This is a genomic window from Vibrio sp. TMPB1044, from assembly GCF_030442075.1.
Classification (GTDB): domain Bacteria; phylum Pseudomonadota; class Gammaproteobacteria; order Enterobacterales; family Vibrionaceae; genus Vibrio; species Vibrio satsumensis.
In genome coordinates this window covers 230,687-346,029 of sequence record NZ_JAUJED010000009.1, presented here as the reverse complement: position 1 = coordinate 346,029, position 115,343 = coordinate 230,687, and the positions used below count along the sequence as shown (strand labels likewise).

At 43.6% G+C, this 115,343-nt stretch carries 88 protein-coding genes, 1 tRNA gene and 1 riboswitch (2 of these 90 running past the window's edge); of the genes, 34 read left to right on the top strand and 55 right to left on the bottom strand.

From position 1 onward, the window contains the following. Together QQ041_RS05250 and QQ041_RS05245 are read left to right on the top strand one after the other, a co-directional pair. Nucleotides 1-165 carry the 3' end of a dienelactone hydrolase family protein gene (locus QQ041_RS05250; protein ID WP_285953251.1) on the top strand. The gene continues 573 nt to the left of window position 1, outside the view, so the window shows 165 of its 738 coding nt (coding positions 574-738); its start codon lies off the left edge, out of view; the stop codon is at nt 163-165. A 176-nt stretch (nt 166-341) separates the two neighbouring features. Then, on the top strand, nt 342-1,247 hold the full coding sequence (locus QQ041_RS05245; protein ID WP_146492159.1) for a MalM family protein: 906 nt from the start codon (nt 342-344) through the stop codon (nt 1,245-1,247). Nucleotides 1,248-1,335: 88 nt separating this feature from the next. Here the strand turns inward: QQ041_RS05245 and QQ041_RS05240 are convergent, their stop codons facing one another. Beyond that, entirely contained in the window at nt 1,336-4,149 is a 2,814-nt protein-coding gene (locus QQ041_RS05240; RefSeq protein ID WP_285953250.1) for a glycoside hydrolase family 3 C-terminal domain-containing protein, read from the bottom strand. 142 nt (nt 4,150-4,291) lie between these two features. Here QQ041_RS05240 and QQ041_RS05235 point away from each other — a divergent pair, with 142 nt between their 5' ends. After that, nucleotides 4,292-5,170 carry a helix-turn-helix domain-containing protein gene (locus QQ041_RS05235; protein ID WP_048664698.1) on the top strand — a complete coding sequence of 293 codons (879 nt, stop codon included), beginning with the start codon at nt 4,292-4,294 and terminating at the stop codon, nt 5,168-5,170. 286 nt (nt 5,171-5,456) lie between these two features. Here the strand turns inward: QQ041_RS05235 and QQ041_RS05230 are convergent, their stop codons facing one another. Both QQ041_RS05230 and QQ041_RS05225 read right to left on the bottom strand, forming a co-directional pair. After that, nucleotides 5,457-6,788: a carbohydrate porin gene (locus QQ041_RS05230; RefSeq protein ID WP_019821079.1), complete on the bottom strand. Its 1,332-nt coding sequence runs from the start codon at nt 6,786-6,788 to the stop codon at nt 5,457-5,459. A 456-nt stretch (nt 6,789-7,244) separates the two neighbouring features. Continuing rightward, nucleotides 7,245-8,843, bottom strand: a complete 1,599-nt coding sequence (locus QQ041_RS05225; RefSeq protein ID WP_285953249.1) for a glycoside hydrolase family 16 protein — start codon at nt 8,841-8,843, stop codon at nt 7,245-7,247. Nucleotides 8,844-9,390: 547 nt separating this feature from the next. Between QQ041_RS05225 and QQ041_RS05220 the strand changes: the two genes are divergently transcribed. After that, nucleotides 9,391-10,386, top strand: coding sequence for a LacI family DNA-binding transcriptional regulator (locus QQ041_RS05220; RefSeq protein WP_019821076.1), 996 nt, complete (start codon nt 9,391-9,393; stop codon nt 10,384-10,386). 90 nt (nt 10,387-10,476) lie between these two features. Here the strand turns inward: QQ041_RS05220 and QQ041_RS05215 are convergent, their stop codons facing one another. The 6 genes from QQ041_RS05215 to QQ041_RS05190 form a co-directional block, all read right to left on the bottom strand. Next, on the bottom strand, nt 10,477-13,920 hold the full coding sequence (locus QQ041_RS05215) for a hypothetical protein (RefSeq protein ID WP_146492162.1): 3,444 nt from the start codon (nt 13,918-13,920) through the stop codon (nt 10,477-10,479). A 74-nt stretch (nt 13,921-13,994) separates the two neighbouring features. Beyond that, entirely contained in the window at nt 13,995-14,984 is a 990-nt protein-coding gene (locus QQ041_RS05210) for an ABC transporter ATP-binding protein (RefSeq protein WP_285953248.1), read from the bottom strand. Nucleotides 14,985-14,994: 10 nt separating this feature from the next. After that, the gene (locus QQ041_RS05205) at nt 14,995-15,948 is read right to left on the bottom strand and encodes an ABC transporter ATP-binding protein (RefSeq protein ID WP_019821072.1); all 954 of its coding nucleotides are present in this window, start codon (nt 15,946-15,948) and stop codon (nt 14,995-14,997) included. After that, the gene (locus tag QQ041_RS05200) at nt 15,948-16,937 is read right to left on the bottom strand and encodes an ABC transporter permease (RefSeq protein ID WP_029405342.1); all 990 of its coding nucleotides are present in this window, start codon (nt 16,935-16,937) and stop codon (nt 15,948-15,950) included. Before QQ041_RS05200 ends, QQ041_RS05205 begins: the two co-directional genes overlap by 1 nt. Nucleotides 16,938-16,945: 8 nt before the next feature. Then, on the bottom strand, nt 16,946-17,920 hold the full coding sequence (locus tag QQ041_RS05195; RefSeq protein ID WP_017071753.1) for an ABC transporter permease: 975 nt from the start codon (nt 17,918-17,920) through the stop codon (nt 16,946-16,948). Between the two features lie 55 nt (nt 17,921-17,975). After that, nucleotides 17,976-19,610, bottom strand: coding sequence for an ABC transporter substrate-binding protein (locus QQ041_RS05190; RefSeq protein WP_017071752.1), 1,635 nt, complete (start codon nt 19,608-19,610; stop codon nt 17,976-17,978). A gap of 499 nt (nt 19,611-20,109) precedes the next feature. On the opposite strand from QQ041_RS05190, the gene QQ041_RS05185 reads away from it, so the two are divergent. Further along, nucleotides 20,110-20,889 (top strand): ABC transporter substrate-binding protein, encoded by a 780-nt coding sequence (locus QQ041_RS05185; protein ID WP_285953247.1) that lies wholly within the window; start codon nt 20,110-20,112, stop codon nt 20,887-20,889. Nucleotides 20,890-21,006: 117 nt separating this feature from the next. Here the strand turns inward: QQ041_RS05185 and QQ041_RS05180 are convergent, their stop codons facing one another. The 6 genes from QQ041_RS05180 to QQ041_RS05155 form a co-directional block, all read right to left on the bottom strand. Beyond that, a complete protein-coding gene (locus QQ041_RS05180) occupies nt 21,007-22,260 on the bottom strand; it encodes a D-amino acid dehydrogenase (protein WP_285953246.1) in 1,254 nt (417 codons plus the stop codon). A 225-nt stretch (nt 22,261-22,485) separates the two neighbouring features. Further along, on the bottom strand, nt 22,486-23,412 hold the full coding sequence (locus tag QQ041_RS05175) for a LysR family transcriptional regulator (protein ID WP_285953245.1): 927 nt from the start codon (nt 23,410-23,412) through the stop codon (nt 22,486-22,488). Between the two features lie 244 nt (nt 23,413-23,656). Continuing rightward, a complete protein-coding gene (gene gltS, locus QQ041_RS05170; protein ID WP_146492166.1) occupies nt 23,657-24,871 on the bottom strand; it encodes a sodium/glutamate symporter in 1,215 nt (404 codons plus the stop codon). A 254-nt stretch (nt 24,872-25,125) separates the two neighbouring features. Then, nucleotides 25,126-25,216 (bottom strand) — tRNA-Ser (locus tag QQ041_RS05165). Between the two features lie 180 nt (nt 25,217-25,396). Then, on the bottom strand, nt 25,397-25,846 hold the full coding sequence (locus QQ041_RS05160) for an L-alanine exporter AlaE (RefSeq protein ID WP_048616306.1): 450 nt from the start codon (nt 25,844-25,846) through the stop codon (nt 25,397-25,399). Nucleotides 25,847-26,094: 248 nt separating this feature from the next. Then, nucleotides 26,095-28,548 (bottom strand): hybrid sensor histidine kinase/response regulator, encoded by a 2,454-nt coding sequence (locus tag QQ041_RS05155; protein ID WP_285953244.1) that lies wholly within the window; start codon nt 28,546-28,548, stop codon nt 26,095-26,097. A 171-nt stretch (nt 28,549-28,719) separates the two neighbouring features. On the opposite strand from QQ041_RS05155, the gene QQ041_RS05150 reads away from it, so the two are divergent. Beyond that, a complete protein-coding gene (locus tag QQ041_RS05150) occupies nt 28,720-29,289 on the top strand; it encodes a UPF0149 family protein (protein WP_017062064.1) in 570 nt (189 codons plus the stop codon). Between the two features lie 76 nt (nt 29,290-29,365). On the opposite strand, the gene QQ041_RS05145 is transcribed toward QQ041_RS05150, so the two are convergent. The 18 genes from QQ041_RS05145 to aspS form a co-directional block, all read right to left on the bottom strand. Then, nucleotides 29,366-30,397, bottom strand: a complete 1,032-nt coding sequence (locus QQ041_RS05145; protein WP_048659644.1) for a potassium channel family protein — start codon at nt 30,395-30,397, stop codon at nt 29,366-29,368. A 175-nt stretch (nt 30,398-30,572) separates the two neighbouring features. Continuing rightward, a complete protein-coding gene (gene nadA, locus QQ041_RS05140; RefSeq protein ID WP_017062067.1) occupies nt 30,573-31,634 on the bottom strand; it encodes a quinolinate synthase NadA in 1,062 nt (353 codons plus the stop codon). A 210-nt stretch (nt 31,635-31,844) separates the two neighbouring features. Continuing rightward, a complete protein-coding gene (ybgF, locus tag QQ041_RS05135; RefSeq protein ID WP_146492168.1) occupies nt 31,845-32,627 on the bottom strand; it encodes a tol-pal system protein YbgF in 783 nt (260 codons plus the stop codon). A 33-nt stretch (nt 32,628-32,660) separates the two neighbouring features. Beyond that, complete coding sequence (gene pal, locus QQ041_RS05130) at nt 32,661-33,203, bottom strand: peptidoglycan-associated lipoprotein Pal (protein ID WP_017062069.1); 543 nt, start codon at nt 33,201-33,203, stop codon at nt 32,661-32,663. Nucleotides 33,204-33,314: 111 nt separating this feature from the next. Further along, nucleotides 33,315-34,667, bottom strand: a complete 1,353-nt coding sequence (gene tolB, locus QQ041_RS05125) for a Tol-Pal system beta propeller repeat protein TolB (protein ID WP_060982374.1) — start codon at nt 34,665-34,667, stop codon at nt 33,315-33,317. Nucleotides 34,668-34,679: 12 nt separating this feature from the next. After that, a complete protein-coding gene (gene tolA / locus QQ041_RS05120; RefSeq protein WP_146492170.1) occupies nt 34,680-35,747 on the bottom strand; it encodes a cell envelope integrity protein TolA in 1,068 nt (355 codons plus the stop codon). A 13-nt stretch (nt 35,748-35,760) separates the two neighbouring features. Further along, nucleotides 35,761-36,204 (bottom strand): protein TolR, encoded by a 444-nt coding sequence (gene tolR / locus QQ041_RS05115; protein WP_017062072.1) that lies wholly within the window; start codon nt 36,202-36,204, stop codon nt 35,761-35,763. Nucleotides 36,205-36,207: 3 nt separating this feature from the next. Beyond that, complete coding sequence (tolQ, locus tag QQ041_RS05110) at nt 36,208-36,891, bottom strand: protein TolQ (RefSeq protein WP_285953243.1); 684 nt, start codon at nt 36,889-36,891, stop codon at nt 36,208-36,210. After that, nucleotides 36,881-37,318 carry a tol-pal system-associated acyl-CoA thioesterase gene (gene ybgC, locus QQ041_RS05105; protein ID WP_017104273.1) on the bottom strand — a complete coding sequence of 146 codons (438 nt, stop codon included), beginning with the start codon at nt 37,316-37,318 and terminating at the stop codon, nt 36,881-36,883. Before ybgC ends, tolQ begins: the two co-directional genes overlap by 11 nt. 172 nt (nt 37,319-37,490) lie before the next feature. After that, nucleotides 37,491-37,793: a cyd operon protein YbgE gene (gene ybgE, locus QQ041_RS05100; protein ID WP_060982372.1), complete on the bottom strand. Its 303-nt coding sequence runs from the start codon at nt 37,791-37,793 to the stop codon at nt 37,491-37,493. Continuing rightward, nucleotides 37,786-37,893, bottom strand: a complete 108-nt coding sequence (gene cydX, locus QQ041_RS05095; RefSeq protein ID WP_000270284.1) for a cytochrome bd-I oxidase subunit CydX — start codon at nt 37,891-37,893, stop codon at nt 37,786-37,788. The genes ybgE and cydX overlap by 8 nt, the downstream gene beginning before the upstream one ends. A gap of 31 nt (nt 37,894-37,924) precedes the next feature. Next, nucleotides 37,925-39,061: a cytochrome d ubiquinol oxidase subunit II gene (cydB, locus tag QQ041_RS05090; RefSeq protein ID WP_146492171.1), complete on the bottom strand. Its 1,137-nt coding sequence runs from the start codon at nt 39,059-39,061 to the stop codon at nt 37,925-37,927. A 14-nt stretch (nt 39,062-39,075) separates the two neighbouring features. Further along, nucleotides 39,076-40,662 carry a cytochrome ubiquinol oxidase subunit I gene (cydA, locus tag QQ041_RS05085; RefSeq protein WP_017630634.1) on the bottom strand — a complete coding sequence of 529 codons (1,587 nt, stop codon included), beginning with the start codon at nt 40,660-40,662 and terminating at the stop codon, nt 39,076-39,078. Nucleotides 40,663-41,213: 551 nt separating this feature from the next. Next, on the bottom strand, nt 41,214-42,230 hold the full coding sequence (gene ruvB, locus QQ041_RS05080) for a Holliday junction branch migration DNA helicase RuvB (protein WP_017062078.1): 1,017 nt from the start codon (nt 42,228-42,230) through the stop codon (nt 41,214-41,216). Between the two features lie 103 nt (nt 42,231-42,333). Further along, a complete protein-coding gene (gene ruvA, locus QQ041_RS05075; RefSeq protein ID WP_017062079.1) occupies nt 42,334-42,945 on the bottom strand; it encodes a Holliday junction branch migration protein RuvA in 612 nt (203 codons plus the stop codon). Nucleotides 42,946-43,037: 92 nt separating this feature from the next. After that, the gene (locus QQ041_RS05070) at nt 43,038-44,498 is read right to left on the bottom strand and encodes a methyl-accepting chemotaxis protein (RefSeq protein ID WP_285953242.1); all 1,461 of its coding nucleotides are present in this window, start codon (nt 44,496-44,498) and stop codon (nt 43,038-43,040) included. 191 nt (nt 44,499-44,689) lie between these two features. Beyond that, on the bottom strand, nt 44,690-45,211 hold the full coding sequence (ruvC, locus tag QQ041_RS05065) for a crossover junction endodeoxyribonuclease RuvC (protein WP_008219936.1): 522 nt from the start codon (nt 45,209-45,211) through the stop codon (nt 44,690-44,692). 170 nt (nt 45,212-45,381) lie between these two features. Beyond that, nucleotides 45,382-47,160 carry an aspartate--tRNA ligase gene (gene aspS / locus QQ041_RS05060; RefSeq protein ID WP_285953241.1) on the bottom strand — a complete coding sequence of 593 codons (1,779 nt, stop codon included), beginning with the start codon at nt 47,158-47,160 and terminating at the stop codon, nt 45,382-45,384. Nucleotides 47,161-47,474: 314 nt separating this feature from the next. Between aspS and QQ041_RS05055 the strand changes: the two genes are divergently transcribed. From QQ041_RS05055 to QQ041_RS05030, 6 genes are all read left to right on the top strand, one after another. Continuing rightward, nucleotides 47,475-48,380, top strand: a complete 906-nt coding sequence (locus QQ041_RS05055; protein ID WP_239716223.1) for a DUF72 domain-containing protein — start codon at nt 47,475-47,477, stop codon at nt 48,378-48,380. Between the two features lie 139 nt (nt 48,381-48,519). After that, a complete protein-coding gene (gene cmoA / locus QQ041_RS05050) occupies nt 48,520-49,248 on the top strand; it encodes a carboxy-S-adenosyl-L-methionine synthase CmoA (protein WP_017062083.1) in 729 nt (242 codons plus the stop codon). Nucleotides 49,249-49,434: 186 nt separating this feature from the next. Further along, the gene (gene cmoB / locus QQ041_RS05045; protein WP_285953240.1) at nt 49,435-50,406 is read left to right on the top strand and encodes a tRNA 5-methoxyuridine(34)/uridine 5-oxyacetic acid(34) synthase CmoB; all 972 of its coding nucleotides are present in this window, start codon (nt 49,435-49,437) and stop codon (nt 50,404-50,406) included. A 315-nt stretch (nt 50,407-50,721) separates the two neighbouring features. Further along, nucleotides 50,722-51,462, top strand: a complete 741-nt coding sequence (locus QQ041_RS05040; protein WP_146492177.1) for an ATP-dependent zinc protease — start codon at nt 50,722-50,724, stop codon at nt 51,460-51,462. A gap of 17 nt (nt 51,463-51,479) precedes the next feature. Next, nucleotides 51,480-52,985, top strand: coding sequence for an inactive transglutaminase family protein (locus tag QQ041_RS05035; RefSeq protein ID WP_248368991.1), 1,506 nt, complete (start codon nt 51,480-51,482; stop codon nt 52,983-52,985). A gap of 3 nt (nt 52,986-52,988) precedes the next feature. Continuing rightward, the gene (locus QQ041_RS05030) at nt 52,989-53,969 is read left to right on the top strand and encodes an alpha-L-glutamate ligase-like protein (protein ID WP_060982365.1); all 981 of its coding nucleotides are present in this window, start codon (nt 52,989-52,991) and stop codon (nt 53,967-53,969) included. Between the two features lie 131 nt (nt 53,970-54,100). Here the strand turns inward: QQ041_RS05030 and fdhF are convergent, their stop codons facing one another. The 5 genes from fdhF to cmoM form a co-directional block, all read right to left on the bottom strand. Further along, nucleotides 54,101-58,330, bottom strand: coding sequence for a formate dehydrogenase subunit alpha (gene fdhF, locus QQ041_RS05025; RefSeq protein ID WP_285953239.1), 4,230 nt, complete (start codon nt 58,328-58,330; stop codon nt 54,101-54,103). Nucleotides 58,331-58,649: 319 nt separating this feature from the next. Continuing rightward, entirely contained in the window at nt 58,650-63,110 is a 4,461-nt protein-coding gene (mukB, locus tag QQ041_RS05020; protein WP_285953238.1) for a chromosome partition protein MukB, read from the bottom strand. Further along, complete coding sequence (gene mukE / locus QQ041_RS05015; RefSeq protein ID WP_061018447.1) at nt 63,107-63,907, bottom strand: chromosome partition protein MukE; 801 nt, start codon at nt 63,905-63,907, stop codon at nt 63,107-63,109. The genes mukB and mukE overlap by 4 nt, the downstream gene beginning before the upstream one ends. Beyond that, on the bottom strand, nt 63,888-65,225 hold the full coding sequence (gene mukF / locus QQ041_RS05010) for a chromosome partition protein MukF (RefSeq protein WP_017055049.1): 1,338 nt from the start codon (nt 65,223-65,225) through the stop codon (nt 63,888-63,890). The genes mukE and mukF overlap by 20 nt, the downstream gene beginning before the upstream one ends. A 125-nt stretch (nt 65,226-65,350) precedes the next feature. Then, the gene (cmoM, locus tag QQ041_RS05005) at nt 65,351-66,136 is read right to left on the bottom strand and encodes a tRNA uridine 5-oxyacetic acid(34) methyltransferase CmoM (RefSeq protein ID WP_146492181.1); all 786 of its coding nucleotides are present in this window, start codon (nt 66,134-66,136) and stop codon (nt 65,351-65,353) included. 115 nt (nt 66,137-66,251) lie between these two features. Between cmoM and elyC the strand changes: the two genes are divergently transcribed. Next, nucleotides 66,252-67,106, top strand: coding sequence for an envelope biogenesis factor ElyC (gene elyC / locus QQ041_RS05000; RefSeq protein WP_146492182.1), 855 nt, complete (start codon nt 66,252-66,254; stop codon nt 67,104-67,106). A gap of 94 nt (nt 67,107-67,200) precedes the next feature. On the opposite strand, the gene torR is transcribed toward elyC, so the two are convergent. Next, a complete protein-coding gene (gene torR / locus QQ041_RS04995; RefSeq protein ID WP_146492183.1) occupies nt 67,201-67,914 on the bottom strand; it encodes a two-component system response regulator TorR in 714 nt (237 codons plus the stop codon). 256 nt (nt 67,915-68,170) lie between these two features. On the opposite strand from torR, the gene torD reads away from it, so the two are divergent. The 5 genes from torD (at nt 68,171) to QQ041_RS04970 (ending at nt 72,291) form a co-directional block, all read left to right on the top strand. Next, a complete protein-coding gene (gene torD / locus QQ041_RS04990; protein WP_285953237.1) occupies nt 68,171-68,818 on the top strand; it encodes a molecular chaperone TorD in 648 nt (215 codons plus the stop codon). 316 nt (nt 68,819-69,134) lie between these two features. Continuing rightward, nucleotides 69,135-70,139 carry an HTH-type transcriptional repressor PurR gene (purR, locus tag QQ041_RS04985; protein ID WP_060982357.1) on the top strand — a complete coding sequence of 335 codons (1,005 nt, stop codon included), beginning with the start codon at nt 69,135-69,137 and terminating at the stop codon, nt 70,137-70,139. 170 nt (nt 70,140-70,309) lie between these two features. Then, nucleotides 70,310-70,395: riboswitch (cyclic di-GMP riboswitch) on the top strand. Between the two features lie 127 nt (nt 70,396-70,522). Next, entirely contained in the window at nt 70,523-71,113 is a 591-nt protein-coding gene (locus QQ041_RS04980; protein ID WP_285953236.1) for a TfoX/Sxy family DNA transformation protein, read from the top strand. 133 nt (nt 71,114-71,246) lie between these two features. After that, nucleotides 71,247-71,927 (top strand): TVP38/TMEM64 family protein, encoded by a 681-nt coding sequence (locus QQ041_RS04975; protein WP_285953235.1) that lies wholly within the window; start codon nt 71,247-71,249, stop codon nt 71,925-71,927. A 46-nt stretch (nt 71,928-71,973) separates the two neighbouring features. After that, nucleotides 71,974-72,291, top strand: coding sequence for a DUF2007 domain-containing protein (locus QQ041_RS04970; RefSeq protein ID WP_061018452.1), 318 nt, complete (start codon nt 71,974-71,976; stop codon nt 72,289-72,291). Between the two features lie 131 nt (nt 72,292-72,422). Here the strand turns inward: QQ041_RS04970 and QQ041_RS04965 are convergent, their stop codons facing one another. From QQ041_RS04965 to topA, 4 genes are all read right to left on the bottom strand, one after another. Further along, nucleotides 72,423-73,220 carry an alpha/beta hydrolase gene (locus tag QQ041_RS04965; RefSeq protein ID WP_146492186.1) on the bottom strand — a complete coding sequence of 266 codons (798 nt, stop codon included), beginning with the start codon at nt 73,218-73,220 and terminating at the stop codon, nt 72,423-72,425. Nucleotides 73,221-73,506: 286 nt separating this feature from the next. After that, nucleotides 73,507-74,961 (bottom strand): glycogen synthase GlgA, encoded by a 1,455-nt coding sequence (gene glgA, locus QQ041_RS04960; RefSeq protein ID WP_146492187.1) that lies wholly within the window; start codon nt 74,959-74,961, stop codon nt 73,507-73,509. Beyond that, nucleotides 74,951-76,180, bottom strand: a complete 1,230-nt coding sequence (gene glgC, locus QQ041_RS04955; RefSeq protein ID WP_080582251.1) for a glucose-1-phosphate adenylyltransferase — start codon at nt 76,178-76,180, stop codon at nt 74,951-74,953. Before glgC ends, glgA begins: the two co-directional genes overlap by 11 nt. Before the next feature lie 523 nt (nt 76,181-76,703). Next, nucleotides 76,704-79,334, bottom strand: a complete 2,631-nt coding sequence (topA, locus tag QQ041_RS04950; RefSeq protein WP_017062103.1) for a type I DNA topoisomerase — start codon at nt 79,332-79,334, stop codon at nt 76,704-76,706. 439 nt (nt 79,335-79,773) lie between these two features. Here topA and QQ041_RS04945 point away from each other — a divergent pair, with 439 nt between their 5' ends. Continuing rightward, a complete protein-coding gene (locus QQ041_RS04945; RefSeq protein ID WP_017062104.1) occupies nt 79,774-80,019 on the top strand; it encodes a YciN family protein in 246 nt (81 codons plus the stop codon). Between the two features lie 45 nt (nt 80,020-80,064). Here the strand turns inward: QQ041_RS04945 and aroA are convergent, their stop codons facing one another. Both aroA and QQ041_RS04935 read right to left on the bottom strand, forming a co-directional pair. After that, nucleotides 80,065-81,345, bottom strand: coding sequence for a 3-phosphoshikimate 1-carboxyvinyltransferase (gene aroA, locus QQ041_RS04940; protein ID WP_146492188.1), 1,281 nt, complete (start codon nt 81,343-81,345; stop codon nt 80,065-80,067). A 162-nt stretch (nt 81,346-81,507) separates the two neighbouring features. Continuing rightward, nucleotides 81,508-81,963: a glycine zipper 2TM domain-containing protein gene (locus QQ041_RS04935; protein WP_004736438.1), complete on the bottom strand. Its 456-nt coding sequence runs from the start codon at nt 81,961-81,963 to the stop codon at nt 81,508-81,510. 53 nt (nt 81,964-82,016) lie between these two features. Between QQ041_RS04935 and aat the strand changes: the two genes are divergently transcribed. The 3 genes from aat to infA all read left to right on the top strand — a co-directional run bounded on the left by aat (nt 82,017) and on the right by infA (nt 83,725). Further along, complete coding sequence (gene aat, locus QQ041_RS04930; protein ID WP_285953234.1) at nt 82,017-82,727, top strand: leucyl/phenylalanyl-tRNA--protein transferase; 711 nt, start codon at nt 82,017-82,019, stop codon at nt 82,725-82,727. Next, nucleotides 82,727-83,425 (top strand): arginyltransferase, encoded by a 699-nt coding sequence (locus QQ041_RS04925; protein WP_060982347.1) that lies wholly within the window; start codon nt 82,727-82,729, stop codon nt 83,423-83,425. Before aat ends, QQ041_RS04925 begins: the two co-directional genes overlap by 1 nt. Before the next feature lie 81 nt (nt 83,426-83,506). Next, entirely contained in the window at nt 83,507-83,725 is a 219-nt protein-coding gene (infA, locus tag QQ041_RS04920; RefSeq protein ID WP_001040192.1) for a translation initiation factor IF-1, read from the top strand. Between the two features lie 245 nt (nt 83,726-83,970). Here infA and clpA read toward each other — a convergent pair whose 3' ends face one another. Next, entirely contained in the window at nt 83,971-86,244 is a 2,274-nt protein-coding gene (gene clpA / locus QQ041_RS04915; protein WP_019824423.1) for an ATP-dependent Clp protease ATP-binding subunit ClpA, read from the bottom strand. A 39-nt stretch (nt 86,245-86,283) separates the two neighbouring features. Then, complete coding sequence (gene clpS / locus QQ041_RS04910) at nt 86,284-86,604, bottom strand: ATP-dependent Clp protease adapter ClpS (protein ID WP_004737430.1); 321 nt, start codon at nt 86,602-86,604, stop codon at nt 86,284-86,286. A 586-nt stretch (nt 86,605-87,190) separates the two neighbouring features. Here clpS and cspD point away from each other — a divergent pair. Beyond that, nucleotides 87,191-87,412 carry a cold shock domain-containing protein CspD gene (gene cspD / locus QQ041_RS04905; RefSeq protein WP_004736548.1) on the top strand — a complete coding sequence of 74 codons (222 nt, stop codon included), beginning with the start codon at nt 87,191-87,193 and terminating at the stop codon, nt 87,410-87,412. A gap of 325 nt (nt 87,413-87,737) precedes the next feature. Here the strand turns inward: cspD and QQ041_RS04900 are convergent, their stop codons facing one another. Beyond that, the gene (locus QQ041_RS04900; RefSeq protein ID WP_285953233.1) at nt 87,738-89,963 is read right to left on the bottom strand and encodes an NADP-dependent isocitrate dehydrogenase; all 2,226 of its coding nucleotides are present in this window, start codon (nt 89,961-89,963) and stop codon (nt 87,738-87,740) included. A 320-nt stretch (nt 89,964-90,283) separates the two neighbouring features. Between QQ041_RS04900 and QQ041_RS04895 the strand changes: the two genes are divergently transcribed. Then, complete coding sequence (locus QQ041_RS04895; RefSeq protein WP_146492191.1) at nt 90,284-91,012, top strand: pseudouridine synthase; 729 nt, start codon at nt 90,284-90,286, stop codon at nt 91,010-91,012. A gap of 136 nt (nt 91,013-91,148) precedes the next feature. On the opposite strand, the gene QQ041_RS04890 is transcribed toward QQ041_RS04895, so the two are convergent. Further along, complete coding sequence (locus QQ041_RS04890; RefSeq protein WP_285953232.1) at nt 91,149-92,156, bottom strand: porin; 1,008 nt, start codon at nt 92,154-92,156, stop codon at nt 91,149-91,151. Nucleotides 92,157-92,673: 517 nt separating this feature from the next. Between QQ041_RS04890 and dinG the strand changes: the two genes are divergently transcribed. The 5 genes from dinG (at nt 92,674) to QQ041_RS04865 (ending at nt 97,558) form a co-directional block, all read left to right on the top strand. Next, complete coding sequence (gene dinG, locus QQ041_RS04885; RefSeq protein ID WP_285953231.1) at nt 92,674-94,749, top strand: ATP-dependent DNA helicase DinG; 2,076 nt, start codon at nt 92,674-92,676, stop codon at nt 94,747-94,749. Nucleotides 94,750-94,877: 128 nt separating this feature from the next. Beyond that, nucleotides 94,878-95,657, top strand: a complete 780-nt coding sequence (locus QQ041_RS04880; protein ID WP_146492194.1) for a TSUP family transporter — start codon at nt 94,878-94,880, stop codon at nt 95,655-95,657. Between the two features lie 22 nt (nt 95,658-95,679). Further along, nucleotides 95,680-96,228, top strand: coding sequence for a primosomal replication protein (locus QQ041_RS04875; protein ID WP_060982339.1), 549 nt, complete (start codon nt 95,680-95,682; stop codon nt 96,226-96,228). Continuing rightward, nucleotides 96,218-96,388, top strand: coding sequence for a pleiotropic regulatory protein RsmS (gene rsmS / locus QQ041_RS04870; protein WP_285953230.1), 171 nt, complete (start codon nt 96,218-96,220; stop codon nt 96,386-96,388). Before QQ041_RS04875 ends, rsmS begins: the two co-directional genes overlap by 11 nt. Before the next feature lie 36 nt (nt 96,389-96,424). Next, a complete protein-coding gene (locus QQ041_RS04865; RefSeq protein WP_285953229.1) occupies nt 96,425-97,558 on the top strand; it encodes a cupin domain-containing protein in 1,134 nt (377 codons plus the stop codon). Nucleotides 97,559-97,692: 134 nt separating this feature from the next. Here the strand turns inward: QQ041_RS04865 and QQ041_RS04860 are convergent, their stop codons facing one another. Beyond that, nucleotides 97,693-99,810, bottom strand: coding sequence for a methyl-accepting chemotaxis protein (locus tag QQ041_RS04860; RefSeq protein WP_285953228.1), 2,118 nt, complete (start codon nt 99,808-99,810; stop codon nt 97,693-97,695). 498 nt (nt 99,811-100,308) lie between these two features. Between QQ041_RS04860 and emrD the strand changes: the two genes are divergently transcribed. From emrD to xthA, 3 genes are all read left to right on the top strand, one after another. After that, nucleotides 100,309-101,514 (top strand): multidrug efflux MFS transporter EmrD, encoded by a 1,206-nt coding sequence (gene emrD, locus QQ041_RS04855; protein ID WP_285953227.1) that lies wholly within the window; start codon nt 100,309-100,311, stop codon nt 101,512-101,514. A 347-nt stretch (nt 101,515-101,861) separates the two neighbouring features. Next, nucleotides 101,862-103,952: a S9 family peptidase gene (locus QQ041_RS04850; RefSeq protein ID WP_285953277.1), complete on the top strand. Its 2,091-nt coding sequence runs from the start codon at nt 101,862-101,864 to the stop codon at nt 103,950-103,952. 161 nt (nt 103,953-104,113) lie between these two features. Next, nucleotides 104,114-104,920 carry an exodeoxyribonuclease III gene (gene xthA, locus QQ041_RS04845; RefSeq protein WP_048607429.1) on the top strand — a complete coding sequence of 269 codons (807 nt, stop codon included), beginning with the start codon at nt 104,114-104,116 and terminating at the stop codon, nt 104,918-104,920. Nucleotides 104,921-105,055: 135 nt separating this feature from the next. Here the strand turns inward: xthA and QQ041_RS04840 are convergent, their stop codons facing one another. The 5 genes from QQ041_RS04840 to QQ041_RS04820 form a co-directional block, all read right to left on the bottom strand. Beyond that, nucleotides 105,056-107,884 (bottom strand): ImpA family metalloprotease, encoded by a 2,829-nt coding sequence (locus tag QQ041_RS04840; protein WP_285953226.1) that lies wholly within the window; start codon nt 107,882-107,884, stop codon nt 105,056-105,058. Nucleotides 107,885-108,111: 227 nt separating this feature from the next. Continuing rightward, complete coding sequence (locus QQ041_RS04835) at nt 108,112-108,789, bottom strand: ABC transporter permease (protein ID WP_060982332.1); 678 nt, start codon at nt 108,787-108,789, stop codon at nt 108,112-108,114. Between the two features lie 2 nt (nt 108,790-108,791). After that, nucleotides 108,792-109,532: an ABC transporter permease gene (locus QQ041_RS04830; protein WP_146492202.1), complete on the bottom strand. Its 741-nt coding sequence runs from the start codon at nt 109,530-109,532 to the stop codon at nt 108,792-108,794. Between the two features lie 79 nt (nt 109,533-109,611). Then, nucleotides 109,612-110,382 carry an ABC transporter substrate-binding protein gene (locus QQ041_RS04825; protein WP_048659693.1) on the bottom strand — a complete coding sequence of 257 codons (771 nt, stop codon included), beginning with the start codon at nt 110,380-110,382 and terminating at the stop codon, nt 109,612-109,614. Nucleotides 110,383-110,518: 136 nt separating this feature from the next. Continuing rightward, nucleotides 110,519-111,289 carry an ABC transporter ATP-binding protein gene (locus QQ041_RS04820; protein ID WP_004736532.1) on the bottom strand — a complete coding sequence of 257 codons (771 nt, stop codon included), beginning with the start codon at nt 111,287-111,289 and terminating at the stop codon, nt 110,519-110,521. Between the two features lie 791 nt (nt 111,290-112,080). Between QQ041_RS04820 and QQ041_RS04815 the strand changes: the two genes are divergently transcribed. Beyond that, nucleotides 112,081-113,622 (top strand): DUF3360 family protein, encoded by a 1,542-nt coding sequence (locus QQ041_RS04815; protein ID WP_048664665.1) that lies wholly within the window; start codon nt 112,081-112,083, stop codon nt 113,620-113,622. A 307-nt stretch (nt 113,623-113,929) separates the two neighbouring features. After that, nucleotides 113,930-115,343: the 5' portion of a formate C-acetyltransferase gene (gene pflB, locus QQ041_RS04810; RefSeq protein ID WP_146492203.1), read on the top strand. It continues 863 nt past the right edge of the window; the window shows 1,414 of its 2,277 coding nt (coding positions 1-1,414); it begins with the start codon at nt 113,930-113,932; the stop codon falls past the right edge of the window.

Below are 115,343 nucleotides of genomic sequence, written 5' to 3'. Positions count from 1 at the left end.
AACCTCGCCGCTGAGCTTGAAACGGCCAAAGTTCCGCATGAAATGATCACCTACAGTGGTGCGCCGCATGCCTTTACTGTATTCGACTCAAACAACTATCAACAAGAAGCTGACCAAAAATCGTGGGAACGCTTTACTCAGTTGTTAAGTTCGGTATCTCGTTAACTTTCAATCTAAGTAACAGCTCAACGGAAGCCTGTCACCTAATTCGTACTAATTATTAGCGACTATTTCTTTAAATTTGGCGTTCGTCACTCAAAAAGAAAGCGCTTTCTTGTAATGTATCTCTATTATCAATTAGGCACTCTGAATCAGATATGCTTTTTTAACTGTGAGAAATTATGAAATATTTAGCAATACTACCAGCGGTATTCGCACTCAGCGCCTGTTCAACAGTGACAGAGTCACCGGTTAGCTACCACAAAACTTCTCCGGGGCTAGAGTCACTAAAAAATAACGAAAACTGCTGCGAAAATCTGAGTACCATTCAATATCAAAGCATTACGAACCCAGAAGAAATATCTGTTTCGATCACCACAGCAAGCCCTAAAATCGAGTTCAAATCTGGCCGATCCTTTGCTGGAGGGCTAAAGCTTCCTACAACACTAGATGCTATTCGTTTTTCAGTGACTTCAAATGCTAATTATTCAGCATTCGTTCCGTCACTTTTGGTCTTAGACAAAAATTACCAGCCGCTAGATGTTATTGGTAAAGAAAGCATCACATACCAGCCACTTAGCCTGCTTGATGGTGCACAATATGGCGCACAAATAGAACTGCAAGAACGTTACTTAAACGGCGAGGCTCCTGCTTACTTGGTCGTATTCACAACCAGCGAAGCACTCGCGGAAACAACTCCTGTCGAAAAACCAAGTGATATGGCGATACGCTCTGGCGATATCCAGGCAAACATCGCTCATAACACGGACTACGCCATCCCCCACGCTGCAATCGGGAAAGTCTCCTTTGATTTTAAATTCACAGCGGTAACCACCGTTGTTGAAGAACAAAACCGTCAAAATCGAGTTCAACAAATTATTCCAGAATCAACCGTAGCCCAATCAGATTTATTAACGGAAAATACACTGAATAAGAAAGAGGTTTATCAAACTCTTATAGAAAACTCGGTTTCATCTGGAGATTTTAGTGCAGCACTGACTTACGTTGAAGAATCTGAGCGATTAGGAATCGAAGGGATGCGAAACTCCTTTGTTGACGCGATGAAGCAATATCAAAAAGCACAATAACTCAGCCTCAAAGTAGTCGTTTATTTTCTCTCACTTTACCTCTTTTTTGAGCAACGAGAGTTAAATAAACGACTGTTATCCCTCAGCCCTATTCAGATATAAACGAAAATTCTAATTGCTCCAATTCTAAGCCTAATTTGATAAATTCAATATCCAAAGAATAAAAGCCTTTATCAAGCTTAACGGAGAGCCCCTCAACTGAAACTGTCTCGCCATTAGTACCATTCACTGATAGAGACATCGCATACACGTTATTGAAACTCAAACTACACGCAGATTGAGCCAAGGTGCCGCTATCGTAGTTAACAATACCTGCACATCGATACACACCCGCCTGTTTAACTTCCAAAACAATGCTACGGTTTTCTCTGATATTAAGTGGTAATACTATTGCACGTTGCTCAGCCGCCAGAGAGCAAAAGTCTCCCTCAGTTTTACTCTGTTGTTTATCAAGATTTTGAGTCGCCTCAAAGCTCTTAACTGGATCAAAAGCGACTAATGGGCGCCCCATTGCTGGAGAGTCCATAATAAAACGACAAATATTCATCGCGCTTCGTTGCAACTCCCCTAAGCTCAACGTTCCGCTTTCAAGCGCCTGTAACGTATCGTCATTCGACACGTTATTTTCCGCACCATCATGCTCAACAACCATATACAGATCATTTTGAGAGCGAAGCATAAAGGATGTGTAACTTCGACTTTCAGCACCACCTTTGATTGGGTCATTCATTTTTGCCCACCAATCCGTCATCACTATCCCTTTATAACCCCACTCCCCCCGAAGAATCGTAGTATTGAGGTCGTAATTGGATGCAGCCCAGTGACCATTAATAGGATTGTAGGAGGTCATAACACTCGAAGCTCCTCCTTGTTTTACCGCTATTTCAAAAGGCTTCAGATGAATCTCACGAAGCGCTCTCTGTGATACAACACTATCAACATCAAACCGTGACGTTTCTTGATCATTCGCCACCAAATGCTTGATTGTGCCAGACACTCCTGCAGCTTTAAGACCAAGAGTTTGAGATGCAGCTATTACCCCTGAGAGAAATGGATCTTCTGAGAAATACTCAAAATTTCGACCATTCAAAGGGTGGCGGTGGATGTTAATCCCAGGACCAAGCAACGTATCAATATGATTGGCTTGCATCTCTTTCCCCACTAAATGAAATAGTTTCTCATTCAGCTCCGGGTTCCATGTACAGCCTAATAATGTACCAATTGGGACTTGAGATGCTTTATGTCCGCTGTCCATTCGGATACCAGACGGACCATCTGCAGCAGCAACGACAGGGATGCCTAAATCAAACAAGCTCGGCGAAACACCACCAAAAGCAGCAGCAGTACCAGGCGTCACCTTAGGACTGCACATACCTTCACCACGAACAATTGTCGCTAACTGCTTTACGGTCATTTGCGAGATAAATTCGTCAATGTCCGCTCGCCCCTGCTTAACATCCAGTAAACGAATGCCCGTATCTTCACTAAGAGGAATAGAACTTGGAAGCTCATTCAGAATACGTTTACTCAAATCTATAGTTCGTAGCGGCACAGATTCGTAATCGTAACTGTAAACACCATTTTCCACGTTGCCTTTGGGGATCAATCTCTTAAATCCGGTGACAGGAGCAAGTGCTTCCGTTAATTGCTCAACAACCAACAGCTCTTCTATTTTAACGCTCTCACTAACAAGCTTTGCTTGGCGAACACTTCCTCCTAGATAAAAGTGATATTCTCCAGCTTCAAGTACGTAACTATTTGGGTGTCCCGTTTTACCGCAGTCATCAAATGATGCGAAGGAAGATAGAGGACATGAAATTGTCAAACACACCGTTTCTTGCGGGTCCAAGGTCGGTGTTTTCACAAACCCGATCAGTGCTCGTGTTGGCTTACCAAGATGACCTTGAGGCGCTTCAACATATAATTGAACAACATCCTTGCCACTGTATTTCTCACCTATGTTTTTAACTTCAATATCAAATACCAACTCTTGTTCAGAGCCAGAACCAAGAATCGTTAGCGCATTTAATTGATTGGAAAAGCGGGTGTAGGACAGCCCAAAACCAAACTCAAATTGAACAGCTTTAAGATTGAAAGTTTCAAAATACCGATACCCGACATAGATATCTTCTTGGTACAGATTACGCTCTTTATTTCCGAAGCTAGCGCTGGAAGGGTAATCAGATAAAGAGTGCGCAATAGTGTCGGTCAAACGTCCACTCGGGCTAACATCACCTGATAAAACATCCGCAAGTGCATGCCCACCTTCCATGCCTGCAGCCCAGCTATACAAAATTGCCTTGATCGACCTTGCATCTTTGAGTGAGCTTACCCATGACATATCAATAATGTTGGTCACGTTCAGTATCACAATGACATCATCAAAATGTTCCGTCACTTTCTCCAACATTTGCATTTCGAGGGCGGTTAAATTGTAACTGCCTTGCTGCTGTGCATTATCTTGATCCTCACCAGCTGTTCGACCGATAAAAATAACGGCTTTGTTAGATTTGGCGGCGGCATCCATCACAACAGAAGCTGAAAGAGGCATTTCATCTTGAAACCAAGGTTCAGCTGCCCAACCACCACCGCCGTCATTGAACGGGTTATCCTTGACCCAACGTTGGTATACCTCCACCAAACTGAGATTAAGATTGATGTTTGGATTCTCATACAAGCCCTGTAATGCATTAACTGAATAAGGGACATTCACCGCTCCACCAGATCCAGTGCCACTTCGGTAGGTATCAATCTGACAGCGACCAAAAAGAGACACCGTATCACTAGCCTGCAATGGCAATATTGAATCACTATTTTTTAGTAGCACAATGCCCTCAGTAGCCGCTTGTCGACTTATGGGTGCAAGCTGCTTCTGTGCTTCGAGAATTTCCACAGTATTCATTTAAAGTCCTACTATTTTTTTACTTAGAGCAAAAATTTGGCCTCTCGCTCTAAAAGTTAATATTGTCTTTGTTCAAAAAATAGTAATCTTAACCACGGCGTGTAACTACCAAACAAGCGACAGAAATAGGTAAAATAGCGACATGAAAACCAAGTTTAGACTCCAAAGTCATCAAAGATATCCTCAGATCAAATTTGCCTATGTCGATGGTCATCACGATTTCGACTTTGACGTACATAGCCATGACTTTTCTGAACTTTTCTTAGTTGTGAGTGGTAGTGGAAAGCATACGGTAGCTAGCCACACTTACCCTTTAAGTACAGGAGATGTATTTGTTATTAATGGGGATATTGAACATGGATTTTGTGAAGTAAATAAACTGAAGATTGTAAACTTGATGTTTGATACGGCATTGCCTTTTTTTGAGGTACCTTCAATGCGTCAAATGCCAGGTTATCAAGCGCTTTTCAAGGTAGAACCAATTGCTCGACAAGCATCTGAATATCAAGCAAAGCTTACGTTATCACTTTCTCAGTTGAAACGAATCAATGGACTTCTACAACAAATCAAATCGGAATACGACAACGCAGAACAGGGGTTTGAAATCATATTGACGAGCACAATGCAGCAACTTGCGATAGAACTTGCTCGGCGATATCAAGAACAGACCCATAGCTTACCAAAAACAACCCTGGCATTGAGCCGTGCTCTCGCACATATTGACCGTCATTACAAAGAAGTAGGATTAGATACAGAAACCATTGCGCAAGCGGCCTATATCAGCAAGCGGCAACTAGAAAGGTTATTCAGGCAGTTTTTAAATACATCCCCAAACCAATACGTCAAAGACCTTCAAATTCGACACTCGGCATCCTTATTATTAAACGACAACAAAAGCATCCAACACATTGCTGAGTCTTGCGGCTTTTCTGACAGCAACTATTTCTCCAAATGTTTTAAGGCCCAAAATGGATGCAGCCCTCGCGAATTTAGAAAGCAACATTCTTCCCATAACTCATAACCCTTTCCCCCTTAAACCTTAAGCCTTAAAAGATTAGATATGTCACACATAAAAAAACCGCTCCTTTCGAAGCGGTCGATGAGTATCTTTGGCAAGAACACATTTGAAACGAAACTCAAATATGGAAGACTCATAGCAATAAAAATGAAACTCTTTGTGCTGCTAGGAAAGAGCTCAACTATTGCAATAAATAGGATATCGAGAACCTTGCCCGCCCTAAAGGCAAGGCCGTCATACCACTCCCCCGGTATGCTCGATATCACTTAAGACCCTAAGGTAAAAAATTCTACCACCACATGTCAGCTTGAATACCTACAACAAAGTCGCCCTCTTTACCCGTACCATCTTGCATTTCACCATCAAGGTAAGATGCCATGAAGCGAATTTCTGGAGATGGACCGAAGCCGGAGTGCACAACTAGAGTCGGTGCTACTGTTAGCTTGTAATCATAAGAATTCTTTGACTCACCATTACGGTCTTCGTAGTTGTACATGTAACCAGCTTCGGTAGCGATAAAGAAGTTTTCTGAAATTGGGAACGTTGGTCGCACCATTGCTGATACCCAGCCGTCTGTGTCACCATTGTCAAAATCGTTGTACTGGGTTTGAAGAGAGTGGAAAATATTCACACCATTTTCAAAAAAGTACCCACCCCATGCTAAAGCACGTAGCGATACATCGTTTTCATCAACAGCCTTCAAACAAGACGTACCACAGCCCGTGCCTGTCGTTAACCAACTTTGATAGTCGCTACCAGGCTTGTACGTGTTGTAAGTCGTAAGAGTACCGCCTAAAAGGTTACCTGAACCTAAGCCTTTACCAGCCTGCGCGATGTATTTTGTAAAACCTTTATCTGACAACCCAAAGACAGACTCAGTGTGAACAATTGCCGTCATTTCATAGCCATTCTCAGCGAATGCTTCTGGGCCATTACCAAAACCTAAATCGACCATATTGTCTGGCATATACTTAGCCATAGCGTGAAGCTCAACACTGCCAAAGTTCACGCCAGCATGAAGTGCATGCATGATGTTGTTGCTGTCACCCCAGAAACTTGTATCGCCAGAGTCATCGCTTGCAATATAAGCAAAGTCCCACTTATTACCACCTAGCTCAACACCTTCAATACCAACACCAGTACCTGACATATCCGTGTAGAAAAAGTCGGTCATAAAGATGTAATTATCTTTACCATAAAAGCGCTTACCACCCCATACAACACCGGTTTCAGATACACCTTCAAACTCGACAAAAGTTTCTGCCATACCAATTTCGCTGTTGGTTGCATCGGCATTGGCACCAAGTTGGTTGGTTGCATATTCCGCATTGTTGGCTGCTGCTCGTGTTTTGATTCGAATTTTCTGACCACCGTCATTCTCAAAATTTTTCTGCAGTGCAACTTCAAAGTGGCTATCCGACTCAACACCCAATCGACCTAAACGCTCTTTAGATGCTGGGAACTTTGCTCGTTTAAAATCATCATTTTCACTGAATAGAACACCAGCACGGAAATAACCGTGAAATTCAAATCCATCCGATTTTTCGGCATGTACAGCAGGTGCAGTAGACAAGCCAGCTGTAGCGACTAAACAAGCAAGGGTAAGCTTAGAAAGTTTCATAATAACTCCATGTTCCAAATTATACTTTCACAAAGAAAGCGCTTTCTTTATTTTTCTTAAAAAAACCAATCGAACAGATTTAAAGAAGATCAAATCTAAGCCCACATTCACTATGCACTCTTAACCTTATTGGCTTTAACCGCTCAGTTGGTATGGAAAGAGTATAAATCGATCTCGTGAATATAAACCGTGATCAACCCCACCAAAGAAAGCGCTTTCTTATGCGTGAGTCACAAAAATAGAGATGTTAAGTATTTTGTTTGAACAATCATGGAACCAAGTAAAATGTCACTGTTCACATATTAAAGACGAATTGCTCCGTTCAATCACTCAGAACCAGTTTCGAAATACACCGTCGGTTGTCTTCCTCAAATAATCGTCGAAATAAAAAAGGGAACATACATTGTATGTTCCCTTTATATTCAGACTTTTATTCAAGCCCTTTTGTTAACAGGCTTACTTTTCAAATCGAATATTATCTAGTTTAAAACTCATTTCTCCTTGAGGCTCAAACACTAAAAGGTTAGTGATCATTGTTGGATCAGCTTGATTCCCACCAGCAAAACGGTTGTCTCTCTTTAAAATGTCAGCGATTGGAATACGTACCGTCTTCCATTCATTCATTGCTGATAGCGGCACGGTATAGTCACTTGTTTTCGGCCAGCCACTGTCCATCTTAACCAATAGTTCAACCCCGTCGGCCATACTCTCAACTTTCAAATCAAAGACCAGTTCACCCGTTTCTTGCCAATGTGTCACATCTGTTACAGGAGAACGAAAATAGATATTTCCTGAACCTTCTTTCTTATTCACTTGTAGCACTGTTCCACGATCTGGTTCGGTCACCTCTAGATAGTCAACAATATCCAATGGGTCATAACTTGCATAAGCCAAGCTTGCGTTAAGAGTTTCGGTAAAAATCTCCAACGTTGGTCCATCAGCATAACTATCATCGGTTGCTAAGATCTCTGGAGCTTCGTGCCCTATCACTTGTATTGCATGTTCAGAGCGACTTGCACACCCTTTTCCTTTCCAACGATCAACCTTACAACGGTATACCTTTACTGAATCAACTAGCATTGTTTTCGGAAACAAACCTTCGTCGATGCCTTTATCATTTGCGTTCGCTGACCACGCCCCACCGACAGCCAAGTTCAATAACAAATGAAACTTTTCATCAAACGGAGCTGCTCCACTCGCATTAATGAGTTTCCCTTCTTCCGCTTCATATTGGCTGTACCAGCCCTCTTGAGTTTGAGTCGCGTAATGAATATTGTCTACATACCAACGAATTTCACCTTCTTCCCACTCAATCGCGTATGTATGGAATCCATCAGTAGGGTTCACACCATTTGGCAATATCGCGGCCTGCCCTATATAAACATTGTCTGGCCAATTTCGTCCGTAATGTAACGTCCCATAGACTCGGCTCTCTAGATCATCATTTTTCGCTCCCGCCGCATCTGAAAGTGTGTTTAGGTTAACCGCTTCCATAATATCGATTTCGCCAGAAGCTGCCCATGTGCCGTATTTATTGTCGGTTGGCAGCATCCAAATTGCGGGCCATGAACCTTGTCCACCAGGTAACTTTGCTCTGATTTCATAACGGCCATATTTGGTGTCACGCTTGTCTTTTGTGCTCAACCTCGCAGAAGTATAAGGGAGTGTTTTAGTTGCTCCGCCAATCGTACCTTCGGCATTGTCAGGCCCAGTATGACTTTGCTTCAGCGCGACAATGTGTAAAAAGCCATCTTTAACAAATGCGTTATTAGAATCATCCGTGTAGCACTGTTGTTCATTGTTCCCTCCTCCCCAACAGTTCACTTCTAATGACCAATTACGTTTATTTAATTGCTCGCCTTCAAACTGGTCTTCCCACACCAATTGCCAGTCTGGACTTAAAGTAACTGGAGCATGGGATAGCACGATCGGTTTTTCAGTTTGAGCTAAGTCAGCACTTTCGGATACCGGCAGCTCTATCACCGTGCAGCCAGACATCAAAGCGGCAGAAATAAAAGACGTTAATATCTTTACCTGATTGGTTAGATCTTGCATTACAACTCCTTGTATCACGACTTTCTAAGCAGGCGACACGTAATATCGGAGCCCATAACAGAAAGTCGATAAATGAATAACTCCGCGATCATGGACCCAATATGCCATGCACGACTGTTTCAAAATGAGTATATAAAAGTGCATAGTTCAAAAAAGAGACAACGCTCACCTTAAGAAAGCGCTTTCTTGTTGAGTTTCACATTTTGCTAAAATTCATTGTGGTTTGTGTAGATTCTCAAGAATTTTTGTAACTTGATTATCTGCATAACACCTTAGAATCCCTTTATTCTCAGGCTTCTATTTTTTCTAGCTTACAACGAAGCTCAGAAAAACAGATTCACTTTTATTACAACATAAAGAAAGCGCTTGCTTGATATTAAAACGAGTATATGGAAATATTCGTGACCTTACTTTGTATGCTTAACCTTCAAATTTAGCGTTAAGCAGTTCAGAGTTTTTAAATATTAATCATTGGATTACTAGGCTCTTATTGATCACGAAGGTAATATAGCTTAGTTCACTCCTTGTAGAGATAAGGCCACTACCATTGATCACCATTAAAGAAGTATCTGAACTTGCTCAAGTTTCTCAATCAACCGTCTCACGAGCATTAAATGGTCACCCTACGGTAAAGGAAGCCAATCGCGAAAAAGTATTCAAAGCTATTGAGCAACTGGGCTACAAGCCTAATGCGTTTGCACAAGCTCTAGCCTCCAGTCGTTCAAATAGCATTGGCATGCTAGTTGGTTCGCTTGATGGGCCTTTCTATGGACCATTAATGCATACAGCTGAAGATACCGTTCGCCAAAATAATATTCACTTAATCGTTACAAGTGGCCAGGAATCACGAACTAAAGAGCTCGATTCTATCCAGTTTTTGCAATCTAAACTTGTGGATGGCCTCATTGTTCACTCAGACAAGCTCAGTGATGACGAACTGATCAAAATAGCGAAAGACAGTGAAACAATGATTGTTCTCAACCGTTTTATTCCTGAGATTTCTGATCGCTGTATTTACATTGATAATGAGCTTGGTGGCTACCTTGCAACGAAGCACTTACTTGAGAACGGCCATAAAAAAGTCGCTTGTATCACAGGCCAGTTGAGTAAAGTTGATAGTAGAGATCGCTTTCAAGGGTATCGAAATGCCTTGTTAGAGTTCGGTATCGAATACGACGCAGGGCTGTTTGTAGAGGGGCGCTTTGATCATCAAGGTAACCATGAAGCTGCGCGACGCTTGTTAGACCGAGACCCTGAGATCACCGCGATTTTCTGTCAAAATGACAACATAGCGCTTGCTGTATATGACGTAGCAGCAGAGAGAAACCTCATTATTGGGCGAGACCTTTCGGTCGTAGGCTTCGATAACGATACTCACAGCCAGCATATTCGTCCTCGCTTATCGACGGTCGATTTTCCTGTCCATGAAATGGGAGAAGAAGCTGCAAAAGGTGTTTTATCGTTAATTAATAAACGCGACTACCCATTGAAACACAAACTAACACCGACATTGATTGTGAGAGAGTCCGTGGCTAAGCTTTGATTTTTGTATATCAAACACCCTATTTTTTACACTTAAAAGAAAGGCTCTAAGTATTCACTTAGAGCCTTTTTATTTCACTTCAAATTAGAATTAGAGTAACTGGTGCTTTGAGAACACGACAACGACTTTCTCAATGAGACCACTACGAGAAAAGAGCTGTGAAGCCATTTCATGATTTAGCGTTAACGATGCAAATGCCTCACTTGTTCCGTCTTTAAACTGAACTTCAATACCCTGTGTTGGCTCATCATTGAGTTGGTAAATAAATGGTACCTGACAGTAAGTAAAAGCCAGTTGCCCAGCCTGAACAATAAAGCTCTGCATTTGTCCTTCAATATTTTGGCAGTCAAAAGTCGCCGCTTTTTGTAAGAACTCTTTAGGACTAAGAAGTGAAGGGTTAATTACAATTGTTCCATCAACGACCTCTAGACCTAGCTCGCCAAAACGGGTAATCACTTCTTCCTTAACTTGCCCTGTCATCCCTGGCTGCTGTGCTCCAGAGTGCTTTGGCGTATGAGAATACGGATCCGTCGGAAACGCACCGTAGTTTTCCGGCGTTTTGTTGAAACCAATACCAGCTCTCACTTTGTAATAGTAATCCGCTAATTTAAGAGTTTCCTGGCTATTAGAATCCATACTCCAAGCATGCTGATAGTTTTCTTGCACAGCTAGCAGCAACTTAGAAACCATATGCCAATAGATACAACCTAAACCTTCATAACCAAACATGGTTCCCGAACGTCCAGTAAAGGCTTTATGGTTGAATACACGCTCATACAAACTAGATACATGACAAAATTCATCATCACTAATTGACGGGTAATCGGCTTTAATTTCATCAATCGCAGCCTGAAGGAAACCTTTGTTTTCAAAACTTGAATTGAAGTGGTAAGAACCTTTGCTGTCTTGGTTTACTAATCGGTTATCTTTGGCAACAACCATCATGCTTAACAATTTGCTCTGATCAATGTCTTTAGCGTCTAAACAGTTTTTATCCATAAAAGAAGCCAGCTCACGGTCAGGGTAAAGCATGAAGCTGTTTTGATCAGCACGATACATGTCACTAGCAAACAATTTATCCAACAACTCAACCGCTTGTTTAGGTGATAATAGACCCGAACTTAATACTGCAACTTGCCCTTCTAGCATCGGGTAAAGCTCTTCAACCATTAAGCTCTCACCAGAACAACTCAAGATGTTATACGCATTGTACAAACCATCTTCACGCAAGTTGTTTGTAATCGTAGAATCTAGGACTTTTAAGCTCGCGCCCATCAATTGAACAATCGCTTCTTTCTCAACTTTCGTTTTCCCTGAGAATCCATTTACTCGGTACACGCGCTCACGATAATTAGCAGCGGATTTAGCCAGCTTAGTCAGCATTGCTTTACGAGTTTGACGAGTTACCGTATCTTGACGAATCTCTGTATTTGCCTCTGAAACGATCTGTGTAACAGAAGACATCCACTCAAACACTTCTTTGGAAATACTGTATGAAGATGGTGACTTCTCTAACAAACGCAGCATAAAGGCAACATAGCGACGCATGTAGTACAAGGTTACCATTGAGAGGCCGTTGCCAACGATAGCGTTGTTTGCATCATTCCATTCTGGACGTTGTGTATTGAGCCAAATACCACCATCAAGCACTAAGTTACTCAATTTCGCCAACAAAGGGACGAGTATCTTCTCCATTAAGTTGACCATATAAACTTCTTGGTCACCCGTCATCAACAAGCGACCGTCACTGCCTAAGCTCTTGACACGTTGCTCTGTCAATTCCTGCAGAACTTGGTTGAACTCTACGGTATCTTTAGGGTTGTCAAAGAGACCTTGAACTCCACAAAGCTCGTAAGGCACATTGGCATAACTAAAAATGTCACTTTCTAGTAATTCGATAAGGTCGCCTTGCTCAAATTTGTCTGCCAACTCAAGGAATTTTAATAGATAGATGATTTGATGATCGCCCCAGTAACCAATATTACTCCAAGGATCATCCGCCTCTAACAGTTCCCAATCTACACCATCTTTAGTAATTCGATACGGATTGTAGCCATCTACCGTTGAAGCATTAACAAACTTAGAGATGAATGATTTGATGAACCCTGGATAACTAAGAGCCATCGCTTCCCAGTTTTGGAAAATATCACGCCAGTTGCCTTGATAAGAAAGTAAGCGTTCGCCATTTTCATCTTTGAGCTTAATCTCATAGTGGTTCCAAGGGCGACTAGGGTCACCATGACGACGTCCAAAAGTAAGCGGTAGATACTCGTAGCTCAATCGAACTAATTGAGAATCTCCTGTCGCTTTAGCGCGCGAAACTAATTCGGAATGGCTGAAAACATCCCCTAACTGATCAAAAAAGTCTTGATGGCGGCCTGCTACCTGAGAGTTGGCCTTTTCCATAGTTTTAACTACGTCAGCCTTTTCTAACATATAGCCGTTTTCAAACACGCCACCACGCATGTTATTGAACAACACATTGGCATAATGGTGAACGCTGGTATTTTCTTCGGCTGTTATTTGCCACGCATCCGCACCAGACATTAATGTGATTAATTCATTTTGATTATCTGCAATGCTCTTTTCTAAAGCTAGTGCTAGGTTAGCAGGAACAGAGAGCTCAGATTGAAGCTGACAGATATCGGAATGAGTCTTGTCTATATCAGCGACAATCGACCAAACTTTGGTTTGATGTGCTCGCAGCGTCAGAGACTTATGAACTAAATAACTTCCTCTAATCCCTTTCGTTAAAGGTTCACTTTTAACCGCTCGACCTTTTCTGAACGCATTAACTTGAGCACTCGTCAATAAAATTTGGCTGCTTTCCGTTTCTAAGCTGAAGACTGTCGTCGCTAGCAAAGATTCAGCAGGGTCGGCTCTATCACTCAATTTCGCATACATGCTGAACAGAGCCAATGAACTACCATCAACTTGTTCATTCCACTTGTACGCATCAACTAATGCACTTCTTGTTTGAAGAGCTGATAACGGAGCACCTGAAGGAAGTATATTTTGTAAGCCATCTAGTGCTTCGACTTTACGCTCGAAGCTCGCTAGATTGGTCAGTTTTGAACGACGAATAAATCCGTATTTTTCACTCGTATTCCAGCTGTATTGGAACTGTAGTTGCAAAGTATGGTTTATCTCTTCAAATACGATTTTGTCTCCAATCGTATTTTTATAAAGATTGCGTTCAACATCAAAAATACCATCATGGAATGTATTAAACGGTTCCCAAAGTACAACCTTGTCGCCATGTTCAATACGGAAGATGGATTTTGAGCCGGTGTTTTCCGCATTTTCATGAATATGGTCAACAGACTTGTAAGGAAAAAGCGCATTTTCCGGACGAATGCGTCCAGCTGAAAGGCTGCCTGTTGATGAAATAAATAACCAGTGATCGCTCGACGATACAACGCTAATAAAGAATGGCGTCATTTGGTCAACATTAGAGATTTGGTAGTAACGCTCACCATCTAAATCAACGAACTTGCCATCGACCTCTGGTGTTAAGTTGTAGTCTTGTTTCATATCAAAATTCCAAAAATTCTTACACTTAAGTTTTGAAAGCGCTTTCTTTTGCATTTCAAAAAAGGATTTAAAGTTTACAAATGATGACAACGAGCAAAATGCTCTTCTGCAATTTGAGTCGGTTCTGGTATTGATTGCGTGCAAAGTTTGTCAGCTTTCATACAACGGCTTGCGAACGGGCAACCTACGCTAATTGGCTTCCAAGAAGGGATATCGCCTTTTTTCACGTTCATGTCACGCTTGCCCGATTTACCGACTTCTGGCACAGCTGACAACAACAACTGAGAATACGGATGTTGCGGGTTCTGAGTGACGTTGTCGCTATTGCCCCATTCGACCATATGTCCTACATACATCACCGCCGTTTTCTCAGCAAAATAACGCGCCGTCGCAATGTCATGAGTGATGTACATGAACGAAATACCATGCTTATCTTTCAAGTCAGCCATTAGGTTTAGGATTCCTAATCGCACAGACACATCAAGCATAGAGATAGGTTCATCAGCTAGGATAACTTCCGGGCTAACAGCAATTGCACGTGCAATTGCGACACGCTGTCGTTGTCCACCACTTAGTTCATGCGGGTACTTCTCTGCGGTCTCTTTAACTGGTGTTAGCCCAACCATTTCAAGCAATTCATAAACAAGGTTCGGAATCGCTTCTTTTTCTGCTCGTTTATGGATAAGTAAAGGTCGCGCAATATGGTGGTAAATCGTGTGTACAGGATTCAGCGAGCCAAACGGGTCTTGAAAAATCATTTGCACTTGGCGTGCATATTCAAGCTCACCATATTTTTCAATATAGTCAGACAGAGGCTCACCTTTGAATTCGATATCTCCAGCCGTCTTATCGTAAATTCGGGTAAGAATTCGAGCTCCTGTGCTTTTCCCTGAGCCAGATTCACCAACAATCGCTAATGCTTCTCCTTTACGTAGATCAAATGAAACATCATTTACGGCTCGCATCATATTGCTTTTGACTGACTGGCCAAGTGGGAAATCTTTTACCAAATTCTTAACTGATAAGATAACTTCGCTTTTATCAACGTTCTTTAAAGTATTCATAATCTTTCGCTCAAACTAGGTGACAAGATACGTGATGCCCGGTCGCAATAGCGCCCAAACGAGGCTCACTTTTAATGCACATTGAAATGCATTCGCCACATCGCTCTTGGAAGTTACATCCTTGAGGTGTATCCAAAAGGTTGACAGGATTCCCAGGGATCCCGTAGAGACGTTCTTTTGGCCCATGAATAGTCGGAAATGAAGAGATAAGCCCTTTTGTATAAGGATGCTTAGGTTCACTAAATACCGTTTTCGCATCACCTAATTCGATAAGGTTACCCGCATACATCACGCCAATTCGATCAGCAATTTCGCCCATTAGGCTTAAGTCGTGACTAATAAACAGAATAGAGAATCCAAACTTACTCTTCAGCTCATACAGTTCATTCAAGATTTCACGTTCGACCACCACATCAAGTGCCGTTGTTGGCTCATCCATGATGATCAATTTAGGTTCCAGCGCCAAAGCAATCGCAATAACAACTCGCTGACGCATCCCTCCACTCAGTTGATGGGGAAAGCTCGACATTCTATCGCCATGAATTCCAACCGTTCCTAACAGCTCGACCGCACGATCGTGAGCCTGTTTATAAGGTATTTTTTTGTGCGCTAGAATAACGTCCGTTAGCTGCTCACCGATGGTAATAACGGGATTAAGTGAATTCATTGCGCTTTGAAAAACAATAGAAACGTCATTCCAACGGAAGTCACGTAACTGCTTGTTATTCATCTTTAAAACATCCTGCCCTTTGTAGAGTATTTCACCCTCAGAGATAAGCGCTGGTGCTTTATGTAAGCGTGATATAGCAAAAGCCAATGTACTTTTACCGCAACCAGATTCACCGGCAATACCGAGCGTTTCACCGGGCGCAATGGAAATACTAACGTCATTAACGGCTCTTGCTACGCCATTAGGAGAAACGTAATCAACACACAGGTTATTAATTTCTAATAGATTGCTCATTATAGGCCTCGGCGTTTATCTGCTTCTTTTTTAAGTTTGTGCCACAGTTTGATGTGTGGGCCCGTACGTAATTTAGGGTTGCTCACTTGGTCAATAGACATGTTAATCAATGCGAGTCCACCACCAGTAATCGCTAACGCTAGTGCAGGCACCAGCATTTCCCACCATGCACCGGTATATAACGATGAAGAGGTCTGTGCCCAATACAACATAGAGCCCCAACTCACCTCTGTTGCATCACCTAAACCTAAAATACCTAGGCCAGCTTCGGAGCCCATTGCGTAGATAACCGTGCCTAGGAAGCCACCAAAAACAATCGAAACTAAGTTTGGTAAGATCTCGACTAAAATAATGCGGATTTTTGATTCCCCCATCACCTCTGCAGAAATGATGAACTCTTTGCTTCTAATTGCCATGGTCTGTGCACGAATCACCCTAGCCCCCCAAGGCCAGGAGGTTATCCCTAACAACACGGTAATAACCAGCGAACCGACCTGCCCTAAGAATGCGGCGAGAACAATCAGCAAGGGTAATTGTGGAAACACAAGAAATACGTTAGTAATGAAGTTCAAGCGTTCATCGACTTTTCCACCAAAGTAACCAGATGAAACCCCAACTAGCACTGCTATTGTCATGGCTATTACGCCCGCAGAGATCGCAACAGTAAGCGACTTTCTTGCTCCAAATAGAACCTGGCTATATACATCACGTCCGCTACGAGTCGTGCCCATAATATGCTCAGAGCTTGGTGCAACATGTGGACGTGCTACGCGCTTTTCTGGGTTATGAGTCGATAATACAGGTGCAAATAACGCCCCGGCTAAGACAATCGTAAGTAAAAAAGTACCTATAATGGCCGGGGGGTTACCGTAGAAAAATGCGTAAGCTTTACCGAGAGTTTTCTTTACGTTTTTCCACGACCATTTTGGCTCACGTACTGGCATATTCGGCTGGTTAGCGGTTTTTTGAGTGTCCATTAAATTATCCATCATGCGCCTCAATTCGAGATTCTAGGGTCAAGCCAGACATATAGGAGGTCGGCAATAAAGTTAGCGGTTAGTACCGCTGTCACCAAGATAAGAAGAATGGCTTGGATAAGTGGGTAATCACGAGCAACGATGCCTTTAAGAAGGATGTTCCCCAAGCCTTGGTAGTTAAAAACCACTTCGGTCATGATTGAACCTGCGAATGAGAATCCGATTGCCATTGCAATAGCGGTCGCAACAGGAAGGATGGCATTTCGACCAGCATAGCGAGACATAACACGATAACTGCTCAAGCCTTTGGCCTCTGCCATCGTTACGTAATCCTCACCCAACACGTTGATCATCGCATTACGCATATTGAAGACCCATGTTGCGATACCAACCAAGACCATTGAGCCCATAGGCAACACAGCGTGTTTGGCCACACTGGAAATAAACTCCCATGTAAAACCTGGCTCTAACGATGGGTCATAGGTGTATGCCAAAGGCAATAGTTCAAGTTTTAAACCGAAGAAATAGAACAACAGTAACGCGGTCACGATGTACGGGAAATTACTAATAAATGCCAAAACTGGCGGAACAATTTGTCCAAATAGCCCTTCACGTCGATACGATGCATACGTACCAATACTGACACCAATGATGAGAGCGACAATCAACGAACCAAGCGCGAGAAACATAGTCCACGGCAGTGCCATAGCAAGGACATCTGAGACACTTACAGGAAACATAAGTACTGATGGCCCCAAATCCAGAGTAAATACGCTTTTCATATAAGCGAAGTACTGTTCGAAAACATTGCCATCAACAAAACCGTACATTTCTCGAACAGCATCCATTTGAGCAGGATCCATTCGACCTTGAGCTGCAGCGAAAAGAGCATCAACAGGATCACCTGGCATTAGGCGAGGCAACATGAAATTAAACGAGATAGCGATTAAGAAAGCGGTAAAATAGAAGCCAAATCGGCGAATTAAAAACGACATAAAAATCTTTTAACCTAGGGGCTACAACCTAAGCTGTAGCCCTCTCAAAAATAACTTACTTAAGGTGTAGATTGTTGAGAATAATTACTCTCTTACCACCGTCGTACCATACTGGCTGAACGTATGGGTCTTTTTCACTTGGCCAACCAACAATATGTTTAGTGCTGTATTGGAACCAAGTTGGGTTAGAAAATAGAGGGATAAAGGGAAGGTTTTCAGCGGTAAACTCCTGAAGTTCACTCAACACTTTCTCTTGCTGCTCTGCATCACCAATTTTGCCGAAGCTGTCGATTAATGCGTCGATTTCTGGTGAATTAACACCGTGGCCAGCATGCCAAGTTTTTCCGATTCGAGACGTTGAGAAGTACTCTTGGTACGCCAAGATTGGATTTGTCGCTACCATTGACCAGTTAATTGACATGGTATATTTGCTTTCTTTCAAATTGCTGTCATATACCGCCCAATCCACGGTCTTAACGTTTGCTTTCACACCCACTTCTTCAAAGTATTCAGATACCATCTGCACCACTTGGATCCAGTCGGTCCAACCGTTGACAACCTCAATATCAAACTCAACCGTTTCCCCGTTTGCTTTGTCGCGGAATCCATCACCGTTTTTGTCAACTAAGCCCGCTTCATCAAGTAAAGCGTTTGCTCTTTCAACATCGTACTTAGTTAGATAGCCATATTTCTTAGATACATTTTTATCAATGTGCGTTTCGTATAGCTCACCGATGCCACCAGCATTGAAGTTTGCAGTCGGATAACCGTAGGCAGCAATATCCACGATGGTTTCACGATCAAGTGCCATAGAAAGTGCTTGTCGTACTCTTAGGTCATCAAATGGCGCTTCTTTGGTATTTACGTAAAGGTGGATCGCATCATTCGCTGGATACCAAAAATGGTTATTTTCTTTATCCATATCGACAAATGTTGACTCAACGTCAGCAATAAAATTTGAACCCCAATCAATCTCACCTTTGATTAAGGCAGGTTGGATCTGAGAGTTGTCATTGTAAGAACGGAAGTTGATGCAATCTAAATAAGGTCTATTTTCTAAATAGTAATTTGGGTTTCGGCACAGCTCCATCTGTTGCGGTTTAATGTATTTAACCGTCGTCATTGGGCCACTACCTACCGGGTTAAGGTTGGTAAACGTTGTCAGCTCTTCAACTTTCGACCAAATATGCTTTGGTACAATATGGTAGCGCTCTAAGTTCCAAGCAAATGTAGAATCCGCTTCCGTCAGCTCAAACACGACAGTTCGCGCGTCAATAGATTTGATTTCTTTTAAGTTACCTGAAGACCAAATACCTTTCTGGTCAAAAGCTGGTGCCTCTTTAGTCAACATAAAGCTAAAAACAACGTCGTCTGCAGTTAACTTTGAACCATCAGACCACTTCAAATTCTCTCGTAACTTAAGCGTCAATGTTTTCAGGTCAGTTGAATACTCAACCGACTCAGCCAGGCGATAATCAACATCACCTGTCATGTTGTTGAATACGACCAATGGCTCAAACATTACCCCATGCAGTAAGTCTTTAGTTGTATAAGGGTTAAAGTTTTCAACAAAGCCAGTATTGATAATTGGCACCGTTAGTGTACCACCCTGCTTAACTTCATCTGCTTGTACAGAGGCTCCGAATAAAGCTCCAATGGCGAGCGAAGCAATCAATGTCTTTTTGTGCATCACGTTGTCCTTTTAATGATAATAACCAGAAAGAAAGCGCTTTCTTTTAACTTTAAAAAAAGGGGGTGTTTTCGTATTCACTATCGGCTACTTGCATCAAGAAACCGCTTTCTTTAGGTGGATAATAAGCCGATAGAATGATTCTTCAACTTACATTTCGGTGAAACGAACCATAGATCACAAATTTAGAATAGATTGAGAATAGAAATACACAACAGTGCCATTCGTCACATTAATTGTTTACTAACACGAAAAATAAATTAAAAACAATAAGTTAAAATCTACCAATGGTACTCCATCGTCTTCCCTAATCATCGAACCTCTCACCCATCAATAAACTTATGTGCTTTCTTTAAAATAGCCTTTCCATCACGATTCTCAACATTCATAAACTGTATCTATATATGGTTCTCTCAAAAACAAAAGAAAGCGCTTTCTTGAGTACCAAACCTATGTCAGCATACCAGTCATGAAATGTAAGTTACCCCTTAGGACAACTATGTTTAACTTTTGGAATGGCAATAAATCAGGTAAAAGACAGCACTATGAGTTGGAGCTAATTCATAGCTTGTTGAATTGGGATCCGAACGAACCTATTGTCGTTCACAGCGATAATACTGACTTTCCAAGGGCTGAGGATGAAGGAAATATATTCCGCAAGAATTATGATGTACTCGTCACGGTGGCGGGAAACCGTAAATTTGTGGATAAGCCTACAATCAAACTCAACTCTCCAATTTGTAAAGGCTTACTAGGGCACCGTATCCTAATAATTAGGGAACAAGATCAACCCACATTCCATAATATCAACAGCAATAAACTGAAATCACTTATCGCTGGAATTCCTGCCACATGGGCTGATGCTGAGCTGTTTAGAGCAAATGGATATCGAGTACTAGAGCAAGGAACGTTACCAGAGACCCTTAAACTTCTCTCAGATAAAAAATGTGATTATGTGTCACTCGGTGCCAATGAAGTAGAAAGCATATACCAAGAACACACCAATTCTCTGAATGGGTTAGTCATAGAAAAAAGTATTGTGCTTTATTACCCTCTTCCACTGGTCTTCTATGTCCACCCAGACAAAGCACAACTAGCTCAATTACTGGATGACAAACTGCAAGAACACATGCTCAGCGGTAAGTTTGATTCACTATTTAACCAACATTTTGGGGACGTAGTGAGATCCATTGGATTAGAACATCGTAGAGCTATTCACCTCGTAAATAAGGAGCTACCGCCAGAGCTAAGGTCATTTAAGTCTCAATTCATCTCGTGATTATAAATAGAAGAAACTTAAAACCATGCACCTAGATTTACCACATTAGGAGCATCCTATTTATGCTCCTAATGTCGCTATCATCAAGCCATAGGCAAGATAGCTAACGGCTTGCTTTTACATATAGCGATAGATACTTAAGTCATCAGTTTTAATATCACTGGCAGAGCCACTGACCACGCTTGCCAAGATCTTTCCTGAGCCACATGCCATTGTCCAACCTAATGTTCCATGGCCTGTATTGGTAAATAGATTCTTGATAGGCGTTTCGCCGATTATAGGCGTACCATCTGGTGTCATTGGCCTTAACCCTGTCCAGTATTCTGCCTTAGAGAAATCCCCCGCCTGTGGGAAAAGATCTTTTATCACCATATCAATCGTGGCTTTGCGTTTTTCTGGAATCAGGTAATTGAAACCTGCAAGTTCTGCCGTCCCTGCAATGCGAATACGATCATCAAATCGCGTCATCGCTACCTTGTAGGTTTCATCCATAACAGTCGAGGTTGGTGACTTATCTGCATTCACGATCGGTAGTGTTAGTGAATAACCTTTAACTGGATAAACCGGGATCGACAAGTCGACTTGTCTCAACAGACCTCGAGAATAACTGCCTGATGCAACTACGTAAGCGTCCGCTTTGAATACACCTTGAGTCGTTGTAATACTCTCGATGTTTTGATTCTGATGATTCAAACTTACCACTTCAGTATCAAACACGAACCTAACACCAAGTTGCTTGGCCTTCTCAGTCAGCGCTAAACAGAACTGATGACAATCACCGGTTTCATCATGAGGTAAATATAAGCCGCCCACCAGTTTGTCTTTAACGTCCGCTAAACCCGACTCCACTGATAGACACTGTTCAACATCAAACAGCGAGTGTTTGATTCCACTCTCTGTTAATAGCTTCATATCCTGCTGAATCGCATCGAGTTGCTTCTCGCTTCGGAATACTTGCAAGGTGCCTTTCTGCCTGCCCTCATAAGCCAAATCTTCACTGGTTCTTAGATGAGTGAGACACTCTCGACTGAAGTTTGCCACTCTTAACATGCGTGACTTATTCACGGCGTACTTGGCTTCATTACAGTTGGCCAGCATCTTACTCGCCCAAGTAACTAATTCCGGAGAAAGTGACGGTTTCACTTTTAAAGGAGCGTGCTCTTGGGTAAGCCATTTCATTGCTTTCAACGGAATCCCAGGCGCCGCCCATGGTGAAGAATAGCCGTAAGAAATCTGCCCTGCATTCGCAAAGCTGGTTTCCTTGCCACTACTATCTTGACGATCAATAACCGTCACCGAGTGGCCCTCTTTCGCCAGATACCAAGCACTGGTCAAGCCAATAACACCGCTGCCAATCACAATTACTTCCATTCTCTTCCCCTAATGTCCGACAAGGCCAAAATCTGCCGAACACAGCTGTCAGTCTAAAACTCGTTTCGTTAATGATTTGTAACTTATTCCGCACGTGTTGACTTAACAATAGAGATGGTGTTGATAAAATGTCAATTCTACTTAAAAACTAATTCGGCAGTTTGAAACTGTGATATTGGCGGTATTTGGGAGCTTAGGAGGCGTCGCTAAATAAATCGATTAAGCCTAGATATTGTAAGCGTCATGACTCAAGAAAGTAGCATTTTCAAGTAAGAAATCTAACAAGGTTTCGGCCTGTAGCGTGAGAGCGCGACCTTTCAAAGATTGAACTTTCACCGTCGCCTTCGATAGCATCTCCAACTCGGTCGCAACCACTTCAATCTGTCCTGACTTGATCTCATCGATCACAGTGAGCTTAGGCATAAAAGTTACGCCTAATCCAGCTGAAACAAAGTTAGTCAGTGCGGTCACCGAATTGGTTTGAAGCTTTGGCTGCAAGGTAAGGTGGGAGATTTGTTCGGCCTGCTTTACGAGCCTCCCCATACCGGTCGAGTTATCGATCAAGGCGAGAGAAGCGTCTTGAATATCTTGCATGACCACAGGCGCTTCTTTCATCGTAAGAAAGTGCCCCTTCGGAGCAATCAATTCGAGCGGATGACTGCGTTCAACGTGGGAGTGTAGTTTAGGGTGAGGTGCAGACGCATAGGTGATCGCGAAATCGATTTGTTGATCTTCCAACATCTTGACTGCATCCAATGCACCAGCAATCTCAATAGAAAGGTTGATATCAGGGTATCGAGCCATGAAGGTTTCCATAGGCTTTGACACCAAGTTGGTAATAAATCCTTCACCGATGGCAATACTGACATTGCCGCCCTTGAGGTTTTTCAACTTAGTTAGACGAGCCAGTACCGCCGTTTCACTACGAACAATAGAACGGTAGTAATTCAACAGTTCGTTGCCCGCCTCAGTCAGCAGTGATTGACGATTGTTGCGTTCCCATACTTTGATTTCCGCTTGCGCTTCAAGCTGTGTCAACATTCTACTCATTGCCGCGGGGTCAACATTCATCATCTTAGATGCCTTACGTAACGACCCATATTTCGATAAAGCATTAAGGTATTCCAGCGCGCGGATATTAAAGTGGTGCATTCAACTTCCTTGTGATTTAACTAACACTTAATCAAGCGTCTCACAAATTGAGCAGCAACATGTATTCCAATTTATCAAGTTCGTAACTGAGCTTACTAACTTGTGCACCGAGTCACTACATCAAAGGCTGATATAGGTGTTTTTTAGCTTGCTGTAGATAAAACAAAGGCGACGACTTTCGTCATCGCCTTTATGGTCATGAATCAGGTGCTAGTCTCAAGCAGTTAACAACCCGTCACTTCACTTACAGACCAACAAAGAAACTAATCACTAGCGCGTTGATCAGATCGACAAAGAAACCACACACTAATGGCACCACAATAAATGCTTGTGGGCTTGCGCCATAGCGGTGAGTTACGGCTGTCATGTTAACAATTGCTGTCGCAGTCGAGCCTAAAGTGATACCACCGAAGCCTGAGCATATCACCACAGAGTCGTAGTTTCGTCCCATCAAGTAATAAACGACGAATATCGTAAACAGAAGTGAAAGCAAGATCTGGATACTCATGACCACAGAGATATAGCCAAACAACCCATCAAGGTCCCAGATACGCAGCCCCATCAAGGCCATGGTCAAGAACATACCCAAACAGATGTCAGAGATCATCGCTAAGCCTTTGCGGCCTTGAGCGATTTTCTCTTGTGTACGACGCTTCTTAAACAGTGCGCGACCGACGTTTCCGATTAAGATACCTGCGATCAAACAGCTAACGAATAACGGCAGTTTCAACCCCATTGAGTCAATAACTTCACTTAAGCTATAACCCAGCATAAGTGTCAGGTTTAGAATCAACCATGCCCACAGAACGCCATAGTGGCTTAGCTCTGTTTTTGTCTCACTCTCTTGGTATGCACCAACCGTCACCTCTTCTTCATTAGAAGGGCTCACTTTGTGTTTATTGAGTAGGTAGTTGGCAATCGGACCACCAATCACACACGCTGCAATCAAACCAACCGTGTTGGAAGCCACACCGAGCTCTAGCGCGTTAGCAATACCAAACTCTTCCACAAACATTGGCGCCCACGCTAGTGTCGTACCAACACCGCCAATTAGACTGATAGATCCTGACAACAAACCCGCTTTCGCGTCCATACCAAAACCCGACGCGACAGCCATGCCAACAACGTTTTGAAGGACAATAAAAGTCGAAGCGAGACAAAGCAGGATAAACAACGGCCGCCCGCCCTTAACTAAAGTCTTAATATCCGCTTGAAGTCCAATACCAGCAAAAAAGTAAAGCAGCAAAAAGTCTCTGACATCTAGACTAAAGGTGATTTGGATTTCAAAAATATAGTAAAGCGCTGCTACGGTCGCTGCGCAGACAAAGCCACCAATCACAGGCTCTGGCAGTGAATACTTTCTTAATACTTCAGATCGCTCAATCAAACCTTTACCGATAAACAGTAACGAAATCGCGATCGTAAAAGAGAGCATTGGAGAAACTAGGGTTTCTGTCATGGGACTATGGATTCCTAATAGTTAGATTATTCATAATATTGCGTACTATTAATAATCTAGATTCATGCCAAAAAATCAAGCGATTATCGATGATAAAAACACCTAATATGGTTGATTCTGCGACGGTATTAATAGAGGTAATAACTATAAAGAAATGATTAAAGGAACGGATACTAGGGAGATATACAGGTAAGGTGGAATATAGGGGCTCTAAAACGAGAAAACCCCAGCATTTCTGCTAGGGTTTTGAATAGTGGTGGAAGGATGGGGATTTGAACCCCAGATACGCTATAAACGTATACTCGCTTTCCAGGCGAGCGCCTTAAGCCACTCAGCCATCCTTCCACAAATTGTGTGTTGAGCATGTCACTCAACGAGGCGCTACTTTATTGATTCTGCTTGCTTTGGTCAAGGGGCATTCTCAAAAAAAGTGCCTTTTTCGGTTTGTTCGATTACAAATTAACTCATTAGATCAAAAACAAACCAAATTTCATTCTTTCACTACACTTACGCTTGTTGCTTTTCTTAAGCTTGTTGATAGTAGCCTGGAACTCGAAACCATTTACGACACATATCTAGGAAGTAGCCGTAAAGTACGCCCATACCGCACGAGATAACTGCATTACTGGTTACAGCCGTCACGATCTGGTCGCCTGAAGCACCTACTGCCAACAAAATACCTGCATACACAGGAGACTGGAATAACACGTATGCCATCAAATCAGACAAATTTTTCATCAATGAGCTTTGTGAAAGTTTAGCACCATTGCGCAAGAACCAATCACGAAAAACGCCATAAGGCCAAGCGATAGCAATGTTTACCGGAATAGATAACGTTCGAGAAGCAAGAGATTGCTCAAACGTCATACCAGAAATAAACACTTCTACGATCATGCCTGAAATAAAACAGAAAACGACCATAGCAAATGTATCCGCAGCTGCGTTTCGAATACAAAATGGACCACGAGACTTCATTGACGCCAAACCTAAAATATATCACTGCCTATTGAGTGAATTAGCAACATATAAACAGGGTGCATTTACACCCTACCAGATAATGTCGCTATTAAATCATAAGATTAGCAGTCATACATTCCAAATTAAAAATCAAGTTGTAAATTAACAACCAAAAACCTCTTCAAAAGCAGTAGCTTCCACCAAAAAATCAAACCAAGGTCAAATATTGGACGATTCGTCATTTACTTACCGTAATTAAACAACATTTAAGCCATCGGTAGATTTACAGTAATGATATTAATGACATCTTGTGTAGGTGGTGATCCTAAAGAAACCTGCTCTAACGCTTTATCGACTTGATAAGTAAGTTCAGCGTTGTTCATAGGTTCAACGTGGACACGTAGACTCTCTAGTGCAAATTGAATCAGTTCTAGGTTGTTGTCTTCTAGCGCCACATACAGCGTCACTAATAGCTCTTCAGTGTTATCTTTGTTGCGAAGATCAGGTTTAGGCAATGACTCGCTTGTACTTTTTGAATCGTGTTGTTTTACGTCTTGGCTTTCGAGCTCATCCGCTTTTACGTCATGGTATTGGTAAAGCTTATTTGAATAGCGGAACAAGGCATCATCCAGTTCACGCTCATCAATCGGCTTAGCGATAATATAATCCACACCCGCCCCCAGCATACGCTCGCGAGTCTCTTTAAAGACATCAGCCGTACAACCAAACACCAATACCGATGACACATCACCTATCAAAGCACGAATAGCAGTGGTTGATTCAACACCATCCATCACTGGCATATGGTTATCCATGAGTATCAAATCAAAGCGCTCAGCAACCGCGGCTTGTATCGCTAACTCACCATTCTCGACGCTCTTACAAATGAATCCTTTACTGCTCATGAAAGTTTCAATGATCACCGTGTTAGTTCGGTTGTCCTCGACAATCAATACTTTTAAGCCGGAGTAGTCCAGTTTCTTGTGTGGCAAGCTCTCTATTTCACCAGGCTGACATGGCTGAATCTTCAAGCGAACATCAAAGCTAGTGCCTATCCCCTCTTCACTGGTAACGGTGATACTGCCATCCATCAGTTGGGCAATTTTCTTCACAATCGCTAAGCCAAGACCAGTACCGCCAAAACGCCTTGTAGTGGAAGACTCCGCTTGCTCAAACGGTTTAAAAATACGCTTTTGAGCTTCTTTAGAGATACCAATTCCTGTATCACGAACTCGAATACTAAGATAGGTGTCACTCCCGTCTACGACTTCTTTAAGGTACACCTCAACAAAGCCTCTGGAGGTAAACTTCACTGCGTTGTTCAATAAATTAAACAAAATTTGGCGAAGGCGGGCTTTATCTGAGAAGTACCAACGACCAGAAGGCACCTCGGAGTACACTTTGAATTGAAGCCCTTTCTCGGAAGACAATGTGTAGTAAACACTGTTAATACTGCCGATGATCGAATCAAGCGGGAAACGTGTTTCATCAAGATCCAATCTACCCTGCTCGATCTTCGAGAAGTCTAATATCTCGTTGAGAAGAGTCATCATATGATCGCCGGACTCATACAAACTCTTGAGATGCTTCTCTTGTTCAGAATTTAGAGGTGTTTTTAATAAGATCTGAGCAGTACCCAACACCCCATTCATAGGGGTACGAATTTCATGTGACAGTGTCGCAAGGAAAGCGGTTTTAGCATTGGTAGATGCTTGTGCTTTCACTTTTTCAGCTTCGAGATACACCGTCTTCTCATTGAAGGTTTTAATCAGGTGGCCGATCTCATCGTGGCTTGAATAATCAACGTCAATCACTTCACCGGCCTTCGAACTGTTTACTTGAGTGGCAATGTTGGTGATTGGACTGATTAAGTAACGGTTAAGTAAGTAATAACCCGCCATCACACAGAGTAGTAACAAGGGTACAATACCGCCCTCAATACTCATTACCTGACGAAACACCTCGTCCGCTACCCGTGACTTGGAGTTCACCACATCCACTTGCCAACCGAAGTCACCAAATTGATTGCTACTGATGTAGATCCCTTCAACGAGATTGAAGTTATGGGACACCAACACTTGATTGAGTTTATCTCTGAGCATAATACCAAGATTGTACTCTTCGGCGTGGTTCTTGATGAAGCCAAGCAGCTCTTCAAGCGAGAGATCCACCGTCGCAACGCCGGAAAAAACGCCTGCATAGTAGTAAGGGGATGAAGCAGTGATCATCCGTACGTGCGTGTAGGGATCAATATACACGTCGCTCCAAGAGATCGTTCCTTGTTTTTTATTGGCTACAGAGGTGTACCAATACTCTTCTTGATACGGGGTGTTTTTAGGATTGTTGTAAGAAAACAACTGGTCAATCTTACCATCGTCTGCTTTATTGAAAAAATGACTATTAAGGAGCTTTTTAGAATCAAGCGCATAAGGCTCTGGCCAAATACCTGCGCTAACGATCGTATCATCGCTCGCTGCCAGCATTGACTTCAGTAGCAGAGTGACGTCATCACCGTTACGATGCGCTTGTGCAAATCCCACTAAACTATCAACAAAGCCTTGAGAGCTGCTGAGTGGCTCTGTAATCAATGCGGATAATAGTTGCGTACGTAAGTCGAGGTTTTGTTGTAATTTGGCGCGCACAGGGGATTCTACGACGTAATACGTCACACTACCGACAATGGCAATAAACATCGCAAGGTATAATCCAAGCGCTACCATGCTTTTTTTCTTTAAAGACGACCGTATCTGCATAATTCTTTTATTGTTTTCTTTTCTGTTAAACCTAGTGTTTATCATCCATGACATCAAGCCTTTTTAGATTGAAGCTTGATTGGCACAAGTTCATTGGTACTATAAGCGCAAATATGTTCCCTTTTACGGTACCTCACTTTGACTTTACAAGATATTCTTGCGCTTCCAGAGTTGGAAGGAAAGCTAATCACAGAACACAAAACAATGGGGTTTGTCACTGCAATGGCAGCGGCACCGAATGTGTTAACCCCGCATGAGTGGCTACCGTTCTTATGGGGTGGCGAAGAAGTCGCGCCTTTTACGGATGGTGAACAGCTAGAAAGCTACATTGAAGTTATCATCGAGCTTTGGAATAAAACTCGCCCAGAACTGATTGAAGGTACTTGGGTTTGGCCTGAAGCTTGTCAATTAGACGACGAAGAAGTGGTTAACACTGCCGCTCGTGATTTTTGTGAAGGCTTGCTTCAAGGCTGGCAGATTGCTCGTGATGATTGGGAAACGCTAATGCCTGAAGAGAGCGAAGACAACGCGCTTGTTGGTGGCGTATTACTTTCACTGAGTATGCTTTACGATCCAGAAACTTCAATTGCTACGCTTGCAGAGCAAGGCATCGAAGGCCTAGAGCAGTTCGAAGAGATCTTTAACGCTGTTCCTGTCATGCTTTGCGGTCTCACTCAACGTGGTATTGCACTGGCTGAAGCTCAATAACAGTGAGTTTTATACTGCCAAAAAGGCCTCATTATGAGGCCTTTTTTAGTTTTCAGACGAAGTAAAAATAGTGGCTTTAGAAGCCTTTCCAATCGAAGTCATCAATGCGCTCATCAGCAATATAAAACAGCTTAGTGCCACTACTTACCACTTGGTCTAATTCTGGGTTGAGTTCAATACCACTCCCCGTATCAATCGCGATCAGCGTTGCTTGATACTTCTCTTTAAACACAGAGAAAATAGGCGCAACGGTGACAGGCTCGGCGTCTTCAGGGAAATACGTTGAATACTGCGTCATGCCTCTTGTTGAGCTCAATAACTCTTGATGAAGCGCACTTGATCCTGGGTCTACCGCAGCCTTTGCTAACATCTCAGCACCCACCGCTGGAATACATTCTGAGTTAGGGCAATGCTTGTGCAATAAATCGCTCAGCGCTTCGTCTTTAAAGTAAACAAGAAGGTGTGCCTTAGGGTTTCGGTTGGCACAGTAAAGCGCCGCAGATAACGTAATGTCGTCTTCTGGGTTATCAATCAAGATGCAACTTGCAGACTCAATGCCCGTTTTCTCCATCTCTTTGCCATCGGTGTAGCTGTTTACTTTAACGAAATTGATTTCACCGGGTAACGGGTTCTCGATATCTGAACGGGTACATAATACGATTGGTCGCTTACCTGTTTCTTCGTGTTGTAGCATGCGGATGAGATGAATGGTTCTTTGCTCATTCCACCCCAACATCAAAATGTGGTTGTCCACTCTAACTCTCCTTTTTCCTAGCAAGCCCGCTCGCCAATATTCAACACCTTCTGTCGCCACTTTACCCAGTAATGCGGCGAAAAGGCTCAACCCACCGGGAATCACAAATAGAATAACAATCCACTGCCCCGCTACCGTGGTCGGTGATAAATCACCATAACCAACTGTAGAAGCCGTTACCACCAAGTAGTAAGCGAATACGGTGACCGAACTGGTTAAATCTGTTTCACCCGCCAAATACAGCATCAGCCACGATAGAGCGATGTAGCCAAGAAAAGTGAACAGTAAGTTTTTGCCATTCAAAACAAAGATGTTTGCTTTGATCCAGCGTTTGAGTTGTAACCAGATTATCATTCGAGCCTCTAATCCATTTCTCTTAGTTACATGCTAGAAAAAATACGCGATATCAACAAGATGTATCATAAGAAAAAGATACATGACCACAAAATTGATATTAGCGGCCTATACTCAGGCACAAAAAAACCAGCACTATTGGCTGGTTTTTTTGTTGATTAGATAAAAGAACGACTTACGCGTTACCTTTTACCTGCACATTTAACTGCTCTGCGAAATCTAGCATGCGGTTCAAAGGGATAAGAGACTTTACACGTAGCTCGTCAGAAACGAAGATTTCGTGTTGCTCACCACCATTCTCAAGTGCGTTTTCAATCGCTTCAAGGCCGTTCATTGCCATCCAAGGACAGTGTGCACAGCTACGACACGTTGCACCAGCACCCGCTGTCGGCGCTTCAATCAGCTCTTTTTCAGGAACCAATTGCTGCATCTTGAAGAAGATACCTTTGTCTGTCGCCACAATCATCTGTGGATGAGGCAGCTCTTTTGCTTTCTTGATCAGCTGGCTTGTTGAGCCTACAGCATCAGCCAGTTCAACCACGCTTGCTGGTGATTCTGGGTGTACCAAAATAGCCGCTTCTGGGTATACCGATTTCATTTTTTTCAAAGCATCAGCTGAGAACTCATCATGAACGATACACTCACCTTGCCAAAGCAACATGTCAGCGCCGGTTTGATTTGCGATGTAAGAACCTAGGTGACGGTCTGGGCCCCAAATAATAGGTTTGCCTTCAGCGTCTAGGCTTTCAACGATTTCTAAAGCGATGCTCGACGTAACCACCCAGTCTGCACGAGCTTTGACAGCCGCTGAAGTGTTCGCGTATACAACCACGGTGTGGTCAGGGTGAGCATCACAAAATTCTGTAAATTTGTCAGCCGGACAACCAAGATCAAGCGAACATTCAGCTTCGAGTGTTGGCATTAGAATGCGTTTTTCAGGAGTAAGAATCTTTGCAGACTCACCCATGAAACGAACACCAGCGATGATCAAAGTGCTTGCTGAATGACGGTTACCGAATTTAGCCATTTCTAATGAATCGCCAACGAAACCGCCAGTTTCTTCTGCCAGAGCCTGAATTTCAGGATCGGTGTAGTAGTGTGCAATTAGAACTGCATCTTTTTCTTGAAGTAGTTTTTTGATGTTTGCGATGTGGGCCTGTTTCTGAGCATCGCTCAATGGAACTGGCTTAGGCGGAAACGGGTAAACTGTATCGATTTTATCTAGTATATGACTCATTGCTCTTGCTCTACGCAACTTCTTCCGAGAATTAGAGTATTCTACACAGGACAGCGATTGGGATCAAAAAGGATTGGTTGCAAGCGGTGGCTAGCTAATGCTTAAAACGCATAAACAAGGCGACGTGTTGGCACCACAAAGAAGATAAGTAAACATCAAACGGAAGTAATCAGGTATAAAAAAGAGGCGCCTAAGCACCCCTATTTTGTTTTACAAGTGGGTTTTGGCCACTTTAGCCGAAGCACTGTTTGGGTACTCGGTTACGACTTGTTGGTAATATTTCTTAGCTTGCGTCGCGTTGTTGTTGCGCGCAGCTATGTCACCAAGCTTAACCAGTGCATCTGCTCGCTTGTTTGAGTCTTTGTAAGACACAACAGCAGCGAAGCTCTTCACAGCTTCTTTATCTTGCTTCTTAGCGAAATAAAGCTGGCCTAACCAGTAATGTGAGTTAGGTGTGAAGGTTGAATCTGGGAAGTCTTTTTGAAACTTTTGGAATGCTGCGATAGCACCCGTGTAATCTCGTTGCTTTAGAATCATATCTACAGCATTTTGATAAGCGGTTTGCTCATCCACATCAGTACTAAACGTACCAGAAGCGTCTTTAGAGCCTTCGCCCACCGCCACTGCTACCGTTGCTGTTCCTGCTGCTTTCACCTCGCCTCTCACGCGATCCAGTTCAATGAACAATTCACGCTGACGCTCTAGCATTTGCTTCATATCGTAACTATTTCGTTCCAGCTCACCGCGAAGTTCACTGATCTCCAGTGCCATATCGTCGATTTGCTGTTGCATTTGAAGTTGGACGAGGTTGCGATTTTGAAGCAGACGCTCTAAACGCTCAATATCTGATTCGTTAGATGCTGATCGAGAGGAAGATGATGAATTGGTTGCGGTGCTATTGAGATCGGATACTGGAGCTGGTGCAGCGAACGTGGTGTTCGCTGCACTTGCCAGTAACGAAAGCAAAATGACTCGCTTTGTGTTACTGAACATGAGGCAATTCCTCAATTATATAGTCTACTAAAATTAGTAAACTAGTACTGCGCGACGGTTTTTAGCGTACACATCTTCAGATTGACCTAGAAGAAGTGGCTTCTCTTCACCGTAGCTTACGATAGAGATTTGGTCAGCTTGAACACCTAGAGCTTGTAGGTATTTCGCTACAGCTTGTGCACGGCGCTCGCCAAGTGCGATGTTGTACTCAGGAGTACCGCGCTCGTCAGCGTGACCTTCGATAGTAACGTTCATGTCAACGTTTTTAACTAGGTAAGCTGCGTGAGCTGCTAGCATTTCTTCGTAATCGCCAGCGATAGTAGAGTTATCGAATGCGAAGTAGATTGTTTGAGTTTCACGTAGCGCTTGCTCTTTAAGCTCTTGCTCAGACAGTTGACCGTTAGCGTCAATTGGCGTTACAACAGTTGTGTCTACGTTGCCTTCTGAACCTGAAGTTGTTTGGTTGCTTTCTGTACCAGATGTTGCAGATGTTGCTTCATCAGTTGAGCTACATGCCGTTACTGCCATCACTGGTAGTGCAATCATCAAGCCTTTAAGAACTTTGTTAAGTTGCATCTTTTTTTCCTTACGTTATCAAACTTAGTTTCTACAGCGACTAAGTGCTATAGATAGTTAATTGCCACAATAGTTAACACTATCAATAGCTAAAAGAATGTATCAAATTAACTAGAGAAACGGTGACCACGCTGGCGCTCTTACGCGTCCGTTGGTTGCCGGTAATCTAGCTTTAAAACGGCCATCGATAGAAACCATCGATAGTACGTTAGTTTTGTTGTAAATAGAGCTATAGATAACCATACCTCCATTCGGTGCAATACTTGGAGATTCATCTAACAATGTTTTTGTTAGTACCTGAACCGCACCTGTTTCCAAATCTTGCTTAGCCAAGTTAAAACCTGAGTTACTGCGATTCACCATGATCAGGAATCGACCATCAGGGGTGATCTGGCCACCTAAGTTTTGGCTACCTTGCCAAGTAATACGAGATGTCGAATTATTTGACAAATTTACATTATAAATCTGTGGTTTACCACCACGATCCGATGTGAAAATAAGAGACTTGCCATCTGGGTGCCAGAATGGTTCCGTATTATTAGAACGGCCACGGGTAATTTGTGTCAGCTTACGGCTAGCAAGGTCAAGTGTGTAAACCTGAAGGCTACCTGTTTTCGACAATACCAATGCCAATGTTTTACCATCTGGTGAGAATCTTGGCGCACCATTGTGACGAGGGTATGACGTCACTTTCTCACGCTCACCCGTGTAAATATTCATGATGAATATTTCCGCTTGGCCATTTTGGAAACTCACATAAGCAAGTTTCTTACCGTCTGGTGACCATGCTGGTGACATGAGCGGTTGCTTAGAACGAAGAACTAAACGCTCGTTAAAGCCATCGTAGTCAGCAACACGAAGTTGGTACGGGTATTTATCTTTGTCGTTAACGACCACGTAAGAGATACGAGTTAAGAACGCCCCTTTTTCGCCGGTGAGTTCTTCATACACTAAGTCAGAGATGCGGTGTGCATACTCTCGCAAGCGTTTACCAGGCACTGTCGCTTTTTTGTTGAACAACACGTGGTCTTTAGAAAGTACCAATTGGCCTTCATCGCTTAGTGCGCGGCTTTGTCCTTTAGTCAATTGACCACGAACAATGTCGATCAGTTGGTAGTTCACCACATACTGCCCTTCGGCATTTTTAGTGATACTACCTGTTAGCAATGAATCAACGCCTAGGTTAGTCCAAGCATCAAAGTTGACCTCAGATTCGCTATAAGGCGTTTGAGGCATTTTGCTTGTTGCAACCGGGCTGAATTTACCACTGCGTTGTAAGTCAGAAGCGATAACGGCTGATACATCGTGTGGCAATGGTCCCGCGCCTTCCCAACGGAAAGGGACAATAGCGATAGGTCGTGCAGAGTTAATACCGTCTGTAATAACCAACTCCAGTGCCGCATGTGCGAACTGGCTGCTTGTCGCTATTAAGAAAACAAAACTCAGTAATAGTTTCTTTAACACAAGTTCGTCCTTTTACTCTGGTGATACAGTTAAGTTAATGTCTTTCAGTGAGTTCACAATGTCTGGGTCTTTAGGCAATGGATAAGATTGCACTTGTGCCACAGCACGTTTGGTTGCTGCACATAGACGGCTATCACCATCTAAGATACTCAAACTACCCAATATCGCGTTAGAGCCGGTTGGAATTAGCTTAAGGTTCACTCGGCACGAACGCCCTCGATAGCTGTCTTCTAACAACAGGTTCTGTTGAATCAGTTGGGTATAGATAGCACCGTAACGTTGAGCTTCATCACTGATAAATTGTTGCCTTGCTGAAGAGTTTTGAGTCGCTTCAGTTTCAAGACCAGCAAAGATATCGTTCAATGCTGCTTCTTGCTGTTTACGCTCTTTTTCTGCTTTTGCTGCAGCTTCTTTTGCCTTACGGGCTTTCTCTGCTGCGGCTGCCGCTTCTTTCTCTTTCGCTATGCGTTGCTTTTCAGCGCGTTCAGCAGCTTCTTTCTCTTTACGAGCTTTGTCTGCTGCCTCTTTCGCAGCTTTCTCTTTTGCCACGCGTTCTTGTTCCGCTTTTGCAATCGCCGCTTCTTTGGCTTTACGCTCGTTCTCGGCTTTCACTAACGCAGCTTCTTTTAGCTTGCGATCAGCTTCGGCTTTAGCGGCTTTCTTTTTCTCTTGCTGTAAACGCGCTTCTTCAACTTTGCGTTGTTTTTCTTTCTCAACTCGGCGCTTTTCCGCTTCTCGAGCCGCTTTAGCTTCCTTAGCTTGCTTTTCTTTCAGCTTACGAATATTTTCTTCTTCAGCTTTACGATTCTTTTCAAGTCGTTCGCTTTCACGTCTTAGTTTGTCTAAACGCTCTTGCTCTTTCTTACTCGCCGCTTCTCTTTGTTGACGAATCTGTTGAGCTTGCTGGCGAACCAACTGAGGATCAATCACCACAGCTTGAACCATCTGCCCTGTAGGCTTTGGCTCTGACATCGTGAAATCCGCTCCCCAAATGAGCGCAACGAATAAAATGACGTGCAGCCCAAGAGAAATAAGAAGCGGTGATCTGAAATTATTGGATTTTTTATTATTCGCTTTCATGAATGCTACGGAGCTATTCCCTTATATCCGTTAAAAGGCCAACCTTTGGCACACCTGCACGGCTTAATTCATCAAGTAATAAAACCACTTCAGCGTATGGCGTTGCGGCATCACCACCTACCGCCACTGGAGAGTTTGGCTTCAAAGACAACTCAGCTTTCACTCGGACGATAATATCTTCCATGGATAAGCCACGTTGTACTTCTTCGTCATTAACACTCAAGCCAAGCTCACCGTCTTTGTTCACTTCAACGATGATGAAACTCGCGTTGTCGTCACCCAATAGATCTTGTGCCGACTTAGCCGTTGAAGCCTGAGGCAACTCAACGTCAACGCCCTGAGTAACAAACGGTGAAGTCACCATAAAAATGATCAACAAAACAAGCATAACGTCGATGTAAGGTACAACGTTAATCTCTGCTGTCATTTTGCGTTTTTTAGGTTGGTATCCAGCCATCTATTATTCCCTGCCAGCCATCGCTTGACGGTGAAGAATACTGTGGAACTCTTCAGAGAAAGTCGCGTAGTTGTGCTCTAGCTTGCCTACTCGGCTACTGAAGCGGTTGTACGCCATTACTGCTGGAATTGCAGCGAATAGACCCATTGCTGTTGCGATCAGTGCTTCTGCAATACCAGGGGCAACCATTGCGAGCGTAGCTTGCTTCACTTCACCTAATGCGATGAATGAGTGCATGATGCCCCAAACCGTACCAAATAGGCCGATGTATGGACTGATAGAGCCAACGGTCGCCAAGAAAGGTAAGTTAGTTTCTAGTTCATCGACTTCACGAGCAACAGCAACGCGCATCGCACGGCCTGTGCCTTCCATAATGAAGTCAGGTGAAGTTGCATTCGATTTACGAAGGCGAGCAAACTCAGTAAAGCCTGCGTAGAAAATTTCTTCAGTACCAGAAAGCTCGCCTTTGCGTTTATTGCTCTCTTGGTACAATTTTGCAAGATCAACGCCTGACCAAAATTTATCTTCAAACACTTCTGTTTGTTTCGAAGCTTGAGATAATACTTTACTTCTTTTGATGATCATCGCCCAAGAAACAACAGACATGCCCATAAGAACTAGCATGACCATTTTAACTAATAAACTAGCTTCTAAAATTAGGCCTAAGATTGAGATTTCAGCAGTCACTATTCGTTAGCTCCGTAAGAATAAATGTTGGCATTGCCTTTGGTTTCATTTTTTGATTGTCGATACATGCTACCTTAACCATTGCTTTACACAATGCTTTGCCATCAGGATTTACGATCTCTTGACAGAAGACCAAGGTAGCTCGCTTCAACTCGTAAATATTTGTAATGACTTGTAAAGAATCATCAAGACGCGCGCCTTGAATAAAATCAATGTCCATATGTCGGACTACAAAACCGATGTTTTGTTCTAACAATACTTGCTGAGAAACGCCAATTGAGCGCAGCATCTCAGTTCGAGCGCGTTCGAAAAACTTAAGATAGTTTGAATGGTATACAACACCACCTGCATCGGTGTCTTCGTAATACACTGTCACTGGCCACGTAAATGGCTTAGATAATCCCTGCAATTTGATACCACAATTCAAAACGATAAAGATCTCACTATAACCTAACTCCTTATCATTAATAGTATATCGCTGTGAATTTTTTGATTTAACAGACGAAAAAAAAGGCCATCTGTATAAGATGACCTCTTTTTGGCTAAAAACCCAACAAGTATAAAGATTCACGTTGTAATGAACCTAAATCCTTTGCCTTTTATAAAAGGCGCAGCACCGTTAGGTAGAGCAAAATTGTGAGTGAAACGTATGGGCTAAACAATAGCTGCCACATCCAAGCTCTTGGCTTAAATCCGATACCGTAAACCATGCTTGAGCATACTGCCCAGATAAACATTGGCCCGATGATCGCGTTAAAGCCACCGATGCTTGTCGCATACGCTTCAGGATCCCACATCACTAAACCCACATGCATAAAACCCAATACTAGGGATAAAGCTCTTAACAAAGTCTTATCCATTGGTTGATGCAGCTTAGCAACTTGCTCTGCGAGATTACTCACTGTCTTTGTCCATCATTTCTGAATGCTCTAGCCATAGAGCATTAATGATGCCGAATGCACATGCTAGAAGTACACCCAAAATCCATGCGAAATACCACATAAAATTTCTCCTAAGTTATTTCACTTCTAGCTTAGTAAGCTGAAACGTCGTTATCTTCGATGTGTTTCTTATCTAGACGACCGAACATTTTGTAGTATGTCCAAGTTGTGTAGCCAAGAATCACAGGAACCATTACCGCCGCAACTGCGGTCATAAGACCAAGCGTTAGCTCACTAGCTGTTGAATCCCACATAGTCAAACTATGGTTAGGGTTCAGGCTAGACGGCATTACAAATGGGAACATTGCAAAACCAGCCGTTAAAATAACACCAGCGTTAGATAGACTTGAGAACAAGAATGCGAAACCACCACGCTCAAAGCGAGATGCAATCACAGCAAGCAGTGGCATTGCTACACCAAGGATCGGCGCCGCCCACATTGCAGGATACGTTTCGAAGTTTGTCATCCAAGCACCCACTTGAAGTGAGACTTCTTTGTTTAGTGGGTTTGAGTCAGCAAACGTATCGATAGTGCTCGTGATTACATAGCCTTCGATAGATTGAACCCAGAAGCCACCAATAACGAACAGAACAATTGCAATTAGACCAGTGATCTGAGCAACGTTACGAGCTCGGCGATGCAGATCTTCTGTTGTCTTCATTTGAAGCCATGTTGCACCTTGCATTACGAACAACATTAGAGCCAACACGCCACATAGTAATGCAAACGGGTTCAACAGAGCGAAGAACGTACCGTGGTACTTTGACATCATTAGACTGTTCAGATCAAATGGCACACCTTGTAATAGGTTACCAAATGCAACACCAAAAATGATTGGGGGTACTGTGCCACTAAAGCAAAGTGCGTAGTCCCAAGTTTTGCGCCATTTTGGGTCTTCAATCTTAGAACGGTAGTCAAGTGCAAGTGGTCGTAACCAAAGCGCAGCTAACGTCGCGTACATTGCGAAGTAGAAGCCAGAAAACGACGTTGCGTAAACCAGCGGCCATGCAGCAAATAATGCACCACCAGCAGTGATCAACCAAACTTGGTTGCCATCCCAGTGAGGGGCAATAGTATTGAGCATAATACGACGTTCAGTGTCGCTCTTACCGATAACAGGAGAAAGAGCGGCAACACCCATATCGAAGCCATCAGTTACGGCGAAACCAACCAGTAAAACACCGATCAATACCCACCAAATGAGTCGTAAGCTTTCGTAATCAAACATTAATATTCCCTCACTTATACTTCAACTGAACGGCTAACTTTGTCTTCAACAGAGTTATCGTTTTGTTCGAAGTGGTAACGGCCTGTCTTCAAGCTACTTGGACCTTTACGTGCGAATTTCAGCATTAGATAAACTTCAGCAATCAAGAACACTGTGTACAATGCCAGGATAGCGAATAGAGAAGTCCAAAGCTGTTCAATAGTTAGTGCTGATGCAGCAACGTTAACCGGTAGGATTTCACCAACCGCCCATGGTTGACGACCAAACTCAGCAACGAACCAACCTGCTTCAATCGCAATCCAAGGCAGTGGGATTGAGAATAGCGCAGCTTTAAGTACCCATGGTTTCTGTTCGATTTTCTGACGACACGTTTGAACAAACGCAGCACCGAATACAAACAGCATGATGAAGCCACAAGCAACCATCAGACGGAATGACCAGAATAGAGGCCAAACTGTTGGGATTGAATCATCCGCAGCCATTTGGATTTGGTCTTCTGTTGCATCAACAACGTCGTCTGTGTAGCGCTTAAGAAGTAGACCGTAACCTAGGTCACCTTTCACTTCATCGAACGCTGCCATGTTTTCTTCAGACTTATCGCCCGCACGTAGTTTCTCAAGTAGTTCGTATGCGTACATACCTGTACGGATGCGATCAACGTGGTCATCACGTAGGTCACGTAGACCCGTTACTTCTTTATCAAGAGAACGCGTTGCAATAATACCCATTACGTAAGGGATCTTAATTGCGTAGTCAGTATCCATTGTTTCTTGGTTAGGAATACCAAAAACAGTAAATGCTGCTGGTGCTTCTTCCGTGTGCCACTCTGCTTCTACCGCAGCTAGCTTCACTTTCTGAACTTCACCAAGCTCGTAACCAGATTCGTCACCTAGTACGATTACTGACAGGATCGCCGCCATACCGAAAGATGCTGCAATCGCGAAAGAACGACGAGCAAAGGCAAGGTCACGACCTTTAAGAATGTAGTATGAGCTGATACCAAGGATGAACATCGCACCCGTTGTGTAACCAGACGCTACTGTGTGTACGAATTTAACTTGCGCTACTGGGTTTAGTACAACTTCAGCGAAGCTCACCATTTCCATACGCATAGTTTCAAAGTTAAATTCCGCACCCACTGGGTTTTGCATCCAGCCGTTTGCTACCAAGATCCAAAGCGCAGAAAAGTTAGAACCAAGTGCTACTAACCAAGTTACCGCTAAGTGCTGACGCTTTGACAGTCTGTCCCAACCGAAGAAGAAAAGGCCAACAAAAGTAGACTCTAGGAAGAATGCAACAAGCGCTTCGATAGCTAGCGGAGCACCAAAGATGTCGCCAACATAGTGAGAATAGTAAGACCAGTTAGTACCAAACTGGAACTCCATGGTTAAGCCTGTCGCTACACCAAGAGCAAAGTTAATACCAAACAATTTACCCCAGAACTTGGTCATGTCCTTGTAAATTTGCTTGCCAGTCATTACATAAACTGACTCCATAATGGCAAGTAGAAATGCCATACCTAGTGTCAGTGGAACAAATAGGAAGTGATACATCGCTGTAAATGCAAATTGCAATCGCGACAGATCAACAACATCAATCATGGTAACTCCTTTGTGTCGGCTGAATGACACTTGTGTGATTATTCACCGCAAAAATCCATGTTAAAACAATTTATATGATTGTTATTACAAATTGAAATTTGTAGCAAAAACGTACCGTTATAGTTAGATTATTGTTAAGCATGGGCTAATATAGCTGGCGCTAATATTACTGGTAAAATCAGTATGTTTCAAAAGATTTATAGGAGAAGCCTGCGTTGATTTGTATCAATTTTATTCACGCAAATTAGAGGTATTTTTGAACAATCATGACTAAAATCACACCAATTTGAGCTCTGTTAATAACAGCGCATGATATCTGTGACAAAAGCTCAGCACTGCCTCAACATACAAATTACAACTACCCATAAAGTATTAACAAAATTTATGACAGCTTATTTCAATTTTTGTTAGCCAAATCAAACCTGAAATCAAAGTTTTCATTTTTGAAAGCTCTATTCGGCATTTTTATCGATTCGCGCAAAGAGTTGTTATTCAGTAAAATGCAAAAAATCCCAGCGCTTATGCAACTGGGATCTTTAAAAATGAATAATTTAACGATTAGACGGCTTATCTATACCGAAGTGTAAATAAGCTCTGTCAGTTGCGATTCGACCTCTTGGTGTTCTTTGTAGATAACCTTGCTGAATCAAGTAAGGCTCTAACACATCTTCAATGGTGTCTCTCTCTTCACCAATCGCAGCAGCCATGTTGTCGATACCAACCGGACCACCGCCAAACTTCTCCATGATCGCAAGCAGAAGTTTTCTGTCCATGTAGTCAAAACCCTTAGCATCGACATCCAACATGTTTAGCGCTTTATCAGCAACCTCTGGGCAAATATGTCCGTCGCCTTTCACTTCCGCATAATCGCGAACACGGCGCAGTAGACGGTTAGCAATACGTGGCGTACCACGAGCTCGGCGAGCAACTTCTAACGCCCCTTCGGACTCCATAGAAAGACCAAGGCAATCAGCACTGCGCTGAACAATGTTTTGTAGGTCTTCAACCTTGTAGTACTCAAGACGCTGAGTAATACCGAAGCGGTCACGTAACGGCGATGTCAGTGAGCCAGCACGAGTGGTTGCGCCAATCAAAGTAAAAGGAGGAAGATCGATCTTGATAGAACGCGCCGCTGGGCCTTCGCCAATCATAATGTCTAATTGGTAGTCTTCCATTGCTGGATACAACACCTCTTCAACCACAGGGCTTAAACGGTGAATCTCATCAATGAAAAGGACATCATTTTCTTCAAGATTGGTCAGCAGCGCCGCTAGGTCACCCGCTTTTTCTAGAACAGGGCCTGAAGTAGTACGAATGTTGACATCCATCTCATTGGCAACAATGTTCGCCAACGTGGTTTTACCCAAACCTGGAGGACCAAATATCAACAGATGATCGAGCGCCTCATTACGCAGTTGTGCCGCTTTGATGAAAATCTCCATCTGGCCACGAACGTGATCCTGGCCTTGATAGTCGGCAAGTGCTTTAGGGCGTATTGCACGATCAATGACATCTTCATCTTTGAATACTGGGTTATCCGGTGCAATAAGGCGATCGGCTTCAATCATAAATTCTGCTATTCCTAACTATACTCTTGTTGACTCTGCGCTTCTTGACTCTGTGTAAAGGCAAAGTGAATGAGTCTATTTTGTCGAACAAGTATATCGGGTATTAAACCATCGATTTCAGAGCTTCGCGAATCAACTGTTCGCTGGTCATGCCATCTTTAGCCACTTGAGAAACCACCTTAGAAGCTTGAGTCGGCTTGTAGCCTAATGCAAGTAGTGCACTTACCGCTTCTTCTTCCGCGTCGTGAACGGTTGGCATAGAATCAATAGGAGCAGCATCCGTCGCTGGAGTAAACAGATCTCCCGCGCCCCACCCTTTCAGTCGGTCTTTCATTTCAACAACCAGACGTTCTGCGGTTTTCTTACCCACACCCGGAAGTTTAACCAGCGTAGAGATATCTTCACGCTCAACACTCTGCACAAACTGGCTCGCAGTCATGCCTGAGAGGATGCCAAGGCCGAGCTTAGGACCAACACCATTTGCTTTGATGACTTCACGAAACAGCGCACGTTCTTTAACTGTGTTGAATCCGTAAAGCAGTTGTGCATCTTCACGAACAACAAAGTGAGTGTAGATAATTGCCTCTTCGCCAACATTTGGTAATTCATAAAAACAGCTCATTGGCATTTGAACTTCATAGCCAACACCACTCACTTCGATTAGTAATTCTGGTGGCTGTTTTTCTATTAATGTACCGCGTAGACGTCCGATCACAATTCACTCTCTTGATGGAATATAATTTGAGGGACAGAATATAAAAGAACTGGATGCTTATCCAGTTCTTTGTGTTTGTTAGGATGATTTATTTAAGCTTGCTTTGCTTGGGAGACCACGCTGTTCAAGCTCGCAACCAGTTCTTTAACCGAAGTCACATGACCTGTTAGCTCAGAACCATAATTAGCAACTAAGCCTGAAACGGATTTGGTTTCTGCAACACTCTGTGCTACTTCTGAACTCGCAAGATCGAGTTCTTTCAATGAGCTCATCTGCATCGCCATAATATTGGTCAGTTGGTTTACATCAGTAGAAATGGTTTGCACCTCAGAGATAATGCCGTTCATTTCATTGGCCGTAGTTTCAATGATCGCTCTACCATGTTCCACTTCTTCTTTACTTCGGTCTAATAAGGTTCGAATTTCTATCGCGGAGTGACTGCTTTTCGCCGATAACTCTCTCACTTGGTCTGCAACTACCGCAAAACCTCGTCCTTGCTCACCAGCGCGTGCCGCCTCTATTGCTGCATTAAGTGCTAATAGATTGGTTTGCTCAGCAACCGAGGTAATCAAATCAGCGACTTTCATGATCTCTTGATTACTTTGAATGATCTGGCTGATTGCACTGGTTGAAGCTTCTAGTGATTCTGAGCTCTTCTGCGCTTTCGTTCCCACGGCTTCGCTACGCTCTTTTAGCTCACCCACAAATGAGTTTGATTCTTCGATACCTTGAGTCATTTGGTGCAATTGTTGGCTCATCTGTTCTGCTGCACTCGCCTGAGATTCGCAATTGATGTTAAGCACCTCAACTTGAGCATGCAGATCTTGCGACTGCTGGTCCAAGTGAACAGATACGCCCTGTAAGCTTTCAGAGTTTGAGTTAGCTTGGTCAAGGACAATCGAAAGTCGTCCTTCGCTTTGCGTCGCTTGATTGGCAACGTGTTGGCTTTCTGAAATCGCATCTTCTGCCATTTCAATCGCCACCTCTTTTTGCTTAGCGGTAAACGCTTGAGCAATACAGATCACCACCAGCGGCATGATTACACCAGACCAGGTTTCAACGACCACGGCTTCCGGAGTAAGTACTAACTGCGGAAATTCAAAGCCATCAAGGTGAGCCGACGTCATCATCAATGACACGCCAATCACTAGCCCACTCCATACCAAAGCGATAATGCGTGTTCCCGATAAGAAAAAAGCGACCACTAACAAAGGAACCCAATAAGCCTGAGTCGATGCCACCACACCACCGCTTTGGTAAATGATATTCAGCGCGTGCACTGCCATGCCGACAAAGCCAAAGTTCAATGCCAAGCTAGGCTTTCGGGTAATGCGTAATAGAAGTGCAGAGACTAATTCAAAGGCGATAAGAAATACGGAAGTGGCAACCAGCAGCTGCTCTTCATGCTTGGCCCACTTGATGAGGCTGTAGACACCCACAAAGAAGGCGATAAAAGTGAAGAGTAATAAGATATCGGCTTGTCTGACTTCGTTGTTACTCCACCCATTTTTTTTGGGTAGAAATAGCGCGCGCCACAGCTTGATTGGGTTCATCAGTGATCATCCTTGATTGACTTGTAAGACCTCTGACCAATGTTAATAACATGTTAAATGATACGCAATGTTATTATTTGGTTTGTGTTCGAAAGATCTCATTTCATCAAGGATTTAAGAGCGTCTTACTTTGAGCTAAACGAGGCGTAGGCTCATGGAATGCAAGCTTTTAGAAAGCAGAGGGATGGGACTTAACGGTAGCGCCCTTTTCTCGCGCCTGTCGCCTTACCTGCCAGTGCTATCAAGGTTTTATTAGTGTTGGCGTGAGTGATCGCTACGCCTAGAGCATCGGCAGCATCGGCCTGTGGTTTAGCCGGTAACTTAAGCATGCTCATCACCATGTTTTGAACCATCGACTTATCAGCACCACCATTGCCTGTCACCGCTTGTTTTATTAAACGAGCCGCATACTCATGGACGGGCAGATCAGCATTCACCGCAGCCACTATCGCACTGCCACGAGCTTGTCCAAGCTTAAGTGCAGAATCCGCATTCTTCGCCATGAAGACCTGCTCAATAGCGAACACATCCGGCTGAAACTGAGTGATGATTTCGCTCACACCGGCGTAGATTTGTTTAAGTCGACCCGGCAGTTCTTTTTCAGAGGTGCGAATACAACCGCTACCTAAGTAATATAGATGACGACCATTTTGACGAATCACGCCATAGCCGGTAATACGAGAGCCAGGGTCAATCCCTAAGATAATAGACATAATTTCAAATACTGATTATTTATACATGCTTTATGAGCTTAGTATATCGAACGCAAAAAAAAATGCCCGTCAAATTAACGGGCATTTTCTAATTACTGACAGGTCTGGCTAATGAATTAAGAGCTCTCTATCAACTAGGATCTCTTCATCAACAAGAAAAGATAACAGGCTTACGCTTGCTCTTTTTTCTCTGCCAATTTAACTGCGATTGCTAGCTCTTCCAGTGATGCCGGGTTCGCTAGGCTTGGCGCGTCTGTTAGTAGACATGCTGCTGCTGTTGTTTTCGGGAATGCGATAACGTCACGGATGTTCTCTGTACCACAAAGCAGCATTGCTAGACGGTCAAGACCGAATGCTAGACCAGCGTGTGGTGGCGTACCGTACTTAAGCGCTTCAAGTAGGAAGCCGAACTTCTCTTGTTGCTCTTGTGCTTCGATACCTAGGATACCGAATACCGCTGTTTGCATTTCTGCGTTGTGAATACGTACAGAACCGCCGCCTACTTCGTAGCCGTTGATTACCATGTCGTATGCATCTGAATTTGCTGCTGCTGGGTTCGTTTTAAGCTCTTCCGCGTTCACACCTAGTGGTGATGTGAATGGGTGGTGCATTGCGTGTAGGTTACCTTCGCCGTCTTCTTCGAACATTGGGAAGTCAACAACCCACAGTGGAGCCCATGCAGATGTGTCTGTTAGCTCTAGATCCGTACCTAGTTTAAGACGAAGTGCGCCCATTGCTTCAGCAACAACGCCCGCTTTGTCTGCACCGAACAGAATGATATCGCTAGATTCAGCTTGAGTGCGATCTAGAATACCGTTGATTACGTCTTCGCTTAGGAACTTAGCAACTGGAGATTGAATACCTTCCATGCCTGCAGCACGGTCGTTAACCTTCATCCAAGCTAGGCCTTTCGCGCCGTAGATGTTTACGTGTTCAGCGTAACCGTCGATTTGCTTACGAGTTAGCTTAGCACCACCTGGAACACGAATAACCGCTACGCGACCTTTCTCGTCGTTAGCTGGGCCAGAAAATACTTTGAACTCAACGTCTTTAACCAAGTCAGCAACATCAACTAGCTCTAGTGGGTTACGTAGATCTGGCTTATCAGAACCGAAACGACGAATCGCTTCAGAGAAAGGCATTACTGGGAATTGGCCTAGTTCAACATCTAGAAGTTCTTTCCACATATCGTGAACAAGCTTCTCAGTCACGTTACGTACTTCTTGAGAAGTCATGAAAGATGTTTCGATATCGATTTGAGTAAATTCAGGCTGACGGTCAGCACGTAAATCTTCATCACGGAAACATTTAACGATTTGGTAGTAACGGTCAAAACCAGACATCATCAGCAGTTGCTTGAACAGCTGAGGGGATTGAGGAAGTGCGTAGAAGCTACCTTTGTGAACACGGCTTGGTACTAGGTAGTCACGAGCACCTTCTGGTGTCGCTTTCGTTAGTACTGGCGTTTCGATGTCTAGGAACAGGTTCTCATCAAGGAAACGACGAACGAAGCTAGAAGCACGTGCACGAAGCTTGATACGGTCGCTCATTTCTGGACGACGAAGATCGATGTAACGGTACTTAAGGCGCTGCTCTTCAGAGTTCGTTTGGTTGAAGTCTAGTGGAAGCGCTTCTGAACGGTTAATGATCTCTAGACCGGTCGCGTAAAGTTCTACTTCACCAGTAGCCATGTCTTTATTTACTTGGCTGTCCGGGCGAACACGTACTTCACCAGTAAACTTGATACAGAATTCATTACGCAGTTGGTTAGCGATCGGGAAGATATCTTTCATATCTGGATCGACAACAACCTGAACGATGCCTTCACGATCACGCATATCAATAAAGATAAGACCGCCTAAATCACGGCGACGGTTTACCCAGCCGCACAATTCTACAGTTTGTCCCGCCAGGGACTTGTTCAGGTTACCACAGTAATGGGTACGCATAATGAATTTCCCAATCTCTTAATTATTTACTAGTTTCCAAGCTGTCTGTGGTCATTCCACACAACAGAGCAAAGGAACATTTATACGCGGAAACTCGCTTAAAATCGACCTTCCACATTCGAATTTATTGTGTTTTATCTGGCTTTGCTGCTTTTTAGCCCATCAAGTGCGCAAAGATTCATCAAAACCGAAAAAATTGCGATAATTATATCTCGAAAGTACCTTAATCAGCAAAACTCTCGTAAAGTAGATTTTCGTTTAAACCCAAAAACTTTTTGTAATGTCTGATGGCGTGATGAATAACGGTGTAATAGATGGATGATCGTGTAATAACAGCAGAAACTTTACCTCTAAGACTTGGATTAACCATGTGGTCTCATTCTGAGTGGCAAAGTCAGTTCTACGGAAAAGGAACAAAGCCTGCTGAACGCTTAGAGAAATACACACAAGTTTTTCATACTGTGGAAGGCAACACGACCTTTTACGCTACGCCGAGTATGTCGACCGTTCATAACTGGAAAGCCGCCAGTCATGATGATTTCAGGTTCACTTTCAAGCTACCTAAATTCATCACCCACCAGCAGCAACTCAGGCACTGCCAAGCAGAGCTCAAAGAGTTCTTGATGACTATGTCGCCACTCCACGACCGCATTGGTCAATGGACGATTCAACTGCCACACAGCTTTGAGCCCAGCATGCTGCCTGCCCTACAAAAGTTTTGCACCTTGTTCCCAAAAGATATGCAGCTTGGTGTCGAAGTTCGACACTTGGGTTTCTTTGATAAAGGCGATGCTGAAAAACGCTTTAATCAATGGCTGGTCGAAGAAGGTATTAATCGCATAATTATGGATAGCCGCCCCGTGTTTTCCGCGCCACCAACCACAGAAGCGGTGTTCGATGCACATCAGAAAAAACCGCGTGTCCCCGTTCATGCGATTGCGACCGCCAATAACCCGATGATTCGATTTATTGGCCACCCAGACCAAGAACCTAACATTGAGTTTTTTAAGCCTTGGTTTACCAAAATTCCAAACTGGCTAAGCGAAGGGAAACAACCGTATTTAATGATTCACACCCCAGACAATAATCATGCGCCTGAACTTGCCATCGCTATTTACGAGCTGTTGCAAAAGCAAGTGTCTGAAAATACGTCATTATTATTGCCTGACCTGGCTCAGTTTCCTGCTCAGAAAGGCAATAACCAAATCTCGATGTTTTAGCCCCTCACCTATAAGTAACTTCGAACCTTGAGCTAAATCTCAGTTTTCGTGACAGCCGCGCTTTTTTTACGTAAAATACGCCCCCTTTTATTTGGTACGAATTTTGTACCAATTACGCTGACTGTCGAGAGAAAATGCCATGAGCAACACAGACAATATCTTTTCCGCTCCTATTGATAAAATTGGAGACTTCACCTTTGATGCAAGGGTTGCTGAAGTATTTCCGGATATGATTCAACGCTCGGTGCCTGGCTATAGCAATATCATCTCTGCAATCGGCATGCTGGCTGAGCGCTTTGTAAAGCCACATTCAAATATTTACGATCTTGGCTGCTCGCTTGGTGCGGCGACACTTTCTATGCGTCGTCACATTCAGCAAGAAGGCTGCACGATTTTCGCTATCGATAACTCAGAAGCCATGGTTGAACGCTGCAAATTGCACGTTAATGCTTATCGCAGTGACACACCAGTAGAAGTGATTGAAGCCGACATTCGCGAAGTCGAAATCAAAGACGCTTCTGTTGTTGTGCTTAACTTTACGCTGCAATTTCTGTCTCCGGACGATCGATACGCTCTGCTTGAAAAAATTCATGCAGGCTTGCGCCCGGGCGGGATCTTAATCTTGTCTGAAAAATACGTATTCGAAGACGAAAGCTCAAATGAACTGCTTATCGACCTGCACCATGATTTCAAACGTGCTAACGGATACAGCGAGCTAGAAGTAAGCCAGAAACGCAGCGCAATTGAAAACGTGATGCGTCCGGATTCGATCCCTGTTCACAGAGAACGATTTGATAAGATTGGCTTCTCAAGCAGCGAAGTCTGGTTCCAATGTTTCAACTTTGGTTCAATGTTCGCGATAAAGTAAACATTTTCGGTTACGTAACAGTTGCGACACCGTTAGCACGTACTAAAAGGTCATCCTCAAGAGCGAGGAACGAGCGAGTTGGGGATCTCTTATCAAACATGATAAACGAGATTCCCTAGCATGTTTGTCCACACTCTTAATCGAGTGACAAATTTAATTTCTACACCACCAACTCAGTGAAAACCTATGTTTAATTTTGCCAATTTTTATCAACTTATTGCCCAAGATACTCGCCTTCAGCCATGGCTCAATGTTCTGCCACAGCAACTGACAGATTGGCAAAATGCAGAGCACGGTGACTTCGACCGTTGGTTACGTGCACTAAACAAGATCCCACAAGGTGTACCAGACCAAGTTGATCTGAAGAACTCAGTGACGATTGGCAGCTCAACACCATTTCACACAGGTGATCTTAAAAAGCTAGAAAGCCTATTAAAGACGTTCCACCCATGGAGAAAAGGCCCTTACACCGTTCACGATATTCATATCGATACTGAGTGGCGTAGTGACTGGAAATGGGACCGTGTGCTTCCACATATCTCCCCATTGAAAAACCGTTCGGTTCTCGATGTAGGTTGTGGTAATGGTTACCACATGTGGCGCATGCTGGGTGAAGGTGCTCGCTTAACGGTTGGTATCGATCCTTCTCATCTATTCTTGGTTCAGTTTGAAGCGATTCGTAAGTTGATGGGCGATGACCAACGTGCACACCTGTTACCTCTAGGTATTGAGCAACTGCCAAAGCTAGAAGCCTACGACACTGTTTTCAGCATGGGTGTTCTGTACCACCGTCGTTCGCCACTTGATCACTTGATTCAACTAAAAGACCAATTGGTATCTGGCGGCGAGTTGGTGCTTGAAACCCTAGTAATTGAAGGCGATGAAAATGCGGTACTGGTCCCTGTTGACCGTTACGCACAGATGAGAAACGTGTACTTTTTCCCTTCAGCTCGTGCACTGAAACGCTGGCTTGAACAAGTTGGCTTTGAAGACGTACGTATCGTTGATGAAAATGTCACGACAGTTGGTGAACAACGCACAACAGAATGGATGACACACAACTCTCTGCCAGATTATCTAGATCCGAACGATCCAAGCAAAACGGTTGAAGGTCACCCAGCGCCAAGACGTGCGATTTTGGTAGCAACAAAGCCATAGATTCTCTGCCCAGAAAGCAGTGGCATATTGAGTAAATAAAACACGAGCCTATATAAGGCAGCAAAACAACGGCTTGCCATGGTCAAAAAGTCACCGTTGATTTCGCGGTGAACATTTGCTTCCTGAGCTCACGAATTGAACAAAAATTGACTTACGTTTAATAAGTGAGCTATTTCAAATAGCAATAATTGGCGTAGCGCTCACATTGCGATTCAATATGACCAGACTCTTACAATAGGATGCTTCACGCATCCTTTTTTGTGGGCTAAACTTCTAAATAGTCTGAACTATTCTCTAATTCTCAAAGGTTTTTTTATGTTTAAGCGATTATCGCCGATTGTGGCGGTTGGTTTGCTCTCTGGCTGTACTCTGACAAACGGTGCAGCCTATCACCAAGAAACTCTCGACGCTATTTCCCGCTCAGAGACAAACATCGCAAATAAAGTTCAAAATCTTGAACTGCAACTAAGCAATCAAAGTGATTATATTGAAAGCTTAGAAGACGAAATCACTCTCCTTTCTAGTCAATTAGATGTCCATCTAACCAATATGGAACACAAAGTTATTGAAGAACTAGAGGAAGAAGAACCTGTCGTCGTTGCAGCCGCTCCTGTCGCTCCTACGTTACAACCAACCATCCTTGGCGGCATCGAAAAAGTGTCTATCGACTCAATCAAGCAAAGCTTCGATGCTCGTGTGGATACAGGTGCAACCACCTCTTCTCTAAATGCTGTCGATATCAAAGAGTTCGAACGTAACGGTAAGAACTGGGTTAAATTCCACCTAGACGACAAAGCACAAGCTGAAAAAGACCAGAAATGGATTGAAGCGCCTGTTTTACGTTATGTGAAAATCCGTCAATCAACGAATGATCAGACTGAACGTCGAGCTGTGATCGAATTATGGGTGAAAGTTGGAAAAATCCATGAAAAAGCGCAATTTACATTGGCAGATCGCTCTCAAATGAGTCACCCTGTATTACTAGGGCGCGAATTTATCAAAGACATAGCGCTAGTGGATGTAAGTAAAAAGTACGTACAAACGGAAGTTAAATAACAATAGTAGGGTAAGCTATGACGTCAAGAATTCCATTTTATATCTCTATATTCCTGCTTATCGTTGCAGGTATAACACTGAGTATGTTCAGACATACCACCTACGGTGTACCTTGGACTCCTGGGGAAACCAGACAGGTTTGGGACATTGAAGCTCGTATCGAGTTCAATGCAGTTGGTAAAGAAGCAAAAGTTTCACTAGCAGCTCCTCACACTCAGTCTAATTACACACTTATTGGTGAATCAGCTTCGTCACCAGGTTACGGCATCTCTTACTTGAACACAGAATCAGGTCGCCGTGCAGAGTGGTCTATTCGCCATGCTGATGGCCCTCAAACTATCTACTATAAGACTCAATTCCTAGTCGATAACCAAGCGAAAGTTGATGCTATACCACCAGAAGGCGAAATCACACAACCAAGCTTTGATGGTCCTGAAGAAGCTGCTGCGTTGGCATTGATTGACAGAGCAACTAAACGCTCAGCAGACAACATAACTTTCACTCGCGAACTTATCAAAACGCTTAATGACCCAGACAGCCAAAACTCAGCGCTGATTCTGAATAACATGAGCAAAGTTGAAGCGACACATAAGCTACTTTCAGCAGCAAACATCCACAATAAAGTCGTTGGCGTTATCGAGCTAGAAGATGGACGTCGTCGTCAATCTATTCAGCAAATGAACCAGATCTGGGATAACGACCAATGGGTTCTATTCTCTCCAGAATCAAGTGAACAACAAGTTCAGCCAAATCTGCTTATTTGGGATGAATCAAACGTTTCTCTACTGGATGTGGTTGGCGGTCAGAACAGTAAAGTTCACTTCTCTATGATTGCGCAGGAGGTTACTCCTACTGAAGCAACCAATAGCAAAGTCTCTGCTGATCAACTGTTAAACCTTTCAATTCACAGCCTACCGCTAGAAGAGCAAGCGATGTTCAAAACCATCATGCTGATTCCTATCGGTGCTCTGATTGTTGTATTCCTGCGTGTCATCATTGGTTTAAAAACGTCTGGTACCTTCATGCCGGTTCTGATTGCAGTAGCCTTTGTACAAACACAATTGGTAACGGGCATTGTCGGCTTCCTACTGATTGTTGGTACGGGTCTTATTATTCGAAGCTACTTGTCCAAACTTAATTTGCTACTGGTCGCCAGGATATCCGCCGTAATCATCACGGTAATCATGATTATCTCTGTGTTTACTGTAGTCGCATTTAAAGTGGGTCTAACAGAAGGTCTGTCTATTACGTTCTTCCCAATGATTATCCTATCTTGGACTATCGAACGTATGTCTATCCTATGGGAAGAAGAAGGCGCGAAAGAAGTAATGCTACAAGGTGGTGGTTCTCTATTCACTGCGGTTCTTGTTTACTTAGGCATGACTAACCCGTTCATTCAGCACTTAACGTTTAATTTTATTGGTTTACAGCTTGTTATTCTAGCGACCATTTTGCTACTAGGTAACTACACAGGCTACCGTCTAACAGAGCTTCGTCGCTTTAAACCGCTAGCGGAGGACTAAGTTATGTTTGATCAATTTACTTCACCGTTTAAGTTGAAAGACAAAGGCATAATGGGAATGAACAAGCGTAACCATAGTTATATTGGTCGCTACAATGATCGTTCCAAGTATCCACTCGTTGATGACAAGCTTAAGACTAAGATCATTGCTGAACAGGCTGGCGCTACTGTGCCAAAACTGATTGGCGTTATTGGTCATCAAGCTGAAGTAAAAACAATCCACAAGATGGTAAAAGAGTGGCCGGGTTTCGTAATCAAGCCGGCTCAAGGTAGTGGTGGTAAAGGTATCCTTGTTGTGATCTCTCACAAGGATGGCGTTTACACCAAACCATCGGGTTCGACTATCAATGAAGAAGATGTAGAGCGTCACATCAGTAACGCTCTCGCGGGTCTTTTTTCACTTGGTGGTAAGAACGATGTAGCTGTAGTAGAAAACCTCATCAAGTTTGACGAGTGTTTTGATGGCTTCAGTTACGAGGGCGTACCAGATGTACGAATCATCGTATTCAAGGGCTACCCTGTTATGGCGATGATGCGTCTATCTACTTCAGCTTCTGATGGCAAAGCTAACTTGCACCAAGGTGCTGTGGGCGTAGGTATTTGTATAGCTACTGGCAAAGCCGTTCGTGCGGTTCAGTTTGACCACCCAGTGACTCATCACCCAGATACAGGGAAAGAGCTGGCGCTACTACAAGTGCCGCATTGGGAAAAGCTACTAACGCTTGCATCAAGCGCTTGGGAAATGACAGGTCTTGGCTACATGGGTACTGACATGGTTTTAGACCAAGAAGAAGGTCCGATGGTACTTGAGCTAAACGCACGTCCTGGATTAGCAATACAGATTGCAAACGGCGCTGGTTTACTACCTCGCTTGCATCATATCGAAAACCTAGGCACACCTGCTGAATACCCAAAACCAGCAGAGCGTGTTGCATACGCCGCTAAACAATTTGGTGTTCACGGTAACGAGATTGCTCCAAACTAGGCCCATCTAAATTAAAGCAAAACGACTGAGTAAGTAATTCATACTGAATATAGCTCATTAAAAAAAGCCGCATAACTCTGAGAGTTACGCGGCTTTTTAATGTCTGTCGCTAATTCGCTTAACGCTCGGAACTAAGCTTCTGTTGTTTCCGTTTCAGACTCACGAATGGGGTCAATACGAACCGCCGCCACCTTAAACTCAGGGATCTTCGCATGTGGATCCGTCGCAGTAGTCGTCAAACGGTTAACCGGTGATTCAACGAAATGGAATGGAATGAACACCACACCCTTTTGCATTCGCTTAGTCACAAACGCCGCGATTTCTATTTCACCACGACGTGTTGATACTTTGAGCATCTGACCATTCGAGATACCCAATGCTTCAGCATCATGAACACTCACCATGGCACGCGGCCCTGCTAAGTTATCCAACCCTTTTGTTTTACGTGTCATGGTTCCAGTATGGAACTGTTCTAAAATGCGGCCTGTCGTTAATACTAGCGGGTATTCCGCGTCCGGTAACTCAGCAGCATATCTAAACGGAATCGCCTCCATTTGACCACGCCCACGCGTAAATTGGGTCTGGTGCATGATACGAGTGCCATCAGGGTTATTCTTATTACTTGGCCATTGCACGCCGTTCACCGTAATATTCTCCCAACGTAAACCACCATACTGTGGCGTTACACGTGCTATCTCATTGGTGATATCGGCAACGGTTTTATAGTCCCAACCACCGCCCATTGCGTTGGCTAGCATTTGGATAATCACCCAATCTTCTTTCGCTTCACCTGGAGGTAATACCGCCGGGTTAATGCGCTGAACACGACGCTCGGTATTAGTAAAGTGACCAGACTTCTCAGCGAACGAGCAAGACGGCAGAACCACATCGGCATACTGGGCGGTTTCAGTTAAGAAAATATCTTGAACCACTAGGAAATCTAACGCTTCAAGCCCTTCAATCACATGTGCTTGATTCGGGTCACTCAGCACTGGGTTCTCGCCCATAACGTACAGACCACGCACATCTCGATGACACGCGCCATCAATAATCTCGGTCAGTGTTAAGCCCGTTTCAGCTGGTAAATCAGTAACGCCCCACTCCATCGCGAATTTTTGACGAACCATTGGGTTATACACTTTTTGGTAGCCCGGAAGGTTGTTTGGCAATGCGCCCATGTCACACGCGCCTTGTACATTAGATTGACCACGTAATGGGTTTATACCACCGCCTTCAATACCAATGTTGCCGCACAAGAGTTGAAGGTTTGCGATAGAGCGAACATTATCGTGACCAGTAGTGTGCTGCGTAATACCCATCGAGTAGTACACCGCGGTACGCTCTGCAGTACCGATCAAGCGCGCCATAGCGAAGATGTCTTCCGCTTTAACGCCTGTCACCAATTCCACTTTGTCTAAGGAGTAGCTTGGTGACATGACCTCTTGTAACAAGGTATCAAAGCCGTCCACACGATCTTCGATATACTCTTGGTCATACCAACCGTGTTTGATGATCTGCTGCATCACGCCATTAATCAGCATCACGTCTGTACCCGGTCGGTGAGCTAGGTAAAGTTCAGCATGGTCGGCAATATCGATTCTCTTAGGATCAGCGACGATCAAGCGAGCACCGTTATGTCTTACCGCCTGTTTGATGTGTGAGCCGATAATTGGATGTGCCGATGTGGTGTCCGAACCAATAATAAAGATCACATCAGAGTGCTTGATACTTGGAATATCATTGGTCATAGCTCCACTGCCTAGCGAAGCTTCAAGCCCAGTCACCGTTGAGGCATGACAAAGACGTGCACAGTGATCGACGTTATTGGTACCTAGTTCACGACGAATGAATTTTTGAAACGCATAGTTATCCTCGTTGGTGGTTTTCGCCGACGAGAACCCCGCCAAAGCGTTACTGCCAAAGCCTTGCTTAATCGCTGTAAACTTCTCGGCAACGAGCTTAATCGCTTCATCCCAACTTGCAGGTTGTAACCAGCCATCTTTACGAATTAATGGTGTGGTTAAACGCGCATCGCTGCCAACGAAATCGAAACCAAATCGCCCCTTAACACACAACATGCCTTCATTGACCGGAGAGTCCCCACCTTCGATATAACGGATTTTATTTTTGTGCTCATCGATATGCATGGTTAGTTTACAGCCCACACCACAATAGGTGCAGATGGTATCGACTTTCTTGAGTACGTCTGTGTCTCCTTGCTTTCTATCACGAGCATCCACCATCGCACCGGTTGGACACGCCTGAATGCAAGAGCCACATTGAACACAGTTTGAGTCGCCCATTAATGTTTTGTCCGACCCAAAGTTAGGGCGACATTCAGGCCTTGATGCTGGCTTACCATCGGCTTGGCTCATGAAGCTAAGAACGCCATGAACATTCTGCTCGCGACATGCTTGGATACACTGACCGCAACTGATACAGCGGTTAGCATCAAAGATTATGAATTCAGAGCTGTCATCAACGGCAAATTTTTGTCTTGTTAAACCGACCTTCGCTTCTTCTGCGCGAATCGCCTGCCAACTTTCATTTGAAGCCACATCGATTTTGTATTCTGGATATGTTTGAGTGGCTTTGTATTCGGTCGAATAGTCTCTTAGGTCGCAGTTTGTATTAGCTTGGCAGCCGCATTCTAAACATCTTGCTGCTTCCGCGATTGCATCTGCATTATCAAAGCCTGTTTCTACTTCCTCAAAACTTTGCTCGCGCTGCTCGGGGGTTAGCTCTGGCATGATCTTACGCGCCATTCGCTGAATGGACTTGTACTGCTCAGGATCCACCGCTTTGAGCTGCTTGTGCTTTCTTGAGTTAAACGGTTTGACCGGAATGTTATCCATGTCGCCGTGAAAGAAACGATCGATCGCTTGCGCTGCAATACGTCCATCGCCAACGGCTTCGACAGCCGTCGCAGGGCCGCGTCGAAAATCACCAATACTAAAGATATTGCCAGTACCGGTATGCATGGTTTGCGGATCAGCATCAGCGGTATTCCAACGAGTCAGTGGAATATCAATCGATTCGTTGTCCATAAAGCTCAGATCAGGCTTTTGCGACACCGCAGCGATAACCGTATCGAAGGCTTCGACAAAGAACTCACCCGTTGGTTTAGGGCTACGACGACCGGAAGCATCAGCCGGCCCTAAAGCCATACGCTCTAAGCGTATTTCTGATACGTGGCCATTTTCATCAGCTATATTTTCGGCCGGGTTAGTCAAGAAGTGGAACTTCACACCTTCATGCTCAGCTTCTTCAATTTCGTAATCTTCTGCAGGCATCTCATCTCGAGTTCGACGATAAATCAACGTGGTATCCGCACCATCACGCACCGCAGTTCGAGCACAGTCAATCGCGGTGTTACCGCCACCGATCACTGCAACCTTTTTACCTGTGACATACTGCTGATCGGTCACGTAATCTTTAAGGTAATCGACGCCTAGGTAACAACCGCTAAGCTCGCTACCCGGATAATTCATTTCAACCGCTTGTGATGCACCAACCGCTAAACAAACCGCATCAAAATCGTTGCTCAAATCAGACAGTGTAAAATCAACGCCCAATTTTTTATCGCACTCTACCGACATCCCATTACGGCACATCAGTTCGATTTCTTTATCTAGAATCGACTTAGGTAAGCGATACTCTGGGATACCGTAACGCAGCCAACCACCAGCTTTAGGCATCGACTCATAAACAACTACATCATAGCCTTCGTTGGATAGATAATAACCTGCAGTAAGACCACCGGGGCCACTACCAACAATCGCTATACTCTTACCTTTATTTGGTTTCTGAACTGGTATATAGCTTTCTTGCGCCGCTAAATCTGCATCGGCTGCGTGTCGCTTGAGTTGGCGTATCGCGATGGATTCATCAACCAAGTTTCGACGGCATTCAGTTTCACAAAATGCAGGACATACACGACCAATCGAAAGCGGCATTGGTAATGTCTTTTTGATCACCTCAATCGCTTTGATGTGATCATTTTGAGCAATATGATGCAGATAAGATTGAATATCGACCCCTGCAGGACACGCAGTTTGGCATGGTGCCTCACAATCTGCGTAATGGTCTGTCATTATGCGGTTCAACGCTTCTTGTCGATGGTTAGTCAACGGCTTTGACTGAGTCGTAATATTCAACCCATTAGACACTTCAAGATCGCACGAGCGCTTCATACCTAAGCCATCAACCTCGACGACACATAAATCGCATGGAATCTTATCTGTTGTTTTGTTCAAACCACATAGAGATGGGATCTCTAAACCACATGTTTTTGCCGCTTCAAGTACGGTTTGTCCTTGTTCGACGATTCGAAATTTCCCATCAATAACGATTTGAATCATATTGAGTCCTGCCTTCCAGTTTGCGTAATAGCCACGCTCAAGAATATTAATTAGTCGTTCAGTCGTGTGTAGACACTACTGCCATACCATTACCATACATTAATTGTGGTTTTGTGCGTGTGACTTCAAACAAGTTCTATTGAGATTAGCCCTAATGTATGAGTGGTCATATCAGTAGTTCAAAGGGGGTAAGTTACGAGGCATATGAAGCGGATCAGGCCAAAGGGGGTTAGAACAATTGCAGAACGCTAGATTTAGGTACTAAAAAGCCCCTAATGATTAGGGGCTATGAATCAGTATCGTTGAATCGCTATCGAGCTTATTGCTCAGTTTCTTCGATAAGCTCTTGTACTGGAGATGCTGGCTTGTTTTGAGCAAAACCGCGCAAACCAACAACGTGTACATGTTCGTGGTCTTTAAATACCTTACGAACCAGTTTGTAAGTTGTGCCTTTCTCTGGACTTATGTTCTCTGGCGCCGCGATCAGAAGTTGCATTCCTAAACGGTCACACAGTTCAAATAGCGTTGAAATAGATTTCGCATCCAGACGTGCCGCTTCATCAAGGAACAACAAACGACATGGAATGATGTCTTTACTACGAAGTCGACGTGACTCTTCTTCCCAGCTCTGAACAACCATCAGTAGGATAGACTGACCGGTACCGATCGCTTCACCCGTAGACAATGCGCCAGATTCCGCTTGTAACCAACCGTCTGAACCACGGTTAACTTCAACACTGAGTTCTAGGTAATTACGATAATCCAGTAGCTCTTCACCCAGAACTTGCGGAGAACGTTGACCCATATCGATATGTGGGTTCACACGTTGGAACAATTTCGCCATTGCTTCTGAGAAGGTGAAGCGCGTTGATTCAAACAAGTCTTTGTGCTGCTCTTGCTGAGTCGCTAAGCCTGACAGCAAGATTTCGTGGCTTTCACGGATCTTAACGTTCAGACGAACGCCCTTAACCTGACCAAAGTAAATATTAGACAAGCCTTGGTTCAGCATTCGAATACGGTTCTGCTCGCGCTGAATCGTTTTCTTGATAATGCTTGCTACCGACTCAGAGCTAATCGCCAAGCGGTTTTCACGCTGTGTCAATTCTTCTGTTAGTCGAGCGAGCTCAACTTCCATCTCTTCGATTGCTTCAACCGGATCATCCGTATGAATGATGTCTTGGCGAATACGCTCGCGAAGATGTTGGTAAACCGCAATGTAGAACAGAACTTTACGCTCTGGATGTGCGTTGTCTTCCGATAGACGCAGCGAATCACGTAAGTCGTCATTGTCAGCTACAGCCAGACGTAGCGCACCCAATGATTTATCCGACATTGAGCGAAGTTCTCCCGCCGTTAGGTAAGCCAGTTCACGCTTGTGTAGACGACGTTCAACATCATTTTCACGAGCTAAACGAAGTACTGAGCACCAACCTGCTTTTGCTGCAACCACGAAGGTACGAAGTTCTGTGTACTCTTTCTGTACTTTCTTAAGACGCTTAGCCAAGGCTTTCATCTCAAGTTCTGTTGACGTAATCGTACGCTCGTATTCGCTCTTGCGGCTGCGAGATGTGTGTAAACGCTCTTGAAGCTCGTCACGACGACGTACAGCACGCTCTTCAGCGCCTTCATCAGCGTTTACGCCAAACTCTTGTAGCTCTTGTTTGAACTCTTGAACCGTCTCTTGCTTCGCTTGATGTGAGCTCTTCAGTGCCGCCAATACTTGGTTATATTGGTTCATCTGTTCACGAGCTTGCTTCAAGCCATCACGGCCTTTGGTTCTTGCTTGTTCTGCTTGAACCAATTTCGCTTTTAATTGCTCACTCAGTTCACTGCTCTTGTTTAGCAAATCAACAGAGTCCGCGTAAGCAAAGTAGTGACGACGCTCAATCAAATCAGACAGCGCGAACACTTTGCCTTTTAGGGTTTGTAGTGCGTAATCGGCTTGACGATATTCGGCTTCCAAGGCTTCGAACTGCTCTGGATCAGCATCTAGTGCAGATACGATTTGCTCTAGAGAAGTAAGCGCTTTGCCATGACTATTCAAGTAAGACTTAGCTTCACTTAAACGCTCTAGTTGTGCTTCTAATTCAGCTAAGCGCTCAGCCAATGTTTCGTCTTCAAGAATACGAACCATTGGCGCTAATTTATCTAATGCACCAAGTGCCTGCTTGCTTTGTAGAAGCTGGCTACGTTGCTGCTGCTCTTTAGAGTTAAGCTCAGCCAGAGAACGAACAATTTGATTGCGCTTATCACGAATTGCAGTAAGTGCTTGTTCTGGGTCTGCGTTAAACGCAACGTGTAGGTGCTTCGCAACAAAGCTGTTGAATGCTTGGTATAAGCGATTCAGTTTTTGAGAGTCAAACGCTGCTTTCGCGTGGTTCTCAACCACAACATCACGCTCTTCGCGCAATTTCTCTAGGCGCTGTTCACGAGCCGCACGGCCAAACAGTGGGATCTCAGGGAAACGAGAGTAACGCATTTGGCGATCGTTCAGCTGAACACACACCGCGCCTTCTAACTCGTCGGCATTGAATGAGCTATCATCAAATGCGTCTACATCACCTTCAAGGATGTAAAGGTCTTCAGGACAATCATCAAGATCAATCAGTTTCTCTTTGATGCCATCAAGATCTGAAACCACAATCGCATGACGAGCCGGGCCATACATCGCACTGAAGTATGGCGCATCGCCAATCGTGATGTCATCGTAGATCTCAGAAAGCAGCACACCACCAAGGGTGTCCGCTAGGCCTTTCAGACGAGGATCGTTAGAGCCACCCGGAGATGCTAGACGCTCGATCTCTTGCTCAAGTTCAGCTCGGCGAGTTGCCAATTGATCTTTAGCAACCGCTTGAGATTTCTCATCTTCAAGCACTTGCTGCATTTGAGTCATTACCGCTTGGCTATCTTCTAGCTCAGCGTCTGTTTGATCTCTTAAAGCTTCAAGTGCATCGTTTGCCGTGATCCACGCAGGAGCAATTGACTCAAGTTTTTGAATCTCTTGGTCGTGGTTTTGTTGTATACGACGTTGCTCGCTCTTCGCTTCACGCAGCTCTTCTTGAGCGTACTCAAGGGACTCGATCTGCATAGCGTGACGTTCACGTTCTTCATCGAAAACCGCTTCATCAGTCAGTGAGATGTTGTGCTGTTTTTGGTATTCAGTCGCCAGCTCTTTTGCTTGACGCTGCTGAGCCACATCACGAGCCATGTCGCGGTGCTGAGCGCGCCACTGCTGTTCGTTCTCAACAACGTGTTTTGCGTTACGACCTTTTTCTAGAGCTTGCTTCGCACTATGAGACGCGTCTTTACGCTCCACGTCACCGACGATGCTCTTAACCAAAGACAGTGCTTTGTCGAACTGTGCAGAAGCTGCAGAAGACATGTCTAGCTTGTGCTTAGTAGACAGTAGCGTCTGCGTGCTTGATTCTTCTTGTGCTTTTAGCTCAGAAACCAAGGTTAACGCGCTTTCTGCCGTAATAGATTCATCACCTAGCAACTGCTTGGTTTTCTCTAAAGCTTGAACGGCTTGCTGGTATTGAAGTGCACGAGTCTGCTGAACGTCCAACGCTTGTTGGTAATCAGCAAGCTGAGTTTTCAGGCTATCCACTTCTTCTTCAGTAATGGTTGCCTGTTCTTCAGCAAGAAGTACTCGCTCTTGAGCTTCTTCAACCACCATCATCTGCTCTTCTAGACGCTCATTAAGCTCTTCTAGATCTTCGCTGTAACGTGCAATTTTCTCTTGCTGGCGAAGTGCAGTTTGAACCAACTGAAGGTGATCCGAAGCCGCTTGGTAATCTTGCTCTAGCGCTGATTCTTGATCCACCAGCAGTTCGAGTTCTTCTTGAACACGATTCAGCAGGTTGTTTTGATCAAGCAAGGTTTCGCGAGAACCAAACAGTTCCCCACGGAACTTCATGGTTTGATCTAACTTGTTACGACGATCGTTGGCATGGCGCATGTAGTCTGCTGCCACGTAGTTCGTAGATTCAGTGATCAAGTGTTTGAACAAGTCACGATCCGACTGAGTTGTCTTGATCGCTTCTAGCGTCATGCGGTTCTCACGCAGTGCTGATTCCATGTCTTGGAATGCTTTCTTCACACCACCGTTTTGCGGTAGAAGATAATCGCGCAGAGAACGCGTAATCGCACTAGAAATACCGCCGTAAAGCGATGCTTCGATCAAACGGTAGAACTTAGAGCGGTCGCTGCTGTTACGCAGTTTCTTAGGTACCACACCGTATTCAAACATTTGCGAGTGGTAATCAACAATCGAAGAGAAGGCTTTAAAATGAGCGCCTTCGTATTGCGCTACCGCCGCTTTCACATCATTCAACTGACATACGCGAGCGTGGCTGTCTGAAACATTCTGAATCAACACATCCGTTGGTTTCACATGGCTTGGAAGGCCTTGGATTACGAACGGTTTGATGTCTACTTTCTTGTCACGACCGGCAACTTGCTGCAGTTTTACTGCAAACAATAGGCGTTGATTACGAGAGTTCACAACATCTAGTGCAGCATAACATGCGCCAGGTTGAAGCTTACCGTAAAGGCCTTTATCACGAGATGACTGTGAGCTACCCGCTTCCGTTGTGTTACGGAAGTGCAGAAGGCTTTGGTCAGGAATCAGCGCTGTGATGAATGCCGCCATAGTGGTCGACTTACCTGCACCGTTACCGCCAGAAAGCGTTGTAACCAATCCATCAATATCAAAAGTACGCGCAAAGAAGCCGTTCCAGTTGACCATGGTTAATGATTGATACTTACCTCTTTCAATCATGCTTCACCTTCTACTTTTGTTTGTTCGCCATCGTTTGACTCAAGGTCAAAGTCAGCTTGATCGTTAAAAATGTCTTGTTGACCGTTTTCGTCCACGTCTACTTCTGATACGGCTTCCGCCTGTTCTTCATTCAACAAGCTACCTTGGTTAGGCTCTTGGGTATGAACCACAGCTTCACCATCACGGATAAGACGTAATTGCGCTTCTTTCATATCGTCACCAACACGAACGTCAGCGCCAAAGCGGAATACCGCTTCGCTGATACGGAACTTGCCGGTTTCACCAATCGCAATCAACATGCCGATACGGCGCAAACGACGTAAAGAAGTACGTACTTTTTCGAAGAGCTTTTCTTTATCTAGGTCAGAACCAGACGCACGGTTGGTTGCAAGCTTCATGAGTTTTTTCTCATCCGCTAACGACATCAATTCATCAAACAGTTCTTGGTTGGTGAAGATACCTTCATGAGCCAGACGTTCTGGGCTTAGGTATAAGAAACACAACACCTTGCCAACCAACATGTCTAGCTCAGACAACACACTACGACCAATTAGAGACGTAGAACGCGGACGCAGGTAGAAGAAACCTTCCGGTGCTTTTACCAGTTCCGTATTGTAGCGTTGATAGAAATGCTGAAGCTCAACTTCAAAATCAGACAGTAACGCGTGGTTATCTAGGTCTTCTGTTGAAACATGCTTACCTGAACGCAGCATGCTGTCTAGCGCAGGGAACAGTGGGTTCGCTATCGCTTTTACCAGTTTCTCTGGCATGTAATCATCAGTACTTGTTAATGACATTTGCTTGTACCTTTGCACCGAAATCGTTGATTGCCTGCCAATCTGGCTGAATAGCCTGATAGTCAGACTCTGAGTAACCTAAGCGTACGGCTTGGTCGACAACAATTCTGGCTAAATCAAAATGGTGTGTGCGAGGGTGTGCAGCGAGGTAATCGCGTAACACAAGGCCAAGATCAATTGGCGCGCCTTGCTGTTTGTGAGCTTTTAACATCTCTGCAATTCGATCGGAAAGCAGGTCATTCACTTGCTCAAATTCTTCGTACTCTACGTCGATTGGTGCTTGTCCCATCACTTCGTCATCACGAAGCACAAGCGCTTCATCACGAAGATCCGTCAGCTTCTCAGCGTCAGCGTAAGTCAATAACCAAGGTGCATCAAAGTAGTCAGTGACTGACTGACGCAAGCGCTGGCTAAAGGCTCGGTTTTTATCCATATCAATCGCGGTACGAATAAACTTGTGAACATGGCGATCGTAGCCGATCCATAAATCGATGGCTTGTTGGCCCCAACTGGTGATTCGGTCTAGCTTCATCTGCAAGCCGAACAGGGTTTCGCCAACGAACTCGAGTTCATCGTCACCGTAAACAATTTCTTGAATATCGAGGATCTGTGTTTGCAGTTCATCACCCGCCGCTTGCAAGGTGTCTTGCAACTCTTTTAGCGTGGACGAGGTTTCTGAAAGCAAGGTTTCACAGTTGTTAATCGCCTCTCGCCAATCTTTGTTTAAAAGGTCAGCAATTTGCTGCTTAACTGTTTGCTGCTGCTCATCCATAACACGTTGGTTAAGATCAATTTGATCGAAAATTTCACCAACAGAATACTTGAGCACGCCGTAAACATTCTTTCTCCAATGTCCTGGAGTTCCGCCTTTTTGTGCTGCTTCAATGGCTTTTGCCATCTCGTCCGCAACCATTGAAAGCTGGATAGACAGTTTCAACTTAGAGAACTGACGGTGGCGTAAGTAATAATCTGAAATACCAATCGCCAATGGTGATAAGCGATAAATACTCGCACCATCGGTGATTTCGCTAGTAAAGCGGCTAATCAACTTTTGTTTAACTAACTCGTTGATGGCATTGTTGGCACGAAACGCGGACGCTTCGCCAGTATCTTCAAACAGTCGAGTGACGATGGTAAATGCATCGTGCAGTTCCCCCTCGCCCAACTCTTCATCGAACCTTTCATTGCTTAGTACTGCGATAGCAATCAAAAATGCTAAGCGCTCTGGTGGCAAGTTTAATGAAAAATCATGCTGCTTGACCCAGCCCACCAACTCATCAATTGGCTGCTCTTCGGCAGTTTGAGTCATTTCACTCATTGTGGTTCCTGTTACTGTTCTTCGTCATATCGAATGTATTAGATATGACGCCTATTTCTTTATGACGCGGGCTTCTTACGATGGCATAGCGCATGTTGTGGCTTCTTTTACCACATTCAGCGCTATTATTGCGCAGGTTTTTGAGCCCAAACGTGAATATAACGGCCTAGTGACAGATATGGCTCTTGGCGACATAGCTGTTTTTCCAGTTCCAATACATCTTCAAATTGGTAATCGCCCATGTACTCCATATTACCTATGTAGTCACTGAAAGAGCGAATGCCTGATTTACCACAGATTTCTAGACCAGCGTCTTCTATCCATTGGTAAACCTCTTCCGGCTTCAAGCCTTTTTGTGGTTGCAGCTTAAACCGTTTTCGATGTGGCATCCCATTCAATACATGAGGAATATTGCCACAAATCACATTTTTCAGGACTAATCCGTGGTGGTTGTAAAACATTATCGAGGCAACGCCACCCGGTTTAACTTGTTCAAGCAATAAATCAAGCGCCTCTTTAGGATCGGCTAACCATTCCATTACGGCATGAAACATCACAAAATCGACTTTTCCATCGAGATGTTCTGCGACTTTTTGTACCGGTGAATGAATAAATCGATATTGCTCTAACAAACCCGCTTCGCTGATACTTTCTTCTGCGAGCTTCAGCATTTCAGAAGAGAGGTCACACAGAGAAACGTTATGCCCAAGCGACGCAATTTTTTGCGACATCTGTGCAAGTCCGCCTCCAGCATCAAGCACATGCAGTGGCGAAGCTGATTGTTCAAATTTGCTCAAAGCTTGTTCTAAATCTTCCCATACGATGATCTGACGGATCTCTCCTTTGTCAGAACCGTAAATATTTTTTGCAAATTTGTGGGCAATATCGTCGAAATTACGGTCTTCAGTCACGGCTACTTGAGTTATTATGTCCTATCGTGCCTGCTATTCTGTCACAGGAATTTCAGGAATAAAGAGGCGATGTCTCTTTTTACTACTAAGTGATGTTTTTTCGGACTATTCGGATATGTTTGAGCTGAAAAAAGTAGTGTCTTCGCTATTGATGCCACTGCCAGCAATGTTAATTCTCGCTTTTCTGGGTTTAGCCCTAGTGATGTTTACTACCAAAAGGAAGACTGGTTGCCTAATCACCCTTTCAGCCCTATGTGGTATTTTCCTAATCGCTTTCCAGCCAGTTTCTAGTCAACTTTTAATGCCAATGGAAAGGCAACACACCGCTTTTTTACCTGTCGATGAAACCGTCGATTACGTGATGGTTCTCGGAAGTGGTCACGTCGTAGATGACCAAATTCCACCGACATCAGAACTTAGTCGCACCGGCCTGATGCGCTTAAGTGAAGGGATTCGTATTCTACGCCTTTACCCTGGTGCAAAACTTATTTTGTCTGGCTATGGCGCAGGCACTGAAGTAAGTAACGCAAGAATGATGGCTAAAGTTGCATTAGCACTAGGCGTAGCAAAACCTGATATCATTCTGCTTGAAACAGCAAAAGACACCTGGGAAGAAGCCCGCCAAGCTGCTGCGTTTGTTAAGAATAAAAGAATGGTGCTAGTGACTTCAGCTAGCCATATGACTCGCGCACTGAATGAATTCAATGCTGCCGGCATGAAACCTCTACCAGCACCAACTAACTACCTTGCACAAGAAGGGATTGTTGAGCCTTGGAATAAGTATATGCCAAAAGCTCTCTACCTTGAGCAGACTGAGCGTTACTGGCACGAAACCATGGGGTTGGTTTGGCAAAGCCTGCGTGATTGGCTTGATACAAGTAATGACCCGGTCGAAGAGCCTATTGTTGTTCCCGAAGCATCCAACCTTGTTGAAGGTGGCAGTGACGTTTCTGCAGCACAGTCTCAATAAGCAGATTGCATAAAATATTCAGTAAAAAAAAGCCGAGACATCAAAGATGCCTCGGCTTTTTAACATTCAAATATCCTAATACACTCAACGGGAATTAGTCACCAGCAAACATGTAACCTTCACCGTGAACCGTCACAAAAATTTGTGGGTTCTTAGGATCGAACTCCATTTTTGCACGCATACGACGGATTAGTACGTCGATGGTACGGTCATTAGGCGCATCCACACGGTGGCTAATCATATTGAGAATACGCTCACGGCTTAACACCTGATTTGGGTAAGAAGACAGTGCAACCAATAATTCGTATTCAGCTTTCGTCAGTTTAACCGGTTCACCGTTTTTGCTTAACGCACGACGAGGGATATCAAATGTCCACTCACCAAAACGAACCACTGATTCATCTTCTGGTTCTTCAGCCGCACCTGCTGCCGTTTTACGAGCGGCAGAAATACGCCAAAGTAGGTTTTTAACTCGAACCAATAACTCGCGAAGTTCGAAGGGTTTAGTAACATAATCGTCAGCGCCCATTTCAAGGCCTACAATTTTGTCGATGCTATCCGTGCGTCCAGTAACTAAAATAATTCCAATGTCTGATTGACTGCGTAATTCGCGAGTTAGCATCAATCCATCTTCGCCTGGTAAGTTGATGTCCAGCATAATGAGGTCAACGTTGTTTTCTTCTAACACGCCTCTCATTTGAGCGCCGCTTTCGGCTTCGCTAACTGTGTAACCTTCGTTCTGGAAGTATCCAACCAGTTTACTGCGGGTTACCACATCATCTTCTACGACTAATACGTGATAGCTCATCTACACCACTTTTCTTATTTAATAGTTTCAGTGACTATTCTATTCATAACTCGTAACAATTCTAGTAGTACACGAGATAAAAGCCAGAAACATGGATTTTTTTTGATACAAGACAATCTTAAACCTTGCTATTTATCTTCCATCGCAATTCAATATAGGCATTACTACTAACGAGTAACTTTGCGTTTCGCAAATAACCTTGTTATTCAGCCTTCGTACCCTAGGTATTACGAAAGACGATATTAGGATTAATCAAATGAAAGAAACGAAAGCATTCAACGAGCAAAGAGCCGAAATATACTGGTGGCTATCAAGCTTATTCGCCAAAGAGCTCACCCAAGAAGAACTCGATCACTACCACTCTGTTGAGATTCGTTCTTTCCTAACTGGTTTAGGCGAAAATGAAACACTAAAGCCTGCGATTGATCGCTTAGTCGATGCACTGAACCGTCTCCAAACACGTGAAGATGCCCAACTAGAACTGTCTGCAGACTTTTGCGATCTTTTCTTAAAGACAGACAAACACGGCGCTCTTCCTTACGCTTCCATGTATATCGGCGAAACTGGCCTTTTAAATGATAAGCCTGCAAGAGATATGGAAGAGATCATGGTCAAGCACAACTTAGTCGTGAACCAAGACTTAAAAGAGCCAGCAGACCACATCGCTATCGAACTCGATTTTCTTGGTAACTTGATCATCCGTTCTAATGAAACGGATCTTGAAGAAGAACTCGAAAAATCGTTCGCCGTTCAACAGCAATTTATCAAACAACAACTGCTTACTTGGGTACCAAGGTTCAACGTAAAATGTCATGACGTTGACGAATTCGGTTTCTACGCTTCAGTCTCAGCTCTGCTACTGGCATTCTGCACATTAGACACTCAATACCTCGCTGGTGAATAAGTTTATTGGATGATTTGGTAAACAAATTCAGCAGAATGTGACAATTCACCCGGATTTCTGGGTGAATTTTATTGCGAGTAATTTCTAGTCAGTCTAAAATTGTGACCGCAAACGATAAAATATGAAACATTCACGAAATGCTATGCTTATTAAAGTTCAGAGCATTTCGGTGTTAAGACAAGCCGCTCAATAGCGGTTTTTTGTTTTTTAGCACTTTAGTACCCAAAGAGCCCTACAAATTTAAGCTCTTAGTTAGGTAGCTTAACGGCTACTTCATTCCGTACTTTGGGAAAGTAGCTTCTAATAGGATAAAACCATGGCCACTATCAAAGATGTCGCTCGCTTAGCCGGCGTATCAACAACAACCGTTTCTCACGTAATCAACAAAACTCGCTTTGTTGCTGAAGCGACTCAAGAAAAAGTTAACAAAGCAGTAGATGAACTTAACTATGCGCCAAGTGCAGTTGCTCGTAGTTTGAAGTGCAATACAACACGCACTATCGGCATGCTAGTTACTCAATCAACTAACCTATTCTTCTCTGAAGTTATCGATGGTGTTGAGAGCTACTGTTACCGTCAAGGTTACACTTTGATCCTGTGTAATACGGGCGGTATCTATGAGAAGCAACGTGATTACATTCGAATGCTTGCTGAGAAACGTGTAGATGGCATCTTAGTGATGTGTTCTGACCTAACTGAAGAACTGAGAGAGATGTTAGACCGTCACGCTGACATCCCTAAAGTAATAATGGACTGGGGTCCAGAGAGTTCTCAAGCTGATAAGATCATCGATAACTCTGAAGAAGGTGGCTATCTAGCAACCAAATACCTCATTGAACGCGGTCACTCTAAGATTGCTTGTTTAAGTGGCCACTTAGACAAAGCAGCATGTGTTGAGCGTATCGCTGGTTACAAGCGTGCACTCAATGAAGCAAAGATTACTGCCGATGATGATATGATCATTGAAGGTAACTTCGAGTGTGATACGGCTGTTCTTGCTGCAGAGCAAATCGTAGAGATGGAAGATCGTCCAACCGCAGTATTCTGTTTTAATGACACAATGGCACTAGGCCTAATGAGCCGCCTGCAAGAGAAAGGAATTCGCATTCCTGAAGATATTTCCGTGATTGGTTACGACAACATCGAACTGGCTGAATACTTCTCTCCACCGTTAACTACGGTTCACCAACCTAAGCGTCGTGTTGGTAAGAATGCATTCGAAATTCTGTTAGAGCGCATAAAAGATAAAGATCATGAAAAACGCGTCTTCGAAATGCACCCTGAAATTGTTGAGCGAAGTACAGTTAAAACGTTAAATTAATTGACAACTCGAGTTTAATTGCATCAAGCGCACCTTTAGGTGCGCTTTTTTTATCAACAGCTATAATGAACTCATATGCACAATGGAAAGATCATTAATTGAAGCAACATCACACTTTGAAATATCAAGTGTGAGCCTCATTCAACAAAAACTTTATTCTATTCAATCAGTCACGCACAGGGCAAACCACTTGAAAAAGTGAGACGCAAAGCTTCCGGCCTAAACCACTCGTTGGTATGGTAGCGGGGTTACCGATGGCAAAATGCAGTAAGTACTAATAATTTAGTAATTTACGGCTTATTGACAATTTAATTGCAACATTTTGCTAATCTCTCGGACCTGCTTATTTGGTGGCGTAGTTCAAATACACCGAGATAAATAACATGGATAAACCGATACTAAAGGACTCAATGAAGTTATTTGAGCCCCTAGGAAAAATAAAATCACGCTCAATGTTTGGTGGCTTCGGTCTTTTTGCTGATGACACTATGTTTGCTCTGGTTGTAAATGACCAGCTGCACATACGAGCAGAAAAATGCACAACAAAACAATTCGAACAACAAGGGTTTCAACCGTACGTCTACAAAAAACGTGGTTTCCCTGTCGTTACTAAATATTTCGCTTTACCTGAAGGCCTGTGGCAAGACCAAGAAAAAATCTTGCAGCTTGCAACCACGTCTCTAGGTTTTGCTAAAAAAGAAAAAGCCGAGCAGTCTTCTGCTAAGCCTACTCGACTCAAAGATCTGCCTAACCTTCGACTCGCTACTGAACGCATGTTGAAAAAAGCAGGGATCGATTCCGTAGAACGTTTATATGAATCAGGCTCTGTAAACGCATTTAACGCCATCAAGGAATCGCATGCGTCTTCTGTCAGTATTGAACTACTTTGGGCGCTAGAAGGTGCGATCAATGGTACACATTGGTCAGTTATACCGCAGCAGCGTCGTGAAGAGCTTATCAATCGCGTCAATTAGCATTGTCAGTGCAAACTATCTACATAACTAAGCCGCATTTTTGCGGCTTTTTTTATATCTACTGAAAGTTAATCTAAGCTTTGCCTGTCTATCTATACTATCGGTATGCATTGAAAATTTAGAGGAAGTATCAATGAGTAAGAAAATGATATTGGGTATTATATTGGTAGTAATCATCGTCTTGTTAGGCGTCAATTTTGGCCAATACCTCACGCTTGAAAATGCCAAGGCCCAACAAGCCGTTTTAAATGACTACATTGACAGCAACTTTATTGCCGCCGCCGCTATCTATTTTGTTGCGTATGTAATGATCACTGCTTTCTCAATTCCTGGCGCCGCTGTTGTTACCCTGCTTGGAGCTGCTCTATTTGGCTTCTGGAATAGTTTACTGCTGGTATCTTTCGCAAGTGCAATTGGTGCTACCCTCGCTTTTCTAAGTAGCCGCTATCTGTTACGTGACTGGATTCAAACCAAGTTTGGTGACAAGTTAGCGACAATTAACAAGGGCGTTGAAAAAGACGGCGCATTTTACTTGTTTTCTCTGCGTCTAATTCCTGTATTCCCATTCTTCCTTATCAACCTGTTGATGGGTCTAACTCCTATGTCGGTGAGTCGTTACTACATTACGAGTCAAATCGGGATGTTGCCGGGTACTGCTGTTTTCTTGAATGCAGGTACTCAACTCGCAGAAATTGATTCACTTTCGGGCATCGTGTCGCCTTCAGTACTATTGTCATTTGCATTACTGGGTATATTCCCAATTATTGCTAAGTGGTTGATGGGGAAGTTTCGCTCAACACCAGTGGCTGAATAACGTATATAGCTAAATAACGCATATAGCCAGATAAGGTTCTATTTCAATGAAGATCTTCAGTGCATCGAATCCGACAGAAGCCCACATCATCTGTGGATTACTAGAAAGTGAGAATATTGCGTGTGAAGTCCGTGGGGAGGGTTTGTTTGGTTTGAAAGGTGAAATCCCATTCACAGAAGAAACTGACCCTTACGTATGGTTATATGAGCCAGAATTGGCCAGTAAAGCCCGCACGATTGTTAATGACTACCAAAAACAGCAAGATTCTATTATCTATGAAGAGTGGCGTTGTAGTAAATGTCATGAAGTTAACGAAGCTCAATTTGGTTCATGCTGGCAGTGCGGCGCTGCTTCACCTGAATAGCAGAGTTTCCATTATTACAGAAAATGATTCTGTAAAAGACAACCTCCAAATAAAAACGGGAAGCTAAAATTAGCTTCCCGTTTTTATTTTAATTCTATTCAAACATCTGTTCTGATAAAGAACCTAGATAATCACTGAATTTGCTTTTGAATAAAAGCGATAGATTGTTGATTGAATTCTTCAGGGTTTTCGACATTACATACATGCCCACAGTTAGCGATTTCTACCAACTCACTCGACTCATGCGCTTCCACCATTTCTTTAACAGGCTTGATGAACATATAATCGCGTTCACCCATCAAATACAAAGTTGGAATCGGCAACTCTCTGTCTTTGAAGTACTTCATCAATGGATTTACGTCAGCTGTGAGGATAAACCAACGTTTAAACTCTTTTTGGCACAGCTTTTTAGCTTCGCGGATAAACAAGTGACGTGACTCTTTCTGACTTTTTTGCGGCATCACAACATAAGCAAATAAGCTGTATAACCACATATAAGGAATAATGTGCTTACTCAGGTTTCCTAATTTGATTAAGACTTGAGAGCGAGTGTTAAGTTTAGTAACCGCACCACCAAGCACCATAGAGCGCACTCTGCTCGCAGCCAATTCAGCCACGTTGCGAACGATAATCGTGCCCAAAGACATACCCACGAAGTGCGCAGAGCGGATTTTGAGATGGTCTAACACTTTAAGAATATCAAGCGTCACCGATTTGAACGTATAACGATTCGAAATCAGTTCTTTAAGTATGTTGTCTGATTTACCATGCCCTCTGAGGTCGATGAGAAGCAAATTGAAGTGCTGCTTATACGCTTTGATCTGCTTGAACCAAATGGAGGAACTGCCTCCTGCGCCATGCACAAATACAACCCACTCATCACTCGTAGGGTGAGTAAATGTTTTATGAAATAGTAAACTCTCAGACATACCTATCGCTTTAATTATTGGAGTGGAGCTCTGCCTCATCACGAGGCGATGACCAAGGATATCACGCTATTAAGAACTTTAAGTGATAATAGTGTCAAACCTAACATTAGTCATGTGAATACCTACCCTGCCTTTTCTACATGACTAAAATGAGTTTGCAAGCTTTGTCTTCGCAAACGAGATGTGCTCTGACCAGAAAACAAGAAGGCACTCTGCTATCAGAGTGCCTTCTTCTATTAAGAACTGCAATTGTTCATAAACCAACTTTTTAAGCTAAGTCAGCAAGTTAAAATGCAGAGTGGTACATCACAAGGTATTCTTTTGCCGCATCTTCCCAACTAAAATCTTGCTGCATTGCATAAAGCTGAACACGCTTAATTTCAGATGAATTTTGAGCATAAAGCAGCAATGAACGATGCAATACTGCCAGTAGCGCTTGCGGTGTTGGCTCTTCAAAAGCAAACCCTGTCGCTACCTCAGGATCCTGATCGTAATCATTCACACTGTCTTTTAAGCCGCCTACAGAGCGAACAATAGGCAAAGTACCATAAGCCATACTATAGATTTGATTTAAACCACAAGGTTCAAATTCAGAAGGCATCAAAAAGAAATCAGAGCCAGCTTCAACCAAGTGCGCTAGTTCATTATTGTAGGCTTCTACGAATGAGAACTTGTCTGAGTGAAGTGCTGATAGCTCTTTCAACTGACTCGCCAAAACCGGATCACCTGTACCGACAATCACAATCTGAAGGTCGTTTTTCAAGAACTGATCGATGATAGGCAGTAAGTAGTGAACGCCTTTTTGATTCGTCAGGCGACAAACCATGCCATAAACCGCGCAATCGGCAACGGGTAAACCCACGTCTTGTTGCAGCTTTTGCTTACAAGCTGATTTTCCGCGAGCCATGCTGTGCTTAGTCGCTTTGTATTTACGAGGAAGGAAAGCGTCTGTTTCCGGGTTCCAAGCTCCGTAATCGCAACCATTCAAAATGCCGAACAGATCAGCTGATCTGTGTTGGAATTCTGCAGCCATACCGTGGCTACCTAATTCCGTTTTCAACTCTTCTGCATAGGTAGGACTTACAGCGTTCACTTTATCAGCGCACATCACGCCAGCTCTTAGCATAGTGACATGAGTGTCACTCACTGAAGCTTCTGGCACATGATAACTGTGCATCTCTGGCAGGAATTGTAATTCATCGTATGCGAACACACCTTTGAATACCGCATTGTGAATCGAGATAACACTGCGTGTATTTTCAAAGAAATCGTGTTGTTGGTAACGCGATTTAAGCAAGAAAGGAACGAAACCTGTATGCCAGTCATTTGCATGAATGATATCCGGTTGAAAACCAAGTTTAGGAAGCATATCAAGACAGGCTGCACTAAAGAACGAGAAGCGCTCTCCGTTATCAGCATAAGCTTGATTGTTTTCTGCGTACATTTCCGGGCGGTCGAAATACTTGGCACATTCAATACCAAAAACTGGAACGCCTTCTACGCTCAGTTTTTTCACTTGGTAAGCCGTATGAGGCCAATGATCGAGTTCAGTCGATAAAACAACTTCTGCTGAATCAATGTTTGGAATATTTCTATAGGCGGGGATAGTCACTCGAACGTCCTGTTCGAGTGTTTGCAACGCTTTCGGTAGTGCCTTGGCTACATCAGCCAAGCCACCACTTTTAATCAAGCCTTCAACTTCAGACGCTACAAAAAGTACCGAGAGAGTCTTAGTAACCAACTCGTGCTCCTTTAGAAATCACTACGACACCATCGTCAGATACGTGGTAATGCTTTTTGTCTTCTGTCAGATTTACACCAATCTGTGTACCCGGTGCGATATCTGCATCTTTATCAATGATAACGCGGCGCAGGATACAACCCTCACCCACTTTTACATCACCGAGTAAGATACTTTCGCTAATATCACACGCTGATGCGATATTGCTGCGGAAACCCAGTACACTCTTTTCAATACGCGAACCACGTACGTAACTACCGCTACAAACAAGACTATCAATGATCTGAATTCGACCATTTGCCGAATCAGTAAACGTAGCAGGTGGTAGTGGCGGGTAATAAGTGTGTAGAGGCCATTTACGGTTGTATAGCGAGAATGGCGCATCTTTCTTAAGAAGGTCCATATGCGCTTGCCAGTACGCGTCAATCGTACCTACATCGCGCCAGTAAACTTCTTCTTTCTCACCAGTAATACGATTGGTGCTGAAATCATAAACAAACACATCACCACGTGGGAACATGTTTGGAATAATGTCTTTGCCGAAATCGTGTGTCGAACCTTCTCTATCAGCATCTTCCGTTAGTTCAGCAAAAAGCTCTTTCGCTTCGAACACGTAATTGCCCATTGAAACGAGCGCTGATTCTGGATCGCCCGGGATCGACTTCGGATTTGCAGGTTTCTCTTCAAAGCCAATCATACGGCCATCAGCATCAACCTCAATAACACCGAATTCTGATGCTTCAGCAAGCGGCATGCGCAATGCTGATACTGTTAGAGCCGCTTTCTTCTCTTTATGGAAATCAAGCATCTGTTTGATGTCCATCTTATAGATATGGTCTGAACCAAAAATACAGACTTGATCAGGTTCTTCCAACTCCATAAAGCCCATGTTTTGGTAGATAGCATCTGCTGTGCCTTCATACCAACGCTTTCCTTTACGCATTTGTGCAGGAATTGGGTCGATGAAACGGTCTGTTATACCACTGATATTCCAGCCTTTTTTCATATGGTGGAACAGTGACTGTGACTTAAATTGTGTTAATACGTAGATCTTCATTAGATCAGCATTAACGAAGTTGTTCAAAGCGAAATCAATTAAGCGGTAACTACCACCGAAAGGAACCGAGGGTTTGCTGCGAGATTCAGTTAAAGGTCTTAAGCGAGAGCCTTCACCACCAGCAAGAATCATTCCCAATACACCAGCCATTTTATTCTCCATATATCTATAGCTTGTCGATGTTAGTACTCGTAGAGGTATCTTCCTCTGGGGGATGAGCACCAACACTTATTTCGGTATTTAGCGAATATCCATTCACATACAGTGACAATATCCTAAGCCAAACGTTGTTATGTGTGCACTATTCTTTGCACTTGGTTTTATATACGTTATCGACTTTTCGGCCGAATTCAATTTTTAATACGCCATTCTGTGGTACGTAAGCTGATTGCTTTCCTAAGACTTAAAGCAGCTCACACTACATCGTCCAGACGAAACATTACATTAACACCCGACACACATCAGGTATACAACTAAACGCTGATCTGTGAGTTACAATATTTTAATTAAGTTACATTCTCGTTAAAGTTGCATAAGAAGATGTGATTAATTTCTGTTATTTATTTTGCAGTGTGAATTTAATAAATTCTCGCAGACGAAACACCAAATCAATAAGTTGCATATTTAGTCATATTGAGATCAAAAAAAGCAGCCTAATGGCTGCTTTTTCATCAATAACGTTCAGTTACTTCTCTTTAGGCTTTTTACGCTTATCCGTAACTTCCCACTTACCGTCGATGTACAACGCAGTCCAACCGGACGGTTTTCCATCTACTTCAGTACGAACGTAGTTTTCTTTGGTCTTACGACTAAAACGAACCACTGTCGGCTTACCATCAGGGTCAGCAACTGGCGCTGATGCTAGGTATTGGAACTTAGGTGAGATACGGTCTTTAAAACGAACCAGCTCTTCCACTAATGGTGCACGTGTTTCACGTGATTTAGGGAAGTTGCTCGCAGCCATAAATAGACCAGAAGCACCATCACGAAGAACAAAGTACGCGTCTGAATTTTCACATGGAAGTTCAGGGAAATGCACCGGGTCTTCTTTCGGTGGCGCAACTTCGCCATTTTTCAGAATCTTACGAGTGTTCTTACAATCTTCACTCGTACAGTCCATGTATTTACCAAAACGACCGTTCTTCAGAACCATGTCAGAACCACACTTGTCACACTCAACAAGTGGACCATCGTAGCCTTTTACTTTAAATTCGCCGTGCTCAACCACATAACCTTCACAGTTCGGGTTGTTACCACATACGTGCATCTTACGCTTATCATCGATTAGATAAGCATCCATTGCCGTTTCACAAATAGGACAACGCTTTTTAGCTCGAAGTGCTGCTGTTTCAACGTCTTCTTCAAGCACGTTGATAATGCCCTCTTCATCACCAAGGTTGATTGTTGTCTTACAACGCTCTTTTGGTGGAAGTGCATAGCCAGAACAACCAAGGAATACGCCTGTCGAAGCAGTACGAATACCCATTTTACGGCTACAAGTCGGACACTCAATATCGGTTTCCACGATATGATTTGGCTTCATACCACCAGCGTCTTCGTCTAAATCTGCTTTTTCCAAATCGCCAGTAAAGTCTTCGAAGAAGTTATCTAACACGCCTTTCCAGCTTGCTTCGCCTTCTGCGATTTGGTCCAACTTCTGCTCCATACGAGCAGTGAAGTCGTAGTTCATTAGGTCATTGAAGCTGCCGTCTAGACGGTCAGTAACAATTTCACCCATCTTCTCAGCATAGAAACGACGCTGTTCAACTTTTACATAACCACGATCTTGAATCGTCGAGATGATTGATGCGTATGTTGAAGGACGACCAATACCACGCTTCTCAAGCTCTTTAACTAGCGCCGCTTCAGTGAAACGAGCAGGTGGCTTAGTGAAGTGCTGTTTAGGGTCCAGAGCGATCAAATCAAGCTTATCGCCGATCTGAACTGCTGGAAGGATCGTATCTTCGTTCTTACCCATTGGACGCTGAACACGAGTCCAACCATCAAATTTAAGAATACGCCCTTTCGCTTTTAACGTGTACTCATCTGCTTTAACGCTTACTGTCGTTGAATCGTATTGAGCTGGTGTCATTTGACACGCAACGAACTGATTCCAAATCAGTGAATAAAGCTTGTGTGCGTCTGCGTCTACGCCGTTTAGATCTTCCGACTTAACATCTACACTTGAAGGACGAATCGCTTCGTGTGCCTCTTGAGCGCCCTCTTTGCTGCCGTATACAAGTGCTTTAGGTGGAAGGTATTGCGCGCCGTACTCAGAACCAATGTATTCACGAGCGGCTTCTACAGCTTCTGAACTCAAGTTGGTTGAGTCAGTACGCATATAAGTGATGTAACCCGCTTCATACAGGCGTTGAGCCAACATCATGGTTTTCTTTACGCCATAACCAAGACGCGTACTCGCCGCTTGCTGCAGCGTCGACGTGATGTAAGGTGCAGACGGCTTACTCTTTGTTGGGCGGTCTTCACGTTTACATACTTCATATTGCGCTTTTTCTAAAACGCTAACAGCAGCTTGTGTTTGCGCTTCATTTTCAGGTTTAAACGCAACACCGTCTTTCTGCGCTACTTGCAGTCTAAAGTCGGTTTTCTCTGCTGTTTTAGTATCAGCATGCACATCCCAGAACTCTTCAGGGATAAAGGCGTTGATCTCGCGCTCACGCTCTACCAGTAGTTTTACCGCTACTGATTGAACACGGCCAGCGGACAGGCCTCGTGCTACTTTTTTCCAAAGCAGAGGTGACACCATAAAGCCAACAACACGGTCCATAAAACGTCGTGCTTGTTGTGCGTTTACGCCATCAATGTTTAGCTCACCTGGAGTTTCGAAAGCTTGTTGAATAGCATTCTTGGTGATTTCGTTAAAAACCACTCGCTTGTATCGCGTTTCATCGCCACCGATGATCTCACGAAGGTGCCATGCGATAGCTTCTCCTTCGCGGTCCAAATCGGTTGCGAGATAAACATGGTCTGCGTTCTCAGCCAGTTTTTGCAATTCAGCGACGACTTTCTCTTTACCAGGTAGGATTTGGTAGTTCGCTTCCCACTCTTTATACGGGTTGATACCCATCTTTTTGATAAGAGCTTTGCGATCTTTTTCTTTCTTGATACGAGCTTTATCTTCTGGGCTCATACCCTTGGTTGAAACTGCAGCAGCCTTTTGACCAGTACTTTGACCCGCCGTTGGTAAATCACGTACGTGACCTACACTCGACTTAACGACAAAGTCTTTGCCAAGATATTTATTGATAGTTTTAGCCTTGGCTGGCGACTCCACTATAACGAGCGATTTACCCATATTGACTCTAACGTCCTTAATCACGATGCTTCAGCACCAACAATTTAGCTTGTGGGCTTTTACGCATGATATTCTAAATTCATTGCTTCTTTTTTTACTATTGTGCGAGATTACTAGAAGATCAACCGCTTTTTTCAAAATTGGATCTGATCGCTCGACAATTCGACGACTCACAGATAAAAGGGTCACAATATAAAGAAGCTATAAAGTACTCACGAAGAATACTTGCAAGAGCCTATTCATCAGGCATTACGTCTAAACGGGCTCATACTAAGCTTGTCCGCGAATCTAACGCGAGCCCCATTCAATTATTTTTGCCGTAAATCACAAAATAAATTGTGGATGTTTGAAAAGACTCTCTTAATCGGTTGTGAAATCATTGAATTTCTAGTTCGACACCATAAACTCAACGTTATATTCAGTTATCAGAGATAAACTCATGACAAAGAAAGTAATAGCAGAATTTGATTTACTGCTTATCGCAAACCAAATTATCCAATCACATGATGACTACATTGAAGGCATGCGCGCAAACAGCGTAGTAGAAAAAGACGATGTACTCGTCTTCAAAGGTGAATACTTCTTAGACAGCAATGGAATGCCGACCGAGAATACAACCGCGGTATTTAACATGTTTAAATACTTAGCGCACCACCTTTCGAAAGAATTTACAATTCAGCAATAATTAAAAAGCTTGCCATTTAGGCAAGCTTTTTCAGTTCCTGAACCTTTACTGGCTCAGCATTTTCAACTTATCGAAGTAATCAGGGAATGTCTTTGACGTACAACCTGGATCGTTAATCGTCACAGGCGTATCGCTCAAAGCAACCAGTGAGAAACACATCGCCATACGGTGATCATCGTAAGTATCAATCGCCGCGTGAGTCAGTTCTGCTACAGGGTTAACAATGATGTAATCTTCACCCTCTTCCACTTCAGCACCAACTTTGCGTAGCTCTGTAGCCATTGCAGCCAAGCGGTCTGTCTCTTTCACACGCCAGTTGTAGACATTACGGATTGCCGTTGTACCTTTAGCAAACAACGCGGTCGTCGCGATAGTCATCGCAGCATCTGGAATATGGTTATAGTCCATATCAATGCCTTTCAGCTCACCACAACGAGAAATAACATAGTCGTCACCCCATTCGATTTCGGCACCCATTTTCTCAAGCGCATCAGCGAATTGGATATCACCTTGGATACTGTTTTTACCAATACCAGTAACCTTAATCTCACCACCTTTAATCGCAGCCGCAGCAAGGAAATATGACGCAGATGATGCATCACCTTCAACCAAGAAATCACCCGGTGCCGAGTAAGATTGCCCAGTGGGAATAACAAACTCTTGGTAATCATTATTGATCACGTCCACACCAAATTGCTTCATGATGTGCAGCGTAATATCGATGTAAGGTTTAGAAACTAATTCACCTTCAATTTTAATGGTCACTTCACCTTCAGCTAAGGGCGCAGCCATCAAAAATGCCGTCAAAAACTGGCTAGAGATAGAACCGTCGATAGAAACCGTACCGCTCTTCAAACCTGTACCTGTGATCTTCAATGGTGGGTAGTTTTCGTTTTCTAAGTATTCAACGTCGGCACCAGCAGCTCGCAGTGCAGTTACTAAATGGCCAATTGGGCGCTCTTTCATGCGCGGCTCACCAGTAAGAACGTATTCACCGCGACCTAAACATAGTGCAGCCGCCAGAGGACGCATCGCCGTACCCGCGTTACCTAAAAAAAGCTCTAGGGCTTTATCACTTGAGAATACACCACCAACACCCGTTACTTCACAAACAGTTTTGTCTGCAGACAGCTGATAATTAACACCTAGTTGAGTCAAGGCATTCAACATATGGCGAATGTCATCACTGTCTAGCAAGTTTGTTAGGCGAGTGGTTCCCGTTGAAAGTGCAGCCAAAAGAAGTGCACGGTTGGAAACGCTTTTTGAACCTGGTAGGTTAACTTCCCCGTTCACTTTTTGAATTGGTTGTAACGTAAGGCTTTCCATTAAATCTTATAGTCCTTGTACCACCCGAAGTCACTGGCGCGTATTTATTTTCGGGTGATGAATAATTCTTCGTACTTGCAGACTAACGAACTTTTCCAACGAACTCCAGAGCTAATCCCACTCAATTAGGTGATTAATTAGCCAATCAATCGTATTTATATACTAGTACACTAGATCAACTCGAACGCCATCTGAAAAATAGAGAATTCGTACATCATCGCCTCGGTTAAACAGCATCGAGTTATCGACATCTTGGATGATGTTGACCAACTTATCGTCTTTAGTTTTGACCAATAACTCGACCAGTTTGTACTCTACTTTATATTGTGTGTTACCGCGGTTACGAGCAATACCCGCACCTGCTACTGCACCGACAGCTGTCGCTACTTCTTTACCGGTGCCGCCGCCAAACTGGTTACCAATCAAGCCACCAATCGCCGCACCTAACAAGGTTTCCCAACCATTCGCTTTCGATTCAACGATCTCTTGCTGAGTGATGTATCTAACCGTATCAATCTCACCATAAACCACCTCGTTTACTGGTCGAGCTTGGTTTCTGTTGTAAGCTGCATTTGCCAACATGGGCAAAACAAGTAAAATCCAAAGCAACTTCTTCATGGTAAAACTCCTAAAGACCTCTTGGTCAGTGATTAATCTGTAATGCGGTACTTATGACTATATACCTAACCGAACTTGATACTACTAGTATAGAGTTTCCTTCGCCTTTCGACGCGCTTGATGAACCCAACGGTCTGCTCGCCTTCGGTGGTGATTTATCACCAATGCGAATTTTAAACGCTTATAGCCAAGGTATATTTCCATGGTATGGCCCAGGTGAGCCTATACTTTGGTGGAGCCCTGCACCGCGAGCGGTATTTAATCCTAAGACATTCGAACCGTCAAAAAGTCTTAAAAAGTTTCAAAGAAAGCACAATTACCGTGTCAGCATCAACCAAGCGACGGACAGAGTAATTGGGTATTGCTCTTCACTAAGACCCGAAGAAGAAACCTGGCTAAACAATGACATGCAGTCAGCCTACCGCAAACTCGCTTCATTAGGTTTCTGCCACTCGGTTGAGGTTTGGCAAGATGATGAGCTAATCGGCGGACTTTATGGCTTACATAGAGGCCAAGTCTTTTGCGGTGAATCGATGTTCAGCCTAAAGAGCAATGCCTCTAAAATTGCGCTGTGGTACTTTTGTGAACACTTTACACAATTCGGCGGACAAATGATTGATTGCCAAGTCATGAACCCTCACTTGGAATCCTTAGGCGCTATCGAGGTTGATAGGGATGAATTCCTAGGTTCCCTGCAATTACTCAAAGAATTCTCCGTTAACGATGCATGCTTTAAAACCCAATGGCTAAAGGAAATGCCTTAATGAATCCAGATTTACAACAAATCAGAATTGGATTAACAGACAATCACGCTTGCAGCTACTTACCTCACCTCGAAGAGAGAGTGGCGGTCACGCTTGATGAACACATGCACACCTCAGATAACTATGAAGTTCTGCTTGCGAATGGATTTCGCCGCAGTGGAGCAACCATTTATAAGCCACATTGCGATAATTGCTCAGCATGCCAAGCGATTCGGCTTTCTATTCCTGAGGTAAAGCTTTCCAAAAGCCAACGACGAATCCTTAACAAGGGAAAATCACTGCGTTGGGAACTGAAAGATGAGATGGATGACAACTGGTTTGATTTATACAGTCGCTATATCACCGCTCGTCACCGTTCAGGAACCATGTATCCACCAAAGAAAGAAGAGTTTCTACAGTTCTCTAAAAATGAGTGGCTTACTACAAAGTTCATGCATATCTATGATGAGAACAAGTTGGTTGCTATCGCCGTAACCGACATCATGACTCACTGTACAAGCGCATTTTATACCTTCTTCGATCCTGATATCGACATTTCGATGGGAACACTTGGCGTTCTATTTCAGATCCAACATGCCCAGAAAGAACAAAAACAATGGTTATATTTGGGTTATCAAATCGATGAATGCCCTGCGATGAACTATAAAGTACGATTTCAACGTCATCAAAGGCTAGTAAATCAGCGGTGGCAAGGGTAGAATACGCGACAACTTTACATATTTTGATTTTAACGGCACAATCAAGCCGTTGAAAACCGCCAAATTTCGAAAGAGGATTAGATGGCTAAAGAAGACGTAATCGAGATGCAAGGCACTGTCCTTGATACTCTACCAAACACAATGTTCCGTGTTGAGCTTGAAAACGGTCACGTAGTGACAGCACACATCTCTGGTAAAATGCGTAAGAACTACATCCGTATTCTTACTGGTGATAAAGTAACTGTTGAGATGACTCCATACGACCTTTCTAAAGGCCGCATCGTCTTCCGTGCTCGTTAATTTTTAATTATCGACTACGATAAGAAGCGGAGCTTAATGCTCCGTTTTTTATCGCCTAAATTTTTTACCACTCCAACATCTCTCGCATCTCTCGCATCTCTCGCATCTCTCGCATCTCTCGCATCTCTCGCATCTCTCGCATCTCTCGCATCTCTCGCATCTCTCGCATCTCTCGCAAGCATAAAAAAACGCACAACCGAAGTCATGCGTTTTATATTTAAACTTTCGAGTTATCAATCACTTCGTTAGTGCATAACCTCTTCTTTAGCACCGACATAAACAAAGTCTAGGTCATCTTTCTTCAGGGATACCTTCACAGTACCTCCGTCGACTAAACTACCAAACAATAACTCATTTGCCAGTGGCTTCTTAAGCTTGTCTTGAATAACACGTCCCATCGGACGAGCACCCATGGTCTTATCGTAACCTTTGTCTGCTAACCAATGGCGAGCATCTTCAGAAACCTCTAAAGATACGCCACGAGCATCCAGTTGAACCTGAAGCTCGACAATAAACTTATCAACAACTTGACTAATCACAGTTGGATCAAGGCTGTTGAACCAAATGATATTATCGAGACGGTTACGGAACTCAGGAGTAAATACCTTCTTGATTTCGCCCATCGCATCTGGCGCATGATCTTGTTGGATCAGGCCAATCGATTTCTTCTCCGTTTCAGCTACACCAGCGTTAGTCGTCATCACTAAGATCACGTTACGGAAATCCGCTTTACGACCATTGTTATCAGTTAGCGTGCCGTTATCCATAACCTGTAGCAACAAGTTAAAGATATCTGGGTGAGCTTTTTCGATCTCATCAAGTAACACAACAGAGTGCGGGTTCTTGATTACGGCGTCAGTTAGCAGACCACCTTGATCGTAACCAACATAACCAGGAGGAGCACCAATCAAGCGGCTCACAGAATGGCGCTCACCGTACTCAGACATATCAAAGCGTAGAAGCTCAATGCCCATCAATTTAGACAGTTGAACTGTCACCTCGGTTTTACCTACACCAGTAGGACCAGCAAACAAGAATGAACCAACTGGTTTATTGTCTGCGCCCAATCCGGCACGGGTCAGCTTAATCGCTTCACTCAACACATCGATTGCAGGATCTTGTCCGAATACCAACATTTTCATGCGGTCATCCAGTTTCTGTAGCGTGTCTTTGTCTGAAGACGATACTGACTTCTCTGGAATACGAGCCATTTTCGCAACCATTGACTCAATGTCCGCCACGCTAACCGTCTTCTTACGACGGCTTGCTGGTGCCAAACGGCTACGAGCGCCCGCTTCATCGATTACGTCAATGGCCTTATCAGGAAGGTGACGTTCATTAATGTATTTAGCTGACAGTTCCACCGCTGCACGCAACGCTTTGTTGGTATAGCGCACTTCGTGGTGAGCTTCGTATTTTGGCTTCAAGCCAATCAGAATCTTGGTAGTGTCATCTAGCGATGGTTCAATAATATCGATTTTCTGGAAGCGACGAGCTAGCGCACGCTCCTTCTCAAAAATACTGCTGTACTCTTGGTACGTTGTTGAGCCGATGCAACGTAATTTACCACTGCTTAGTAGTGGTTTAATTAAGTTTGCCGCATCAACCTGACCACCAGAAGCAGCGCCAGCACCAATAATGGTGTGGATCTCATCGATGAACAGAATCGCATCTTCTTCTTTCTCTAGTTGCTTAAGAATCGCTTTAAAACGCTTCTCAAAATCACCACGATACTTCGTTCCTGCTAGCAGCGAACCAATATCCAGAGAATAAATCACGCTGCTCTGAATGATTTCAGGCACTTGCCCTTCAACGATACGCCATGCTAAGCCTTCCGCAATGGCAGTTTTACCTACACCCGCTTCACCCACTAACAGAGGGTTGTTCTTACGACGACGACACAGAACTTGGATAGTACGTTCTAGCTCTTTGTCACGACCGATTAGTGGGTCAATATTGCCCTGCTTCGCTACTTCGTTAAGGTTAGTAGCAAAGTTTTCTAAACGGTCTTCGGAATTCGCTTCTTCAGCATTTTCTGCACCACCAAATGAATCAGATGATGAAGGACTGTCTCCTTCATTGCTGGCTTTGGTAATACCGTGTGAGATGAAGTTAACAATATCTAAGCGGCTAATGTCATTTTTCTTAAGAAGATATGCCGCGTGAGATTCTTGCTCACTAAAAATAGCCACAAGTACGTTAGCACCTGTTACTTCGCTGCGACCTGAAGATTGAACATGAAAAACAGCACGCTGAAGTACTCGTTGAAAACTCAGCGTAGGCTGGGTTTCGCGAGTCTCGTCGCTTTCAGGGATAAGTGGAGTCGTTTGATCGATAAAAATATCGAGCTCATTGCGAAGAGCATCGAGATCAGCCTGACAAGCTTGGAGCGCTTCCTTGGCCGCATCATTTTCTAATAATGCTAGTAGGAGGTGTTCGACAGTCATGAATTCATGTCGCTTGTCTCGCGCACGAGCAAATGCGCCATTTAAACTCGTCTCTAATTCTTTATTTAGCATAAGTACCTCCTAAGGGAACAACAGTGTTGTTCGAGCAATTTATACTTGCTCCATTGTACATAGTAGCGGATGCTCATTTTCCTTTGAGTACATCGTGACCTGCGCTACCTTTGTTTCCGCTATTTCAGCACTGTACGTACCGCATATAGCTTTACCTTCATAATGAACCTTGAGCATCACTTCCGTTGCTTTTTCGATATCTAGTGAGAAGAATCGCTCTAGGATCTCGATTACAAAGTCCATAGGCGTGTAATCATCGTTATTTAATACAACGTTATACATTGCCGGTGGCTTTACTTTTGTCGCTTCTTTCTCCAGTAAATCTGAGCCTGGAGATGCCCATTCAAAGTTTCTGCTCATATCGCTTTGCTAAGGGTTATTTTTCGGAAGTCGTGAGTGTTTACCTAACTTAAATTTACCACATTCACGCTTTACGGTGTACTAAGAAACTGCACCGAGAAACAGTACCAAAAAATATTCCTCTATTACTGAGCCTAATCCACCATTTCCATCGCTGCAAATAAAAGATCTCGATTAACAGGATTAACATATGTGATTGATTAAAAAGACACCATAACTATTGATACTGACGATAAGATCACCGCTAAGTTACTATTTAGTTAATAGTTTGCAGTTAATCTCGAATGTGATTTGTTATTAAAATTGATCAATTTTATACCAATTTGCTATTGACTGTGCTCAATCATTAGCTACATTGGAGCTAAAAGGTTTTTTAATACATTTTTGCAACATGATTTAAAACCAGTAACACGCTTTAAAAATTAACAATAAGGAATAATTACGCAGGGTAGCGTTAATTTCCGTAAGCAATGTATGAGATTCAAGCTATCAGCTGAAATTCTTTAGCTGGTAAGAATGATATCAATTGAACTTACAACTATTGATATAACAACGTTAGTAACAAAATGCATGAGGGATGTATAGCATGGCTACAGGTACAGTAAAATGGTTTAACAATGCCAAAGGGTTTGGCTTTATTTGTCCAGAAGGTGAAGACGGCGATATTTTCGCGCACTACTCCACAATACAAATGGAAGGCTATCGAACCCTAAAGGCTGGTCAGCAGGTCGACTATGAAGTAGAAAGTGGTCCTAAAGGCTCGCACGCTAGCTCCGTTGTTCCTGTAGAAGGCAGCGCCGCAAAATAGGCGAAGCCAACTCATGTTAACCTCCATCAATCGTCATTAACGGCTGACAGGTAAACAGAATATTGAAACCGCTCATTTAATGCCTGTAATACAGGATTACGTGAGCGGTTTTTTCGTTCCGGGATCTCTAAAGTTGCTCACTGGACAATCAGTTCGAGAATCTATTCTATTAAACTAGGTCTTAGGAAGTATTAGAAAGAAAAAAAGATGCTTTAACGTTATCGTTAAAGCATCTTTCATTTTGACTTTATCTATGACTTAGCTGTTAGGCCAAGTAACTCGTTAGCAAATCACGTTCATGGCTGACTAACGATGAGTCCAATCACTATGCATCAATAAATGCGTTTAGTGTTGAGCTTGGACGCATTAGTGTTGAAACCAGTGCATCATCAAGTAGGTAGTAACCACCTAAGTCGCCAGCGACACCTTGAGCGTTGTTTAGCTCTGCAACAATAGCTTCTTCACTTTCAGCCAGTTGACTTGCCACACCTGCGAACTCAGCAGCAAGATCAGCATCAGCCGTTTGCTCAGCAAGCGCCTTAGCCCAGTATGCCGCTAGGTAGTAGTGGCTACCACGGTTATCAAGCTCTCCTACTCGGCGTGAAGGGGACTTGTTGTTGTCTAGGAATTCACCCGTTGCTTTATCAAGCGCGTCCGCTAGAACTTGTGCCTTAGCGTTACCCGTTACTACGCTCAGGTGCTCTAGAGATGCCGCTAGTGCCAAGAATTCACCTAGAGAATCCCAACGTAGGTGGTTTTCTTTCTCTACTTGTTGTACGTGCTTAGGAGCAGAACCGCCAGCACCTGTCTCAAACAGACCGCCACCGTTCATTAGTGGAACAATCGATAGCATCTTAGCTGATGTACCAAGCTCTAGAATCGGGAACAAGTCTGTTAGGTAATCACGTAATACGTTACCTGTAACCGAAATAGTATCGAGGCCTTCTTTGATACGAACCAGTGAGTATTGAGTCGCTTCAAGTGGAGCAAGGATCTTAATTTCAAGACCATCAGTATCGTATTCAGGGAGGTACGCTTCAACTTTCTTAATAAGCTGAGCATCATGCGCGCGTGACGCATCTAGCCAAAATACCGCTGGGACACCCGATGCACGAGCACGAGTTACCGCAAGCTTAACCCAGTCTTGGATTGGTGCATCTTTAACCTGACACATACGGAAGATGTCGCCTTCCTCTACGTCTTGCTCTAGAAGCACAGAGCCTGAAGCGTCAACAACTTGAACCTGACCAGCAGCTTCAAGGATAAAAGTCTTATCGTGAGAACCGTACTCTTCAGCTTTTTGAGCCATCAAGCCAACGTTTGGTACGCTACCCATCGTTGTTGGATCGAACGCGCCGTTCTCTTTACAGAAATCAATAACCGCTTGGTAAATGCTCGCGTAGCTGCGATCTGGGATCATAGCTTTGGTATCTTTTTGCTTACCTTCTGGATCCCACATTTGACCAGAAGAACGCAACATTGCAGGCATAGAAGCATCAACAATGATATCGCTTGGAACGTGTAGGTTAGTAATACCACGATCCGAGTCAACCATCGCTAGTGGTGGTTGAGTCTCGTATACCGCTTGTAGATCAGCTTCGATTGCCTGTTTTTGCTCTTGAGGAAGCGATGCAATCTTCGCGTATACATCACCGATGCCGTTGTTAACATCCACACCAAGCTCTTCAAATAGCTGACCGTGTTTAGTGAATACGTCTTTATAGTAAACCTTAACCGCATGACCAAAGATCACAGGGTCAGATACTTTCATCATCGTCGCTTTCATATGAAGAGAAAGCAGTACACCTTGCTCTTTAGCCGACGCTATTTCTTTCTCGAAAAACGCAACCAAAGCGGCCTTGTTCATCACTGACGCATCAATGATCTCTTTATCTTGCAGTGCAAAAGCTGGCTTCAATGTTTTCTTCGCGCCATCTTTGCCAACGAATTCAATGCTAACTTCCGTAGCACCTTCAATGGTTACTGATTTTTCGCTACCGAAGAAGTCTTTGTCGTCCATACTTGAAACGTGCGACTTAGAATCTGCAGACCATGCACCCATTGAATGTGGGTTTTTCTTCGCATAGTTTTTTACTGAAAGTGGAGCGCGGCGATCCGAGTTACCTTCACGTAGTACAGGGTTTACTGCACTGCCTTTGATTTTATCGTAAGTCGCTTTAACGGCTTTCTCTTCGTCGGTGTTTGCTTCTTCTGGGTAGTTTGGAAGTGCGTAGCCTTTTGACTGTAGTTCTTTGATTGTTGCTTGCAACTGAGGCACAGATGCAGAGATGTTTGGAAGCTTGATAATGTTCGCTTCTGGTGTCTTAGCCAATTCACCTAGTTCTGCTAATGCATCACCAATGCGTTGCTCTTCGTTCAAATAATCAGGGAAGTTGGCAATAATGCGCCCTGCAAGTGAAATGTCGCGAGTATCAACGTTAATACCAGAAGAAGCTGTAAAAGATTGAATGATTGGCAGCAGAGAGTAAGTTGCTAGCGCCGGAGCTTCGTCTGTAATGGTATAGATGATCGTTGGTTTTTCAGTAGGCATGAAATTTCCCTATAGTTCTTACAAGCTCACTTAAGTAGTGAGAGTGTTATAAATTGACCAGTAAGCCACTCAAAGAGTGAAAACTGCTTACTCGATAGTCGTACTCTATCTTATTTTTCATGCAATCTTGATGACAGCATGAACCAAATCCGTGAGTGCGTTGTTATAATAAAACACGAAGGTATAATTAAACAAATCAGGCTTAAGAGTCCATCAACTTGTTCTATTTTGTGTCATTTAGGCGCGCAAATGATAGCTCAATTCCGTTTCAGTGAAAACTTTTCAGCACACTTCGTTTACATTTTTGCAAGGTAGTTAACATGTCTACTCGCTCACGCAGCGCATCTCGTTCAGACAAACCGGCTCGTTCTGGTGCAACATTAAAACAAAGCGGTAATAGACAGAGCCGAAGCAGCGATAAAAATAACACTGGCAGTTCGCACATAAAGCCACACTCCAGTAAGCACCGATATAAAGGTAAATCAACCAACACAAAACCTAAGGTGGCAATCGAAGATCGCAAAGTGATTCTGTTCAATAAGCCTTTTGATACTCTCAGCCAGTTCACTGATGGTGAAGGGAGAAAAACGTTAGCGGACTTTATTCCCGTAAAAGATGTTTACGCGGCGGGTCGACTTGATCGCGACAGCGAAGGTTTAATGGTATTGACCAACGATGGCATCTTCCAAGCTAAATTAACTCAACCAAACTCAAAATCCCCAAAGACTTACTGGGTACAGGTTGAAGGTGCACCTTCTGAGGAAGATTTAGATAAATTGAGAAAAGGCGTTGAGCTAAAAGACGGTATGACGCTGCCAGCAAAGGTGGAGTCAATGGCAGAACCTAAGGTGTGGGATAGAAACCCTCCAGTCCGCTTCAGAGCCGCGATACCGACAACATGGCTAGCTATCACAATCATTGAAGGGCGTAACCGCCAAGTAAGACGAATGACAGCCAATATCGGCTTCCCTACCCTGCGTCTTATCCGCTATTCAATGGGCAACATGAATGTGGGTCAGCTACAGCCTGGTGAATGGAAAGAAATCTAAAATCACACAGCCTACAATATCTAAATTGCCGCTAATAGAGCGGCTTTTTTATATCTACTGATAAATCGTAGATACAAAAAAGCCAGTCATAAGACTGGCTTTTTTCAACATTTAACAATTACTAATTAAGTAACTATTAGAAGCTGTAGAATGCAGCAGCGAATACGTAAGTTTCTTCGTCGTTACCGTCACCAGCATCTAGGTCTTGAAGGATATCGATACCCATGTCTACGCGGTCGTTAAGCGTGTACATTGCTGCAACGTTGATGCGAGAAACATCTTTATCAGCTTGGCCGTCTTCAGTCGTAGAGTTAGCGTTGTAACCAGCAGCAAGAGTTAGTTGCTCAGTTACTGGGTAACCAGCAGAGATGTAATAGCCAACAGTTTCTAGGTTAGTAGTGTTTTTACCAACTAGGTCACTTGCGTCACCTTCGTTGATCCAGAAGTTAACACCTAGGTCTAGTTCGCCAACTTTAGAGTTACCAGATACAGAGTAAACTTGGTAATCAGCTTCGTCACGAGTTTCGTAGCCACCGTATACATTTACGATTTCACTTTCGTAACCAACGTAACCATTCACACCTTTGTCAGCTTTGTCATGATCATCATCAGTTTCGAAGTAAGAGATACCGTAAGCAATACCAGAAGTAGCACCTTGGAACTTAACTACGTTGAATGCGTCAGATGCGTCACCAGCAGAAGAACCGAACTCGTATGTATTGTCGCCTGCGCCATCTACTTTATCAAGAGCAGTATCATTTTCCCAACCGAAAGATGCAACACCAAAACCAGTGTCAAAACCTAACCAAGCTTTATCTACGTCAGTACCGAATTCGTTCTTAACGTCCCATGGGTTTTTCTTATCGTCTGTAGTCCAGTTAAGTTCGAAATCAGTCTCGAAGTAACCTACTAGGCGGTTGTTTTTGTAGCTAACTGCTAGAGTAAGAGCTGTTGCCCAGTCATCGTACATAGCGTTAGTTTTAGTGTCGTAGTAACCACCAAGACCAAGTGAACCAGAAACAGAGAACTGCTCTTTGTGCATTGGGTCAAATTCGAATGTTGGTTTTGCGTTTTCTAGGCCCACGTTCGCGAAAGCTGAAGTTGAAGCTGCTGCGATTGTTAGAGCTAATAGAGTCTTTTTCATAATAAATCCACTGCCTTTTCTAAGAATGGGAGATCCTTGCCCGGTTCCCTTTTTTTATTTTTTGTGACTGGTCATTACCACTCTTTGTTGGTTAATCACCGTCACTAAATTTCGAGGTCTAGATTGCAAAAGATTATCCTGCGTGTCAAATAAACTAAAAACAAACCTAAAAAAAACACAAACCAATCAAAATCAAACACTTACATTTTTTTTCATCATTTTACGAGCAGCTTATCCTTAGTTTTATCAGCAAATATAATAATCCAAAAAATGTAACAAATAGAATTTAACTCCAACAACAACTCAAATAACAGCCCATCAGTAGAATTTAACACCTATAGGTCAGTGTTTTTTAAAATTTATATTTCACAACATAAATAAAAACGTTAAGTTCCTGATGGTTCAGTTTTTTTTTGTGAACAAGATCTACCTTTGATTCAAAAGCAAGCTATTTTGCGGTAAATGTACCGACTAGTGATATGTGCTACTATCCTCGCTCCGTTACGTAGGTCACAGTATGCTAACTACTAAAATTCAAAAATCTATTCGCACCAGTTATCAAAACCTCCAAGATCAGTTGGACAACTTTGTACCTCGACGTGCTCAAAATTACCTTGTTGCAGAAATAGCGAAGACACTTTGTGGTCAATACCACAAAAGTAATCGCATGATTGTTGCAGAGGCAGGAACAGGGATTGGAAAATCGCTGGCTTATTTAATGGCTACTATTCCAGTAGCAGTGCTCAATAACCGAAAAATAGTTATTTCAACAGCGACAGTTGCGCTACAAGAACAGCTCGTTAACAAAGATCTCCCTCTATATAGAAGACTGACTGATAGAGAGTTTTCTTTTATATTAGCTAAGGGCAGACAGCGTTATTGTTGTTCCGAAAAGCTAGCTGCTGCTTGTGGAGTTGATGGTGGTCAAATGGCCATGTTCGAATCTAAGCCAAAAAAGAAAGATATCGACCAACTTCAAACTATGTACCGTAGCTTGACTCAAGGTAAATGGGATGGTGACCGCGATTCGTGGCCAAAACCTATCGACAATATGATTTGGCAGATGATCGTCAGTGATAAGCATAGTTGTAACAACAGCATGCCAACTCACAGAGATTGCCCTTTCCAAAAGGCACGTTCAGAGCTAGATAAAGCAGACGTTATCATCGCTAACCACAGTTTGGTAATGGCAGATGCTGATCTAGGCGGCGGTGTAATACTGCCCGAGCCAGAAAATAGCATCTATATATTCGATGAGGCTCACCACTTACCGCATGTCGCGAGAGATCATTCTTCCGCTGCTGCGAGCTTAAAAGGGGCCGCTTCATGGTTAGAGCGTTTGAATCAATCAATCACTAAGCTTTCAGGCCTAGCAGACGAGAAGCGCGTCCATCGATTTAGAAATGAACTGCAAGACTCAGTGCAACAGCTGATCCCTACTCTGACTCAAATGTGCAAACAGTTTGACGCTAACCACTTTGAGGACGGCCTGTACCGCTTCGAACATGGTGACTTACCTGAGTGGCTAGAGAATGAATCTAAAGATCTCAAGCAACTCACACAAAAGGCGAGCCAAGCCGTTGCGAAGATTGCAGACCTAATTGCAGAGCGAGTTAAAGACGGAGAGCTTTCAGCAAAGCTAGCAGAGCCTGCGCTTGCGGAGATTGGCTTCTATATACAAAGAACAGAAAACCTTGCTCAGGTTTGGCGCTTAATGGCCGAACCTAAGCGCGAGAAAGGGGCTCCTTTGGCTCGTTGGCTTGAACTGAATAAAGAAAGCGAAGGCGATTTCGTTGTTAATGTTTCTCCACTAGAGGTGGGTTGGCAACTGGATCAGCAGATCTGGAGCCGCTGTGTTGGTGCAGTGCTCGTTTCGGCAACAATGAGAGCGCTCAACTCTTTCAGCTTTTTCTGCCATCAAGCTGGTATCAGCCAAAAAGCAGAAGATGGCGTACAATTTTTGGCTTTGGCATCACCGTTTGATTACCAGAAGCAAGCTGAGCTGATAGTGCCGGCAATGAAGTACGAACCACAAGCACCTCAGTTTACCGAATATCTTATTGAAATTTTGCCTAAGGTAATTGAAGACAAAAAAGCCAACCTCGTTCTATTCTCTTCTTACTGGCAAATGAACAAAGTTGCAGAGGCTTTAGCAACAGATTTCGTTAAAAAGTCATGGGCATTGCAGGTTCAAGGTGATACTTCACGAACTGAAATCCTAAAAAAACATAAAAAACTCATAGACCAAGGTAAAACCAGCGTTCTTTTTGGAACAGGCAGCTTTTCTGAAGGTCTTGACCTACCGGGAGAGCTTCTAGAAAACCTGGTTATTACCAAGATTCCTTTTGGGGTTCCTACCTCTCCTGTAGAACAAGCACATTCAGAATATATTGAATCACGTGGTGGTAATCCGTTTATGCAGATTACTGTTCCAGAAGCGAGTAAAAAGCTTATTCAATCTGTGGGTAGACTGCTGCGTAAAGAACGAGATTCTGGTAAAGTCACGATCCTTGATAGACGCATAGTAACGAAGCGATATGGAAAGTCCTTACTCGATTCACTACCGCCTTTTAAAAGAACAATAAAATACTAATTTCCCTGCCCTTGAGGTAGTTATGGGCCTGTCATCGCTAGGCCCTTGCATTCACAACCCAACATGACTAATCCATCGATTCTTCATGTGGCTGCCCTATCAGCCGATAACGAGAACACTAGCTATTTATGGAAATGATTGAGCCAACCATGTTGGTCATACTTGCTCTGGTTGCATTTGCAGCAGGCTTTATTGATGCTGTCGCAGGTGGCGGGGGGATGTTAACTGTTCCAGCTTTGCTGTCACTTGGCCTCCCCCCACACATTGCATTAGGCACTAACAAGCTTGCAGCGACTTTCGCTTCATCTACAGCTGCATTCACTTACTACCGTAAGAAGCTGTTCAAACCTGAGTGTTGGATCAATGCATTCATTGCCACATTAATCGGTGCAACCATCGGCACCCTTACTGTTGATGCTATTAGCACAGAGTGGTTAGAGAAGGTATTGCCGTTAGTCATTCTTGCCGCAGCGGTCTATACCATTTTTCATAAGACACCGAATGCCAATCACAACGTGTCACCTAAGCCTTGCCCCGTACTTAAGAGAAAGCAAAAGTATCAAGGGTTCATTCTCGGATTTTATGATGGGGTTGCCGGCCCAGGAACTGGCGCGTTTTGGACGGTAAGCTCTATGGCGCTTTATCGCTTAAATATCTTACTTGCCTCTGGTCTATCCAAAGCCATGAACTTTACCAGTAACTTTACCTCTTTGGTGACCTTTGCGATTCTTGGTCATATTGATTGGGTTCTAGGTTTAACTATGGGTCTTTGTTTGATGGCCGGAGCGTTTGTTGGTGCTCATTCTGCTATTCGTTTTGGTGCTACATTTATACGACCTGTGTTTGTTACTGTAGTAAGCGTACTTGCAATTAAACTGGCATACGAAGCTTGGTTTGTTAACTTATAGGCCGTAGCCAACGGGAAGTGAAATGAATCAATTTTCAAAACTCAAAAGTGTCATTGATACCTTAATTGGCCATTGCTCTCAGGTTGATAAATCCCGAGGTGCTTATCATCAAGCCCTATTCGATAGAGCCTTATTCAAGTGCGGCGCCTCTGTTTTGCTTCCTTATGCACTTGAAACTCAGGCAACGTACCGCACCATTGTACGTGAACAAACCACAAATCAACTGACCGCGTCCAGAGCTAACTACCTGACGGAAAAGCTGACAAATCAGATTGCAGCAATCCAAAGAGAGTTAGCTAACCATGATTTACGCTTAGACCGAAAAAGTAAGTCAGGGAAAACCCTTAACGACCTATACAACGAACTCGCTCAGCACCAAGATTGGCAAAAGCGATTAATCGATTTAGTACGAGTACGAAAGTTAGCGTTTGATTCTGCGCCTCGCCACAGTAAGAAAAAGGCGGAAGAGACTTGGCAGTTAGCAAAAGAACGATTAGAACGCTGTGAAGACTCAATGAAAAATATTGAGAGACTGATTAACTTAGAGAACCCTAAGCGAAATGAACACTGATAACACACCATCACCACTGGATAACGCACCAGAAGAAGTTAAGTTAGCTGTCGACCTGATCTATCTGCTCGAAAGTAACGAAATCGATCCAAAAGTCGCGTTAGAAGCAATCAAAATTGTCCAGCAAGATTTACAATCCAAAATAGCATCTAGCATCTAGCATCTAGCATCTAGCATAAAAATATACAGGATTCACATGTACCAACTTAGCTTTTCTATGCCCGAGTTTCTTGAAAACTACTGGCATAAAAAACCAACCATCTTGAAAGGTGGCTTCCAAAACTTCATCGACCCAATTTCGCCGGAAGAACTTGCTGGTTTATCGATGGAAGAAGAAGTGGATTCTCGCCTTGTCTCTAACCTCGACAATCAGTGGACAGCAGAACACGGTCCATTCTCTGAAGAAAAATTTGGCGAATTAACCGAAACTCACTGGCAGTTGATCGTTCAAGCAGCGAACCACTGGCACCAAGGCGCAAATCAGCTGACTGAGGCGTTCCAAACGTTACCAAACTGGTTATTCGACGATCTCATGATCTGCTACTCAGCACCTGAAGGTGGCGTAGGCCCACATATTGATCAATACGATGTATTCATCATTCAAGGCCAAGGTAAACGTCAATGGAAAGTGGGTGCGAAAGATGTTGGTCAATACAAAGAGACCGTTCAAGCGTCTGCTCTACGCCAAATAGAAGGCTTTGAGCCAATCATTGATGAAACCTTAGAGCCAGGTGATATCCTTTATATCCCACCAGGTTTCCCACATGAAGGGAACACATTAGAGCCGTCGATGAGCTACTCTATTGGCTACCGTTCCCCTAAAGAACAAGAGCTAATCAGCAACTTTGCCGATTTTGTGCTTGCTCATGATATGGGTGACGTTCATCTGCATGATCCAGAATTCAAAGCGCAAGAAGGCTACGGCAAGATTCGTTCATCGGATTTAAGCAATCTCACTGACATGTTGAAATCTGCACTAGAGCAACCTGAAACCATCAGTGAATTCATGGGTTGTCTGCTAAGCCAATCACGCCACCAGCTTGATATCGTCGCTCCTGAGCCATTATGGACAAAAGAAGAGATTGCTCAACACTTAGAGTCTGAGGGCGAAATCCAACGCGTATCTGGCTTAAAAGCGCTCTACCATGAAAATGAAAGCAACACGGCTTACATTAATGGTGAAGTCGTTAAAGTTGAACAGGCAGATTCATCACTACTCAACATACTTTGCGATGAAACCTTAATTACTTCAGCTACTGCTCTATCTCCTTCGGGCATAACGGTCGTGACTGAATTAGTGAACAAAGGTTACTGGTTCATCGAAGACTAACTTCGCTAATAGGTTTCGTCGGACATAATCAATCCCGAAAATCTAAGAGACTTAGAACTTGAGAAAAATAAAAAAGGACAAATGAAATCTTCATTTGTCCTTTTTTCTATTCAACAGGTAATAAGCTTGAATAACTAAACCTTGAACTGATTAACCAATTTCTGCTGCTGTTGGGATAATTGGTCTATTTCCGTGCCTACTTGTTCAGAAGCGGCAGCTTGCTCTAAGATCCTCGCACTCAAGTCGCGAATGTTAACCACGCTTTGGTTCACTTCACCGGAAACCGATTGTTGCTCTTCGGCTGCTCGAACAATCTGACTGTTCATGTCACTGATCGCCTCAATAGAAGTAAAGATCGAACCCAGATCTTCAACCGCTTTTTGAACATGTAGCGCCGTGTCGTTGGCGAGAATATTGCCTTCTTGTATCGCCTCAACAACATCTTGAGTACCTGCATGAACCTTATCAATAACAGCTCTGATTTCACCAACGGATGACTGCGTACGACTTGCTAGGTTTCTTACTTCATCAGCAACAACCGCAAAACCTCGACCTTGCTCACCCGCCCTTGCCGCTTCAATCGCAGCATTTAGCGCTAATAAGTTTGTCTGTTCAGAGATCCCCTCGATAACACTTAAGATCTCAGTGATATTACCGTTATTTTTAGCCAATTCTTCAACAATAGGTACAGCGCTCGACATACGCTCCACCAGCTTTCTCATTTCACCGGCTGAAAGCTCAATAACTTGTTGCCCTTGCTGAGCTGAACGATTCGCTTCGCACGCTGCATCAACGGCCACTTCTGCATTTTGTACCACTAAGCCCGCAGTTTGAGTCATCTCTTCTGCCGCTGTTGCTACCAGATCGACTTCTTTAAATTGAGACTCACTGCTTTCTCGAGTGCTTGATGCCGATGCTTTAGCCTGGCTTGTCGTACTCGCCACTTGCTCAGTGGTATGAATGACTTCTTTGATCGTGTGTTGTAGCTTATCTAGAAACAGATTAAAGCCTTTCGCTAGCTGGCCGATTTCATCTTGAGACTTCACTTCTAAGCGCTGAGTCAAATCGCCTTCACCAGAAGCGATATCGTTCAGTCGCTCCACTACCTGACGAATCGGTTTCACAATAGACAATGAAGCAAACGCGATAATGGCTAGACCAAAAACGATAAAGACCATACCGGCAATCACTTCTGTTTTGATACCTTCACTTAGCTTGGTGCTAATGATGGAATCCAATTTGTTTGCATCAGCGACGACACTATCTCTAGGGATCTCAAACAGCACACCCCAAGTTTGGTTAGCAGCAACAACAGGAGCAAATGCGAGTAACCACTCACCGTTCTCACTCCATTGTGTCTTCACTTCACCGCCAAATATAAAGTCGGTCATTCGATCGCTGTCGGTGTTATCACTTTGGAAGGTAGAACCGACTGCAATACTTGAATCATCAGAAGCGATGACTGAACCATCTAGGCTAACCACATAAACTTTACCAGCACCATCAAATAAGCTCTGATCAGATTGAGTGACCACACTCGTTAAGCCATCGAGTCTTAAGTCAATCCCAAGAAAACCAATTGCAACATCATCAACTAAAATAGGAACTGAAATCGAAGATGTCAGAAGTGCTGTACCACCACTATTAACGACTCTAGGTGTGCTGATACAGGTTTGCCCAGAAGATAAAGGACAGTAAAAGCGTTCGCTATTACTGTTGTCATCCAATGTTGATTCTGAAAGTACGTTCGAAAGTACATTCTCACCATTATCTGCCACCTTCCAGTAAGGTGCGAAACGCCCTCTTTCGTTAGAACCAACATAGTCGGCATCGACATAGTTTGCGTCTTCCCCATCGAGCAAGTCAGGTTTGAAAACTAGATACGCACCTTGAATAGAGTCGAAGTTTAAAACCGAGCGACGGATCATTTCATCCAAGGCAGTACGAAGTTCTTCACTTGGTGTAAAGTTTTCATCCGCATTATTCTTTAAGAACTGAGCGCTAGCCGCAAGCATTTCTGCGCGGTAAATGGCTTCGTCAACATAACGTTGAGTTTCTTGGGCATTAAGCTGAGAAACAGACGCCAACAACTGCTGAGTTTTATTGATAACTGATTCTGAGCTTTGAGATTTGATGACTTGTTGATTGCTCGTCGCGTTGTAGATCGAGAAACCAATAAGAGACAGTGACGTAATGATTAAACAACAACCTGCTAAGAGGGTTATTTTCCACTGTACCGATAGAGAGCGCATTTAATATCCTTATTTAAGCCAAAAGACTTCCATAACCATAACTATCACACCGACAACAAATTGCTGTACACAATGTAAATGAGTTAGACGAATAGCTTAGCGAATAATTACAGCACAAATCGCTTACATATAAAACGAAAGTTTACATAAATGTTAACAAGCAATGCCTTTTACCTGTTGCTTCTGTGATTTCAAAATAATCCACTCATACAATCATTGCCAATAGGCCTATTGCTCTAACATTTTTGGTATAATCTAGCATCGATATTTCAAGGAAGCTGACTCTCCCTACATCTTTAAAACACAGTAATTTCGAATTACTTTTTCTAATCCAAGTTATAGATTTTTATCTTGATCAACTTCACATTTTTTGATTGCTAAGTCGGCAATCAAGCTCTAATATCTCGCGCCTAGATTCCCTGAATACTTTATTCTTTTGGCACTCCTTAATGGAGCGCTAAGGCTTTTTACGTCTTTAATTTTTGGAGAGATACGCAAATGTCTGCCTCGTTTCCATTAGCGAAACTTACCTTTTTAATCGCTATTCTGACAGCCGTAGGTCAAATGACTCAAACGATGTACGTGCCTTCTATCGGTCATATGGCGGGTGAGTTCTTGGTTTCTGCGTCTTCACTGCAAGCGGTGATGGCGTGCTACTTGATCCCTTATGGTCTGTCGCAATTTGTTTACGGCCCGCTTTCTGATCGCCTAGGTCGTAAACCTATCATCGTTGCAGGTTTGATCATCTACATCATCGGTACTTTGGTGGCATTGTTCGCTCATGAATATCAATGGTTCCTAGTGGGTAGCTTTATCCAAGGTTTAGGCATAGGTTGTGGCGGTGCAATGTCTCGTACATTGACTCGTGACTGTTTTGAAGGAGCAGAGCTGCACCGTGCAAATAGCTTAATCAGCATGTGTGTGATTTTCTCACCACTGATGGCGCCTGTTTTAGGTGGTTACCTAACAGAAGCTTTCGGTTGGCGTTCCAGCTACTTGTTCCTCGCGCTATTTGGTATCGCTGTTGTGATCACCATGATGACGAGCATGATGGAAACTCTGCCAAAAGAGCGACGCAAAAACGAATCAGTTGTAAACAGCTACAAATTCGTTCTGTCTGACAAACGCTTCCAAGGTTTCCTACTAGTACTAGTGGCAACATTCGCGGGCGTCGCAGTATTTGAAGCAGCGGCTGGTGTACTGCTTGGCGGCGTACTTGGATTACCTGCAACCACAGTAAGCTTGTTGTTTGTTTTGCCTATCCCGGGCTACTTAGTGGGTGCAGGCCTGTCTAGCTACATCGCACAACGTCGTTCTGAGCGCCGCGCACTGAATGTAGGCCTGGTGTCGATCTTAGTCGGTTCAGCCGTGGTACTGATACCGGGTCTGTTTGGTCAAACAACAGCACTAACTTTGATTGGCGGTGCAACCATTTACTTCTTGGGTGCTGGTATCTTATTCCCAGCAGCAACAACAGGGGCACTATCGCCATTCCCATACCATGCAGGTACAGGAGGCGCGATCTTAGGTGGTATGCAAAACCTAGGTGCTGGCATCGCAACACTATTGGCATCGTTCTTCCCGGCTCAAGACCAACTGCCACTCGGTTGCCTGATGATTGCTATGTCATTTATCGTGATGCTTGGTTTACGTTGGGTTAATCGCAAGCCTGACCACTCAAACGAAATGCCACTGGTTATCTAAAGTAACACTCGAATCCTACCCAAATACAGAAAAGGGGCATACTGAAAAGTGTGTCCCTTTTTTGTTGCACGCTTTCCCTCACCTCACGTCTACCTCAATTTCATTTAACATTACTTTGATTTTTTGAAAACAATAACAGACACTTACGTTGAAAGTGCATATCCAGAATCCAATTATAAATAATATCACTGGAAGAAAACCAAGATACCTAGGCTCTGATAGAAAAGGATGCTGGCATTAAAACGAGTAAGGTGCACACTAAGGATATACAGATGCGTTTCGCTTTAACCACATTAGCCGTATCGGCCGCGCTTGTCGCCGGATGCAGCAATCAAGGAATAACAACCATGAAACACTACTCTCCATCGCAACTCGTCGCTCAGCAGACACAAGCTCCTGTTGCTAAGAAAGTCCCTCATGCAATGACGATTCATGGTGATACTCGAATCGATAATTACTACTGGATGCGTGATGATGAACGCCAAGATCCAGAGATTTTGCAGCATCTTGAGCAAGAGAACCACTACGCAGAGACCGTGCTGAAGCATACCGAATCAACACAAAGACAGTTATTTGAAGAGATCAAAGGCCGAATCGCGAAGGACGACAATTCGGTACCGGTGCGTAAAGGCAGCTACTACTACTCGAATAAAGTCACAGGTGACAACGAATACCCAGTACACTTGCGAGAAAAAGACTTTTTAGGTACAGACAAGCAAGTCATCTTAGACGTTAATGAACTAGCAAAAGAACATGAATTCTTCAGTATTGGCGGCTTAACGATCAGCCCAGACGAAAACTTGTTGGCCTATGGCGAAGATACCCTGAGTCGCCGCATTTACACCATCAAGATTAAAGATCTCATGACAGGTGAATACCTAAACGACGAAATTGAAGGTGCTTCGAGTGCTATCGCGTGGCAAAACGACAACCAAGCCTTTTACTACATCAAGAAAGATCCACAAACACTGCTAGGTTACCAAGTTTACCGCCACGTTTTAGGCACACCTCAAACAAGCGATGAGTTAATCTACGAAGAAACCGACAGCGCTTACTACACCTCATTGAGTAAAAGCAAAGATGGTGAACAGGTCTATATTTGGCACTCGAGCACAGAAACCAGTGGTGTGTCAGTCATCGATGCCAACAACCCAAAGGCTAAAGCCGAAGCTTTCTACCCAAAAGAGACTGGAATTGAGTACAGCATTGCTAAATTGGGTGATTGGTATTACATCTACACCAACTACCAAGCGGTCAACTTTCGTTTAATGAAAGTCTCAGCTGAAGACATGCATGACCGCTCAAAATGGGTCGATGTCATTGCAGCAGACGATAACACTCAGCTTGTTGATTTCGAGTTGTTTGATGACCATCTTGTTTACGAGCAACGTGCGAATGGCTTGTCGACAGTCAAGGTTCGCCAACTCACAACAGGTAAAGAGTTCCCACTTGAATTTAACGACACCGCTTTCGCCGCTTACCTAACGAATAACTATGAATTAGATAACTCAAAAGTTCGAGTCTATTACAGCAGCTTAACGACTCCAGGCACTTACTATGATTTTGACCTCAGTACAGGTGAATTCGAAATCATGAAGCAAACGCCTGTATTAGGTAATTTCGACGCGGATAACTACCAATCAGAACGAATCATGATTACGGCTCGCGATGGTAAGCAAGTACCTGTCTCTTTGGTCTATCGCAAAGATTTATTCAAGAAAGACGGCACTAACCCAATTTACCAATACGGCTATGGATCTTACGGTACTACCATTGAGCCGACCTTCAGCTCGACTCGTCTCAGCCTGCTCGATAGAGGCTTCGTTTTTGCGATTACTCACATCCGCGGTTCAGAAATGCTGGGGCGTCCTTGGTATGAAGACGGCAAAAAGCTAACCAAGCAAAACACGTTCAATGACTTTATCGATGTAACTAAGGGCCTAGTTGAAGAAGGCTACGGCGCTAAAGATAAAGTATTCGCGGTGGGCGGTTCAGCTGGTGGTCTACTAATGGGAGCGATCATCAACCAAGCACCGGAACTGTACCGTGGCATCGGAGCACATGTTCCGTTTGTAGACGTTGTCACAACCATGCTTGACGAGTCGATCCCTCTTACGACTAACGAATACGACGAATGGGGCAACCCTAACAATAAAGCCTACTACGATTACATGCTGAGTTACTCACCGTACGACAACATTAAGGTACAAAACTACCCGAACATGTTGGTGACAACAGGCCTACATGATTCACAAGTACAATACTTTGAACCAATGAAGTGGGTGGCGAAACTGCGTGAAATGAAAACAGATAACAATGTACTGGTGTTCAAAACCGACATGGAAGCTGGTCACGGTGGTGCATCTGGGAGATTTAAACGACTAAAAGAAGACGCACTCGAATACGCGTTCTTTTTAGATTTACTCAAGACTCAATAGATTCAACGTAAGTCGTCACGTCGTTTTATGTCGCCATTTTGTCTCTACAAATGGCGACATACATTATTAAGCATGGTTAAATACGATTAACTATCAAACTCACCAAATCAAATAATCTTTGCTGCACTATAGGCAAAGGTTTACGAGAGGTATAAAAATAAATGAAAGTAATTAGCTTCAACATCAACGGCCTAAGAGCCCGCCTTCACCAACTGCAAGCTATTATCGACAAACACCAACCGGACGTAATTGGTCTGCAAGAGATAAAAGTACACGATGAAGCCTTCCCTATTGCTGATGTTGAGGCGATGGGCTATAAGGTTTACTTTCACGGCCAAAAAGCACACTACGGTGTGGCTATGCTGTGTAAGCAAGAGCCAATCTCTGTTCAGAAAGGTTTTCCAACCGACAATGAAGACCATCAAAAGCGTATGATCATGGCAACGTTTGAAGATGAAAACGGTGAAAAGGTTACAGTACTAAATGGTTACTTCCCTCAAGGGGATAACATCAAACATGAAACCAAATACCCTTACAAGCGTGAGTTCTACAAAGACTTGATGACTTACCTAAACGATTACCACAATAAAGATGAACAAGTGATCGTAATGGGCGATATCAATATCAGCCCTATTGATGCTGACATCGGCATTGGTGAACCTAATGCGAAACGTTGGCTGAAAACCGGTAAGTGTTCTTTCCAACCAGAAGAGCGCGAATGGTTGAAAACATTGATGGATTGGGGGTTTGTGGATAGCTTCCGTTTACTGCACCCTGAAGTAAACGATCAATACTCTTGGTTTGATTACCGCTCAAAAGGTTTCGTGGACAACCGTGGCCTTCGTATTGACGTGGTACTAGCAACTCAAAAGCTTGCTGATAAGTGTACTGAAGCAGGCATCGACTACGAACTACGTGGTATCGAAAAACCATCAGACCACGCTCCGATTTGGTCGACGTTTAAATAGTCATTTTTAGGTAACAAAACTTAGCCAGATCAAGTAGCAAGCAAATAGTACTCACAACGCTGATCAGAAGCTAATAACGAAAGAGAGGAGATAATATCTCCTCTCTTTTTATTCGTGACTCTATCTGTCATATACCTAGTTAAGCGGCCAAATGGTCGTGCCGTCAACGTCTAACGGCGTCTTAGCAAACTCATCTAAACAATATCCTTGATTAGACGATGCAAAATATGTCAAAGGCATGTTACTTAGACTAAGAGCTGTGACTTGTTGCTTCGCTTTATCACTGAAACTGAATCCCCACATATCTAAGTATTGCGTCATATTCCGTTCTGCAACGTAACTCAATGCGATAAGCAACCAATCATTGTTTGTAATATCTACCGCTTCTTGTCTCGTATAATCTGAAAAACCAATCGAGCCTTTTCGATCGTTCCAAAGTTCATCACCGCCTTTCAAGCGATTAAACTCTCTCTCAATCAAGTGCAAGCGCCCTAATAAATGCCAACCCGAATTCAATACACCCTGCTGCTCTGCAAGCATCATCATTTGAATGTAGATACGAGCTCCCCAACTCCAACCAGTTTGATTTTGAACCGCCATAAAAGCACTTGGATCAGGTTGAGTCCGACTCTGCTGTAAAAGCTGATACTGCCCTTTAAAATCTAAGCCTTGGCAAGACGATACTTTTCCTGTGTCTTTATAATATTTTGATTTACTAAAATACGAATAGTAGTTCGTTGTAGAGTGCCCATCCCAACCGCTAAACCTAAATCGACCACGCTCTAAGCCATGCCCTAACTCGTGAAGATCACCATGCCCTAATGGATGAAACGACCAGTAGGCATCATACGGGTTTCCTGAACAACCATAGCCACAGTTAGCTTGGTCTGCGTTCATATGCTTTACAATATCAATGGTCGCAATTTCCCAACCTTTTGCCTCTCCGTATTGATGTATTTCAGCAATTTCATCAATACCCGGCCCTTTAAAGCCTGCAAGTGCATGAGGAAAGTTATGTACATAACGCTCTGTGGCGAGAGCCATATCATGAGGCTGAGCCCAGTCAGCAGCACTGATAGATTCCTTCATTTTGTCCAACTTAGAATGAACCTCAAACCCCGGAGTAATGAGCTCAGCCCAATCAAACTTTCCTTCTTCAAGCTGTGCAACAAAGCTTTCGTTGTCTGCTTCACTGCGCCAGACAGGATGCTGAGCGACATTCTCAAAACGCAGATCCACATCAATATCATTAGTATCAAAATGAACCTGTAACGTCCCACCATAAGCAGACGTGAGATAAATCGTCTCTCCCGGGTTCACAGGATAGGCTACCGAGGTTAAAAACTTTGGTCTAGCATAGCCATCATCGCCCGAAAACTCGTGAGTAGCTCCACTACGTAGCGTATTAAATGCTATCGATGTAGCTACTTCATTGCTGTCCAAACGAGTCACTTTGATCGTCTTACCAGGCAAAGCATACACGCCTGCCGCACGGAAACTTCTCTTAGACTCTAGGGTTATATTTTGGCTTACTAGAGAGGCATCCTCAAAAGTCTTGGTGCTAAAATTACCTAAGTTTGGTTGTGCCGCATTATACAAACGGCTGTTGTATGCGGCGTAATCACTATAGTAAGAACGAAGAAACTCGATTCTCTCCGTTACACCTTTACCCATCGGGTACTGAACATCTTGGCGATAACGATCCGCAAGTAACAGTAACAACTTTTCATATTCGTAATCATCGGTTGCAAACAGGTCTATTTTTTTACTATCAAGAGTCGTTAGGTGTGAACGAATACTGTTCGCCGCAGTATAGAACTCTTCATCCATATTGGAATCGTCAGGGCAAGATTTGTCCTCACACAAATTCAGGTCAACGGTGAAACTGTTGTCTTTCAATCGCTGTAAAAGCGCTTGTTGCTGGACAATATTACCCGGTATTTGATCAATCAGTTGTGTAGAATCCCAGTTCGACAAACCTAGCTTGCGCCAATAGTTATCGCCAACGTACGTCATGTGCATTTCTGCAAATAGTGCGTTACCTAAGTCCGTCATACCGCCATCAAGATGTAGGTATAACACTGGAATATTTTTACTGAACGCCAAGCGTAAACCTGAAATCACATCTTCAATGTCATCGCCATCATTTAACTTTTGAGACAAAACTAGCAAGTCAGGGTTATTGGCTTCAAGACATTGGCTTAATTTACTGCCATCACAAGTATTGTCAGCGTTGATAACCATAGAAGCGTTAACATTGTCGGTTAACCAGTTTCGTGTCGCTTGGTCATCAGGAAAGTAATGAGATTGATCAAGCTGAGCTAACACAACATTTTGTGGCGAGTCAGTACTAGAAGCCCACCGAACCAAGTTCTTCAACCAAGTATCCATCTCTTCGTTGACAGAACTTGGAAAGCGCTGCTTAGTTCGAAACGGGTTGCTTGCTAATGCGGCATAGCGGCTGTCGTCTGATGTATAACCCGCAATACCAATGACAAGCTCTTGGTCGGCATAGCCATCTTGCATCGCTTTATTGGTTTTCAAGATGATATCGTTAAAACCATAGGTAGGTAAGATAATTGCCGTATCATGTGTTGGATCCCAATGAAGACTACGTAGAGGTTCCCCTTCAGCGTTTAGGGATAAAGCTTGCTTAATATGATTGTAGGCCGAGTTGTATTGAGCGACTAACGCTTGACTTGCATCAATGAACTCTTTGGAATCAGTCACATAAGAAGCGTCACCTGTGGACAACGCCTTTTGAACAGCAGTTTGTGGAACTGGAGTGATACCAGGCTCACCACTTCCGTCGCCTTCGTTTCCTTCTCCACCAGAACCACCAGAACCACCAGAACCACCAGAACCAGTTTGAGCACTTTCACCGCTACCACCACCACCGCATCCTAAAAGTGATAACGCGATAACACAAACAACCAAGCTCAATAGTAAGTTACTCTTTTTCATCATTATTCCATACAACAACAAAATTTTTTCGAGTCTATCTACCACCATACCTAAAGCAATTAATCTCATGAATATGTTAGTTTAATTTGAAGCAAGGTAACTATTTCGATAGAAGGTAAGTAATTGAAAGCTTCAAGGATTCAAAAGCTCACAATACTTGTTTGGTGCCATTAAAAACGGCGCTATAGAAGCGCCGTTTTATTCACTATGATTTATAGAGGATGCTATTAGCTAAGAGGTCTAAGGTAAGCAAGGAAACGTTTCTCCGCGAATTTAAAAATCGCGATGATGATAAACGTTAGCGCCATGTAGAACAGGCCTGCCGTTAGGAAAGACTCGAATGGAGCGTAGTAACGTGAGTTAACCAAACGAGCTGCACCAGTTAGATCCATAATAGTTACGATACCTGCTACCGCAGAGCCGTGAAGCATGAAGATGACTTCATTACTGTAAGCTGGTAGTGCGCGACGTAAAGCACTTGGTAAAATGATACGACGGTAAGTCTTCGGTGTACTCATGCCATACGCTTTTGCTGCTTCAACTTCACCTTTCGGTAACCCGTTAATCGCACCGCGAATGATCTCTGCTGTGTATGCTGATGTGTTAAGAATGAATGCCACCAGAGCACAGAACCAAGCGTTTTCCCATAGTGTGTCTTTCACTGGGAAGAATTGATCCATACCGTAATAAATCAGGTACAACTGCACCAATAACGGCGTACCACGGAAGAAATAGATGAACGACCAAGCCGGAGCGTTAATCATCATATTTGGACTGTTACGAGCGATAGCTAATGGTATGGCGACGAATAAGCCAATAATCAAAGCGACGCAAACCATCCAAGCTGTTGTCCATAAACCACCAAGGTAAATCGGCAGGCTTTCAATTATCAATGAAAAGTCCATAACTACCTCGCGTGGATACTGAATTTACGTTCAACCAGCTTAAGTAAGCCTGTCGAAACACTGGTGAAGAATAAGAAGATAAGTGCCACCGTCATATAGAAGGTAAATGGCATTTTGGTTGAACCTGCCGCCAATGCGCTAACACGGACCATGTCTTCTAGGCCGATAATCGAAACCAATGCGGTAGTCTTAAGTAGAACTAACCAGTTGTTACCAAAGCCTGGCAATGCGTGACGAATCATTTGCGGTAATAAAATACGACGGAACGCTAAAACAGGTCCCATGCCATAGGCCTTTGCCGCTTCCATTTCACCGCTATCAACTGCCATGATAGCACCACGGAAGGTTTCAGCCATGTAAGCGCCAAAGATAAAGCCAATGGTTAAGACACCAGCAATAAATGGGCTGACATCAATATAATCAGGTAAGTAAGAGGTCCATTCGTGATTAGGATCACTGGATGAGAACCACTCATTGAGCCACTCATTGATGGAATACAAACTGTTGTTTAAAAGGATTTGTCCACCAAAGAAAATCAGCATCATCAAGACAAGATCAGGAATGCCTCGAATAACAGTTGTATAGAGGGTTGCAATAGCACGAGCCCAGCGATAAGGCGCTAGTTTTGCTAAGGCACCTAGCATACCAAGAACCATAGCTAAAATTAGCGACAGCAAGGCAACTTCGATTGTAAGCACCGCCCCTTTCAGGATCGAAGCTTCATATCCTTGTAAATCAAACATAATGAATTCCAACAGAACCGCGAAAAAGTTGGTAAGACAGGGAGAGGAGAACCTCTCCCTTAAGAAGTGACGCTAGAGATTACTGGCCGTATACGTCGTAGTTAAAGTACTTAGCAGCGATATCTTGGTAGATGCCTTTTTCACGTAGTGAAAGGATTGCAGCATCCAATTGCTTAGTCAGATCTTTATCTTGCTTACGTAGAGCAATACCAAAACCTTCACCGAACCACTTAGGATCTGTTAGTGATGGACCAACAAACTCGTAAGCTTCACCACCAGCTTTGTTTAGTACGCCTTCTTCTAGAGCAGATGCATCACCCAGTACAGCAGCAACACGACCGTTAGCTAGATCAAGGTAAGCTTCATCAAATGAACCGTAACGAACGATCTCTACTGTGTCGCCGTAGTTATCTGTTAGGTACTTGTCGTGAGTTGTTGCTCGTTGAACGGCAATTTTTTGACCACTTAGATCATCAAAATTAAGGCCTGCACCTTTTTTAGCGATGAACTTGTTCGGGATAAGTGCGTATTTACCAGTGAAGTCGATCTTTTTCTTACGCTCTTCCGTGATAGACATTGCCGCGATGATCGCATCATATTTACGAGCAAGTAGAGAAGGAATAATGCCATCCCAGTCTTGTGCAACGATCTTACACTTCACCTGCATTTCAGTACAAAGTGCGTTAGCCATATCGACATCGAAGCCTTTCAGTGAACCGTCAGCTTCTGTCCAGCTAAATGGAGGGTAAGCACCTTCAATACCGAAACGTACTGTTTTCCATTCTTTTGCTTGAGCTACGCCCGTTGCAGCAGTTGCAGCAAGTGCCGCGACTAATAACCACTTTTTCATATCCCTACTCCTGTGATTTAGGTTTTTATGTTTTGCTAGTTTTAATATTGTGTTTGTTGTTACTTATTAACTTACTTGTTGTGTTTTATTGTTAACACCGTCACTGTTTACCTTGGCGACGGTATTTCAATTCTGATTAGTAAATCGATGAGATAAATTGCTGTAATCGCTCAGATTCAGGTTCCGTAAACAGTTTAGCTGGATCACCCTGTTCTTCCACTAGACCTTGATGCAAGAACATCACATGGTTAGATACATCACGAGCAAAAGCCATTTCGTGAGTTACCACAAGCATGGTTCTTCCCTCTTCTGCTAGATCGCGCATTACACCAAGCACTTCGCCTACTAACTCAGGGTCTAATGCCGATGTCGGTTCATCAAACAGCATCACTTCAGGATCAACCGCTAGCGCTCGCGCAATCGCAGCACGCTGTTGTTGGCCGCCAGACAAATGACCCGGGTAGTAATCTTTACGCTCATACAGACCTACTTTCTTCAATAGTAGCTCTGCATTTTCAATCGCTTGTGCTTTAGGTACACCTAAGACGTGAACAGGCGCTTCGATAACATTTTCGAGAACGGTCAGGTGAGACCACAGATTGAAACCCTGAAAAACCATCGCCAGACGAGAACGGATTCGCTGTACTTGTTTTTCATTGGCAGGCACAGAAACACCCTGGCGGTTGTTTTTCATTTGAATTAATTCACCATTAACCCAAATCTCGCCTGCGGTAGGTGTCTCTAACAAGTTGATACATCTAAGGAAAGTACTTTTACCCGACCCTGAAGATCCGATAATCGATACTACATCGCCTTTATGCGCAGAAAGTGAAATTCCCTTTAAAACTTCATTTTGACCAAACGTTTTGTGTAGATCCTTTATGTCCAGCGCTGGTACATCTTTCATGCGCTTTCTCTCCCAAGTTTGTGAAAATGCAAGGTACTCCGACCTTTTCATGCGATACAAACTAGCACCACACGGAATAACATGCAACAAATTATTAACCTAATAATTTGGAATAAATAGCGATTCACTCTGACTTATTATGCAAAAGGTAGCGTTTTCACCTCAATTTAATGAATGAGTTCTATCAATAAGCTGTAATTAGCCCCCTTACATTGTTTAAATAAAGTTAATCAAAATGAGATTCTCGTAGCTTGATGTCTCACAAGAAAAACAGGTTTTGTGAACTTAGAAACATTGCAACCGGCAAAACATAGCGCGCACATTCAACACATCACCTCTCTATAAATCACAATTATTTTGAGGTTACTGCATTGTAAGCATTTTAGTCAGAATACAGAGCAAGTGAGTAATAGTGAGATAACTCAGTAAACAAGGAGCATTCAGTTGATGCCAGAGCGGTAAAGGCTCAAAGAAGATAAGAAAACGACAGTTTGTGAAAACTAATTACACGATTCATCAATGGGAAGTTAATGAATCGCTGCGTTTTGTAGCTTTCTTTCACATACACTCATAAAGTGATCAAGATCAATCACCCTAAAGGGTAAGCTTGTTAGACTTCTCAGCAAAGAATAAGGCATTAAAAATGCCAAACATTTCTTTTAACTTAGCTGCATAAAGCACATCAAGACCGTGCAACATAATGTTAATGAGTTATAACTAAGAAATAACGCAATTACGCGAACTTATAGAATTCAATTTTAGAATTACTAACATAAAAATATGAGGAATCTATGTCAGACGTTGTGAACAATGCGAACTCTGAAGTAGAAGAGAAAAGCTATAAAGAGCTACACCGCCCTGCTTCTGAGTTTGAGAGCCGCTCAGATTATCTAGATCATGAGCTTCAGATCATGAAGCCTCGCCGCTTCGGTTTAAACCTTCCTGGTCGTGACTTCCGTTTTGAACTTGAAGACCTTGTTCCTGCACTTGCTGGTACCATTGGTATCATCGCGATGTACTCAGCAGTAATGATGTCTTGGGCTGATGGCCTAACTCAAGCTTGGGATCACGTAAACCTTGGTAAAGAGTTTGCGATTGAAGTCGCTCGTGTAGAAATGCTTATCCCTGCACTGCTGTTCTGTATCCTTGCTTCTGGTTTCTTTAACCCTAAAGCAAACCTTGCCGGTAACCACGGCCCAATGATTCCTCTTATTGGTACCATCGCTCTAGCTGGTGCTCACCCTCTTGCATTGGCAATCCTTATCGGTGTCTTCGGTCTAATCCTAAGTTTCCTAAAAGGCGGCTCCAAGCTGGTTAACCTGACTTCGGAAGGTACCGCTGGTGGCTTGCTTATCTTCTTAGGCCTAACGGGTACCATGAGCCAAATCAACTCGATTCAAACATGGGCGGTTGGTCTTCAATCTTCTACTGTTGAAGCGGGCAGCATGGGTTACGTTGGTTTAATCGTTCTTGCTATTACTATAGCTATCTACGCTTTCCTAGCAAAAGTGAACAAGCGTTGGTTAGCTATCCCAGTTTGTGCATTCACAGGCCTTGCTATTGCATTGGCGTTAGGTGCTGGTTTCGATATCGTGTTCGAAACTGAAATGGGTATTCCGAACCTAAACCCAGTTTACTGGTGGGGTTCTACTTCTGAAGGTTGGATGCTTGGCTTGCCAAACGTTGAACACTTCATCGCTTCTCTACCATTCGCAATTCTTGCAGTAGCAATGTGGTCACCTGACTTCTTAGGTCACCGTATCTTCCAAGAACTGAACTACCCTAAAAAGTCTGAAAAAGTACTTATGGACGTAGATGACACAATGACTATGTGTTCAGTTCGTCAAATGGTGGGTACTGCAGTAGGTGGTGGTAACATCACTTCTTCTTGGGGTACTTACATGATCCCAGCAGCAATCGCGAAACGTCCAATTCCTGGCGGCGCAATTTTGCTTGGTTCTCTATGTATTATTGTTGCGATTCTTGGTTTCCCAATGGACGTTGCGGTATGGCCACCAGTGATGCGTGTTGCGCTACTTGTAGGTGTATCTCTTCCTCTACTTGAAGCGGGTATGCAAATGGTTAAGGATTCAAAAGATTCTCAAGCAGCTGGTATCTGTATCTTCGGTTCAGCGGTTGTCAACCCAGTATTAGCATGGGCACTGACTATGCTTCTTGATAACAACGGTCTAATTGGTGATAAAGAACGTGCGAAACGTCTATCATTTGTAGACAAGATTGTTATCCCAGTTGGCGTTTTAGTTATCTGTCTAGTAGCAATGCTTGCAGTTGGTATGCTAGAAAGTCAATATGGCCTAAAAGCTTGGCTATAATGGTCCTTACTACACAAAAGTAGTATTAGGATTAAAAAAAAGTTTGGGTGGCAACCCCTGTCACTCAAATTTTTTCAACTTTTTTTGGCATTTATTGATTTAGTTTAAGGTTTGCAGAAATTTTTTAGCGTAGTCTTGAATACATAGAGTAAAGACAACATATAAAAGGTAGTGACAATATATATAACCATATGACGCTTATATGCTCATATATATTGTTATTAATAAGAGTGTACTACCCTTACGAGGGGCGCTGGCTCAACAGTGTTAATGTACGTATTTTTTCTACTAAAAAGGTAGGTATGTCATGGCAGAGCAATTTGCTAAAGCTTGGGAAGATTTTGCTGCAGGTGAGTGGCAAAGCGAAGTAAACGTTCGTGATTTCATTCAAAAGAACTACACGCCGTATGAAGGCGACGAGTCTTTCCTAGTTTCTGAGGGTACTGAAGCAACTAACAAGCTTTGGTCTTCGGTAATGGAAGGTATCAAACAGGAAAACGCAACTAAAGCACCTGTAGATTTCGATACTTCTGTTATCTCTACCATTACTGCTCACGATGCAGGTTACATTGAGAAAGATCTTGAGACTATCGTTGGTCTACAAACTGAGAAGCCACTAAAACGTGCAATCATCCCTAACGGTGGTGTACGTATGGTTGAAGGTTCTTGTAAAGCATACGGTGAAACTCTTGACCCAATGGTTTCAAAAATCTACTCAGAATACCGCAAAACACACAATGCTGGCGTTTTCGATATCTACACTCCTGATATCCTAAAATGTCGTAAGTCTGGTGTTCTGACTGGTCTTCCTGATGCTTACGGCCGTGGTCGTATCATTGGTGACTACCGTCGTGTTGCACTTTACGGTATTGATTTCCTAATGAAAGACAAAGCTGCTCAATTCGCTTCTCTACAAGAGCGTTTCGAGAATGGAGAAGATCTTGCTGCAACAATGCAATTGCGTGAAGAGATCTCTGAGCAACACCGTGCTCTAGGTCAAATCAAGCAAATGGCTGAGAAATACGGTTTCGATATCTCTGAGCCAGCTCAAACTGCTCAAGAAGCTATCCAGTGGACTTACTTTGGCTACCTAGCTGCTGTTAAATCTCAAAACGGTGCTGCAATGTCTCTAGGTCGTACTTCGACTTTCCTAGACATCTACATCGAGCGTGATATCGCTGCTGGCAAAATCACTGAAGAACAAGCACAAGAAATGATCGACCACTTCGTAATGAAGCTGCGTATGGTTCGTTTCCTACGTACTCCTGAGTACGATGAGCTATTCTCTGGCGACCCAATCTGGGCAACAGAATCTATGGGTGGTATGGGTATCGACGGTCGTACGCTAGTAACGCGTTCGAACTTCCGTTTCCTAAACTCTCTATACACTATGGGTCCTTCTCCAGAGCCAAACATCACTGTTCTTTGGTCTGAGCAATTACCTGACGGCTTCAAGCGTTTCTGTGCGAAGGTATCTATCGATACTTCTTCTATCCAGTACGAAAATGATGACCTAATGCGTCCTGACCTTGCGTCTGATGATTACGCTATCGCTTGTTGTGTATCTCCAATGATCGTTGGTAAGCAAATGCAGTTCTTCGGTGCTCGTGCTAACCTTGCGAAAACAATGCTTTACGCAATCAACGGTGGTGTGGACGAAAAACTTAAGATGCAAGTTGGTCCTAAAGAAGCTCCAATGACTGACGCTGTTCTTGATTACG

What these genes read in the sequence shown, in the direction of transcription:
- QQ041_RS05245 (WP_146492159.1), top strand. Translation starts at nt 342, where the DNA reads ATGAAATATTTAGCAATACTACCAGCGGTATTCGCACTCAGCGCCTGT.
- QQ041_RS05240 (WP_285953250.1), bottom strand. Translation starts at nt 4,149, where the DNA reads ATGAATACTGTGGAAATTCTCGAAGCACAGAAGCAGCTTGCACCCATA.
- QQ041_RS05235 (WP_048664698.1), top strand. Translation starts at nt 4,292, where the DNA reads ATGAAAACCAAGTTTAGACTCCAAAGTCATCAAAGATATCCTCAGATC.
- QQ041_RS05230 (WP_019821079.1), bottom strand. Translation starts at nt 6,788, where the DNA reads ATGAAACTTTCTAAGCTTACCCTTGCTTGTTTAGTCGCTACAGCTGGC.
- QQ041_RS05225 (WP_285953249.1), bottom strand. Translation starts at nt 8,843, where the DNA reads ATGCAAGATCTAACCAATCAGGTAAAGATATTAACGTCTTTTATTTCT.
- QQ041_RS05215 (WP_146492162.1), bottom strand. Translation starts at nt 13,920, where the DNA reads ATGAAACAAGACTACAACTTAACACCAGAGGTCGATGGCAAGTTCGTT.
- QQ041_RS05210 (WP_285953248.1), bottom strand. Translation starts at nt 14,984, where the DNA reads ATGAATACTTTAAAGAACGTTGATAAAAGCGAAGTTATCTTATCAGTT.
- QQ041_RS05205 (WP_019821072.1), bottom strand. Translation starts at nt 15,948, where the DNA reads ATGAGCAATCTATTAGAAATTAATAACCTGTGTGTTGATTACGTTTCT.
- QQ041_RS05200 (WP_029405342.1), bottom strand. Translation starts at nt 16,937, where the DNA reads ATGGATAATTTAATGGACACTCAAAAAACCGCTAACCAGCCGAATATG.
- QQ041_RS05195 (WP_017071753.1), bottom strand. Translation starts at nt 17,920, where the DNA reads ATGTCGTTTTTAATTCGCCGATTTGGCTTCTATTTTACCGCTTTCTTA.
- QQ041_RS05190 (WP_017071752.1), bottom strand. Translation starts at nt 19,610, where the DNA reads ATGCACAAAAAGACATTGATTGCTTCGCTCGCCATTGGAGCTTTATTC.
- QQ041_RS05185 (WP_285953247.1), top strand. Translation starts at nt 20,110, where the DNA reads ATGTTTAACTTTTGGAATGGCAATAAATCAGGTAAAAGACAGCACTAT.
- QQ041_RS05180 (WP_285953246.1), bottom strand. Translation starts at nt 22,260, where the DNA reads ATGGAAGTAATTGTGATTGGCAGCGGTGTTATTGGCTTGACCAGTGCT.
- QQ041_RS05175 (WP_285953245.1), bottom strand. Translation starts at nt 23,412, where the DNA reads ATGCACCACTTTAATATCCGCGCGCTGGAATACCTTAATGCTTTATCG.
- gltS (WP_146492166.1), bottom strand. Translation starts at nt 24,871, where the DNA reads ATGACAGAAACCCTAGTTTCTCCAATGCTCTCTTTTACGATCGCGATT.
- QQ041_RS05160 (WP_048616306.1), bottom strand. Translation starts at nt 25,846, where the DNA reads ATGAAGTCTCGTGGTCCATTTTGTATTCGAAACGCAGCTGCGGATACA.
- QQ041_RS05155 (WP_285953244.1), bottom strand. Translation starts at nt 28,548, where the DNA reads ATGGTAGCGCTTGGATTATACCTTGCGATGTTTATTGCCATTGTCGGT.
- QQ041_RS05145 (WP_048659644.1), bottom strand. Translation starts at nt 30,397, where the DNA reads ATGATAATCTGGTTACAACTCAAACGCTGGATCAAAGCAAACATCTTT.
- nadA (WP_017062067.1), bottom strand. Translation starts at nt 31,634, where the DNA reads ATGAGTCATATACTAGATAAAATCGATACAGTTTACCCGTTTCCGCCT.
- ybgF (WP_146492168.1), bottom strand. Translation starts at nt 32,627, where the DNA reads ATGTTCAGTAACACAAAGCGAGTCATTTTGCTTTCGTTACTGGCAAGT.
- pal (WP_017062069.1), bottom strand. Translation starts at nt 33,203, where the DNA reads ATGCAACTTAACAAAGTTCTTAAAGGCTTGATGATTGCACTACCAGTG.
- tolA (WP_146492170.1), bottom strand. Translation starts at nt 35,747, where the DNA reads ATGAAAGCGAATAATAAAAAATCCAATAATTTCAGATCACCGCTTCTT.
- tolR (WP_017062072.1), bottom strand. Translation starts at nt 36,204, where the DNA reads ATGGCTGGATACCAACCTAAAAAACGCAAAATGACAGCAGAGATTAAC.
- cydX (WP_000270284.1), bottom strand. Translation starts at nt 37,893, where the DNA reads ATGTGGTATTTCGCATGGATTTTGGGTGTACTTCTAGCATGTGCATTC.
- cydB (WP_146492171.1), bottom strand. Translation starts at nt 39,061, where the DNA reads ATGTTTGATTACGAAAGCTTACGACTCATTTGGTGGGTATTGATCGGT.
- cydA (WP_017630634.1), bottom strand. Translation starts at nt 40,662, where the DNA reads ATGATTGATGTTGTTGATCTGTCGCGATTGCAATTTGCATTTACAGCG.
- ruvB (WP_017062078.1), bottom strand. Translation starts at nt 42,230, where the DNA reads ATGATTGAAGCCGATCGCCTTATTGCACCGGATAACCCAGTATTCAAA.
- QQ041_RS05070 (WP_285953242.1), bottom strand. Translation starts at nt 44,498, where the DNA reads ATGAACCCAATCAAGCTGTGGCGCGCGCTATTTCTACCCAAAAAAAAT.
- ruvC (WP_008219936.1), bottom strand. Translation starts at nt 45,211, where the DNA reads ATGTCTATTATCTTAGGGATTGACCCTGGCTCTCGTATTACCGGCTAT.
- aspS (WP_285953241.1), bottom strand. Translation starts at nt 47,160, where the DNA reads ATGCGTACCCATTACTGTGGTAACCTGAACAAGTCCCTGGCGGGACAA.
- QQ041_RS05055 (WP_239716223.1), top strand. Translation starts at nt 47,475, where the DNA reads ATGGATGATCGTGTAATAACAGCAGAAACTTTACCTCTAAGACTTGGA.
- cmoA (WP_017062083.1), top strand. Translation starts at nt 48,520, where the DNA reads ATGAGCAACACAGACAATATCTTTTCCGCTCCTATTGATAAAATTGGA.
- cmoB (WP_285953240.1), top strand. Translation starts at nt 49,435, where the DNA reads ATGTTTAATTTTGCCAATTTTTATCAACTTATTGCCCAAGATACTCGC.
- QQ041_RS05040 (WP_146492177.1), top strand. Translation starts at nt 50,722, where the DNA reads ATGTTTAAGCGATTATCGCCGATTGTGGCGGTTGGTTTGCTCTCTGGC.
- QQ041_RS05035 (WP_248368991.1), top strand. Translation starts at nt 51,480, where the DNA reads ATGACGTCAAGAATTCCATTTTATATCTCTATATTCCTGCTTATCGTT.
- QQ041_RS05030 (WP_060982365.1), top strand. Translation starts at nt 52,989, where the DNA reads ATGTTTGATCAATTTACTTCACCGTTTAAGTTGAAAGACAAAGGCATA.
- fdhF (WP_285953239.1), bottom strand. Translation starts at nt 58,330, where the DNA reads ATGATTCAAATCGTTATTGATGGGAAATTTCGAATCGTCGAACAAGGA.
- mukB (WP_285953238.1), bottom strand. Translation starts at nt 63,110, where the DNA reads ATGATTGAAAGAGGTAAGTATCAATCATTAACCATGGTCAACTGGAAC.
- mukE (WP_061018447.1), bottom strand. Translation starts at nt 63,907, where the DNA reads ATGTCATTAACAAGTACTGATGATTACATGCCAGAGAAACTGGTAAAA.
- mukF (WP_017055049.1), bottom strand. Translation starts at nt 65,225, where the DNA reads ATGAGTGAAATGACTCAAACTGCCGAAGAGCAGCCAATTGATGAGTTG.
- elyC (WP_146492182.1), top strand. Translation starts at nt 66,252, where the DNA reads ATGTTTGAGCTGAAAAAAGTAGTGTCTTCGCTATTGATGCCACTGCCA.
- torR (WP_146492183.1), bottom strand. Translation starts at nt 67,914, where the DNA reads ATGAGCTATCACGTATTAGTCGTAGAAGATGATGTGGTAACCCGCAGT.
- torD (WP_285953237.1), top strand. Translation starts at nt 68,171, where the DNA reads ATGAAAGAAACGAAAGCATTCAACGAGCAAAGAGCCGAAATATACTGG.
- purR (WP_060982357.1), top strand. Translation starts at nt 69,135, where the DNA reads ATGGCCACTATCAAAGATGTCGCTCGCTTAGCCGGCGTATCAACAACA.
- QQ041_RS04980 (WP_285953236.1), top strand. Translation starts at nt 70,523, where the DNA reads ATGGATAAACCGATACTAAAGGACTCAATGAAGTTATTTGAGCCCCTA.
- QQ041_RS04975 (WP_285953235.1), top strand. Translation starts at nt 71,247, where the DNA reads ATGAGTAAGAAAATGATATTGGGTATTATATTGGTAGTAATCATCGTC.
- QQ041_RS04970 (WP_061018452.1), top strand. Translation starts at nt 71,974, where the DNA reads ATGAAGATCTTCAGTGCATCGAATCCGACAGAAGCCCACATCATCTGT.
- QQ041_RS04965 (WP_146492186.1), bottom strand. Translation starts at nt 73,220, where the DNA reads ATGTCTGAGAGTTTACTATTTCATAAAACATTTACTCACCCTACGAGT.
- glgC (WP_080582251.1), bottom strand. Translation starts at nt 76,180, where the DNA reads ATGGAGAATAAAATGGCTGGTGTATTGGGAATGATTCTTGCTGGTGGT.
- topA (WP_017062103.1), bottom strand. Translation starts at nt 79,334, where the DNA reads ATGGGTAAATCGCTCGTTATAGTGGAGTCGCCAGCCAAGGCTAAAACT.
- QQ041_RS04945 (WP_017062104.1), top strand. Translation starts at nt 79,774, where the DNA reads ATGACAAAGAAAGTAATAGCAGAATTTGATTTACTGCTTATCGCAAAC.
- aroA (WP_146492188.1), bottom strand. Translation starts at nt 81,345, where the DNA reads ATGGAAAGCCTTACGTTACAACCAATTCAAAAAGTGAACGGGGAAGTT.
- QQ041_RS04935 (WP_004736438.1), bottom strand. Translation starts at nt 81,963, where the DNA reads ATGAAGAAGTTGCTTTGGATTTTACTTGTTTTGCCCATGTTGGCAAAT.
- aat (WP_285953234.1), top strand. Translation starts at nt 82,017, where the DNA reads ATGACTATATACCTAACCGAACTTGATACTACTAGTATAGAGTTTCCT.
- QQ041_RS04925 (WP_060982347.1), top strand. Translation starts at nt 82,727, where the DNA reads ATGAATCCAGATTTACAACAAATCAGAATTGGATTAACAGACAATCAC.
- infA (WP_001040192.1), top strand. Translation starts at nt 83,507, where the DNA reads ATGGCTAAAGAAGACGTAATCGAGATGCAAGGCACTGTCCTTGATACT.
- clpA (WP_019824423.1), bottom strand. Translation starts at nt 86,244, where the DNA reads ATGCTAAATAAAGAATTAGAGACGAGTTTAAATGGCGCATTTGCTCGT.
- clpS (WP_004737430.1), bottom strand. Translation starts at nt 86,604, where the DNA reads ATGAGCAGAAACTTTGAATGGGCATCTCCAGGCTCAGATTTACTGGAG.
- cspD (WP_004736548.1), top strand. Translation starts at nt 87,191, where the DNA reads ATGGCTACAGGTACAGTAAAATGGTTTAACAATGCCAAAGGGTTTGGC.
- QQ041_RS04900 (WP_285953233.1), bottom strand. Translation starts at nt 89,963, where the DNA reads ATGCCTACTGAAAAACCAACGATCATCTATACCATTACAGACGAAGCT.
- QQ041_RS04895 (WP_146492191.1), top strand. Translation starts at nt 90,284, where the DNA reads ATGTCTACTCGCTCACGCAGCGCATCTCGTTCAGACAAACCGGCTCGT.
- QQ041_RS04890 (WP_285953232.1), bottom strand. Translation starts at nt 92,156, where the DNA reads ATGAAAAAGACTCTATTAGCTCTAACAATCGCAGCAGCTTCAACTTCA.
- dinG (WP_285953231.1), top strand. Translation starts at nt 92,674, where the DNA reads ATGCTAACTACTAAAATTCAAAAATCTATTCGCACCAGTTATCAAAAC.
- QQ041_RS04880 (WP_146492194.1), top strand. Translation starts at nt 94,878, where the DNA reads ATGGAAATGATTGAGCCAACCATGTTGGTCATACTTGCTCTGGTTGCA.
- QQ041_RS04875 (WP_060982339.1), top strand. Translation starts at nt 95,680, where the DNA reads ATGAATCAATTTTCAAAACTCAAAAGTGTCATTGATACCTTAATTGGC.
- rsmS (WP_285953230.1), top strand. Translation starts at nt 96,218, where the DNA reads ATGAACACTGATAACACACCATCACCACTGGATAACGCACCAGAAGAA.
- QQ041_RS04865 (WP_285953229.1), top strand. Translation starts at nt 96,425, where the DNA reads ATGTACCAACTTAGCTTTTCTATGCCCGAGTTTCTTGAAAACTACTGG.
- QQ041_RS04860 (WP_285953228.1), bottom strand. Translation starts at nt 99,810, where the DNA reads ATGCGCTCTCTATCGGTACAGTGGAAAATAACCCTCTTAGCAGGTTGT.
- emrD (WP_285953227.1), top strand. Translation starts at nt 100,309, where the DNA reads ATGTCTGCCTCGTTTCCATTAGCGAAACTTACCTTTTTAATCGCTATT.
- QQ041_RS04850 (WP_285953277.1), top strand. Translation starts at nt 101,862, where the DNA reads ATGAAACACTACTCTCCATCGCAACTCGTCGCTCAGCAGACACAAGCT.
- xthA (WP_048607429.1), top strand. Translation starts at nt 104,114, where the DNA reads ATGAAAGTAATTAGCTTCAACATCAACGGCCTAAGAGCCCGCCTTCAC.
- QQ041_RS04840 (WP_285953226.1), bottom strand. Translation starts at nt 107,884, where the DNA reads ATGAAAAAGAGTAACTTACTATTGAGCTTGGTTGTTTGTGTTATCGCG.
- QQ041_RS04835 (WP_060982332.1), bottom strand. Translation starts at nt 108,789, where the DNA reads ATGGACTTTTCATTGATAATTGAAAGCCTGCCGATTTACCTTGGTGGT.
- QQ041_RS04830 (WP_146492202.1), bottom strand. Translation starts at nt 109,532, where the DNA reads ATGTTTGATTTACAAGGATATGAAGCTTCGATCCTGAAAGGGGCGGTG.
- QQ041_RS04825 (WP_048659693.1), bottom strand. Translation starts at nt 110,382, where the DNA reads ATGAAAAAGTGGTTATTAGTCGCGGCACTTGCTGCAACTGCTGCAACG.
- QQ041_RS04820 (WP_004736532.1), bottom strand. Translation starts at nt 111,289, where the DNA reads ATGAAAGATGTACCAGCGCTGGACATAAAGGATCTACACAAAACGTTT.
- QQ041_RS04815 (WP_048664665.1), top strand. Translation starts at nt 112,081, where the DNA reads ATGTCAGACGTTGTGAACAATGCGAACTCTGAAGTAGAAGAGAAAAGC.